Source organism: Caballeronia sp. LZ028 (assembly GCF_031451415.1).
Taxonomy (GTDB): Bacteria; Pseudomonadota; Gammaproteobacteria; order Burkholderiales; family Burkholderiaceae; genus Caballeronia; species Caballeronia zhejiangensis.
Window position 1 is genome coordinate 57,108 of record NZ_JARUXN010000003.1, and the last position, 112,982, is coordinate 170,089.

At 63.9% G+C, this 112,982-nt stretch carries 104 protein-coding genes and 1 pseudogene (2 of these 105 cut by a window edge); 64 read left to right on the forward strand and 41 right to left on the reverse strand.

Annotated features, from left to right (window positions below):
* On the forward strand, positions 1 to 205 hold the final stretch of the coding sequence (locus tag QCE58_RS17845) for a LysR family transcriptional regulator (RefSeq protein WP_008347225.1). Its footprint begins 668 nt before the window's first position; 205 of the gene's 873 nt are visible here — the last part of the coding sequence; its start codon lies off the left edge, out of view; the stop codon is at positions 203 to 205.
* A gap of 1 nt (position 206) precedes the next feature.
* Here the strand turns inward: QCE58_RS17845 and QCE58_RS17850 are convergent, their stop codons facing one another.
* Entirely contained in the window at positions 207 to 485 is a 279-nt protein-coding gene (locus tag QCE58_RS17850; protein WP_250522134.1) for a hypothetical protein, read from the reverse strand.
* A gap of 97 nt (positions 486 to 582) precedes the next feature.
* Between QCE58_RS17850 and QCE58_RS17855 the strand changes: the two genes are divergently transcribed.
* Positions 583 to 1,971: an FAD-binding oxidoreductase gene (locus QCE58_RS17855; RefSeq protein ID WP_008347229.1), complete on the forward strand. Its 1,389-nt coding sequence runs from the start codon at positions 583 to 585 to the stop codon at positions 1,969 to 1,971.
* Here the strand turns inward: QCE58_RS17855 and QCE58_RS17860 are convergent.
* Positions 1,968 to 3,023 carry a DMT family transporter gene (locus QCE58_RS17860; protein WP_250522135.1) on the reverse strand — a complete coding sequence of 352 codons (1,056 nt, stop codon included), beginning with the start codon at positions 3,021 to 3,023 and terminating at the stop codon, positions 1,968 to 1,970. The genes QCE58_RS17855 and QCE58_RS17860 overlap by 4 nt on opposite strands.
* Before the next feature lie 137 nt (positions 3,024 to 3,160).
* Between QCE58_RS17860 and QCE58_RS17865 the strand changes: the two genes are divergently transcribed.
* Positions 3,161 to 3,436 (forward strand): hypothetical protein, encoded by a 276-nt coding sequence (locus QCE58_RS17865; protein ID WP_250522136.1) that lies wholly within the window; start codon positions 3,161 to 3,163, stop codon positions 3,434 to 3,436.
* 67 nt (positions 3,437 to 3,503) lie between these two features.
* A complete protein-coding gene (locus QCE58_RS17870) occupies positions 3,504 to 3,842 on the forward strand; it encodes a cupin domain-containing protein (RefSeq protein WP_008347234.1) in 339 nt (112 codons plus the stop codon).
* Here the strand turns inward: QCE58_RS17870 and QCE58_RS17875 are convergent.
* Positions 3,839 to 4,741, reverse strand: a complete 903-nt coding sequence (locus tag QCE58_RS17875; protein ID WP_175982065.1) for a LysR family transcriptional regulator — start codon at positions 4,739 to 4,741, stop codon at positions 3,839 to 3,841. The two genes, QCE58_RS17870 and QCE58_RS17875, sit on opposite strands and share 4 nt — an antisense overlap.
* Before the next feature lie 118 nt (positions 4,742 to 4,859).
* On the opposite strand from QCE58_RS17875, the gene QCE58_RS17880 reads away from it, so the two are divergent.
* The 5 genes from QCE58_RS17880 to QCE58_RS17900 all read left to right on the forward strand — a co-directional run bounded on the left by QCE58_RS17880 (position 4,860) and on the right by QCE58_RS17900 (position 9,308).
* Positions 4,860 to 5,801, forward strand: a complete 942-nt coding sequence (locus QCE58_RS17880; RefSeq protein WP_008347239.1) for a hydroxymethylglutaryl-CoA lyase — start codon at positions 4,860 to 4,862, stop codon at positions 5,799 to 5,801.
* A 7-nt stretch (positions 5,802 to 5,808) separates the two neighbouring features.
* Positions 5,809 to 6,957 carry a CaiB/BaiF CoA-transferase family protein gene (locus tag QCE58_RS17885; protein WP_008347241.1) on the forward strand — a complete coding sequence of 383 codons (1,149 nt, stop codon included), beginning with the start codon at positions 5,809 to 5,811 and terminating at the stop codon, positions 6,955 to 6,957.
* 59 nt (positions 6,958 to 7,016) lie between these two features.
* Positions 7,017 to 8,456, forward strand: coding sequence for an MFS transporter (locus QCE58_RS17890; RefSeq protein ID WP_250458081.1), 1,440 nt, complete (start codon positions 7,017 to 7,019; stop codon positions 8,454 to 8,456).
* A gap of 133 nt (positions 8,457 to 8,589) precedes the next feature.
* Positions 8,590 to 8,979 (forward strand): hypothetical protein, encoded by a 390-nt coding sequence (locus tag QCE58_RS17895; protein ID WP_008347245.1) that lies wholly within the window; start codon positions 8,590 to 8,592, stop codon positions 8,977 to 8,979.
* A 68-nt stretch (positions 8,980 to 9,047) separates the two neighbouring features.
* Positions 9,048 to 9,308, forward strand: a complete 261-nt coding sequence (locus QCE58_RS17900; RefSeq protein ID WP_008347246.1) for a hypothetical protein — start codon at positions 9,048 to 9,050, stop codon at positions 9,306 to 9,308.
* Positions 9,309 to 9,333: 25 nt separating this feature from the next.
* Here QCE58_RS17900 and QCE58_RS17905 read toward each other — a convergent pair whose 3' ends face one another.
* Positions 9,334 to 9,645 (reverse strand): hypothetical protein, encoded by a 312-nt coding sequence (locus tag QCE58_RS17905; protein WP_075583514.1) that lies wholly within the window; start codon positions 9,643 to 9,645, stop codon positions 9,334 to 9,336.
* An 839-nt stretch (positions 9,646 to 10,484) separates the two neighbouring features.
* Between QCE58_RS17905 and QCE58_RS17910 the strand changes: the two genes are divergently transcribed.
* Positions 10,485 to 11,642: a porin gene (locus tag QCE58_RS17910; RefSeq protein ID WP_008347250.1), complete on the forward strand. Its 1,158-nt coding sequence runs from the start codon at positions 10,485 to 10,487 to the stop codon at positions 11,640 to 11,642.
* 64 nt (positions 11,643 to 11,706) lie between these two features.
* Here QCE58_RS17910 and QCE58_RS17915 read toward each other — a convergent pair whose 3' ends face one another.
* On the reverse strand, positions 11,707 to 14,097 hold the full coding sequence (locus tag QCE58_RS17915) for an ATP-binding protein (protein ID WP_008347252.1): 2,391 nt from the start codon (positions 14,095 to 14,097) through the stop codon (positions 11,707 to 11,709).
* Between the two features lie 281 nt (positions 14,098 to 14,378).
* On the opposite strand from QCE58_RS17915, the gene QCE58_RS17920 reads away from it, so the two are divergent.
* On the forward strand, positions 14,379 to 16,154 hold the full coding sequence (locus QCE58_RS17920; RefSeq protein ID WP_250522137.1) for a ShlB/FhaC/HecB family hemolysin secretion/activation protein: 1,776 nt from the start codon (positions 14,379 to 14,381) through the stop codon (positions 16,152 to 16,154).
* 20 nt (positions 16,155 to 16,174) lie between these two features.
* On the opposite strand, the gene QCE58_RS17925 is transcribed toward QCE58_RS17920, so the two are convergent.
* The 5 genes from QCE58_RS17925 to QCE58_RS17945 form a co-directional block, all read right to left on the reverse strand.
* The gene (locus QCE58_RS17925) at positions 16,175 to 18,538 is read right to left on the reverse strand and encodes a filamentous hemagglutinin N-terminal domain-containing protein (RefSeq protein WP_250522138.1); all 2,364 of its coding nucleotides are present in this window, start codon (positions 18,536 to 18,538) and stop codon (positions 16,175 to 16,177) included.
* Positions 18,539 to 18,798: 260 nt separating this feature from the next.
* A complete protein-coding gene (locus QCE58_RS17930; protein ID WP_250522139.1) occupies positions 18,799 to 19,167 on the reverse strand; it encodes a hypothetical protein in 369 nt (122 codons plus the stop codon).
* A gap of 125 nt (positions 19,168 to 19,292) precedes the next feature.
* Complete coding sequence (locus tag QCE58_RS17935; RefSeq protein ID WP_250522140.1) at positions 19,293 to 20,576, reverse strand: ATP-binding protein; 1,284 nt, start codon at positions 20,574 to 20,576, stop codon at positions 19,293 to 19,295.
* Complete coding sequence (locus QCE58_RS17940; RefSeq protein ID WP_008347261.1) at positions 20,573 to 21,235, reverse strand: response regulator transcription factor; 663 nt, start codon at positions 21,233 to 21,235, stop codon at positions 20,573 to 20,575. The genes QCE58_RS17935 and QCE58_RS17940 overlap by 4 nt, the downstream gene beginning before the upstream one ends.
* Positions 21,236 to 21,420: 185 nt before the next feature.
* The gene (locus QCE58_RS17945; protein WP_175982058.1) at positions 21,421 to 22,566 is read right to left on the reverse strand and encodes a porin; all 1,146 of its coding nucleotides are present in this window, start codon (positions 22,564 to 22,566) and stop codon (positions 21,421 to 21,423) included.
* Between the two features lie 280 nt (positions 22,567 to 22,846).
* Between QCE58_RS17945 and aldA the strand changes: the two genes are divergently transcribed.
* The 6 genes from aldA to QCE58_RS17975 all read left to right on the forward strand — a co-directional run bounded on the left by aldA (position 22,847) and on the right by QCE58_RS17975 (position 30,553).
* Complete coding sequence (aldA, locus tag QCE58_RS17950) at positions 22,847 to 24,271, forward strand: aldehyde dehydrogenase (RefSeq protein ID WP_250522141.1); 1,425 nt, start codon at positions 22,847 to 22,849, stop codon at positions 24,269 to 24,271.
* A gap of 115 nt (positions 24,272 to 24,386) precedes the next feature.
* Positions 24,387 to 25,691 carry an MFS transporter gene (locus QCE58_RS17955; protein WP_250522142.1) on the forward strand — a complete coding sequence of 435 codons (1,305 nt, stop codon included), beginning with the start codon at positions 24,387 to 24,389 and terminating at the stop codon, positions 25,689 to 25,691.
* Positions 25,688 to 26,905 carry a mandelate racemase/muconate lactonizing enzyme family protein gene (locus QCE58_RS17960; RefSeq protein WP_008347267.1) on the forward strand — a complete coding sequence of 406 codons (1,218 nt, stop codon included), beginning with the start codon at positions 25,688 to 25,690 and terminating at the stop codon, positions 26,903 to 26,905. The genes QCE58_RS17955 and QCE58_RS17960 overlap by 4 nt, the downstream gene beginning before the upstream one ends.
* Before the next feature lie 17 nt (positions 26,906 to 26,922).
* Complete coding sequence (locus QCE58_RS17965) at positions 26,923 to 28,581, forward strand: GMC family oxidoreductase (RefSeq protein ID WP_250522143.1); 1,659 nt, start codon at positions 26,923 to 26,925, stop codon at positions 28,579 to 28,581.
* Positions 28,582 to 28,739: 158 nt separating this feature from the next.
* Positions 28,740 to 29,660, forward strand: coding sequence for a LysR substrate-binding domain-containing protein (locus QCE58_RS17970; protein WP_250522184.1), 921 nt, complete (start codon positions 28,740 to 28,742; stop codon positions 29,658 to 29,660).
* Between the two features lie 11 nt (positions 29,661 to 29,671).
* Complete coding sequence (locus QCE58_RS17975; RefSeq protein WP_175982054.1) at positions 29,672 to 30,553, forward strand: LysR substrate-binding domain-containing protein; 882 nt, start codon at positions 29,672 to 29,674, stop codon at positions 30,551 to 30,553.
* Positions 30,554 to 30,575: 22 nt separating this feature from the next.
* Here QCE58_RS17975 and QCE58_RS17980 read toward each other — a convergent pair whose 3' ends face one another.
* From QCE58_RS17980 to fae (QCE58_RS18005), 6 genes are all read right to left on the reverse strand, one after another.
* Positions 30,576 to 30,926 (reverse strand): STY0301 family protein, encoded by a 351-nt coding sequence (locus QCE58_RS17980; protein ID WP_250522144.1) that lies wholly within the window; start codon positions 30,924 to 30,926, stop codon positions 30,576 to 30,578.
* Positions 30,913 to 31,344, reverse strand: a complete 432-nt coding sequence (locus QCE58_RS17985; protein WP_075583513.1) for a BPSL0067 family protein — start codon at positions 31,342 to 31,344, stop codon at positions 30,913 to 30,915. The genes QCE58_RS17980 and QCE58_RS17985 overlap by 14 nt, the downstream gene beginning before the upstream one ends.
* Positions 31,345 to 31,559: 215 nt before the next feature.
* Entirely contained in the window at positions 31,560 to 32,930 is a 1,371-nt protein-coding gene (locus QCE58_RS17990) for an MFS transporter (RefSeq protein ID WP_008347276.1), read from the reverse strand.
* Between the two features lie 106 nt (positions 32,931 to 33,036).
* Entirely contained in the window at positions 33,037 to 34,476 is a 1,440-nt protein-coding gene (locus tag QCE58_RS17995; RefSeq protein WP_250522145.1) for an NAD-dependent succinate-semialdehyde dehydrogenase, read from the reverse strand.
* A complete protein-coding gene (locus QCE58_RS18000) occupies positions 34,473 to 35,510 on the reverse strand; it encodes an aldo/keto reductase (RefSeq protein ID WP_250522146.1) in 1,038 nt (345 codons plus the stop codon). The genes QCE58_RS17995 and QCE58_RS18000 overlap by 4 nt, the downstream gene beginning before the upstream one ends.
* Before the next feature lie 13 nt (positions 35,511 to 35,523).
* The gene (gene fae / locus QCE58_RS18005; protein ID WP_008347281.1) at positions 35,524 to 36,033 is read right to left on the reverse strand and encodes a formaldehyde-activating enzyme; all 510 of its coding nucleotides are present in this window, start codon (positions 36,031 to 36,033) and stop codon (positions 35,524 to 35,526) included.
* 248 nt (positions 36,034 to 36,281) lie between these two features.
* Between fae (QCE58_RS18005) and QCE58_RS18010 the strand changes: the two genes are divergently transcribed.
* From QCE58_RS18010 to QCE58_RS18020, 3 genes are all read left to right on the forward strand, one after another.
* The gene (locus QCE58_RS18010) at positions 36,282 to 36,971 is read left to right on the forward strand and encodes a hypothetical protein (protein ID WP_250522147.1); all 690 of its coding nucleotides are present in this window, start codon (positions 36,282 to 36,284) and stop codon (positions 36,969 to 36,971) included.
* Between the two features lie 52 nt (positions 36,972 to 37,023).
* Positions 37,024 to 37,779: a phosphatase PAP2 family protein gene (locus QCE58_RS18015; protein ID WP_250522148.1), complete on the forward strand. Its 756-nt coding sequence runs from the start codon at positions 37,024 to 37,026 to the stop codon at positions 37,777 to 37,779.
* Between the two features lie 64 nt (positions 37,780 to 37,843).
* Positions 37,844 to 38,167, forward strand: a complete 324-nt coding sequence (locus tag QCE58_RS18020; RefSeq protein WP_250503473.1) for an outer membrane protein assembly factor BamE — start codon at positions 37,844 to 37,846, stop codon at positions 38,165 to 38,167.
* 66 nt (positions 38,168 to 38,233) lie between these two features.
* Here the strand turns inward: QCE58_RS18020 and QCE58_RS18025 are convergent, their stop codons facing one another.
* The 3 genes from QCE58_RS18025 to QCE58_RS18035 are packed head-to-tail and all read right to left on the reverse strand — an operon-like array spanning position 38,234 to position 40,933.
* Entirely contained in the window at positions 38,234 to 39,094 is an 861-nt protein-coding gene (locus QCE58_RS18025; RefSeq protein ID WP_008347288.1) for an ABC transporter permease, read from the reverse strand.
* A 23-nt stretch (positions 39,095 to 39,117) separates the two neighbouring features.
* Complete coding sequence (locus QCE58_RS18030; RefSeq protein WP_008347290.1) at positions 39,118 to 39,906, reverse strand: ABC transporter ATP-binding protein; 789 nt, start codon at positions 39,904 to 39,906, stop codon at positions 39,118 to 39,120.
* 10 nt (positions 39,907 to 39,916) lie between these two features.
* Positions 39,917 to 40,933, reverse strand: a complete 1,017-nt coding sequence (locus tag QCE58_RS18035) for an ABC transporter substrate-binding protein (protein ID WP_250441162.1) — start codon at positions 40,931 to 40,933, stop codon at positions 39,917 to 39,919.
* Between the two features lie 167 nt (positions 40,934 to 41,100).
* Between QCE58_RS18035 and QCE58_RS18040 the strand changes: the two genes are divergently transcribed.
* From QCE58_RS18040 to QCE58_RS18085, 10 genes are all read left to right on the forward strand, one after another.
* Positions 41,101 to 41,778, forward strand: coding sequence for a response regulator transcription factor (locus tag QCE58_RS18040; protein WP_008347294.1), 678 nt, complete (start codon positions 41,101 to 41,103; stop codon positions 41,776 to 41,778).
* Positions 41,768 to 43,144, forward strand: coding sequence for a sensor histidine kinase (locus tag QCE58_RS18045; RefSeq protein ID WP_250522149.1), 1,377 nt, complete (start codon positions 41,768 to 41,770; stop codon positions 43,142 to 43,144). The genes QCE58_RS18040 and QCE58_RS18045 overlap by 11 nt, the downstream gene beginning before the upstream one ends.
* Positions 43,145 to 43,345: 201 nt before the next feature.
* On the forward strand, positions 43,346 to 43,981 hold the full coding sequence (locus tag QCE58_RS18050) for a M12 family metallopeptidase (RefSeq protein ID WP_250522150.1): 636 nt from the start codon (positions 43,346 to 43,348) through the stop codon (positions 43,979 to 43,981).
* Positions 43,982 to 44,110: 129 nt separating this feature from the next.
* The gene (locus tag QCE58_RS18055; RefSeq protein WP_250522151.1) at positions 44,111 to 45,421 is read left to right on the forward strand and encodes an MFS transporter; all 1,311 of its coding nucleotides are present in this window, start codon (positions 44,111 to 44,113) and stop codon (positions 45,419 to 45,421) included.
* Positions 45,422 to 45,423: 2 nt separating this feature from the next.
* Positions 45,424 to 46,503 carry a proline racemase family protein gene (locus QCE58_RS18060; protein WP_250522152.1) on the forward strand — a complete coding sequence of 360 codons (1,080 nt, stop codon included), beginning with the start codon at positions 45,424 to 45,426 and terminating at the stop codon, positions 46,501 to 46,503.
* Positions 46,504 to 46,507: 4 nt separating this feature from the next.
* Positions 46,508 to 47,734, forward strand: coding sequence for an FAD-binding oxidoreductase (locus QCE58_RS18065; protein WP_008347305.1), 1,227 nt, complete (start codon positions 46,508 to 46,510; stop codon positions 47,732 to 47,734).
* Between the two features lie 15 nt (positions 47,735 to 47,749).
* On the forward strand, positions 47,750 to 48,652 hold the full coding sequence (locus QCE58_RS18070) for a dihydrodipicolinate synthase family protein (protein ID WP_008347307.1): 903 nt from the start codon (positions 47,750 to 47,752) through the stop codon (positions 48,650 to 48,652).
* Positions 48,649 to 49,647 carry a 4-hydroxyproline epimerase gene (locus QCE58_RS18075; RefSeq protein WP_008347309.1) on the forward strand — a complete coding sequence of 333 codons (999 nt, stop codon included), beginning with the start codon at positions 48,649 to 48,651 and terminating at the stop codon, positions 49,645 to 49,647. Before QCE58_RS18070 ends, QCE58_RS18075 begins: the two co-directional genes overlap by 4 nt.
* Positions 49,648 to 49,659: 12 nt before the next feature.
* Entirely contained in the window at positions 49,660 to 50,895 is a 1,236-nt protein-coding gene (locus tag QCE58_RS18080; protein ID WP_008347310.1) for an amidohydrolase family protein, read from the forward strand.
* 46 nt (positions 50,896 to 50,941) lie between these two features.
* On the forward strand, positions 50,942 to 51,643 hold the full coding sequence (locus tag QCE58_RS18085) for a GntR family transcriptional regulator (RefSeq protein WP_175982040.1): 702 nt from the start codon (positions 50,942 to 50,944) through the stop codon (positions 51,641 to 51,643).
* Here QCE58_RS18085 and QCE58_RS18090 read toward each other — a convergent pair.
* Both QCE58_RS18090 and QCE58_RS18095 read right to left on the reverse strand, forming a co-directional pair.
* On the reverse strand, positions 51,624 to 52,064 hold the full coding sequence (locus QCE58_RS18090) for an aconitase X swivel domain-containing protein (RefSeq protein ID WP_250458066.1): 441 nt from the start codon (positions 52,062 to 52,064) through the stop codon (positions 51,624 to 51,626). The genes QCE58_RS18085 and QCE58_RS18090 overlap by 20 nt on opposite strands.
* Positions 52,051 to 53,304, reverse strand: a complete 1,254-nt coding sequence (locus tag QCE58_RS18095) for an aconitase X catalytic domain-containing protein (RefSeq protein ID WP_008347313.1) — start codon at positions 53,302 to 53,304, stop codon at positions 52,051 to 52,053. The genes QCE58_RS18090 and QCE58_RS18095 overlap by 14 nt, the downstream gene beginning before the upstream one ends.
* Before the next feature lie 124 nt (positions 53,305 to 53,428).
* Between QCE58_RS18095 and QCE58_RS18100 the strand changes: the two genes are divergently transcribed.
* Positions 53,429 to 54,589 (forward strand): CaiB/BaiF CoA-transferase family protein, encoded by a 1,161-nt coding sequence (locus tag QCE58_RS18100; RefSeq protein WP_175982038.1) that lies wholly within the window; start codon positions 53,429 to 53,431, stop codon positions 54,587 to 54,589.
* 45 nt (positions 54,590 to 54,634) lie between these two features.
* Here the strand turns inward: QCE58_RS18100 and QCE58_RS18105 are convergent, their stop codons facing one another.
* The 7 genes from QCE58_RS18105 to QCE58_RS18135 all read right to left on the reverse strand — a co-directional run bounded on the left by QCE58_RS18105 (position 54,635) and on the right by QCE58_RS18135 (position 61,931).
* Positions 54,635 to 55,618 carry a glycosyltransferase family 2 protein gene (locus QCE58_RS18105; RefSeq protein WP_250522153.1) on the reverse strand — a complete coding sequence of 328 codons (984 nt, stop codon included), beginning with the start codon at positions 55,616 to 55,618 and terminating at the stop codon, positions 54,635 to 54,637.
* Between the two features lie 334 nt (positions 55,619 to 55,952).
* Entirely contained in the window at positions 55,953 to 56,774 is an 822-nt protein-coding gene (locus QCE58_RS18110) for an SDR family NAD(P)-dependent oxidoreductase (RefSeq protein ID WP_250522154.1), read from the reverse strand.
* A 22-nt stretch (positions 56,775 to 56,796) separates the two neighbouring features.
* Positions 56,797 to 57,213: a MaoC family dehydratase gene (locus QCE58_RS18115; protein WP_008347317.1), complete on the reverse strand. Its 417-nt coding sequence runs from the start codon at positions 57,211 to 57,213 to the stop codon at positions 56,797 to 56,799.
* A 14-nt stretch (positions 57,214 to 57,227) separates the two neighbouring features.
* Entirely contained in the window at positions 57,228 to 57,665 is a 438-nt protein-coding gene (locus QCE58_RS18120) for a MaoC family dehydratase N-terminal domain-containing protein (RefSeq protein ID WP_008347319.1), read from the reverse strand.
* Complete coding sequence (locus QCE58_RS18125) at positions 57,665 to 58,852, reverse strand: lipid-transfer protein (protein WP_008347320.1); 1,188 nt, start codon at positions 58,850 to 58,852, stop codon at positions 57,665 to 57,667. Before QCE58_RS18125 ends, QCE58_RS18120 begins: the two co-directional genes overlap by 1 nt.
* A gap of 35 nt (positions 58,853 to 58,887) precedes the next feature.
* Positions 58,888 to 60,027 (reverse strand): acyl-CoA dehydrogenase family protein, encoded by a 1,140-nt coding sequence (locus QCE58_RS18130; protein ID WP_008347322.1) that lies wholly within the window; start codon positions 60,025 to 60,027, stop codon positions 58,888 to 58,890.
* A gap of 20 nt (positions 60,028 to 60,047) precedes the next feature.
* On the reverse strand, positions 60,048 to 61,931 hold the full coding sequence (locus QCE58_RS18135) for a feruloyl-CoA synthase (protein WP_250522155.1): 1,884 nt from the start codon (positions 61,929 to 61,931) through the stop codon (positions 60,048 to 60,050).
* Positions 61,932 to 62,158: 227 nt separating this feature from the next.
* On the opposite strand from QCE58_RS18135, the gene QCE58_RS18140 reads away from it, so the two are divergent.
* The 6 genes from QCE58_RS18140 to QCE58_RS18165 are packed head-to-tail and all read left to right on the forward strand — an operon-like array spanning position 62,159 to position 67,812.
* Positions 62,159 to 62,911 (forward strand): SDR family NAD(P)-dependent oxidoreductase, encoded by a 753-nt coding sequence (locus tag QCE58_RS18140; protein ID WP_033535894.1) that lies wholly within the window; start codon positions 62,159 to 62,161, stop codon positions 62,909 to 62,911.
* A 42-nt stretch (positions 62,912 to 62,953) separates the two neighbouring features.
* Positions 62,954 to 64,102 (forward strand): acyl-CoA dehydrogenase family protein, encoded by a 1,149-nt coding sequence (locus QCE58_RS18145; RefSeq protein WP_250437016.1) that lies wholly within the window; start codon positions 62,954 to 62,956, stop codon positions 64,100 to 64,102.
* Positions 64,103 to 64,109: 7 nt separating this feature from the next.
* Positions 64,110 to 64,613, forward strand: a complete 504-nt coding sequence (locus tag QCE58_RS18150; protein WP_008347330.1) for a MaoC/PaaZ C-terminal domain-containing protein — start codon at positions 64,110 to 64,112, stop codon at positions 64,611 to 64,613.
* Between the two features lie 9 nt (positions 64,614 to 64,622).
* Positions 64,623 to 65,411 carry a citryl-CoA lyase gene (locus QCE58_RS18155; protein WP_250522156.1) on the forward strand — a complete coding sequence of 263 codons (789 nt, stop codon included), beginning with the start codon at positions 64,623 to 64,625 and terminating at the stop codon, positions 65,409 to 65,411.
* Positions 65,412 to 65,470: 59 nt separating this feature from the next.
* A complete protein-coding gene (locus tag QCE58_RS18160) occupies positions 65,471 to 66,664 on the forward strand; it encodes an acyl-CoA dehydrogenase family protein (RefSeq protein WP_250522157.1) in 1,194 nt (397 codons plus the stop codon).
* Positions 66,665 to 66,672: 8 nt separating this feature from the next.
* Positions 66,673 to 67,812, forward strand: a complete 1,140-nt coding sequence (locus QCE58_RS18165) for an acyl-CoA dehydrogenase family protein (protein ID WP_008347336.1) — start codon at positions 66,673 to 66,675, stop codon at positions 67,810 to 67,812.
* A 17-nt stretch (positions 67,813 to 67,829) separates the two neighbouring features.
* Here the strand turns inward: QCE58_RS18165 and QCE58_RS18170 are convergent, their stop codons facing one another.
* Positions 67,830 to 70,637, reverse strand: a complete 2,808-nt coding sequence (locus tag QCE58_RS18170) for a LuxR C-terminal-related transcriptional regulator (protein ID WP_250522158.1) — start codon at positions 70,635 to 70,637, stop codon at positions 67,830 to 67,832.
* A 296-nt stretch (positions 70,638 to 70,933) separates the two neighbouring features.
* Between QCE58_RS18170 and QCE58_RS18175 the strand changes: the two genes are divergently transcribed.
* Both QCE58_RS18175 and QCE58_RS18180 read left to right on the forward strand, forming a co-directional pair.
* Positions 70,934 to 72,046, forward strand: coding sequence for a porin (locus QCE58_RS18175; protein ID WP_175982025.1), 1,113 nt, complete (start codon positions 70,934 to 70,936; stop codon positions 72,044 to 72,046).
* Between the two features lie 106 nt (positions 72,047 to 72,152).
* Positions 72,153 to 72,521 carry a BON domain-containing protein gene (locus tag QCE58_RS18180; protein WP_250437019.1) on the forward strand — a complete coding sequence of 123 codons (369 nt, stop codon included), beginning with the start codon at positions 72,153 to 72,155 and terminating at the stop codon, positions 72,519 to 72,521.
* Between the two features lie 60 nt (positions 72,522 to 72,581).
* Here the strand turns inward: QCE58_RS18180 and QCE58_RS18185 are convergent, their stop codons facing one another.
* Positions 72,582 to 74,009 (reverse strand): aldehyde dehydrogenase family protein, encoded by a 1,428-nt coding sequence (locus QCE58_RS18185; protein ID WP_250522159.1) that lies wholly within the window; start codon positions 74,007 to 74,009, stop codon positions 72,582 to 72,584.
* 26 nt (positions 74,010 to 74,035) lie between these two features.
* The gene (locus tag QCE58_RS18190; RefSeq protein ID WP_250437020.1) at positions 74,036 to 74,944 is read right to left on the reverse strand and encodes a TauD/TfdA family dioxygenase; all 909 of its coding nucleotides are present in this window, start codon (positions 74,942 to 74,944) and stop codon (positions 74,036 to 74,038) included.
* A gap of 171 nt (positions 74,945 to 75,115) precedes the next feature.
* On the opposite strand from QCE58_RS18190, the gene QCE58_RS18195 reads away from it, so the two are divergent.
* The gene (locus QCE58_RS18195) at positions 75,116 to 75,826 is read left to right on the forward strand and encodes a GntR family transcriptional regulator (RefSeq protein ID WP_008347350.1); all 711 of its coding nucleotides are present in this window, start codon (positions 75,116 to 75,118) and stop codon (positions 75,824 to 75,826) included.
* A gap of 6 nt (positions 75,827 to 75,832) precedes the next feature.
* On the opposite strand, the gene QCE58_RS18200 is transcribed toward QCE58_RS18195, so the two are convergent.
* Complete coding sequence (locus tag QCE58_RS18200) at positions 75,833 to 77,125, reverse strand: MFS transporter (RefSeq protein WP_250522160.1); 1,293 nt, start codon at positions 77,123 to 77,125, stop codon at positions 75,833 to 75,835.
* A gap of 316 nt (positions 77,126 to 77,441) precedes the next feature.
* Here QCE58_RS18200 and fae (QCE58_RS18205) point away from each other — a divergent pair, with 316 nt between their 5' ends.
* Positions 77,442 to 77,975: a formaldehyde-activating enzyme gene (fae, locus tag QCE58_RS18205; RefSeq protein WP_250522161.1), complete on the forward strand. Its 534-nt coding sequence runs from the start codon at positions 77,442 to 77,444 to the stop codon at positions 77,973 to 77,975.
* Between the two features lie 10 nt (positions 77,976 to 77,985).
* Here the strand turns inward: fae (QCE58_RS18205) and QCE58_RS18210 are convergent, their stop codons facing one another.
* Positions 77,986 to 78,465 (reverse strand): transcriptional regulator, encoded by a 480-nt coding sequence (locus QCE58_RS18210; RefSeq protein WP_250522162.1) that lies wholly within the window; start codon positions 78,463 to 78,465, stop codon positions 77,986 to 77,988.
* Positions 78,462 to 78,821, reverse strand: coding sequence for a DUF6516 family protein (locus QCE58_RS18215; RefSeq protein ID WP_250522163.1), 360 nt, complete (start codon positions 78,819 to 78,821; stop codon positions 78,462 to 78,464). The genes QCE58_RS18210 and QCE58_RS18215 overlap by 4 nt, the downstream gene beginning before the upstream one ends.
* A gap of 396 nt (positions 78,822 to 79,217) precedes the next feature.
* On the opposite strand from QCE58_RS18215, the gene katG reads away from it, so the two are divergent.
* Entirely contained in the window at positions 79,218 to 81,482 is a 2,265-nt protein-coding gene (gene katG, locus QCE58_RS18220) for a catalase/peroxidase HPI (protein WP_250458056.1), read from the forward strand.
* A 72-nt stretch (positions 81,483 to 81,554) separates the two neighbouring features.
* Here katG and QCE58_RS18225 read toward each other — a convergent pair whose 3' ends face one another.
* On the reverse strand, positions 81,555 to 82,310 hold the full coding sequence (locus QCE58_RS18225; RefSeq protein ID WP_250522164.1) for a hypothetical protein: 756 nt from the start codon (positions 82,308 to 82,310) through the stop codon (positions 81,555 to 81,557).
* Between the two features lie 128 nt (positions 82,311 to 82,438).
* Here QCE58_RS18225 and QCE58_RS18230 point away from each other — a divergent pair, with 128 nt between their 5' ends.
* Positions 82,439 to 83,263 (forward strand): oxaloacetate decarboxylase, encoded by an 825-nt coding sequence (locus QCE58_RS18230; protein WP_250522165.1) that lies wholly within the window; start codon positions 82,439 to 82,441, stop codon positions 83,261 to 83,263.
* Between the two features lie 9 nt (positions 83,264 to 83,272).
* Here QCE58_RS18230 and QCE58_RS18235 read toward each other — a convergent pair whose 3' ends face one another.
* A complete protein-coding gene (locus QCE58_RS18235; RefSeq protein WP_008347363.1) occupies positions 83,273 to 84,088 on the reverse strand; it encodes a cytochrome c in 816 nt (271 codons plus the stop codon).
* Positions 84,089 to 84,249: 161 nt separating this feature from the next.
* On the opposite strand from QCE58_RS18235, the gene pssA reads away from it, so the two are divergent.
* A complete protein-coding gene (gene pssA, locus QCE58_RS18240; protein ID WP_033535860.1) occupies positions 84,250 to 84,864 on the forward strand; it encodes a CDP-diacylglycerol--serine O-phosphatidyltransferase in 615 nt (204 codons plus the stop codon).
* Positions 84,865 to 84,867: 3 nt separating this feature from the next.
* Here the strand turns inward: pssA and QCE58_RS18245 are convergent, their stop codons facing one another.
* The gene (locus QCE58_RS18245) at positions 84,868 to 86,085 is read right to left on the reverse strand and encodes an MFS transporter (protein WP_034472203.1); all 1,218 of its coding nucleotides are present in this window, start codon (positions 86,083 to 86,085) and stop codon (positions 84,868 to 84,870) included.
* A gap of 202 nt (positions 86,086 to 86,287) precedes the next feature.
* On the opposite strand from QCE58_RS18245, the gene QCE58_RS18250 reads away from it, so the two are divergent.
* The 3 genes from QCE58_RS18250 to QCE58_RS18260 are packed head-to-tail and all read left to right on the forward strand — an operon-like array spanning position 86,288 to position 88,880.
* Complete coding sequence (locus QCE58_RS18250; RefSeq protein WP_033535859.1) at positions 86,288 to 86,668, forward strand: response regulator transcription factor; 381 nt, start codon at positions 86,288 to 86,290, stop codon at positions 86,666 to 86,668.
* 60 nt (positions 86,669 to 86,728) lie between these two features.
* Complete coding sequence (locus QCE58_RS18255) at positions 86,729 to 88,237, forward strand: sensor histidine kinase (RefSeq protein WP_008347370.1); 1,509 nt, start codon at positions 86,729 to 86,731, stop codon at positions 88,235 to 88,237.
* The gene (locus QCE58_RS18260; protein ID WP_008347372.1) at positions 88,227 to 88,880 is read left to right on the forward strand and encodes a response regulator transcription factor; all 654 of its coding nucleotides are present in this window, start codon (positions 88,227 to 88,229) and stop codon (positions 88,878 to 88,880) included. The genes QCE58_RS18255 and QCE58_RS18260 overlap by 11 nt, the downstream gene beginning before the upstream one ends.
* Here QCE58_RS18260 and QCE58_RS18265 read toward each other — a convergent pair.
* A complete protein-coding gene (locus QCE58_RS18265) occupies positions 88,877 to 89,065 on the reverse strand; it encodes a hypothetical protein (RefSeq protein WP_008347374.1) in 189 nt (62 codons plus the stop codon). The genes QCE58_RS18260 and QCE58_RS18265 overlap by 4 nt on opposite strands.
* Positions 89,066 to 89,500: 435 nt before the next feature.
* On the opposite strand from QCE58_RS18265, the gene QCE58_RS18270 reads away from it, so the two are divergent.
* The 13 genes and pseudogenes from QCE58_RS18270 (at position 89,501) to QCE58_RS18325 (ending at position 106,495) form a co-directional block, all read left to right on the forward strand.
* Entirely contained in the window at positions 89,501 to 90,187 is a 687-nt protein-coding gene (locus tag QCE58_RS18270) for a response regulator transcription factor (RefSeq protein WP_008347376.1), read from the forward strand.
* 5 nt (positions 90,188 to 90,192) lie between these two features.
* A complete protein-coding gene (locus tag QCE58_RS18275) occupies positions 90,193 to 90,882 on the forward strand; it encodes a response regulator transcription factor (protein ID WP_250458050.1) in 690 nt (229 codons plus the stop codon).
* Between the two features lie 457 nt (positions 90,883 to 91,339).
* Positions 91,340 to 91,447: pseudogene (locus QCE58_RS34120) on the forward strand (ESPR-type extended signal peptide-containing protein); the annotation flags it as partial.
* Between the two features lie 30 nt (positions 91,448 to 91,477).
* Positions 91,478 to 93,415 carry a filamentous hemagglutinin N-terminal domain-containing protein gene (locus QCE58_RS18280; RefSeq protein WP_250522166.1) on the forward strand — a complete coding sequence of 646 codons (1,938 nt, stop codon included), beginning with the start codon at positions 91,478 to 91,480 and terminating at the stop codon, positions 93,413 to 93,415.
* A gap of 69 nt (positions 93,416 to 93,484) precedes the next feature.
* Positions 93,485 to 95,341 carry a peptide transporter gene (locus QCE58_RS18285; protein ID WP_250522167.1) on the forward strand — a complete coding sequence of 619 codons (1,857 nt, stop codon included), beginning with the start codon at positions 93,485 to 93,487 and terminating at the stop codon, positions 95,339 to 95,341.
* Positions 95,342 to 95,399: 58 nt separating this feature from the next.
* On the forward strand, positions 95,400 to 97,106 hold the full coding sequence (locus QCE58_RS18290) for a methyltransferase domain-containing protein (RefSeq protein WP_309780005.1): 1,707 nt from the start codon (positions 95,400 to 95,402) through the stop codon (positions 97,104 to 97,106).
* Positions 97,107 to 97,498: 392 nt separating this feature from the next.
* Positions 97,499 to 97,933, forward strand: a complete 435-nt coding sequence (locus QCE58_RS18295) for a hypothetical protein (protein WP_175982002.1) — start codon at positions 97,499 to 97,501, stop codon at positions 97,931 to 97,933.
* Positions 97,934 to 98,074: 141 nt separating this feature from the next.
* Positions 98,075 to 98,740, forward strand: a complete 666-nt coding sequence (locus QCE58_RS18300; RefSeq protein ID WP_033535857.1) for a response regulator transcription factor — start codon at positions 98,075 to 98,077, stop codon at positions 98,738 to 98,740.
* A gap of 50 nt (positions 98,741 to 98,790) precedes the next feature.
* Positions 98,791 to 102,006, forward strand: coding sequence for a hybrid sensor histidine kinase/response regulator (locus QCE58_RS18305; RefSeq protein WP_250522169.1), 3,216 nt, complete (start codon positions 98,791 to 98,793; stop codon positions 102,004 to 102,006).
* 215 nt (positions 102,007 to 102,221) lie between these two features.
* Complete coding sequence (locus tag QCE58_RS18310) at positions 102,222 to 103,124, forward strand: DUF3034 family protein (protein WP_250522170.1); 903 nt, start codon at positions 102,222 to 102,224, stop codon at positions 103,122 to 103,124.
* A gap of 2 nt (positions 103,125 to 103,126) precedes the next feature.
* The gene (locus tag QCE58_RS18315) at positions 103,127 to 103,546 is read left to right on the forward strand and encodes a group 1 truncated hemoglobin (RefSeq protein ID WP_250522171.1); all 420 of its coding nucleotides are present in this window, start codon (positions 103,127 to 103,129) and stop codon (positions 103,544 to 103,546) included.
* Positions 103,543 to 104,139 (forward strand): methylamine utilization protein, encoded by a 597-nt coding sequence (locus QCE58_RS18320; RefSeq protein WP_250522172.1) that lies wholly within the window; start codon positions 103,543 to 103,545, stop codon positions 104,137 to 104,139. The genes QCE58_RS18315 and QCE58_RS18320 overlap by 4 nt, the downstream gene beginning before the upstream one ends.
* A gap of 13 nt (positions 104,140 to 104,152) precedes the next feature.
* Complete coding sequence (locus QCE58_RS18325) at positions 104,153 to 106,495, forward strand: EAL domain-containing protein (RefSeq protein ID WP_309780007.1); 2,343 nt, start codon at positions 104,153 to 104,155, stop codon at positions 106,493 to 106,495.
* Positions 106,496 to 106,501: 6 nt separating this feature from the next.
* Here the strand turns inward: QCE58_RS18325 and QCE58_RS18330 are convergent, their stop codons facing one another.
* Positions 106,502 to 108,070, reverse strand: a complete 1,569-nt coding sequence (locus QCE58_RS18330) for a sensor domain-containing diguanylate cyclase (protein ID WP_175981991.1) — start codon at positions 108,068 to 108,070, stop codon at positions 106,502 to 106,504.
* Positions 108,071 to 108,460: 390 nt separating this feature from the next.
* Here QCE58_RS18330 and QCE58_RS18335 point away from each other — a divergent pair, with 390 nt between their 5' ends.
* The 3 genes from QCE58_RS18335 to aroQ all read left to right on the forward strand — a co-directional run bounded on the left by QCE58_RS18335 (position 108,461) and on the right by aroQ (position 111,494).
* Positions 108,461 to 109,879, forward strand: coding sequence for an MFS transporter (locus QCE58_RS18335; protein ID WP_008347399.1), 1,419 nt, complete (start codon positions 108,461 to 108,463; stop codon positions 109,877 to 109,879).
* 82 nt (positions 109,880 to 109,961) lie between these two features.
* Positions 109,962 to 111,020 carry a Gfo/Idh/MocA family oxidoreductase gene (locus QCE58_RS18340; protein ID WP_309780010.1) on the forward strand — a complete coding sequence of 353 codons (1,059 nt, stop codon included), beginning with the start codon at positions 109,962 to 109,964 and terminating at the stop codon, positions 111,018 to 111,020.
* A 36-nt stretch (positions 111,021 to 111,056) separates the two neighbouring features.
* Positions 111,057 to 111,494, forward strand: coding sequence for a type II 3-dehydroquinate dehydratase (gene aroQ, locus QCE58_RS18345; protein ID WP_175981987.1), 438 nt, complete (start codon positions 111,057 to 111,059; stop codon positions 111,492 to 111,494).
* Positions 111,495 to 111,544: 50 nt separating this feature from the next.
* Here aroQ and QCE58_RS18350 read toward each other — a convergent pair whose 3' ends face one another.
* On the reverse strand, positions 111,545 to 111,697 hold the full coding sequence (locus tag QCE58_RS18350) for a hypothetical protein (protein WP_162483411.1): 153 nt from the start codon (positions 111,695 to 111,697) through the stop codon (positions 111,545 to 111,547).
* 86 nt (positions 111,698 to 111,783) lie between these two features.
* A complete protein-coding gene (locus tag QCE58_RS18355; RefSeq protein ID WP_008347402.1) occupies positions 111,784 to 112,044 on the reverse strand; it encodes a hypothetical protein in 261 nt (86 codons plus the stop codon).
* Between the two features lie 342 nt (positions 112,045 to 112,386).
* Here QCE58_RS18355 and QCE58_RS18360 point away from each other — a divergent pair, with 342 nt between their 5' ends.
* Positions 112,387 to 112,982, forward strand: partial view of an amino acid permease gene (locus QCE58_RS18360; protein WP_250522173.1) — the beginning only. The gene runs 781 nt beyond the window's last position; only the first 596 of its 1,377 coding nucleotides appear in the window; it begins with the start codon at positions 112,387 to 112,389; its stop codon lies beyond the right edge, outside the window.

Genomic DNA, 112,982 nt, shown 5'->3' on the forward strand with positions numbered 1-112,982 from the left:
ACCCGCGCCGCAGATGGCGTCGGCGGTGACGCTCGTGGCGGCGGGGCTCGGCATATCGATCGTGCCGAAGGCGATCACGCAGGTGCGCGTCGCGGGCGTCGTCTACCGTCCGATCGTCGCGCGAGGCTTGCGCGCGCGGCTCGCGCTGGCGTCGCGGCGCGACGATCCATCGGCGGTGGTGCGCAATTTCCTCGCGCTTGCGTAGTTCAGTTCGTCAACAGTCCGCGCGCCTGTTCGAGCAACGCGGCGGCGGCGAAAAATTCCTTGCGGCCCGCCATCGTGAGCGCGGCGATCGCCGTGTCCTTGAAAAGCTCGTCGTTCGACGTGACGAGCGCGCCCGCTTCCCCGATTCGTCCCTGACGCAGCCGATAAAACGCCAGCATCTCGAACGCCTGCGCGCGCCGATCTTTATCCGCGCCCGACGCAACCAGTTGCGCCGCGCCGACCAGTTGTGCCAGCGCGCTTTCGTAGTCTGCCCGTTCCATCGTCGCGTTTCTCCCGAATCGTTGCCAATAATTCTCGCGCGTTTTGGTTCAAACTATCGCATCCGATACCGAACCGAAACAACGAAGGAGACGACGCATGGCAGTAAGCGAAGCAGTGATGGCATTGCGTGAAGCGCTCGGCGCACAGGTCGTGGCGCTGCCCGACGAATTCGGCGACCGGCGCGTCGCCGACTGGAGCGGCATGCCCGGCGCGACGCCGCTCGCGATCATCCGTCCGCGCGATACGAATGAAGTCGCGCAGGCGCTCGCCATCTGCTCGGCGCACAAGCAGCCGGTCGTCACGCAAGGCGGATTGACCGGACTCGTCGGCGGCGCGAATCTGCTCGGCGGCGAAGTGAGCCTGAGTCTCGACCGCATGAACCGCATCGTCGAGATCGACGCAATCTCGGGGACGATGACCGTCGAAGCCGGCACGCCGCTGCAAGTCGTGCAGGAAGCGGCGAGCGCGGCGGGCTTCTACTTTCCGCTCGATCTCGGCGCGCGCGGCAGTTGTTCCATCGGCGGCAATCTCGCGACGAACGCGGGCGGCAACCGCGTCATCAAGTACGGGATGATGCGCGATCAGGTGCTCGGCGTCGAAGCGGTGCTCGCGAGCGGCGAGATCGTCGGCGGGCTCAACAAGATGATCAAGAACAACAGCGGTTACGACTTGCGCCATCTTCTGATCGGCAGCGAAGGCACGCTCGCCATCATCACGCGGGTCGTGCTGCGCTTGCGTCCAAAGCCCACGGCGACCGCGACCGCATGGTGCGGCCTGCCCGATTTCGCCGCGGTGACGACGCTGCTCACGCGCGCGCAGGCGAGCCTCGCGCCGGGCGTGTCCGCGTTCGAAGTGATGTGGGCCGGCTATCACGATACGGTCATCGCGAATCTGAAAAACCTGCGCGCGCCGCTCGCCGATGCGCATCCGTTCTACGTGCTGCTGGAAAGCGTCGGCACCGATCCCGCGCGGCACGGCGAAGCGTTCGAGGAATTTCTCGGCGGCATGCTCGAAGCGGGCATCGTGACGGACGCGGCCATTGCATCGAACGAAGCGCACGCGCGCGATTTCTGGGCGATCCGCGATGCGCCCGGCGAATACGATCGCTTCATCCCGAACTACGCGGCGTACGACGTGAGCTTTTCGATCGCGCAAGTCGGCGATGCGGCCGCGCAATGCGAAGCGCGTCTGCGCGCGCGCTGGCCGGGCGCCATCGTGATGACCTACGGCCATCTCGGCGACGGCAACATTCACATCGTCGTGGATATTCCCGGACGGGGAAAGCAGGATCACGACGATGTCGATGCCGTCATTTACGACGTCACGCGCGAGTTCGAAGGATCGATTTCGGCGGAGCATGGCATCGGCGTGAAGAAGCGCGAATATCTTCATCTCGCGCGCCGCGCAGCCGATATCGCGGCGATGCGCGCGATCAAGGCATCGCTCGATCCGCACGGCCTGCTCAATCCCGGCAAGGTGTTCTAGCCGCGCTTGTGCGAATGCCGGTGGTGAATGTCGGGGAAGTGCGCGTGCGAGTGCGTGATCGGCAGATGCGCGTGCGGATGCGTGTGCGGTTCGTCGCCGGAATACGGAAAGTCGTGCGTATGCCGATGATGCTCGTCATGCACATGCCGATGCGTATGTTCCAGGCGCTCGTGCGTGTGCTCGTGCTCGTGCCGTTCGCGTACGTGCAGCCACACGCCGAGCGTCATCAGCGCGGCGGCGATCCAGAACGGCATGCCCGGCGTTTGCGGCCAGATCGCGAGGGAGAGCGCGACGCCGAACACCGGCGCGACCGAGAAGTACGCGCCGGTGCGCGCCGTTCCGAGATGCCGTAACGCGATCACGAACAGCACGAGGCTCACGCCGTAGCCGCCGAAGCCCGTCGCCATCGCGGCGATGACGATAGGCGGCGCGGGCAAGTGCGCGCCCATCCCGAATGCGATGCCGAGATTCGTCGCGCCCGCGACGAGCCCTTTCGCGCAGGCGATGACCATTGCGTCGGCGGTCGAGATCTTGCGCGTCAGATTGTTGTCGATGGCCCAGCACAGGCACGCCAGGGCGATCAGGATCGCGCCGGTCGTCGCATGGGCGGCGCCCGGTTCCCACGCGAGCACGACGCCGCCCGCGACGATCGCGGCCATGCCGAGAAACACGGATACATCGACGTTTTCCCGAAAGACGATCCACGCGATCGCCGCCGTCAGCACGCCTTCGAGATTGAGCAAGAGCGAGCTCGTCGCGGCGGGCGTGCTGGTCAGGCCCAGCATCAGCAAGGCCGGCCCGGCGACGCCGCCGAACGCGATCGCGCCGCACAGCCATGCGATTTCCCGAGCGCGCATGCCTTCGGTTTTTTCGCGCCAGATTCCGCGCGCGAGCAGAATCGCGCCGAGGCCGACGCCGCTGCCGAGATAGAACAGGCCCGCGACCATGAACGGCGGCATCGGGCCGAGCAGCGCTTTTGCGATGGGCGTGGTCGCGCCAAAGAGCGCGGCCGCGGTGAGGGCGACGAGAATCGCGGTGAATCGGCTTTGCATGAAGGGACCGTGGAACGCATCGTGACGTCTCGAAAGTGTAGTTCACATGGTCTGACGCCCGCGCGCTCTCATTCTTTGCTCATTTTCGCCGCGCAGAATGCCTCCATCGACGAACAACGCAGCGAGGGAGACGAGAAATGAAGACGATCCGACATGTGATGGTGGGCGTGAAACTCCTTGGCCTCGTGACGGTGGCGCAGGCGCATCCGTTCATCGGCGTGGGCATTGTGGGCGGGCCGGTGTTCCCGGTCGCATCGAGCGTGCAGAGTGCGCCGCCGCTGCCGGTCTATGCGCACGCGACGGATTCCGGCCCCGCGCCGCTGCCGCCCGATGCGCCGCCGGTGCGGTACGCGCAACCGGCCATCGGCAATATCTCGGCGATCATGGGGCACGCGAACACGGCAGGCGTGTGAATCGCGCTCACATGAAAGTCAAAACGATTCGTTTGTGCCGATTCGCGCGCGGCGTTAGCCTGAAACGATGAACAGCACAATCGACTACGCAGCCATCGCCGATGCCGCGCGCGATGGCTACATGAATCGCGTCATCGCGAACGTCAACGATCACGACGTCCATATCAGCGTGATGGACGCGCCGTATCGATGGCACTTTCATCCGAACTCCGACGAGACTTTCGTGGCGGTCGAAGGCACGCTCGTCATCGAGTTCGAGGAAGGCGCCGTCGAATTGCGCGCCGGGCAATTGCTGACCGTGCCCGCGGGCAAGCCGCATTGCACGCGCCCGGGCGGCGCGCGTTCGGTGAATCTGACGATCGAGAAAAAGGACACGCAAACCGTGTTCTGCGACGCGCCCGCCTAACGCGCCGCACGCGTTTCGAGATGCTCGACGAGCCGCCTCGCGGCCGGCTGCAACGCCTCGAAGTCGCGAAAACATACGACGAAGCGGCGCTTCGCGAACGCATCGGAGAGCGGCACGGCTTCGATGCCGAGCGCCTGCCGATACGTTCCGGCGACTTCCATCGGCACGACGCTGATGCCGAGCCCCGCCGCGACGACGCGAAACGCCGCATCGAAACTCGACACGATCACGCGATACGACATCGACTTGCCCGCTTGCGCCGCCGCGCGCTGGAGCATCGTATGCACGGCGGTCGCGGGCGGCAGACCGACGTGCTCGAATTCCAGCGATTCCTCGAAGCTCACCGAACGCCGCTTCGCGAACGGATGATCCGCCGGCACCGCGAGCGCGAGCCGGTCGTGCCGATAAGCGCGATGTTGCAGCCCGTGCAGATCGACGCTGTCCCAGCACACGCCCACCGACGCCACGCCTTCGCGCAACTGCCGCACGAGATCGTTCGATAGCCGTTCTTCGACATCGACCTTGATGTTCTTGTTGGACGGCTCGCGCATGAACGACGCGATATCGTCGAGCAACGCTTCCGCAATCGCCGATGCCGACGCGCAAATGCTCACGCGCCCCATGAGACCGCCGCCGAACGCGGCGACGTCGTTGGCGATGCGTTCCATCGTGAACAGCACGCTGCGCGCGTGTTCGAGCAGCGCGATGCCCGCGGGCGTCGGTTCGACGCCGCGCCGCGAGCGCGACAACAACGGCACGCCGAGCGATGTTTCCAGTTGCGCGATGCGCTTGCTGATCGCGGATGGTTCGATATGCGCCTCGTGCGCCGCGCGCGCGATGTTCTGGTGCTCGCAGACCGTCACGAAGAGACGCAGCGTTTTCAGATCGATATCGCGCATGTGACTGGATTCCTCTGACGTTCCGAACGGGAAGCATGAGCTTTCCAAATTACCGCTTTTAGGCCATTTGCGGAATCTCTAAAGTCGAGACCATACACATAAGACCGGAGACAAAGCCATGCCCGCGTTCCCGCAGAACGCCGTAATCCGCGAAGTCGGCCTGCGCGACGGCCTGCAGAGCATTCGCACAATCGTGCCGACCGAACGCAAGATCGAATGGATCGGCGATGCCTACGCCGCCGGTCAGCGCGAAATCGAAGTCGGTTCGTTCGTGCCCGCGCGCCTTCTGCCGCAACTCGCCGATACCGCCGAACTCGTCGCCTACGCAACGACGCTGCCGGGCCTGCTGGTTTCGGTGCTCGTGCCGAATCTGAAAGGCGCGGAGCGCGCCATCGAAGCGCACGCCGATCTGATGCTCGTGCCGCTTTCCGCGAGCCGCGCGCACAGTCTCGCCAATCTGCGCAAGACGCCCGAGGAAGTCGTCGATGAAGTCGCGCGCATGCGTGCGGCGCGCGATGCGTCGGGCGCGAAGACGCTGATCGAGGGCGGCATCGGCACGGCGTTCGGCTGCACGATTCAGGGCCGCGTCGATCACGCCGATGTGCTGCGCTACATGCAGGCGCTGCTCGATGCGGGCGCGGACCGCGTGAGCATTGCCGATACGGTTGGATACGCCGGTCCGCGTGCGGTGCGCGAGCTCTTCGAGAAGGCGCGCGACATCGCCGGCGAGCGCTTCTGGTGCGGCCACTTTCACGACACGCGCGGCCTCGCGCTCGCCAATGTCTACGCCGCGCTCGAAACCGGCGTCGCGCGTTTCGATGCGACGCTCGCGGGCATCGGCGGCTGTCCGCATGCGCCGGGCGCGAGCGGCAACGCGTCGAGCGAAGACCTCGCGTTCATGCTCGCCGATATGGGCATCGAGACCGGCATCGATATTTCAGCGTTGCTGGACGTGCGCGCGAAACTCGCGCGCTGGCTCGACGGCGAAACGCTGCACGGCGCGCTCGCGCTCGCGGGCTTGCCGGTCAATCACGAATCGAAAACTGCAATCGAAGCCTGAGGACGTCATGAGTCATTCAACCCTGCCGCTCGAAGGCGTGCGCGTGATCGAGTTCACGCATATGGTGATGGGCCCGACCTGCGGCATGATCCTCGCGGATCTCGGCGCGGAAGTCATCAAGATCGAGCCGCCCGGCGGCGACAAGACGCGCAATCTGCCGGGTCTCGGCATCGGCTTCTTTCGCTCGTTCAATCGGAACAAGAAGAGCGTCGTCATCGACATCAACACGGAAGAAGGGCGTGACAGCGCGCTCGAACTGATCGGCGCATGCGATGTGCTGCTCGAAAATTTCCGCCCCGGCCTCATGACGAAGCTCGGTCTCGACTACGAAACCTTGTCGAAGGCGCATCCGAAACTGATCTACGTGTCGCACAAGGGCTTTTTGCCGGGGCCGTACGAGAAGCGTCTCGCGCTCGATGAAGTCGTGCAGATGATGGGCGGCCTCGCCTACATGACCGGTCCGGCGGGCAGGCCGCTGCGCGCGGGAACGTCGGTGAACGACATCATGGGCGGCATGTTCGGCGCGATCGGCGTGCTCGCCGCGCTGCGCGAACGCGATCTCACCGGACGCGGCCAGGAAGTGCAGAGCGCGCTCTTCGAGAACTGCGTGTTTCTCTCCGCGCAACACATGCAGCAATACGCGATGACGCGCGAAGCGCCGCCGCCGATGCCGTCGCGCGTATCGGCATGGAGCGTGTACGACGTATTCACGCTGGCCGAAGGCGAGCAGTTGTTCATCGGCGCGGTGAGCGACAAGCAATTCGTTACGCTTTGCGATGTGCTCGAACGTCCCGATCTCGCGCAGGCGCCCGAGTTCGCGACCAATGCGATGCGCGTCGCGGTGCGGCCGCAATTGCTCGCGCGGCTCGGCGAGATTCTCGCGGATCACCGCGCCCACGAGCTCGCGCCGAAGCTCGAAGCGGCCGGCATTCCCTACGCGCCGATCATGCGCCCCGAACAGTTGCTCGACGATCCGCATCTGAAAGCGAGCGGCGGACTCGTGCCGATGCAGACCGACGACGGCGGCACGACCGACGTGGTTTTGCTCCCGCTCACGATGGGCGGACGCCGCCCCGGCGTGCGGCAGCCGCTCGCGCGCGTCGGCGAGCACACGGACGAAGTGCTCGGGCAACTGACGAAACGCGTCACGGCATGAGGCATTGCGACAGGCGCATATAAAAAACACGCGCCGTCGCCAACACAGGAGACAGGACAATGCAGCCCACTTTCAGCGCGGTCGCCGAGCCGCTCGCAACGCCCGACGTTCGCGTCGCCACGACGCCCGGCGCGCAAATCTCCGCGCGCATGGATCGACTGCCGATCACGCGGCATCTCTGGATGCTCGTGTTGCTCATCTCGCTCGGCGGCTTTTTCGAAATCTACGATCTGATCTTCACCGGCTATATCGCGCCGGGCATGGCGAAGAGCGGACTTTTGCAGACGACGACGCATGCGTTCTTCGGCTTCACCGGCATTGCGGGATTCATCGCGGCGACGTTCGCGGGCTTGTTCATCGGCACGTTCTTCTTCGGCTGGCTGCCGGACCGCTACGGGCGGCGCAGCGTGTTCACGTTCTCGCTGCTGTGGTACTCGATCGGCTCCGCGATCATGGCGTTCCAGACGAGCCCCGAAGGCGTGATCTTCTGGCGCTTCGTGACGGGCATCGGGGTGGGCATCGAAATCATTACGATCGACAGTTACGTGACGGAACTCGTGCCGCAGCACATGCGCGGCCGCGCGATGGCCTTCAATCAGATGGTGATGTTCGCGGCGGCGCCCGTCGCCGCGCTGCTTTCATACTGGCTCGTGCCGGAAACCGTGTTCGGTCTCGATGGATGGCGCGTCGTCGTGCTCGCGGGTTCGGTCGGCGCGGTGATCGTGTGGTTCATCCGGCGCGCGGTGCCGGAAAGCCCGCGCTGGCTCGCGATGCATGGCCGGCTCGAGGAGAGCGAACGCGTCGTCGGCGACATCGAGCGCGTGGTCGAGCGCGAATCGGGCGCCGCATTGCCGCCGCCCGCGCCTGTCGTCGAGCAGCCGGCGCATCGGCGGGCGTCGCTCGGCGAGCTGTTCGTCGCGCCGTATCGCTCGCGTCTCGTGATGCTCATCGTCTTCAACTTCTGTCAGGCGATCGGGTACTACGGCTTCGCGAACTGGGTGCCGACGCTCCTGATCGGACAGGGCATCACCGTGACGAAGAGCCTGCTGTATTCGTTCATCATCGCGTTCGCGCTGCCGCTCGGACCGCTCTTCGCGATGTTCTACGCCGACCGCGTGCAGCGGAAGTATCTGATCGTCGGCGGTGCGCTCGTCGTGATCGCGAGCGGTCTCGCGTTCGGGCAGATGAAATCGCCCGTTGCGCTCATCGCGCTCGGCGTGCTGATCTCGCTCGCCGGCCAGACGATCTCGGTCTGCTATCACGCGTATCAGACCGAGCTTTTTCCCACGGCCGTGCGCTGCCGGGCGAGCGGAATCGTCTACTCGGCGAGCCGCGCGGGCGCGATGATGTCGGGCTTCATCATCGCGTCGCTGCTGAAGGATTTCGGCGTGCCGGGCGTGTTCATCGGCATTACGGTTTGCATGCTGCTCGTGGCGCTGGCAATCGGCCTGTTCGGTCCGAAGACCAACGGGCTGCGGCTCGAGGAGCTGAACCGGTGATGAGGTGACGCGCGCGCGTGCGTTCGAAACGCAGTGCAATCGGACATACGTTCGGGGTCGCGGCATCCTATGCTGAAGCGGGATCAATTCCTGCTGCGCGTCGCTCCAGGCGAGCGACGCGGGCTTCAGTCAAATGAACACGCAACTCAGTGAACAATGCAGGGCGCGGCTGTATCGGCTGAAGTTCGAGACGCCTCTGGAAAGCGTCGCTTTCGTGCTCGCCGATAGCCGCGAGGCCGCTTGGCGCATCGGCAAGACGGTGATGGCGGTGGTGCACGGCGTCGGCATACAGAACGTCTCGCTGCACGATATTCGATCGTTTCGCGAACTCGTGAGCGCAGGCGTCAGCGATGACCAGGACATGCGTATCTTCGAGTTGGCCGTCGCGGGCGGAAAGGTCGCCCATTGGACGCACGCGCCTTACTTCTTCACCGACGACGCCACGCTGCTCGGCAAATGGGCCGAACTGCGCGCCGATCTCGCCGCTGACATCGCGCGCACGGCGCTTCGACGCGCGAAGTAGCAGCGCTTCGAACGGGTATATCTCATGCTGGAAGCACGCCATATCCACGGCGCGTACGGGGTGTCCGGATGATACGGTCGTACAACCACAAGGGCTTCGTGCTCGAAGTCGCGATCGAAACGAGCAGCCGGCTCGTGCCGCCGCCGGGCGAATTGCGCTATCTGGCGATCGTGACGATCAGCCGTTCGGGAAGGCCGGTCACTGCGTTCTCGCCACTCCTGATCGAGAACACACGCTATTCGAATTTCGCATCCGCCGAGGACGCGCTGATGAGCGCGCACACGCAGGCGCGCACGCTGGTCGACGAATGGGTGCGGGCGGCACTATAAATTAGCGCCGCGCGACGAACCCGGATCAGGCAGCGACGCGCCGGTTCTGTTGCCCTTCCTGCGCGTCGGCAGCGGTGGCGAGCGCGTTGTCGAGTAACGCGAGTTTGCGTTGAAGCGATGCTACACGCTGACTTTGCGACGGGACGAGGTCGTACTCCGCGTCCAGTTGCGAAATCCGCATATCCCAATAGCTGGCGGGAAGGCGATCGGATGCCGAGTTCCCTTCGACGACACTCGAGAGAATCATTTCCAGATGCAGAAGCTCGCGTTCAGCGAGCTGAGCGGGCCGCCGCTGTCGAAATGCTGGGACGGTCGTGGCATTGGCGCTTCTTTTCATGTGGCTATATCCGGCTAGATTTTACAGAGGCCTCTATTAAAGCAAGCAGCGTTCCGCAGAGGCGATTCAAGCTCCTTCAGATTGTTTCGAAATGAAACGAGCAGAACGCCCGGTCCCGTTCTGTACGGTAGCAAACGTTTGCGCGACGGTTACATTTAGTGAAGAACTTGTTCGCGAATTTCCGAAATTTGCCGTCACAGGACGTAATTTCGTCGCCTGATTTGCCCGTCTATCTCGCGCAAAATTTTCAAAACGTCGAGATATTTAGAGAAACATATCGCGTTACTCGTTGATTCGATTCATCTAAATGCGATTCGTTCCGTTCGCGGTGGGCGCGTAACCTTTACGGTCGGCATCGAGAATCGGGAAAATCGTTCGGGTACTTCGGGTAACTGAGTGATTTCGACGGCCGCTGTTCTGAGACCGTCTAAAGCGCTCGGATTAATCGCCGCGTCGGGAATAAAAACGGAGCGGCTCCCTCTCGCGAAACCGCTCCGTGTCCTCGAGATATCTGCGTGGAGATCTTCAGACCCGGGAAGCTTAGCAAAACGCCTCGGCCGCTATAAACCGCATGCGACGCAATGGACTTCTCCAGAATGCGCAGTAATAACGTCGTCGATGTGCAACAGCCAATTGGATTATCTGAGCTCCGAATCGCCGCTAAGCACTTGACCTTAAAAGATTATGAAGGGATCCGCACGCCGGTTCGCAGAATCAGCAAATGATTATTGCGCCGGATACGCGGTCACATTCAAGCGCCCGTCGCATACAGTGTGTCCCAGTTTCCCGGGCTCTTTCAGTCCCTGGAAGCTTTCGCATTAAACAGGACACAGAGAACCATGAAAAAAACCCTTCTCATCGCGGGCATTCTCGGCACCTTCGCAGCAGCAGCCCACGCTCAGAGCAGCGTCACGTTGTACGGCACGCTGGATGCCGGTCTCGTCTATACGAACAACGCCGGTGGCCATAACAATTGGCAGCAAGGCAGCGGCGCGGTTTCGGATACTTACTTCGGCCTGAAAGGCAGTGAAGATCTCGGCGGCGGGTTGCACGCGCTCTTCAAGCTGGAGAGCGGCTTCAACCTCAATAACGGCCGCTATACCGAAAACAGCACGATGTTCAACCGTCAGGCATATGTCGGCCTTCAGCACGATCAATTCGGTACGATCACGCTCGGCCGTCAATATGATTCGATGGTCGATTATCTGTCGCCGCTCGCCGAAGCAGGCGCGGGCTATGGCAATAACCTGACGGCGCATCCGTTCGACAACGACAATCTCGATCACTCGTTCTCGATCCGCAATTCGGTGAAGTATCAGAGCGCGAATTACGCGGGCTTCAAGTTCGGCGGCCTGTATGGCTTCTCGAACGACGCAGGCCAGTTCGCGAACAACCGCGCATGGAGCGCCGGCGCGTCGTACGGCAACGGCCCGCTGAACTTCGCCGCGGCCTACTTGCAGACGAACAACTCGCGCAACAACGCGAACACGGGCGGCGCGGTGTCGGCGGGTCAGGGCAACAACGCGAATCTGACGGCTGAACTGCAGCGCACGTTCGGCGCGGGCGTGAACTACACGTACGGCCCGGCGACGGTCGGCTTCGTGTGGACCAACACGCACTACGACAACCTGCTCGCCGCATCGCAAGGCGGCACGACGTTCGCGCTGCCGGGCAACTCGAACCTGCACATGAACAACTTCGAGCTGAACGGCCGCTATCTCGTGACGCCGGCATTGAGCCTCGACGCCGCGTACACGTACACGGACGGCAAGGTGACGGGCGCGAACGGCTCGGGCGATCCGAAGTGGCACACCGTTTCGCTGCAGGCTGACTACTCGCTCTCGAAGCGCACCGATGTGTACGTCGAAGGCGTGTACCAGCATGCGTCGGGCGAGCTGGGCAATGCGGGCGCCAACGTCGCGATGATCAACACGCTGTCGCCGTCGTCGACGCAGAATCAGGTCGCGGCGACCGTGGGCCTGCGTCACCGCTTCTAAGCGCAGCGTCGTAGGGAAAAGAACGGCCGCGATCCACAAGATCGCGGCCGTTTTGCATTGCGCGTTACTTCTTGTCCTGCTCCGAACGTTTGATGAGCTGGCCGATGTCGTGCCCCGCGCCGCCCGTGCCCGCGGCGAGCCGCGCCAGCGCGGTCGCGGCCGTATCGCGCCGCACGCCGCTTTCGGGGCGGAACTGCTTCGGCAGCGCCATATAGAAGGTCGCCCCGCCATCGGGCGCGCCTTCCGCCCATGCCTTGCCGCCATGCCGCTCGATGATGCGCCGCACGTTCGCGAGCCCGATGCCGGTGCCGTCGAACTTCTCGTTGACGTGCAGACGCTGGAACACGCCGAAGAGCTTGTCGACATAACGCATATCGAAACCGATGCCGTTGTCGCGCACGAAATAGACGACATGCCCGATCAGCTCGCCGACGCCATCGTGCGCGCCGACCTCGATCGTCGGCTCTTCGCGTTGCGCGCTGAACTTCACCGCGTTCGACATCACGTTCGCGAACGCGACATGCAGAAACACGTGATCCGCTTCGACGCGCGGCAACGCGTCCACCTTCCAATGCACGCGTGCGGACGATTGTTCGTCGATATCGTTCTGAATCACCGTATGCACCAGCGCGTGGACGTCGACCGTGTGCGGACGCAGCGCCGCGCGGCCGAGTTGCGCGAACGACAGCAGATCATCGACGAGACGCCCGCCGAAACGCGCCGACGTCACGATGCGCTCCAGATAGCCGCGCCCGCGCTCCGACAGCTTTTCGCCGTCCATCTGCTTTAGCAGGTCCGCGAAACTCACGATATGCCGCAGCGGCGCGCGCAGATCGTGCGACACCGTGTATGAAAATCCTTCGAGTTCGTGATTCGCGCGCCCGAGTTCCGTCGCGAGCTGCGCAATTTCCTCCGCGCGCCGCAACACGATGCCGAGCACGGCGGCGCGAAATTCCAGCGCGATCTCGCGCTCGGCGGGTCGCCACGGCAGCGAGCGGCCGCGCACGACATCGGTCCAGGTATCGAAGCTCACGCGCGGCGAAAGCGACGCGGCGAGGCCCGTCAGCTTCGCGCGCGGATCGCCCGCCCATTCGATCGTCTGCACGACTTCGCGGCGAAACCAGATCACGTAATTGCGGTAGATCTTCGAGATCGACACCGCGAGAAAGCCCGCGACTTCGGGCGAATCCGCGAGCGCGGGGCAATCCTGCGAAGCGCGGTCGGACATCACGACGTCCTCGCTCTGATTGTCGAGCCAGTCGACGAGCGCCGTGACGCTGTGCGCGCTCGGCGTCACGCCGATGAGCGACGTGCGTCCTTCGAAAATCACCGCCGCGCCCGACGAGCGCGTGAAGCCGAGCAGATCGGAGGCGTCGCTGACGAGCGCTTCGACGAAGCTGTCTGTGTTCGCCATCGACGACAGCAGCTTCGAAAGCATGCGGCGCAGTTCGAGCCGGTAATGCGCTTCGGCCTGCGTCTCCCGCGCTTCGATCTGCAGCGAGACGATCTGCGCGACGTGCTCGCACGCGGTGCGGACTTCGAACGGCGGCAGACGCGGCGTCGCGTGATGACAGGAAATGAGGCCCCAGAGCTTGTCGTCGACGAGAATCGACATGGACATCGACGCGAGCGTGCCCATGTTGCGCATGTATTGCAGATGCACGGGCGACACGCTGCGCAAGGACGCGTACGTGAGGTCGGTCGGGCGGCCCGTCGCCGGATGCAGCGCGGGCACGAGCGGCGCGGCTTCGTAGTTCGCGTTCGATATGAGCCGAATGCGATTCTTGCGATACAGCTCGCGCGCCTGCGCGGGAATGTCCGATGCCGGAAAGTGCTGCTTCAGATACGACGGATAGCCCGGCTCGACGCTTTCCGCGAGCACGTTGCCGTTGCCTTCCTCGTCGAACTGATAGACGAGCGTGCGGCCGAAACCCGTGATGCGCGCGATCTCGTTCGCGGCGAACTGGCAAATCTGCTCGACGGTGTGCATCGATTGGACATCGCTCACGAAGGAGCGCACGAGCGGATACATCGTCGAGAAGACGTCGGCGGTGTCGCGCGCCGGCTCCACTTCGACGAACAACAGCCCGTCATGCCGATGCACGACGATCGCGACGGGACCGTCCGGCGTCCATCCGTCGAGCACGACGTTGCCGACGTGGATCGCCGCGCCGTCGCGCGTGAGTTGCTTCAGTCCCGCGCTCGCACGTTCGGCCGCGTGCTGGCCGAGCACCGTCGAGAGCGCGCGGCCGAGACACGCTTCGGGCGCGATGTGCGCGAGCTGCGCGACGTTGGCGCTCGCCTGCAGGATGTGGCAATGCGCGTCGACGCTGAAGAGCACGCCGTGAGGCTGAATGCCGCCGGGAATGTGGATCGGCTCGCGCGCGCATTGCGCGTAGACCGATGCATCGAGCGAAGCGGAATCGGTGATTTCTGCGTTGGAGGTTTTGTCCATCCTCGTCCTGACAATGCGGTTCGGCTGCTCATCGCGCCGATCATCTCCGAATCATAGATGCGTTGCGCGGTCGGAAGAAAGGCCAATGTCGCTGCGGTGTTTTCTACTGGCTCGGCCGTTCACGTCGAGTCAGTTCTACGCGCGTTCGCGACGCTAACAGGTACGGTGCGAGCATCTTTCTCTCGCGACCGGTCATGCGCGCCCGACGCATGAAACGTTCCGCTCCGTGCGCTGATAACATGCGGGGCCAACCTACGCGGCCGGCGCCGAGGAGACATGATTTGAACCGCACACGCGTCGCGGCGACGGTGCTATCGACCGCGATCGCCTGCATCGTTGCCGAACGCGACGCCGCCGCGCAGTCGTATCGCGATGTCGCGCCGATTGCGCCGCCCGCCGAGCAGCGTCCGCGCGCGTCGCCGTCGCCGCCCGAGCCGAGCGACGACTCGCACAGAATCGCGCTTCAGGATCTGCGCGGCATCGCGTTCGTGCGTGCGGATGCTACATCAGATGCGACGCAATCGGGCGCGAACGGCGCGATAACATCGGCGGGCGCGCCTTTTCTCACGCCCGATTTTCTCGACAGCTTCTCCGCCGATCTCCACAAGCCGCTGACCTTCGCGCGTCTCGCGGAAATCCGGCGCGCCGTCGTGCAACGTTATCGCGCGGCGGGCCAGCCGCTCGTCGATGTGTACGTGCCCGAGCAGGACGTGAGCAATGGCGTCGTGAAGATCGCCATCGCGGAGTTTCGCGCGGGGCGCGTGATGCCGAAGGGCAACCGCCATTTCTCCGATGCGCTGCTCGCGCGCGAGATGCCGCTCGCGCGCGGCGAGCCGATCCGCGAAGCCGATGTCGCCGCGGGACTCGCGTTGCTCAACGCGAATCCGTATCGGCGCGTGGACGTGATTTATGCGCCCGGCACCGCGCCCGATACGACCGACGTCGTGCTGCAAACCGAAGACCGCTTTCCGTTCCGCATTTACGGCGGCTATAACAACGACGGCGTGCGCGACCTCGGCCGCGATCGCATTCTCGCGGGATTCGATTACGGCAATCTGTTCGGCGTCGATGCGCGCATCGGCTATCAGATGACCGCGAGTAACGATCTGTTGAGCGGCAATCCGGATATCGAAGGGCGGCCTGATCGTCCGCGCTACATCGCGCACGCGTTCAATGCCGTTGCGCCGTTGCCGTGGCTCGATCGCATCGAGTTGTTCGGCGTGTTCGCGCAGAGCACGCCGCGTTTGCCCGACAGTTACGGACAAACGGGTCTCAGCGCGCAGCTCAGTTTTCGTTACGACTGGCGTCTGCCGCCGCTCGACAATGCGGGCTCGTGGCAACAGCAAGTGCAACTCGGCTACGACTTCAAGCGCTCGAACAACGATCTCGAGTTCGGCGGCTTTCAGGTGTTCAATGCGAACACGCATATCCATCAGTTCGTGATCGCCTACGATCTTTCGAATAGCGATGCATCGGGCGATACGCATCTGAACGCAGCGCTCTTCGCGAGTCCCGGTTACTTCGACAGCAACAGCAACGACGAAGCCTACGATGCCGCTCGTCTCGGCGCGAAGCCGCGCTATCAGTACATGCAGTTGTCGGCGCAGCGTGACATGCCGCTCGGCAAGTCGGGATTCTCGATATCGGCGCGCGGATTGTTGCAGTGGACGGGCAGCACGCTATTGCCGAGCGAGGAACTCGGACTCGGCGGCGATGCCACCGTGCGCGGCTACGAGCCGTATTCCGCGCAGGGCGATCGCGGATGGAACCTGCAAACCGAATTGCGTGCGCCGGCGATATCGGCGGGAAGCGCGGGACGCGCGGGATTGGCGGCGATGCAGCCGTTCGTGTTCTTCGATGCGGGTCACGTGTGGAATCGCATCGCGGAATTCGGCGAAGTGAACAATGCTTCGCTGGCGAGCGTCGGTGTGGGCGTGCGTGTGCAGGTCGGAAGGTTCGTCAGCTTTCGCGGAACGTATGGGTTTCCGTTGAAGGCGGTCGTGCCGAACGGATCGAAGGCGCCGGTGGGGGAGATATTCCTCGTGATCGGAAGCTGACGATCCGCTCGGCACGCCCCTCAAGGCTGCGCCTGCTGCCACTGCAAAACGGGATGCGTCGCGCCGGTAGGCATCGCCCAGACGCCGCCCGACGGAATGCCCCAATCGAGGAAATTCGACGCATTGCTCATCTGCGCGGTCGTGAGCCCGTTCGAGTCCGGCGGCGTCGTGCCCGAGTTCGAACCGGCCGCGCTCGTGCGGATCGTCGTCTCCTTGTTCCAGTAGACGTTGTTGTGAATCGCGCCCTCGTTGTACGCCGCGATACCGCCGTATGCGTCGCCCGGAGGCCCGCCGCCGCCGACTTGCCCCACGGCGAAGGACTCGTTGATGACACCCGTCGCGCCGTTGTCGAACACGAGCCCGCCGCCGCCGAAGCCGCCCACGCCGCCCGTCGCATACGACTGCGTGATCAGTCCGTTGTTGTACGCGACGAGCCCGGCGGTCTGGCCGTGATTTCCGGCGTACGTCGTGCCGGTCGCATACGACTGCACGATGGTGCCGTTATTCACGCCGACGAGCCCGCCCGCAGGAATCTGATAGCCGACATCCGCCGTGCTCGACGAGCGCTCGATGATCCCGTTGTTCACGCCGACGAGCCCGCCCGCGCCCGCGCCGCCGAAGCCGTTCTGTCCGACGCCGCCCGTCGTGTTGACGTACGTGACGAGGCCGTCGTTCTGGCCCGCGAGCAAACCGTACGCGCCCGACGCGTAGCCGCCCGTGCTCGAGTTCGTGAGATTCAGATCGCGCACGACGCCGTTCGCGCCGATCACGCCGAACAGGCCCTGACGGTCGTCGTTGAGATTGGGCGTCGACGCGAGCCTGTCGATCGTGTGGCCGAAGCCGTCGAACTGTCCGGTGAACGGCGTCGTCTTCGAGCCGATCGCCGTGAAATAGTTCGGATACGACGTCGCGCTCGCGTCGATATCCTTGCCGAGCGCGTAGTTGCCCGCGAGATCCTGCGTCACGTTCGAGAGATCCGCGAGATTGTTCACGAGCCGGTACGCGGTCGCCTGCGTGCGCACGCCGCTGTACGGCGCGGCGGTCCATCCGCTGTTCGTGAGCAGCGTGCCCGGCGCATAGCTGCCGTTCATGTCGTAAAGCGCGCTGACGATGCCGCCGCTCTTCGACCAGTCGATCGTGCCGCCGTTCGCCACGCCGCCGCCGTTGTCGATGCCGCCCGAATCCGCGCGCAGCGTGAGATTGCCGTTGCCCGTGTTGCCGATGGTCGCGCCCGCGCCGATGGCCACGCTGTGCGCCGCGCCGAGCGTCAGCGACGCGTTGCCGTTCCACTGGACGTTGCCGCCGACGTTCAGATCGCCGGTGCTCGCTTCGACATCCACCGATGTGCCGTTGGCAAGGCCGCGCGCGAGGGAATCCGCGTTCGCCTGATCGACGGTGAACGACGGCGCGCCGAGTTTCCATGTACGCGCCGTCACGTTCGCGCCCGCGACATCGAGCGTATTCGCGCGCGTTTCGACCGTGCCGCCGCTGCCGTCTGCGTTCGTCGCGGCGAGCGTGCCGTTCGCGTGGACCGCGCCCTGATCGGCGACGAGCCAGACGTGGCCATCGCGCGTCGCGGTGCCGGTCGCGCGGATCGCGCTGCTGTTGCCGGCGAGCGCGTACACGTTGCCATCGGCGGCTTGGAGACTCGCCTGCGCCGCCCGAATCACGCCGCCGTTCATCGCCGTGCCGCCGCTGCCAGTCTGCACGAAAACCTGCTGTCCACCGGATGAATCCTGCAGAAGCACCTGATTGCCGCTCGCGATTTCGACCGTGCCCTGCGGCGCGTTGATGCTGCCGCCATTCACCGCCGCCGTGCGCGACACGAGGAACACGTCGCCGCCGCTCGATCCGATCGTGCCCAGATTGATGACCATGCCGTTGCCGCCGCCCGAAAGCGTGAGCGGGCCGCCCTGCATGAACGCATCGTTGCCGATGTCGAGCGCCGACGCAACGAAGCGCCCGCCCGTCGCGACGACGCCGCCCGGCCCGACCAGCACGCCCTGCGGATTGACGAGATACACGCTGCCCGTCGCGTTGAGCTGGCCGAGAATGACCGAAGCATTGCCGCCGGTCACGCGATTGAGCGTCGCGCCGCTGCCGTTGTTGAACGTGACCTGCCTTCCGCTGCCGATGGAAAAGCTGTTCCAGTCGATGACACCGCGCGTCGTCGTCTGATTGATGGTGAGCGTCGAACCGGTGCCGCCGCCGCTGATCGCGCCGCTGCCCGCGACGAACTGGCCGCCGGCGGGCAGCGGCGGCGCGGCATCGGCGATGCTCGCGCAAGTCAGGCCCGCGACGATCGGCACGAGGATCGCGAGCGGGCGCAGGCGCGCACGACGAATCGCGGTTTGAGAAACAAGCGGACGAATGCTGCGCTGCATGGCGACCTCCAGTCGGTGTCGATTGTTGTCATCGTTTTTGGCCGCTGACGGTGTAGCCGCTTTTCAGCCCGGCGATTGGGGACATCGGCGGGAGGCGCGAACATCGACGTGCGAGCAGGCGCGCCGATGGTATCGCCGCGCCCTGAGCGCCAATGTGGGGTTCCGCACATTCCGCCAGCGCAAAAAAATGTCCGTGCCCGCGCGCGAGACGCGCCAAGGCACGCGCGCGGCGCGGCACGGAAATTGATCGGAGGAACGCGTTACTGCGACGGCTTTCGTCCGCTCGACAACTCGATCCAGCACTCGTGATAGATGCGCTGCACGAGGACGCTTTCGTAGTCGAGATCCTCGCCTTCGAGAATGCGTTCGATGTCGCTGCGCGAGGCGTCGGCGTCAAGCATCGTCGAGAAGCGCGCGGCGAGCGCGTGCGCCGCCACCGAAAGCCGCGCGGTCTCGATCCAGTCGGCCGCGCGATGATGCCGGTCGAGCCAGCGATGCGCGGCGCGCACCTGAAACGACGTATCCGGCCAATCGCCTTCGATGTAGTACGCGCCGAGCAATCCGCACGTGAGCCAGCAGAGCAGATGCACGCGGTCATCGGGGCCGAGGGGATAGCGCACTTGACTCATGATGGCGGCATCGGAATGCCACGTCGGAATGACGCATCGACGATAGCACGCCGCGCGTGCGCCGGACACGCGCGGGCGCGTATGGTCCGGCGCGTCGTGCATGTCGCTTCAGGCAGCCGACGCCTTCAGATCGTGACGGTCACGACGAGCCCGCGCGGCGCGGCATCCGCGAGTTCGATCGTCGCGCCGATGCGCGCCGCGATCGTGCCGACGATCGAGAGCCCGAGGCCCGAGCCGTCCGCGTCGCCGCCGAGCACGCGATAGAACGGATCGAAGACGCGCGCGCGTTCCTCGGGCGCGATGCCCGGCCCGCTGTCCGCCACGCGAATCCACGGCCGCGCATTCGAAACGCCCGCCGCGAGATCGACGCGGCCGGCCGCCGGCGTATAGCGAATCGCGTTGTCGACGAGATTTTTCACCATGATGGTGAGATCGGCTTGCGGCGCGTGGATGAACACGTCGTCGCTCGTCGATACGCCGATGTCGATGTCCTTCGCCTCCGCGAGCGGCATCAGATCTTCGAGAACATTGCGGAAGACGTCCTGCACGCGCAAACGCGCGGTATCGGCGTCGGTGCGTTGCTGCAGGCGCGCGAGCGTCAACAGTTGATGCAGCAGCGAGCGCGTGCGCGCAAGGCCGCGCCGCAGCGCGTCGAGCCGTTCGCGCGCGCTGTCGGGCAACTCGGCGGCGTCGAGGCGCTCGGCCTGCAGCGACAGCGCGGTCAGCGGCGAGCGCAGTTCATGCGCGGCATCGGCGACGAAGCGGCGCTGCAGCGCCACCGACGCCTCCACGCGCGCGAGCAGCCGGTTGATCGCGACGACGAAGGGCGCGATCTCGCTCGGCAGCGCGTCGCGGGAAAGCGCGGAGAGATCGTGTTCGGGCCGTGTGTCGAGGCTCGCCGACAGCGCGCTCAACGGCCGGAACATGCGGCGCACGATCAGATGCAGCGCCGCGAGCAGCACGAGCGCGAGCGCGGCGAAGGGCATCACGGTGGCGAGCGCGCCGTTGCGGGCGATCTCGTCGCGGCCCGCCGTCTGCTGGCCGATCACGACGCGCGTGCCGTCATCGAGCGTCTTCACGACGAGTCGCCAGCGCGTGCCTTGGACGATGGCGTTCTGCAGGCCGTCGCGCAGATCGGACGCGACCGGCAGCGGCGCTCGCTCGCCGATCGTCTGGATGACGAGCTTCGACTCAGGATCCGCGCCGTCGACGCGGCCGAGCGCTTCACGCTGCATCGTCGCGAGCGTGCGCGGCGTGACGAGCGCGGCGACCTGCTTCAACTGGCCGTCCTGCAATTCGTTGGCCTCGTGGAAAGCCGTCTGGAACGCGATGACGCCGCCCGCCGCCGCGATCGCGACGATCAGCGCCGACAGCCAGGCCGACAGCCTGAACTGAAGCGAACGCGTCATGGCTGCTTAGAGACCATCCAGCCGACGCCGCGCACGTTCTTGATGGCCGTGGCGCCGAGCTTCTTGCGCAGCGAATGGATCAGGAATTCGACGGCGTTGCTTTCCACTTCCTCGTTCCAGCCGTAGATGCGGTCTTCGATTTCCGCGCGCGAGAGAATCGCGCCGGGGCGGATCATCAGCGCTTGCAGCAGCGCGAATTCGCGGCTGGAAAGTCGGATCGCGATATCGCCGGACGTGGCTTCGCGCGTGGCCGGATCGAGCGTGAGCACGCCGTTCGACATGATCGGCGCGGCCTGCCCGCCGCGGCGGCGGATCACCGCGCGCATGCGCGCTTTGAGCTCGGAGATGTCGAAGGGCTTGATGAGGTAATCGTCGGCGCCTTCGTCGAGTCCGCGAATGCGTTCATCGACGGAATCGCGCGCGGTGACGATGATGAGCGGCACGTGATTCGCCCCGCTGCGCACGGCGCGCAGCACCGCGAAGCCATCGGCGCCGGGCAAGCCGAGGTCGAGCAGGATCGCGTCGTAGACGTGCGTGTTGAGCGTCGTGAGCGCGAGCTTGCCGTCGCGCACCCAGTCGACCGCGTAGCCGCCGTCGCGCAGTTCGTTCTGAACCGATTCGCCGATCATGCGATCGTCTTCGACGAGCAATACCCTCATGGCGTGTCTCCGGGCAGTCATGGCGTCCGACGGCGGCGCGCGGGGGCTGGGGCGAGCGTGTGATTCATCTTGCGGCGTCTTGGCGTTCGGGAAAGCCGCAAGATTAGAAGACGAAAGCTTAGGAAATGCTTAGGAATTTTCTGTCCGCGTTTAATACGCGGACAGCGATTTCATCGATTCGACCGTCAGAACGCGTGCCGCAACGCGACGCGCGCGACGAACTGCTCCGAATTCGACGACACACCCTGCGTGCCGGGAATGAACGCCTGATCCATCACCGAACCGGTCGAACTGCCCGCGATCTTCTGATAGACGCCCTGCACGTACACATCGGTGCGCTTGGAGAGGAAGTAATCCGCCATCAGACCGGCCGAATGGATGTGCGGCTTCACGGTGCCGGCGGTCGAGTCGTACGTCTCCATCGAATAGACGTACTGACCGCCAACGAAGAACGCCGGCGTGAACTGATACTTCCCGTTCACTTCGAAGTTCTGATAGCGCAGGTTGTTGAGCGTGTTGCCCGCCGATGCCAGCGACCCGCCGATATAGCCGTTCGTCACCGGATCGCGATAACTCGAGTTCGTGTACGCGAAGCCCGCCGTCGCCTTGCCGAACGTGTAGTTCACGCCCGCGCCGAAAATCTGCATGCGCTGCGCGATGAAGCTCGCGTCGTTCGTGGCGATTGCGCCGTTCGCGTTCATGCCGACGCCATCCGCGCGCAAGTAAGCCGCGCCGATCAGAAGGCCGCTGTTCGCATACGACGCGCCGATGCTGTACTGCCGGTTGTTCGCGAAGTTCGTGTCGTTGCTGAAGCTGTACGTGCCGCCGAACCTGAAGCCGCCGAACGACGGGCTCGCGTACTTGACCGTGTTGTTCACGCGGAACGAGTTGTCGGTGTTGTCGTTGTCGAACGGATGCGCGAAGAGATAGCCGGCGAAGTTGCCGTTGGCCGTCGTCGGCGCGAGATAGTCGACCACCGAATCGTACTGACGGCCGAGCGTGACCGAGCCGAGACGGTTATCGGTGACGCCGACGTAGGCCTGCCGCCCGAACATGCGTCCGCCCTGGCCCGCCGCGCCGTTGCTCAAATTGATGCCGCTTTCGAGCTGGAACACGGCCTTCGTGCCGCCGCCCAGATCTTCGACGCCGCGCAGGCCCCAGCGGCTTCCCGACGCATAGCCGCTCGTCAGCTCATAGACACGATTCCCGCCGACATTGCTCGTGTAGTCGAAGCCTTCATCGAGGACGCCAAACAGCGTGACACTGCTTTGAGCATGAGCTGAAGTCACGATACAGGCGAGCGAGGCGAGGGCGATTACTTTGATTCTCATGAAAGTCTCAAGTCTTTTACTTATTCGTCAAGAAGTCCTAGCCATGAGGCTCGGCGAGGACGGCGAGCGACGGATTGTGCGCGATTAAAGGGACGCCGCAAAAGGATTTAGTCGAACAGCGAGCGCGAGTTTTTTGAATGTTTTTCCAGCGAATTCTTCGCTTGTCGTTGCAGCGCGAGGCACGAAAGAATGGCCCGCAAATGCGTTGCCTTGTCGCAGCGGTCGTCCGATTTCCCGGCGGCCGGGCGTCGTGGCGCGCAGCGATCAAGGAAACCGCCACATGAAGCCAGAACGCAATTTTGTGAACGGACGTTTCATCGAGCCCGTGAGCGATGACGTCACCGCCGTCCTGAATCCCGCGACCGAAGAGGTGCTGGGCCACGTTCACAATGCGTCGCGCGAGCAGGCGCTGCTCGCCGTCGATCAGGCCGCCGACGCGCAACGTCTGTGGCGCGCGATGCCTGCCGCGGAGCGCGGCGCGCATATGCAGCGCCTCGCGGATGCCATCGTCGAAGCCTCCGCCGATATCGGCGCGGCGCTCGCGGCCGAGTCCGGCAAGAGCCTGCTCGACGCGACCAACGAAGCCGTCTACGCCGCGCAGATCACGCGCTATCACGCGGAATGGGCGCGCCGCATCGAAGGCGAAGTCATTCCGAGCGATACGCCGAACGAAAATCTCGTGCTGCATCGCGAGCCGATCGGCGTTGTCGCGTGCCTGATCCCGTTCAACTTCCCCATCTACACGCTGATGCGCAAGGTCGCGCCGGCGCTGATCGCGGGCAACACGGTCGTCGTGCGTCCGAGCAACAACACGCCGCTGTCGGCGTTCGAACTGGCGCGCGCCGTCGAGCGTGCGGCCTTGCCCGCCGGCGTCATCAATGTGCTCGCGATGGATCACGCGACCGCCGGGGTCGTCTGCACGCATCCGAAGGTCGGCATGATTACCTTGACGGGCAGCGTCAACGCGGGCCGCAAGGTGCTCGAATACTGCAAGGCGAACATCGCTAAACCTTCGCTGGAACTGGGCGGCAAGACGCCCGCGATCGTCGAGCCGGACGCCGATCTGCAGAAGGCCGCGCGCGAACTCGTCGCATCGAAGCTCACGCACAGCGGTCAGCTTTGCACGGCGATCGAACGCGTCTATGTGCACGAGCGCATCCACGACGAATTCGTCGGCCTGCTGCGCGAGCAGATGAAGGCGAAGGCGATCGGCGATCGCTACGAGGACGCGAGCCACATGGGTCCGCTCGTGAACAAGGCGTCGCGCGACGGCATTCACGCGATGGTCCGCCGCGCGATCGAAGCGGGCGCCACGCTGGAAACCGGCGGCGAAGTGCCGGACCGCAAGGGCTTTTTCTATCCGCCGACGCTGCTGTCGAACTGCCGTCAGGACATGGAAATCGTGCAGGAAGAGACGTTCGGCCCGGTGCTCGCGGTGCTGAAGTACGCGACGATCGACGAAGCGATCGCGATGGCGAACGATCATCAGTTCGGCCTTTCGTCGGTGCTCTACACCGAGAACTACCGCACGGCGATGAATGTCGCGAATTCGATCGAAGCGGGCGAGTTGTACATCAACCGCACGCCCGCCGATCCGTATCAAGGTTTTCACGCCGGCTGGAAGCGCTCCGGCATCGGCGGCGACGACGGCAAGCACGGCATGCTCGAGTTCACGCAGACGCGTCTCGTCGTCATGAAGTACTGATTCTCGCGGCCGTTTCCGGCCGCATTCCTTTTCTCACCCTCTACAAAAACATAGTGAAGGCCCAGCCGCGCGGCGTCCGCACGCCGCGCGCCGCTGCCCTTCGAGGAGCACGCCTGTGTCATCGAATCCCGCTCAATCCGGCCAAAGCGTGGCGACGCCGCGCGAAGGCACGCGCGCCGACCGCTATATCCAGCTCGCGCTGCTCGTCATCGCCGCCGGCGCCATCTATCCGATTCTGTATCTGCGGCAGGTGTATCAGCCGACGATGCTCGAAGTCTTCCATATCACCGAAGCGCAACTCGGCTATCTCTACTCCGCGCTCGGCACGATCTTCCTCGTGTGCTATTTGCCGAGCGGCTGGCTCGCGGATCGCGTCGCGCCGCGCCTGCTCATCAGCTTCTCGCTGATCGCGACGGGCGCGCTCGGGCTGTGGTATTCCACCGCGCCGTCGTTCGCCTCGCTGATCGTGATCTTCGGCGGATGGGGCCTGACGACCGGCCTCACGTTCTGGGCCGCGATCATCAAGCGCGTGCAGACGATCGCCGCCGCCGACGAGCAAGGCCGCTTCTTCGGCTTTCTCGACGGCGGGCGCGGCCTGATCGAAGCGCTGCTCGCGACCATCGCGATCGGGCTGTTCGCCTGGGTCACGCAGACGCGCGGCGATTCGACGGTCGCGGGCTTCCGGCTCGTCGTCTACATGTACGCGTTCCTGTGCATCGGGCTCGGCGTCGTGCTCGGCCTCGTGCGCGATCCGCAAGGCGCGCAGGCGGCGGCTGCGGCGAAGCGCGAAAAGCGCAATGTGCTGCGCGATCTCATATCGCTGATGAAGAATCCGCAACTCGCGCTGCTTTCCGCGATCGTCTTCTGCGGCTATCAGGTCTTCTGGTCGACTTACAGTTTCTCCGCTTATCTGCATGAGAAGGAGATCGGGCTGTCGGTGGTTCTGGCCGGCTTCATCACGACGCTGAAACTCTGGATGCGCCCGATCGGCGGCATCGGCGGCGGCTTTCTCGGCGATCGCTTCTCGAAGACGACCGTGCTCATCGTCGCGCTCTTCTCCGCATCCGCCGCGCTCATCCTGCTGATGGCCGCGCCCAGCATTTCGAGCCATGTGCTCGTCGCGGTGCTCGTGCTGTTCATCGGCGTGATGACGTACGCGATTCGCGGGCTTTACTGGTCGCTGCTCGATCAATGCAAGGTGCCCGCCGAAACGATGGGCCTCGCGATCGGCCTCGTGTCCGTCGTCGGCTATTCGCCCGATGCGGTGCTGCCGCTCATCAACGGCTATCTGACGCAGAACTATCCGGGCGTGTACGGATATCAGCTGTACTTCGGTTATATCGCCTTCATGTCCGCGCTCGGCGGCGTGGCGGCCATCATGTTCAAACTTCGACTCAGGAAGCTGGGAGCGCAACAGTGAAGATCGCCGCACTGGAAACACATATCGTCGCCGTGCCGCCGCCGCATATCGGCGGCATGTACTGGATTTTCGTGAAGCTGCGCACGGACTGCGGCATCGAGGGCGTCGGCGAGATTTATTCGGCGACGTTCCATCCGAAAGCGATGGCGCCGATCATCGAAGACGTGTTCGAGCGCTATCTGCTCGGTCACGATCCGCATCATGTCGAGCGCTTCTATCGCGAGGCGTATTCGAGCGGCTTCACGCAGCGCCCCGATCTCACGATGATGGGCGTCGTCAGCGGCCTCGAAATGGCGTGCTGGGACATCATCGGCAAGGCGGCGGGCAAGCCCGTCTACGAACTGCTCGGCGGACGCGTGCATGAACGTCTGCGTTCGTACACGTATCTCTATCCGAAGAACGCGCGCGGCGAATACGACTACGACGATCCCGATCTCGCCGCCGAATGCGCCGCGCACAACGTCGCGCTCGGCTTCACGGCCGTCAAGTTCGATCCGGCCGGCCCGTACACCGCGTATTCGGGGCATCAGATTTCGCTCGAAGTGATGGACCGCTGCGAGACGTTCTGCCGCAAGGTGCGCGAGGCGGTCGGCAGCAAGGCCGATCTGCTGTTCGGCACGCATGGTCAGATGGTGCCGTCGTCGGCGATCCGTCTTGCGCAGCGCCTCGAGAAGTTCGATCCGCTGTGGTTCGAGGAACCGGTGCCGCCGGGACAGGAAGACGCGATGGCGCAAGTCGCCGCGAAAACCAGCATTCCGATCGCGGCCGGCGAGCGCCTCACGACGAAGTACGAGTTCTTCAAGCTGCTCGAAGCGAAAGCCGCGTCGATCCTGCAATTCAACGTGGGACGCGTCGGCGGTCTGCTCGAAGCGAAGAAGATCGCGAGTCTCGCCGAGGTGTACTACGCGCAGATCGCGCCGCATCTTTACAACGGTCCGGTCGGCGCGGCGGCGAGCATTCAGATCGCCGCGTGCTCGCCGAACTTCCTGATTCAGGAAAGCATCGAGACGTGGGGCGGATTCCACGCGGAAGTGCTCAAGACGAAGATTCGCTGGGAAGACGGCTACATCATTCCGTCGACTGAGCCGGGCCTGGGCGTCGAACTGAACATGGACGTCGTGCGCGCGCATACGCCGTACACGGGCGAGCGTCTGCATCTGCAGATGGCCGCGAAGCCCGCCGACGTGAAAGATCTCGCGCCCGCCAAGGGCTGAACGGAAAAGCAGAAAACATGGAATTCGATTACATCATCGTAGGTGCGGGATCGGCGGGCTGCGTGCTCGCCAATCGTCTCACCGAGTCCGGCGAGCATTCGGTGCTGCTGCTCGAAGCGGGCGGCAAGGACGATTCGTTCTGGTTCAAGGTGCCGGTCGGCTTCACGAAGACCTACTACAACCCGCAATACAACTGGATGTACTACAGCGAGCCGGAAGCGCAACTGAAGGACCGCTCGCTGTATTGCCCGCGCGGCAAGGTGCAGGGCGGCTCCGGCTCGATCAACGCGATGATCTACGTGCGCGGCCAGCCGCACGATTTCGACGACTGGGCGCGCGCCGGCAACGCGGGCTGGGGCTATCGGGACGTGCTGCCGTATTTCCGCCGCCTCGAATCGCACTGGGCCGGCGACACGCCGTATCACGGCGCGAACGGCAAGATCAGCATTTCGTCGATGAAAGAGGGCGCGCACGCGATCTGCGGCACGTTCCTCGAAGGCGCGCGGCAAGCGGGCTTTCCCGTGACCGGCGACATCAACGGCCCCGATTACGAAGGCGCGACCGTGTATGACATCAACGCGCGCAATGGCGAGCGTTCGTCGAGCAGCTTCGAGTATCTGCATCCGGTGCTCGGGCGCAAGAATCTGCGCGTGGAGAGCAATGTCAGCGTGAGCCGCGTGACGTTCGACGGCAAGCGCGCGACCGGCGTCATCGCCACGCGCAACGGCGAATCGCTGCAGTTCCGTGCGAAGCGCGAGGTGATTCTGTCGGCGGGCGCGGTCGATACGCCGAAGCTCATGCAGCTTTCCGGTCTCGGCGACGCGGCGCTGCTCGCGAAGCACGGCATTCCGGTCGTGCACGAGTTGCCGGCGGTCGGCAAGAATCTGCAGGATCACTTGTGCGTGAGCTTCTACTATCGCGCGACGGTGCCGACGCTGAACGACGAACTCTCCTCGCTCTTCGGCAAGGTCAAGGCGGCGATGCGGTATCTGACATCGCGCAAGGGCCCGCTCTCGATGAGCGTGAACCAGTCGGGCGGCTTCTTCAAAGGCGATGACGACGAGAAAGAGCCGAACCTGCAGCTCTATTTCAATCCGCTTTCCTATCGGATTCCGAAGAACAGCAAGGCGCAGCTCGAACCCGAGCCGTATTCGGGCTTCCTGCTGTGCTTCAATCCGTGCCGTCCGACGAGCCGCGGATCGATCGAAATCGCGTCGAACCGCGTGGAAGATGCCGCGAAGATCAGCATCAACGCGCTGACGACGCCGAAGGACATCCGCGAAGCGGTGCAGGGCAGCAAGCTCGTGCGCAAGATCATGAGTTCGGCCGCGCTGCAGGCGATTACGGCAGAAGAGATTTCGCCGGGACCGCAAGTCGAAAGCGATGCCGACATGCTCGAGTATTTCCGCGAGCAGTCGGGCTCGATCTATCACCTGTGCGGTTCCTGCGCGATGGGACCGGACGCGCGCACCGCGGTCGTCGACGAGCGCCTGCGCGTGCATGGCATGCAAGGCTTGCGCATCGTCGATGCGTCGATCTTTCCGAACATCACGTCGGGCAATCTCAACGCGCCGGTGATGATGGTCGCGGAGAAAGGCGCGGACATGATTCTCGACGATGCCCGCACGGTCATCGAACAGGTGTCGGCGCCTGCGGAGCCTGCCGCGATCGCGTGATGCACGCGGGCGCGAGACATGAAACGTCTTCGCGCCCCGAAGCGGCATAATTTGCCTCGATTCGTAAAATGTCGCCCAAGAGCGATACGTTCCGGCGCGGATACGTGTTCAATGCGCCCGTCGAACGCCAGGAAGAGGAGACGGAATTGAAGCGAAAAATGCCTGCCCTGAATGCGCTCAGGGCTTTCGAAGTCGCCGGGCACACCGGCAGCTTCACGCGCGCGGCGGAAATGCTGCATGTGACGCAAAGCGCGGTGAGCCGGCAGGTGCGTCAGCTCGAAACGCAGCTCGGCGAACCGCTGCTGTTGCGCCGCCATCATTATCTGGAGTTGTCGGCGACGGGGCGGCTCTTGCTGCAGGCGCTCAGAATGTCGTTCGATCGCATCGAACTCACGGTGCGCAGCATTCAGGAAAAGACTCATCTGACGCGCTTGCGCGTCAATGCGCCGCCTACCTTCGCGCGCCGCTGGCTGATGCCGCGGCTGCAATCGCTGCGCGCCGCCGCGCCGGAACTCGAAATCACGTTGACTACGCGCCTGAAGGACGATCTCGTCGAATCGGGCGCACTCGACTGCGCCATCCGCTTCGGCAATGGCGAATGGGACGGCCTCGACAACCAGTTGCTGATGAACGAGCGGCATATCGCCGTGTGCTCGCCCGCGCTGCTCGCCGAGTGCGATACGACCGGCATCGATCTGAACGCGTTCACGCTGCTGCATGTGCTCGCGGCGAGCGATCAGCGCTATCTGACGTGGCAGCACTGGCTCAAGGCGGCGAACATCGACAATGTCGATACGCGCGGCGGCTACGAGTTCGATCTGCTCGACAACGCGATTCGCGCGGCCACCGACGGCCTCGGCGTCACGATCGCCGATCGCCACATGATCGGGCACGAGTTGCGGCAGGGGACGCTCGTGCCGATCGTCGATGTCGAAGTGGACGGGCATCAGTCTTACTGGCTTGTGACGCGCACCGGCCAGGACGACGCGCCGCAAGTCGCGCTGTTTCGTGAATGGCTGCGCGGCGAGATCGGGAAACAGACGCAGGCGCTCGGCGGCAAGCGTAGCGCGTTCGTCTGAAGGAGCCGACCGTGCGGCGCTTGCCATCTCTGACCGCGTTGCGCTTTTTCGAGGAAAGCGCGCGCCATATGAGCTTCAACAAGTCGGCGGCGGCGTTGTGCGTGACGCCGGGCGCGGTCAGCCGTCAAATTCGCCTGCTCGAAGATGCGCTCGGCACGAAGCTTTTCGATCGCGATCACAAGGGCATCCGGCTCACGAAGCAGGGCGCCGAATTGCTTGCTTGCCTGTCGGAGGCGTTCGATTCGATCGAGCGCGTCACGCGTTCGCTTTCCAACGTGCAACGCAGCGAGCGCAAGCGTCTGACCGTGATCGCGCCGCCGACTTTCGCGACGCGCTGGCTCTCGCCGCGACTGGGTTCGCTAATGGACGCCGTGCCCGACATCGATCTCTCCGTTCGCACCGATGCCGTCGAAGACCGTCAGTGCAGCATTCGCTTCGGATACGAGGCGCGGGCGGATCATCGGTCGGAGCTGCTGTTCATCGAGCGGCATGTGCTCGTCGGCGCGATGAAGTTGGCGGGGCAGCCGGTCGAAGCGCTGCTGAAGCGGCTGCCCGCGCTGCATGTGCTGCACAACGATGCGCGGCTCACGCTCTGGCCCAACTGGCTCGATGCCGCCGGTTTGCCGCGCGCGTTCGGCGAGAACGGCATCGAGTTCTCGACACTCGATCAGGCGATTCACGCGGCGCGCGCGGGATCGGGGCTGGCGGTCGTCGATCGCAACATGATCGCGGATGAACTGCATGACGGGTCGCTGGTTCTGCTGTCGCCGGTGGAGTCGACAGGGCCTTACGGATATTGGCTGGATATCGCGCCTTCGTTCGCCGGGGCGGATTCCGTGCAGGCGTTCGCGGAATGGCTGCGCGGGGAGGGAGCGAAGGCGGCGCGGGATTGAGTGCGCGGCCTTCGCCTTCGCGTTACGTGCAATCGAGTTCGGCGGATCCTGGCTCGTCGATCCGATATCGGCACTCATCGACTCGCTTCTCAAGGGTGAAGTCCCGCGTTTCCTTGTTGGCGTAGACGCACTGAACGGTCACTGAGCGGCCGTGATCGTAGACGTAGCCGAGTTTCCAATAGCCCCGCTTGGCATCGCCATGATCCGCAATGAGCCGGACGTGTTCTTCCGGCTTTCCGTCGAAGGCCGCGACGTATTGGAGATGCGTGCCCGGCAACGCAGGACACGCGATCGCTTCCGCCTTCGCGAGTCCGCTGACGCTTGCGGCGACGAGCAATGTCGTCAGACAGGCGAGCGTCTTACTCGACGACATAGAATTTGTCTCCGTTGTTGACGTCGGAGCCTTGGCCCCAGCGCAAGATGCGCGGTCCAATGGGCTTGGGCGGATGCGCGTATTGGTCATATACCGTTACGCCGACGGGACTCTGACTGACATAGATTGCAGCGTGCCCGTGGAAGTGTCGGTGATTGTCGAATGTGGCGATGACGGTCCCCTCAACGATGTGCGGGTTGTTTTTAACAGCAGCTCCTTTTTTCCATGCAATCGTGGCCGGCAGCGACGGACATACTTGCTTGACATAGGAGACGCATCCGCCGCAATAGTCCGGGTGGCCAGTGCGACCATCGGGTGGCGCATCGTCGTAAGGACCGTGTGCGGATCCTGGGGCGCATACCCAAGTGTTCAGCCGCGCCGAGGGTGAGTTCTTGTAGTTTGAACTGATATAGCTCATGGCGAAAACGATCGAGATGTTCAGAATGACGAGACTGTCAAATGACAGGAAAATCTCTGTCGGCAATGACGCGAGTCAACGTCCCGCTTCGCGCCTTGTCCTCTCGGCGCTCACCTCAAAGGTAACAACTATGTCGGACGGCCTCGACGCGTTTATTCCGAATCTGCCATGAAACGCGGCAACGTTTCCGTTGCCGCGCGTTACTGCACTTTGCCTCACCCCCCACTCGCCTCACTCAACGTCAGATGCTTCGTCTCCGGCGCCCACGCGATCGACACGATCATCCCGACGAGCAACACCGCCGCAAGCGCGAGCATCGTCATCTGCACGCCGGCCTGCGCGATCCCGATAGGCAAAAGAAACGTCCCCACCGCCGATCCCAACCTGCTGCACGCGATCGACAGTCCCACACCGCACGCCCGCGCCTCGGTCGGAAAGCACTCCGGCGGAAACACGCCGACGAGATTCGAGAATGCCGACATCGTCAGCGTGAAGACGCCGAACGCGACGATCATCCCCACATTCGCCGACGACGGCAGCACGCTCAACGCAAACAGCGACAGGCAGCACACCGCGAACGACCCGATCAGGAACGAGCGCCGCGACAGCTTGATGGTCAGCCAGATGCCGATCAGCGCGCCGAGCACGAGAAAGCCATTGAGCAGCAGATCAGCGCCCGATCCTTCGGGCAGACGGATCGCCGTGAGAATGCTCGGCAGGAACGTGTAGATCGCAAAGTACGGAATCACGAGGCACACGAAAAACGCGCAATTGAAGATCGTGCGGCGAATCAGATCCGGCTTGAAGAGCCGCGCGAAGCCGCCCTTGCCCGCGAAATGCTCGCCCGTATCGGCTTCGAGCGTGACGTTCGGGCCGAAGTGCTTGCGCACGATCCGCATCGCTTCATCGACGCGGCCTTTGCCGAGCAGCCAGCGCGGCGATTCCGGCGTGCCCACGCGCATGATGAGCACCAGAAACGCCGGCACGCCGGCGGAGGCCAGCAGCCAGCGCCACGCATCGGGCGTCGCGTCGGCGTAATGCATGCCGAGCACGTTCGCGATCACATAGCCGATCGTCCAGATCACGCTGAACGAGCCGAGCAGCACGCCGCGATGCTTGCGCGGCGAGAACTCCGCGAGAATCGCATGACCGACCGCGAAATCGCCGCCCATGCCGAAGCCGATCAGCACGCGCAAGCCGACGAGCATCGCGGGCGTCGTCGCATAGAACTGCGCGAACGCGGCCGCCGTGATGATGATGAAGCTCAACAGGAAAATCTTCTGACGTCCGAGCTTGTCCGAAAGCCAGCCGAACACGAGACTGCCGAGAAAAATGCCGATCAGCGCGGATGAACCGAGCAGGCCCATCCAGAACGCGTCGAGCGGAATCTGTTTGTTGAGCGACGACAGCGCATAACCGATCGTGCCGAGCGCATAACCTTCGGTGAAGTGCGCGCCGAACGTGAGGCCCGCGATCTTGATGTGGAAACGGTTCAGCGGCACATCGTCGAGCGCGACGCGATTGCGCGTCGTATCGAAGGGCGCGGCGGCGCCCGGGGCGAGCGGCTGCGCGCTCAGGCTTTGCATGTCCAAGAGTATCTCCTCCACCTCGAGTGGAGCGGCGCATCGACGCCGCAAGAAAACCGCGCACGCGATAGCGTTATGTTTCGTGCATGCGCGGTATGGCGATGATTCAGCGGCCGAGTCCGGCCATCATCATGTACTTGAGTTCCGTGTATTCATCGAGTCCGTACTTGGAACCTTCGCGGCCCAGTCCCGACTGCTTCACGCCGCCGAACGGCGCGACTTCCGTCGAGATGATGCCTTCGTTGATGCCGACCATGCCGCTCTCCAGCGCCTCCGCGACACGCCACGCGCGGCCCAGATCGCGCGTGTAGAAGTACGCGGAAAGGCCGTACGGCGTGTCGTTCGCGGCGGCGATGACGTCTTCTTCCGTCGCGAAGCGGAAGCACGCGGCGACCGGACCGAAGGTTTCCTCATCGGCGACGAGCATCGAAGGCGTGGCGTCCGCGAGCACCGTCGGCTCGTAGAACGTGCCGCCGAGCGCGTGCGGCTTGCCACCCGTCAGCACCTTCGCGCCTTTGCTCACGGCATCGGCGACATGGGCTTGCACCTTCGTCAGCGCGGCTTCGTTGATGAGCGGCCCCTGATCGAACTCGCCTTCGAGCCCGTTGCCGACGCGCAGCTTGTGCACCGCGCGCGTCAGCGTTTGCGTGAAGGCATCGTAGACGCCGTCCTGCACGTAGAAGCGGTTCACGCACACGCACGTCTGCCCGGTATTGCGGAACTTCGACGCGATCGCGCCTTGCACGGCGGCGTCGATATCGGCGTCGTCGAACACGATGAAGGGCGCGTTGCCGCCGAGTTCCAGCGACAGCTTCTTCAAGGTATCCGCCGATTGCTTCGCGAGCAGCTTGCCGACGCGCGTCGAGCCGGTGAACGAGAGCTTGCGCACGTCGGGCGATGCGGTCAGCGTCTCGCCGATGGCGACCGCATCGCCCGACACGACGTTGAACACGCCTGCCGGAATGCCTGCTTGCTCCGCGAGCACCGCCAGCGCGAGCGCGGACAGCGGCGTTTCCTCCGACGGCTTCAGCACCATCGTGCAGCCCGCGGCCAGCGCGGGACCGGCTTTGCGCGTGATCATCGCGAGCGGGAAATTCCACGGCGTGATGGCGGCGACGACGCCGACCGGCTCGCGCGTCACGACGATCTTCGCGTTCGGCTTCGGACTCGGGATGATGTCGCCGTAGCTGCGCTTCGCTTCTTCCGCGAACCATTCGAAGAAACTCGCCGCGTAAGCGACTTCACCGAGCGCTTCGGCAAGCGGCTTGCCTTGTTCGCGAGTCAGCAGTTCGGCGAGCGTGTTGCGATTGGCGAGCATCAGTTCGCCCCAACGCTTCACGCGCGCGCTGCGTTCCTTCGCGGTCAGCGCGCGCCATGCGGAGAAGGCGCGCTTCGCGGCATCGATCGCCTGCTGCGCTTCGGCACGACCGCCGCGCGCGACGTTCGCGATGGACTCGCCCGTCGCCGGATTGCGCACGGGATACGTGCCCGCGCTTTCGCGCCATGTGCCGTCGATGTAGTGATTCGTCCGCATCAGATCGATCATGCCGCGCGCTCCATCGCTTGTTCGAACACGCCTTGCGCCGCACGCGCCTCGCGCGCGATGCGCCGCCCCGCCGTGTAGTCGTTGATGAGATCGCACGGCGTGTAGTTGCGCTCCAGCTCGTGCAGTTCGTCGTCGTCGAGCTTCGTGTCCAGCGCGGCGAAGGCGCTGTCGAATTGCGCCGGCGAATCCGCGCCGACGAGCATGGACGCAATCCCGGGACGGCTCAACACCCACGCCTGCGCGATCTGCGCGGCCGGCACGCCGCGCCGCGCCGCGACGCGCGCGACCGATGCCGCGATGTCCTGCGACGCGCGATCGCCATACATTTGCGCGGTGAAGAAATCGGTCTGGTTGCGCGTGGATTTCGCGTCGGATGTGAGCAGGCCGCGCGCGAGCGGACTGAACACGGACACGCCGACGCCCTGATCGATGCAGTACGGAATCATCTCGCGCTCTTCCTCGCGATACGCGACGTTCAACTGCAACTGCATGTTGATCGGCTTGTGCCAGCCGTGGCGCTCGCACGCCTGCACGATCTTGGCGAACTGCCACGTATACATCGTCGATACGCCGATGTAACGCGCCTTGCCCGCGCGCACGATGTCGTCGAGCGCGTGCATCGTTTCTTCGACGGGCGTGTTCACGTCGAAGTAATGCAGCATGTAGATATCGACGTAGTCCATGCCGAGACGCTTCAGGGAGCCGTCGATGCCGTCCATGATGTGCTTGCGCGAGTGGCCGCCCGCGTTCGGATGGCTCGCCATGTCGTAGCCGACCTTCGTCGTCACGACGACTTCCTCGCGCGCAACGAGCCGCTTCAGAATGCGGCCGACGACTTCCTCGCCGACGCCCGTCGAATAGAAATCCGCCAGGTCGATGAAGTTCACGCCGTGGTCGAGCGCGTGCTTCACGATCGGCTCGCTTTGCGCTTCATCGAAAATCCACGGCTTCCATTGCGGCGTGCCCATGTTCATCGTGCCGAGGCACAGGCGCGAAACCTTCAGGCCGGACTGGCCGAGACGCACATATTCCATTGTCGAAAACTCCTTACTTCTTCGGCGTGTAGAACGGATTCGACACATCGCGCGCGGCCTTGAACACGGCTTCCTTGCGCGGCAGGCCTTCCATCGCGGCGATGATCGCGTTACGGCACGCGCGATAGTTGTTCTCGAATACGGCGTCGAGATCGTCGGTTTTCGGATTGACCCAGTTCGCCGACACGACGACCCAGTCGTTCTCCGCTTCCGGCGGCAGCGTGCCGTTTTCGAGCGATTCGGCGACCGCCTTCGCGATGCCCGCCTGCGATGCGCCCCACGTCGCGTTGCCGTGGAAATCGCCGTCGATCTGCGCCTTGTTGACATAGAGCGTGAGCGGCTTGGTCGGCACGCCCGGCTGCGCGATCACGACGAACGGCGCGTGCCCGGCGGACGGCGTCGCGAGCGCGGTCGCGAAAGCCTGACCGGCCGGGCCGTTGCGCGGGCCGACCAGCACGTTGATGTGCGCGAGATTGACGCCCGGCCCTTCGAAGCCTTCGCCGATGAACAGATTCTTTTCCATTGACTCCTTCCTTGTGTCCGCGTGATGTGTGCAGTTCAACCACCGTTGCGGTGGATGTGAGGCATTCTGCGGCGGGCGTCGCGCGGGGAGGAATCGACGATTTTTGAGGACCGGATTGATGAAAGCTCAACTCGGGAATCACCCGTAGGCGGGATAAGCGTCCCATAAGCTTCCAGCGCCCAAAATGTGAGTTTGTTCTGAATGCGGATTATTCCGGCGTGAGCGCGCCGCCGGGTCCGCTGACGCACATGTCTTCCATCGATCGCATCTCCCCGCTTCCCGTCACCGATGTCGCGTGGCGCTACTACGATCTCGCCAAATCGCGCGTGCAGATCCACGAACCGCCCGCGCCCGGCGAAGTCTTTCTGTGGCTGGTGCCGAGCGAATTCCGCTTCGCATCGGCATCGAATATCGGGAACTGGCTCAGTCCCGCCGAACGAAAACGCACGCGGCTGCATCCGAATTCCGCGCTCGGGCGGCGCTTTTCCGTCGCGCGCGCGACGCTGCGGCTCGTGCTTTCGCACATGTTCCATTGCGAGCCACACGAAGTGGGCGTCGAGGACGAACCGGACGATCGCATCGTCGTGACGCATCCGCATGACGACGGCCCGGTTCACGTCGATGTCGCGTATTCGGGCATCTGGATCGTGGTCGCGGTGGCATCGGCGAGAATAGGGCTTGGCTTGACGGTCGAATCGACGGGCGCGCATGACGCTGCCGCCAGACAATCGATGTGGGACGAAGCGGCGCGCATCGGCAAGTCGCGTGCGCAGCGCGGCGACACAGACGCCGACACAGACGCCGACTGGCACGGACTCACCTTGCCGATGCCCGGCGGCATCTGCGGCGTGCTCGTCCTGGACAAGCCCGTCGCGCGCGTGCAGGCGTTCGGCTGGGAACGGCCGCTCGAAGCGGAGGGCAACGCAACCGCGTCCTGAGCCCGCGAGCGCCGTGTAATCACGGATCGGGATCGGGAGAAAACAGGACATCATGGAATACACGGCGCTCGCACAACGCCACGCGGCCGCGATCATCGCGATCGCGCTCTTCGCCGGCCCGGCGCTCGCAGCGGTCGCGTGGGCCTTCGCCGCGCGCGGACGGCGCGCTTCCGGCGCGGCCGTCGCGGTTACGGCGGGCATCGTCAGCGCGACGGGAGCGGCGGTGTTCATCGCCATCGCGACGCGCATCGCGCATGGCACGGCGTTTTCATCGGCGGATCAGCGCATGGTCGACGCTCTGCGCGACGGCACGCCCGCATTCGCCGCGCGAGGATTCGCCGCGCTCACGCATCTCGGCGATCCCTGGTTCCTCACGCTGCTGTCGGCGCTCATGTGCGCGTGGCTGCTGCTGACGCGGCGCTTCGGTCTCGCTGTCTATTTCGCCGCGGTCACGAGCGCGGGCGGCCTGCTCAATCAGGCGCTCAAGTCGATGATGCGCCGCGACCGTCCCACCGGCGCGACCGTGCCGTTGCCCGAAAGCTTCGCGTTCCCGAGCGGACATACGTTCGGCTCGATCGTCTGCTACGGCATGTGCGCCTATGTGCTGCTGCGCCTCGCGCCGACGCGCCGCGATCCGCTCATCGTCGCGCTCGCGTGCTTCATCGTGCTGACGATCGGCGTGAGCCGCGTGGTGATGGGCGTGCATTTTCCCGGCGATGTGATCGGCGGTTTCGCGTCGGGCGGCGCGTGGCTCGCGGCGTGCATCGGCGCGGCGGAATTCGTGCGGCGACGTAGCCGGACGCTTTAGGATTAGTTCGATTGTTCCGCGCATCCGTAGACGTTAGTTTCAGACCTTTTGCGAGGCTGAAACGATGCTCGAATCGAAAGCGTATGGCGCGGTGGCCATGGCCCTGGTGCTGATCGGTCTGAACGGATGTTCGGCCTTCGTCAAGGATCCCGATCCGCAGGAATACATGAGCCGCGTAAAGGTCGGCATGACGCGCGCGGAAGTCGAGGACAGCCTCGGTCCGCCTGACGGAAACTGGGGACCGTGGCATTCGCTGTGCACCGAATACGCGTTCAAGAAGCACGGCACCGACCGCTGGTCCGTGTATTACAACAATCAGAATCGCGTGGTCTATACGGAGCACGCGGGCTGCACCGTCAAGCGGGCGAAGGAAGTCGGCCTGCGCTGAACGCCAGAAAAGACAAACCCCACGCGCCGTGGGGTTTGTCTTTTTATGAGCCTGAAATTCGACGCGTCAGTTCGCCGTCGGCCGCCACTTCAACAGACGCTGCTCGACCGCCGTCAGCAGATAATCCGCCGCGAGCGCGACGACCGCGAGCACGATCATCGCCGCGAACACGCCGCTCGCGTTGAACGCGCCCTGCGCGGTCGAGATCAGCAAGCCGATGCCCTGCTTCGATCCGAGAAACTCGCCGACGACCGCGCCGACCAGCGCGAAGCCGAAGCTGACGTGCAGGCTCGCGAGAATCCACGAAAGCGCCGACGGAATCACGACCGAGGTCGTCACCTGGCGTCGCGATGCGCCGAGAATCTGCGCGTTCGCGATCATGTAACGGTCGGCTTCGCGCACGCCCTGGAACGCGTTCGCGAACACGACGAAAAACACCATCACGACGGCGAGCGCGACCTTCGACGCCATGCCGAGACCCAGCGCTATCACGAACACCGAGCCGAGCACGACGCGCGGAATCGAATTGGCGATCTTGATGTAGATGCTGAACACATCCGACAGCAGCTTGTTGCGGCCCAACACGATGCCGCAGAAAATGCCGCCGGCCGAACCGATCAGAAAGCCGAGAATCGTCTCTTCGAGCGTCACCCAGACTTGCGTGAGCAGCGGTCCTTGCGACGTGCCGTCGACGAACCATTCGACGATCTGATCGAAGATCGCGGACGGCATCGAGAAGAAGAACGGATCGATCCAGTGCAGGCGCGCCGAGAGTTCCCAGCCGCCGAGCACGAACACGAGCACCGCGATACGCAGCCCGATGACGAGCGCATTGCGCTGCCTGATGCGCTTTTGCGCTTCGCGTTCGACTTGCGCGAGCGTGCCGGGATCGATGCCCGAGGGCATCGTTTGTTGAGGCGTGGACATAGTGATGTTCCTTTGAGGCGGGTTCAACCGATCTGCACTTCTTCGCGCAGGTCGTGCCAGATATCGCGCGAAATTTCGATGAAGCGCGGGTGATAGCGAATCTCCGACGTGATGCGCGGACGCGGCAGGTCGATCTCGTAGACCTTCTTGAGCGTCGCGGGGCGCGCCGTCAGCACGAACACGCGGTCCGCGAGCGCGATCGCTTCTTCGAGATCGTGCGTGACGAACACGACCGAGCCCGCATTCGCCGACCAGAGCTGCAGCAATTCGTCCTGCATCAGCGTGCGCGTCTGCATGTCGAGCGCGGAGAACGGCTCGTCCATCAACAGGATTTCGGGCTTGTTGATGAACGTCTGCGCGAGCGCGACGCGCTTTCGCATGCCGCCCGACAACTGATGCGGATAGTGCTTGCCGAACTTGTCGAGACCGACGCGGCGCAGCCACGACTGCGCTTCGTCGTAAGCGGCGGACTTCGAGCGGCCGCGATACAGCGGGCCGGCTGCGACGTTGTCGAGCACCGAGCGCCACGGAAACACGGCATCCGCCTGAAAGACGAAGCCGATGCGGGGATCGATGCCATCGACCGGCTGGCCCATCACGCGCACTTCGCCCGTCGTCGGCTTGAGCAGACCGGTAATCATGCTGAGCGTCGTGGATTTGCCGCAGCCGGTCGGCCCGACGATCGCGACGAATTCGCCCTTCGCGACCGACATGCTGAAATCGCGCAGCGCGACCGTCGCCTTGCCGTCCGGCGAGATGAAGCGGCACGATACGTGGCGCAGTTCGATCGCGGGTTGATTCGATTGATTCATCGTGAAAGCCTCACTTCGACGCGGTCGCCGTGCCCGACACGTACTCGTTCGAATACGTGCGCGCGAGATCGATATGCTTGCCCTTCACCGACGGATTGAACGCGGCGAGCACCTTCAGAACGGTTTCGGGACCGTCGGCGGGCATCTTGCCGTCCTTCGTGAACATCGGCAGCGAGGCTTTCAGCGCGCCCACGTACAGGTCCTTGTTTTTCGCGTAGTAGTCCTTCGGCATCTTCTCGGTGATTTCTTCGGCGCTATGCGTCGCGATGAAATTCAGCGTCTTCGCAAACGCGCGCGCGAGCTTCGCGGCTTCGGGCTTGTGCGCTTCGGCCCACGCGCGCTGCACGTAGAAGCTCGACGCCGGATACGTGCCGCCGAGCGCGGCGCGCGTGCCTTCGAGCGTGCGCATGTCGACGAGCACCTTCGCCTCGCCGGTCTTGATCAACTGCGAGACGGTCGGCTCGGTCGTCATGCCCGCATCGATGCGCTCCTGCTTGATCGCTGCGATGAAGCTCGCGTCCGCGCCCACCGGCAGCAGCGTGTATTCCTTCGACGTGACGCCCGCGCGCTGCGCGAGATATTGCGTCAGAAAGCTCGTCGACGAGCCGAGGCCAGTCACGCCGAGCGTCTTGCCTTTCACGTCGGCCATGCTCTTGATCTTGTCGGCCTGCTTCGTCGAGACCAATTCGACTTCGCCCGGCACCTGACCGAAGATCACGAGCGCCTGGACTTCCTTGCCCTTGCTTTGCAGATCGATGGTGTGATCGTAGAAGCCGACGACGCCTTGCACCGCGCCGGCCAGCAATTCGTTCTCGGCATCGACGCCCGCGGGTTGCGACAGGATCTCGACGTCGAGCCCTTCGTCCTTGAAATAGCCGAGTTGCTCGGTGAGCTTCGCGGGCAGATAGATGATCTTGGTTGCGCCGCCGACCATGATCGAAATCTTTTCGGCGTGAGCGGATACGGAAGCGGCGGCGAGGGCGAAAGCGATACCGGACACAGCAGCGATCTGGCGCAGAGTACGCATCAGGAGTCTCCTTAATGTGGGCCGTGAAGTTGGGAATGGCCCGCTTTTTCAGTTGTGCGGCGATTATAGGAACGCGAAACCTTCTGCCAGCTTTCTGCGACGATGCGAAATCATGGGTGTTAACCCGATGCTTTATCGTTCGTCGAAGCCAATACAATCGCGCCACCATGAAACTGCTGTTGATCGAAGACAATCCGACGCTTTCGCTCTGGCTCGCGAAGATGCTGGAACAGGAGTCGTTCACGCTCGAAACCGTGCAGGATGGCGAATCCGCCGATCAGCTCCTGCGCGCAAATCTTTACGACGTCGTGCTGCTCGACCTGAACCTTCCGCGTCTTTCCGGCAAGAACGTGCTGCGCCGCATGCGTCAACGCGGCGACGCAACGCCGGTGATGATCCTCACGGCGAGCGGTTCCATCGACGAGAAGGTGGAGTTGCTCGGCGCGGGCGCGGACGATTACCTGGTGAAGCCTTTCGAAGTGCGAGAGCTCGTCGCGCGCGTGAAGGTGATGATCCGGCGGCGCAGTTCATCGACGGCGAACGAGGTGTCGTGCGGCGATCTCGTGTTCGATATCGACACGCGCCAGTTCACGCTCAAAGGCGCGCCGCTCAACGTGACGCCGCGCGAACGCAGCGTGCTCGAAGCGCTGATCCTGCGTCTCGGCAAGACGGTGTCGAAGGCGTCGCTGCTCGATACGATCTTCACGCACGAAGACAGCCCGAGCGAAGACGCGCTCGAAATCTACGTCTCGCGGCTGCGCAAGAAGCTCGATGGCAGTTCGGCGGCGATCGTCACGCTGCGTGGTCTCGGCTATCTGCTGCGCAAAAAGGACGATGACCAATAGCCTGCGCGTCCGTCTTCTATGGTGGCTGCTCGTGCCGCTCGCGATCTACGTGTTCGTGACAGGCAAAGCCGCCTACGACAACGCGCGTCACACCGCCGATCTCGTGCAGGAGAACACGCTGCTTGCATCGGCGCGGATGATCGCGGGCGAGGTCGAATGGTCGGACGGACGCTTGCTCGTCGATATTCCGCCGGCCGCGCTCGAAGTGTTCGCGTCGCCGCAGGGCGATCAGGTGTTCTACAACGTGAGCGTCGACGATGGCCGTCTGCTCGCTGGTGTGCCCGATTTCCCGACGCGCGACGCCGCCGGCCACGACGCGCCCGATTACTACGACGCCGATCTCCACGGCAAGCCGATACGCGCCGTCGGCTTCGTGCGCCAGATGTACGACAACGGCGCGATTCGCCGCGTGCTGGTGTCGGTCGGCAAGACGCAGGCTTCGCGCGATGCGATGGTGCGCGAGCTATGGCGTCCGCAGCTCGTGCGGCAGATCGAGATGGTGTTGCTGGCCGTGGCGCTCGCCTGCATCGGACTGACGTTCGAGCTGCGGCCGCTGCTGAAGGTGAAGAAAGAAGTGATGGACCGCGATCCGATGCAGCTCGAGCCGCTGCGCGTGGAGCGCTTGCATACGGAGTTGCGGCCGATCGTCGATGCGATCAATCAGTGCATCGCGCGGCTCGGGCTTCAGGTCGCGGCGCAGCGGCGTTTCATCGCGGATGCGGCGCATCAGTTGCGCACGCCGCTCACGCTGCTGGAGACGCAATTGCAGTTCGCGCGGCAGCATCGCGCGATGGAGCCGTCGCTGAATGAAACGCTCGCGGCGATGCAGCGAAGCAATCGTTCGATGGTCGGTCTCACCAACAAGCTGTTGCTGCTCGCGCAGGCCGAAGCCGCGGACTACGCGCAACTCGCGCGGCAGAAGGTGGATCTTGCCGCCATCGCGCAGGACGTGATCGAGGATCTGGCGATGTTCGCGCAGAAGCGCGAGATCGATCTCGGCGCGGAGCTGGTTGAATCGGCGTGGATCATCGGCCATGAAGGGTTGTTGTCGGCGCTCGTGTACAACGTCGTCGAGAATGCGATTCGCTATACGCAGCCGGGCGGGCACGTGACCGTTGCCGTCATGCGCGATGCGCAACGCGTGACGCTCACCGTCATCGACGATGGCCCCGGTATTCCCGCCGAAGCGCGCAGTCGCGTGTTCGAGCCGTTTTATCGCGCATCGGCGGATACGGAAGGAACCGGCCTCGGCCTCGCGATTGCGAAGGAGATCGTGTTGGCGCATCGCGGGCAGATCGTGCTGGCGCAGCGCGAGCATCCGGATCGTGGGGTGGTCGTGACGGTGCGCTTCACGCATCTTTCGTAAATGCTATGGAATGACCAAACGAATTTCACGGCTGCTTTGAAAATATACTTCTCGTTTGCAGCGAAACTATCGCAGCAGGAGAAGAAGATGAGACGGATCGGCGCGTGCCTATTCGCATTATTGTTAGCAATGCTGCTTGGCGCATGCGGCGGAGGCGACGGCGCATCCGATGCCGTGAATTCATCCGCGAAAGATGCCCAGATGAATGGGACGAACAAGGGTTTCGCATTATCGACGGTCATCTGGAAGCAGTTTCCGATCAACGTGTGCTGGGATCTGAGCAACACCGATTTCGCGATGTACGCCAATCAACGCAGTTGGAGTCAGCTCGCGGTTCAGCAAAGCTGGGAGGCGCATTCGGGCGTCGTATTCGCGGGATGGCAGCAATGCACCAACGCGCCGAACTATTACGGCATTCGAATATCGGTCGAGGATAGCGCCAAGGCGGGACCGCATACGCAAGGTCTCGGGACGCAGATCAACAATGTCGCCGGCGGCATGGTCTTCAACTTCACGTTCAGAAACTGGAGTACGAGTTGCATCGGACGCGAGGAGTATTGTGTTCGCGCCATCGCCGCGCACGAGTTCGGTCATGCGCTGGGATTCGCGCATGAGCAGAATCGGCCGGACACGCCATCGACGACATGCAAGGAGCCCGCGCAAGGCACTTACGGCGACACGATGATCGGCGCGTGGGATCTGGCGTCGATCATGAATTACTGCAATCCGCAATGGAACGGTAACGGACAGTTGAGCGCGACGGATATCGCGATGGCGCAGATGTTTTATGGGGCACCGGCCGTCACGCAGACCGTCGCGGCGCAGACGGCGCGCTGAAAGCCGACGGGTCGCCAGAAAATCCGGCGGTTTGCGGGCTTCGATTTTGGATCCAAAATCCTTGATTCAATTTTGACATGGGCGCACAATCACCCCCACGCCGCACCCAACGCTGCCGACGGAGCCCCCATGACCGACCGAGCCAATGCCGTTGCGAACCCCTATGCCGCGAGCGACAGCCCGCGGGTCTCATCGAAAACCAGCCGTGCAGTCACCGCCGCCGTCATCGGCAATATCCTCGAATGGTTCGATTTCGGCACGTACGCGTTCCTCGCGACCGTCATCGCCAAAGTGATGTTCCCCACCGGCGACGACTTCGCCGCCATGCTCGGCACATTCGGCGCATTCGGCCTGGGCTTCGCGGCGCGTCCGCTCGGCGCGATCATCTTCGGCTGGCTCGGCGACAAGAAAGGCCGCAAGTGGACGCTCACCTTCGTCATGCCGCTCATGGCCGCCGCGACGCTCTTCATGGCGCTGCTGCCGTCGTATGCGGCCATCGGCATATGGGCGCCGATCCTGCTCGTCGCGGCGCGCATGCTGCAAGGCATTTCCGTCGGCGGCGAGCTGGGCAACGCGGTCGCGTTTCTCGTCGAATGGGCGCCGCCGAACAAGCGCGGCTTCTACGGCAGCTTCCAGCAATGCAGCACCCTCGGCGGCATGCTGCTCGGCTCGGGCGCGGCCGCGCTCATGACGACGCTGCTCTCGCCTCAAGCGATGCTCGATTGGGGCTGGCGCGTGCCGTTCATCATCGGTGCGATCGTGATCGGGCCGATCGGCTGGATCATCAGAAAGCGCAGCGAGGAGACGCCCGCGTATCAAAGCGCAAGCGACGAAGCGCCGAAGGCCAAAGGCCGCGCGCCCGCGCTGCTCGGTCTGCAGGCGTGCGGGCTCGTGATCGTGTGGACGGTCTCGCTCTACGTGCTGCTCAACTATCTGCCGTCGTTCACGACGAAATACGTCGGCATGCATCCGTCGACGGCGCTGTGGCTCAACACGGCGGGCCTCATCGCGATGACCGCGTCGATTCCGTTCTGGGGCGCGGCGTCGGATCGCTTCGGCCGCAAGCCGATCTATGCGATCGGCTGCATCGCGTTTCTCGTGCTGCCGTATCCGATCTTTCACTTGATGCTCACGTACAAGTCGGCGGCGATCGTCGGCGCGGTGCAGGTGCTGGGCGGCGTCGTCATCGGCATATTTTCGGGTGTGGGGCCGGCCGTGCTCTCCGAACTTTTCCCGACGAAAATCCGCACGACGTGGATGTCGATCGGCTACGGCATCGCCAACGCGGTGTTCGGCGGTTTCGCGCCGATGATCTCCATCGCGCTCATCAAGGCAACCGGCTCGCCGCTTTCGCCCGCGTATTTCGTGATGCTCGCGGCGTTGCTTTCGACGATCACGGTCGCCACCATCAAGGAGACGGCGCACGCGCCGCTGCAATAAACATGCGCTGGAATCGCACGCTTACCGTAGTGAACTGCCACGCCGAAGGCGAAGTCGGCAATGTCGTGACCGGCGGCGTCTTCGACGTGCCCGGCGCCACGATGTTCGACAAGATGATGCACCTCGAAGAAGTGCGCGACGACTTGCGGCGCATCTGCATCTTCGAGCCGCGCGGCTCGGCGAATCAGACCGTCAACTTCATCTTGCCCGCGACCGATCCGCGCGCGCAGATGGGCTACGTGATCGCGGAATCGACCGAATATCCGGCGATGTCCGGCTCGAACACGATGTGCGTCGCGACCGTGCTGCTCGAAACCGGCATCTTGCCGATGACCGAGCCCGTCACCGAACTCGTGCTCGAAGCGCCCGCGGGCCTCATCCATCTTCGCTGCTCGTGCGCGAACGGCAAGGTCACGAAGGTCGAGTTCACGAACCAGCCCGCGTTCGCGAATCATCTCGACAAGACGATCGAGGTCGAAGGCATCGGCAGTTTGACCGTCGATGTCGGCTATGGCGGCATGACGTATGTGATCGTCGATGCGGAGAAACTCGGCTTTCGCATCACGCCCGATGAAGCGCGCGAACTGTGCGAGCTGGGGCAAGTCATCAAGGCCGCGGCGGGGGCGCAGTTGCCTTCGCCGCATCCGCTCAATCCGCTCATCAAGGGCATCACGATGACCGAGTTCGTCGGCCCGATTTCGCGCGAGAACGGCGTGCTGAAATCGCGCAACACGGTGATCGTGTCGCCGGGACGCTGCGATCGTTCGCCGTGCGGCACGGGCACGTCCGCGCGGCTCGCGGTCATGCACGCGAAAGGGCTGATCGATGTCGGCGAGACGTTTCTGCACGAGTCGATCATCGGATCGGTGTTCGAAAGCCGCATCGAGTCCACGACGCGTCTAGGCGATGTTCCCGCCGTCGTGCCCGTCGTCGCGGGACAGGCGTGGATCACGGCGATCTCGCAGGTCGGCGTCGATCCGACCGATCGCTTCCAGACCGGCTTCACGCTCGCCGACACATGGTGCGAAGCCGTCGACGACAAGCTCATCAAATCGCGCGTGAGTTCGCAACGTGGCGAGTGAAGACATGACGGACGTCATCGTGATCGGCGCGGGCATCGTAGGACTCGCGTGCGCGTGGGCCGCGTTGCGCGAGGGCGCGCGCGTGACGCTCGTCGATCGCGATTTCGAAGGCGATCGCGCATCGCACGGCAATGCGGGCGGCATCGCGGTGACGGAGAGCACGCCGATCGCCGTGCACGGCATGTTCACGAAGGCCGCGAAATGGCTGATGGACCCGCTCGGGCCGCTCGCGCTCGACTGGAAGCATGTGCCGAAGGCGCTGCCGTGGTTCATGGCGTTTCGCCGCGCGAGCGAGCCGGCGCGCTTTCGGGCGATCTCGCATGCGCTTTCGCTGCTCAACAACCGCGTCTACGACGACATCCTGCCGATGTTCGACGATATCGGCGCAAGCGCGATGCTGTATCGGCGGGGCGCGCTCACGGTCTATGAAACCGATGCAGCCTTCGCCGCCGATCAGCCCGAATGGTCCTTCAAGCGCGAACTCGGCGCGCGCTGGCACGCGTTGAGCGCGCAGCAAGTGCGCGAATGCGAGCCGTCGCTCGCGCCGGTCTTCAGGCATGGCGTGTTCCTCGACGACTGGTCGCATATCGGCGATCCGCGCCGCATCGTCACGCTATTGCGCGAGCGCGTGCGTGCGCTCGGCGCGCGCTTCGTGACGGGCATCGCGCGCGCCATCGACGCGCCGGAATCCGTCGTGCTAGACGACGGCACGCGCGTCAACGGACGACGCATCGTGATCGCGGCGGGCGCATGGTCGGCGGCGCTCGCGAGGTCGATCGGCGATAGCGTGTTGCTCGAAAGCGAACGCGGCTACAACGCGACGCTGCCAAAGCACGGCGTCGCACTGACGCGCGAAGTGATCTTCGCGGAGCGCAAGTTCGTGGCGACGCCGCTCGATATTGGCTTGCGCATCGGCGGCGCGGCGGAGTTCGCGGGCATCGACGCGCCGCCGAACTATCGTCGCAGCGACGCGTTGCTCGAACTGGGCAAGCGCTTCATCCAAGGCATCGACGATACGGATGCCGTGAAATGGATGGGCCATCGCCCCGCGACGCCCGACTCGCTGCCGGTGATCGGCGCATCGCCGCGCATGCCGTCGGTCGTCCATGCATTCGGGCACGGTCATCTCGGCCTCACGCAATCGGCGACGACCGCCGCGCTCGTCGCCGATGTACTCGCGGGACGCACGCCGCGCGTGCCGCTCACGCCTTACTCGATCGCACGTTTCTAAATTGGAGGAGCAAACATGCAAGTGAACTGGAAAGGCGTATTCCCCGCCGTGACGACGAAGCTCAAGCAGGACGGCTCGCTCGATCGTGACGCTATCGTGAACGGCCTGAACCGTCTGATCGACAACGGTGTCGGCGGCGTCGTGATGATGGGCATGGTCGGCGAGAACGCGCAGCTCACGCCCGAGGAAAAGCGCACGGTGCTGAAGATCGCGGTCGAAACCGTGAACGGGCGCGTGCCTGTGATCTCGGGACTGGCGGAACTGAACACGGCCAACGCGATGCAGTTCGCGAAAGACGCGGAAGCCATCGGCGTGCAAGGGCTGATGGTGTTTCCGGGCCTCACGTATCGATCGGACGATCGCGAGACCGTCGAATACTATCGGTCGATTGCGCGCTCGACGAAGCTCGGGCTCATGATCTACAACAATCCGCGCGGCTATGGCGTCGATATGCGGCCGGACTTGCTCGCGCAACTCGCGGATGAACCCAACGTCGTCGCGATCAAGGAAGAGACCTACGACACGACGCGCGTCACCGATCTCTACGCGCGCTTCGGCGACCGCTTCGTCGTGTTCTGCGGCGTCGACGATCTGATCGTGGAATCCGTCGCGCTCGGCGTGAAGGGCTGGGTTTCCGGCATGGCCAACGCGATGCCGAAGGAATCCGTCGATCTGCTGAATTACGCGGTCAACGGCGAATACGACAAGGCGCGCGCGCTCTATCGCGCGTTGATCGACTTGTTCCATCTCGACACGCACGTCAAGCTCGTGCAGTACATCAAGCTCGCGGAGAACATCACGGCGGGTTATCCGGAGTACGTGAAAGCGCCGCGCCTCTTGCTCGAAGGCGCGGAACGGCAGCGGACCATCGAGATCGTCGAGAAGGCGATCGCCAACGTGCGGGCGCTCGCGCAATGAAATCGACGTTCTTCTGCATCGACGGACACACATGCGGCAATCCGGTGCGCGTCGTCGCGGGCGGCGCGCCGCCGCTCGAAGGCGCGAACATGATCGAACGGCGCGCGCACTTCCTGCGCGAGTTCGACTGGATACGCACCGCGCTCATGTTCGAGCCGCGCGGCCACGAAGTGATGTCCGGCAGCATTCTCTATCCGCCGACGCGCGCCGACTGCGATCTCGCGATTCTCTTCATCGAAGTGAGCGGATGCCTGCCGATGTGCGGGCACGGCACCATCGGCACGGTGACGACGGCCATCGAAAACGGACTCGTGCGGCCGCGCGAGCCGGGCGTGCTGCGGCTCGACACGCCCGCCGGTCTCGTGATCGCGCGTTACAGGATGAACGGCGAGCATGTCGATTCGGTGCAGCTCGTCAACGTGCCTTCGTTTCTGCATTCGCAAGACTTGTCCGTCGACGTCGAGGGCCTGGGCGAGATTCGTTTCGATGTCGCGTATGGCGGCAACTTCTACGCGATCGTCGAGCCGCAGCGCGACTACGAAGGGCTGCACGCGCTGAAGCCATCGGACATTCAGCGTCTGAGTCCGATCCTGCGTCAGAAGGCGAACGAAAAGTACGCGTTCGTGCATCCGGAAAACGATGCGATACGCGGCCTCAGTCACGTCATGTGGACGGGCGAGCCGACGGTGGAAGGCGCGAGCGCGCGCAACGCGGTGTTCTACGGCGACAAAGCCATCGACCGCTCGCCGTGCGGCACGGGCACGTCGGCGCGCATGGCGCAGCGTGTCGCGAAAGGGCAGTTGAAGATCGGCGAGCGCTTCGTGCATGAAAGCATCATCGGCACCTTGTTCGAAGGCGTGCCGATGGAAGCGGCGCGCGTCGGCGAATACGATGCGATCGTGCCGGCCATCGAAGGATGGGCGCGCGTGACGGGCCACAACACGATTTTCGTCGATGACCGCGATCCGCTCGCGCACGGATTCCTGCTGAAATAACGGAGAAAACGCATGCTGATTCTGAAGAACGCCCGCGTGCTCGACGCCGACCACGAACGCGACGACGGCCGCTATTCCATCGTCATCGACGGCGATACGATCCGCGAAGTCACGCGCGAACCGGTCGAGGCGAGCGGCGCGCAAGTGATCGATGTCGGCGGCAAGACGGTGATGCCCGGCATGATCGATTGCCATGTGCATGTCATTGCATCGGTCGCGCATCTCGGCAACAACAGCCGTCTGCCGAACACGTTCGCCGTGCTGCGCGCCGTGCCGATCCTCGCGGGCATGCTCGATCGCGGCTTCACGACCGTGCGCGATGCGGGCGGCGCGGACTATGCGCTGTCGCGCGCGATCGAAGACGGCGTGATCGCGGGGCCGCGCTTGTTCGTCGCGGGCAAGGCGCTTTCGCAGACGGGCGGCCACGGCGATTTTCGCGAGCGCTTCGACAACGCCGATCCGGACCCGTGCGGCTGCAATCGCAACATGGGCGCGATCGGGCGCGTGGTCGACGGCGTCGACGAAATGCGCAAGGCCGTGCGCGAGGAGATGCGCGCGGGTGCGAATCACATCAAGATCATGGCGTCGGGCGGCGTGGCTTCGCCGACCGATCCCATCGGCAATCTGCAATTCTCCGTCGACGAAGTGAAGGCCGCCGTCGAAGAAGCGGAATCGCATCAGACGTATGTGATGGCGCATGCGTACACCGCGAAGGCGATTGCGCGTGTCGTGAAGCTCGGCGTGCGCACGATCGAGCACGGCAATCTGATCGATGAAGATGCCGCGCGCGTGATGGCCGAACACGGCGCCTACGCGGTGCCGACGCTCGTCACCTATGACGCGATGTCAAAGGTCGGCGCGCAAATGGGCCTCGCGCAAGACACGCTCGACAAGAATGAATCGGTGCGCAAGCGCGGTCTCGAAGCGCTCGCGATGCTGCACGAACGCGGCGTGAAGATCGGCCTCGGGAGCGATCTGCTCGGCGACATGCATCAGTATCAAAGCGATGAGTTGTCGATACGCGCGAATATCGTCGGCGCCTTCGAGGCGATTCGTCAGGCGACGGCCATCGGCGCGGAGATCGTCAACATGAAGGGCAAGCTCGGCGTCGTCGCGGCGGGCGCGTACGCGGATTTGCTCGTCGTCGATGGCGATCCGCTGAAGGATATTCGCGTGCTGACAGGGCAGGGCGAGCGCATCGCGGGCGTGATGAAAAACGGTGCGTGGGTACGCGAGAAGTTGCTGTGAACACGCGTGTTACGATGCCGCACCTTCACGCCTAAGCCGATAAAACATGTCTCCGGTCGCCGCCAAATCCCTTCGAAAAGAGAGCGACTCCACGCACAGGATCGTGCGCACGACGACGGTCGAACTCGTCACGACCGCGATCCGGCAACGCATTCTGTCGGGCGATCTCGCGCCGGGCGAAGTGCTGCGCCAGGAAGCGCTCGCCGATGAACTCGGCGTGAGCCGCGTGCCGATCCGCGAAGCGATCACGCGGCTTACCGGAGAAGGGTTGCTGACGAAGGTGCCGCACAAGGGCGCGTATGTCGCGGAGCTGTCGATCGAAGAAGTGCAGGAGACGTTCGAAATCCGCATTCGGCTGGAGCCGTGGCTCTTTTCGCAGGCGATCCCGCATATCACCGATGCCGAGATCGCGAAAGCCGAAAAGCTCGTCGCCGAAATGGATACCGCCGATTCGGGCGTCTGGGGCCAGTTGAACTGGCGTCTGCACGAGACGCTTTATCTGCCGGCGCGGCGCGACATCACATTGCAGATGCTGCGCGTGCTGCACGATCGCAGCGACCGCTATTTCCGCTTTCAGGTGGTGCAGGTGCCGATCCGCGAGCAGTCGCACGAAGAGCACATGAACCTGATAGACGCATGCAAGAAGCGCGATGCGAAGCTCGGCGCGAAGCTGCTGGAACAGCACGTCAAGACGGCGGCGCAGCAGATCATCTCGGTCGTGGAGACGATCATGTCGCGTCAGGGTTGAGGACGAGCCGCACGCTCGCCGCATCGCGCGCATCGATTTCGATGTGAGCATCGCCGGCGGCGGCGATGTGCGCGAACGCGGTTTCATCGACCATCACGACGGGCACGTTCGACGCATAGAGTTCGTTCGCGACGATCGCGCCGATCGACAGAATCAGATCGCGCTCCGCGAGCACGATGCCCGCGGGCCCGGTGCCGTTGCGCAACGCTTCGGCGAGCACGCTGCTGCTCGAACTCGATCCGCGCGCACGCGGCATCACGAGAATGCGCGACGCGAGACTTTGGCCGTGACCGGGATGCGTCGCATCGACGATCAGGCCGCGCTCAGCGTCGTAACCGCCCCAGAAGCTGAGCGGCGGCAACGCGATTCCCGACGCGCGCGCGTGGCCCGGAACGAGCGTGACGGCCTCAAACGTGTTCATCGATGCACACCTTTCCTTCGAACGCCGATCGCACGCATTCGCTCATGCTGCCGAACGCGACCGTCACGCCGATATTCGCCGGCGCGTAATGCGCCCATTTGCCCGAGTTGGTCATCACGAGGCCGCTCACCTGCTTCATCACCGGCGTGATGTACGTGCAGGTATCGACGACGATCTGCACGCCGCGTGCCGCGAGCTTCTGCGCAATGCCTTCTTCCTCGAGTTGCCACAGCACGAAGCGGCTCGTGTTCACGTAGATATCGCAGCGCGGCGCGCCGTCGTGACGCCCCATGAGCGCGGCAAGCGTGCGAAATTCATCGACGGAAAAGTGCGGCGTGCCGAGGCTCACCGCGGCGAGCGCATCGCCGGGTTTCGCGTGCGACCAACGCGCGCGCACGTCGTGAAGATCGGCTGCGCTGACGGCAATCGTGCGTTCGGGCGCGCGGCCCTGAAGCGCGGCATCGAGCGTGGCGGCTTCCGGCGTGATGCCGACCGCATGGAACAGCGCCACCGATCCGCTCGATGCCGCCGCCGCGCCTAGCGCTTTGAGTTCGTCTTCGGTGGTGTCGCCGGGCAGGCCGGTGATCGCGGCGACCGTCGCGCCGGCAATGCCGCCGAGCAGAAAGCCGAGCGCGGCGAAATCGGCATCGCGATGCGGCGACGCGCGCAGATCGGGCGCGGCGATCACGATGCGCGCCGCGCGATTCGCCGTCACATGCAGGCCCGCATCCGGCACGCGCGCGGTGATGGCGGCGGCGAGATCGAGGAAATCGCCGTAACGGCTCGTGCGCGCGCCGAGCACGGAGTTCGCGAAAACGATCGCATTCGATTCGGCCCACGCGATCTGATCGCCCAGCTTCGGACGATGCTTCAATTGATACGGCGCGCAGGTGAAGCTGGCTTCGCATCCGAGTTCGAGATGCGCCTGCATGAGCCGCTTGCCCGCGCTCGCGATACCGGCGTCGCCGCGAAAGAGTTCCGGGTGAATGAGATCGAGCGAGCCGACATTGAGCGTGGTCGGCACGGCGACCTTCGCGCCGCTCGCGACGAAGCGCTCGACGAAATCGAGACTCGCCGCGCCGTGATACAGACAGCCGTCGATATGCGCGCCCGAGATATCGATGAGCGCATCGGCATCCATGACGCGCGCCGTCGCCGCGACGATACGCATCGCGAGCGCGAGGCCATCGCCGAAATCGCCGTTGAGCATGGCGGTGTCGCGTGGGGAAAGTGTGAGCATCGGATTCGCTGACGCAGCGCGGAGGGATGTCAGCGCAGTCTACCCGAAGCGGGTGGCGCGGCGCGTTCGCGCGTCTGGCCTACTGGCAAGATTGCAAAACTTCTAAATGCGGAGGCGGGCAGTCATGGGCGTATTGAGCGGGATAAAGGTTCTGGAATTCGAGGCGATCGGTCCTGCGCCGTTCGGCTGCATGTTGCTCGCCGATATGGGCGCGGACGTGCTGCGTATCGATCGGGCCGTCGCGCCCGGCGATCTCGGACCGAAGGTCAGCGGCAAGCACAAGAATCTGACAGGGCGCGGCCGGCGCTCGGTCACGCTCGATCTGAAAAAGCGCGAATCGGCCGATGCCGCGCTCGAACTGATGTCGAAGGCGGATGTCGTCATCGAAGGATTCCGTCCGGGCACGATGGAGCGTCTCGGCCTCGGCCCGGACGCCGCGCTCGCGCGCAATTCGAAGCTCGTCTACGGACGCATGACCGGTTGGGGACAGACGGGGCCGCTCGCGCAAAGCGCCGGGCACGATCTGAACTACGTCGCGTTGTCGGGCGTGCTGTCGGGAATCGGCCGCGCGGGCGAAGCGCCGGTGCCGCCGCTCAACCTCGTCGGCGATTATGGCGGCGGCGGCATGCTGCTCGCGCTCGGCGTCGTGGCGGCGCTTCTCAACGTGCAGCGCGGCGGCGCGGGTCAGGTCGTCGATGCCGCGATGATCGAAGGCGCCGCGCAACTCGGCACGACCGTCTGGGGCTTGATCGCATCGGGCAACTGGCGCGAGACGCGCGAAAGCAATCTGCTCGATGGCGGCACGCCGTGGTACGACAGCTATCGCACCCGCGACGGGCATTACATGTCGGTCGGTGCAGTGGAGGCGCGCTTCTATGCGGAACTGCTGCAGAAGCTCGGGCTCGCCGATGCCGGTTTGCCAGCGCAGCACGATCGCGCCGGATGGCCCGTGCTGAAGGCGCGGTTCACGGCGGCTTTTGCCGAGCGCACGCGCGACGAATGGTGCCGCGTGTTCGATGGCAGCGATGCGTGCGTCGCGCCCGTGCTCGGCTTCTCGGAAGCGCCGGCGCACGCGCATCATCGGGCGCGCGGAAGCTTCGTCGAGTTCGATGGCGTCGTACAGCCCGCGCCCGCGCCGCGCTTTTCCGCGACGCCATCCGCGATCTCGCGCCCCGCGCCGCAACGCGGCGAAGGCGGGCGCGATGCACTTCGGGATTGGGGGTTGAACGACGCGGAACTGACGCGTTTGCGCGCGAGCGGATTGGGATTCAACGCGGAAGACTGACCGGCGGGACGAGCGGCCGCGTGGAGCGCGGCCGCTGTGGCAGGATTACCTTTGTCCGAATCGCCGGACGAAGCAATAGAAAATCCACGGATGAATCTTCAGCATCGCCATGACGATCGACAGTTTCGGCCGACTGTCCGAATACATGCCGAGCAAATGCGCCATGCGCAACTTTTCCGACACGCTGCGTAGAATCGGCTTCGCCGAACCGTAAGTCGGCGCCTTCATCGCCGCCTGAAACGCAATTGTGCGATACGCATAGATGTACTTCAACCGGAACAGCAGACGCCGGTAATTCGGTATAGGCATCGACGCCGTTAGTCTCTCCACGCGATCGACAATCGCAAAGAGATCCACGATCCTCGGATTGAAGCGCGTCGAAATTCCCGCTTCCCGATACATATACGCGTACAAGGTATCGGGCATCAGCCGCACGATTTTCGACTTCCCGAGCGTCTGGACCGAGACGACGATATCCTCGTAAATCAGTCCGGTCGGATGTTCCACGGAGAGAAAAATCGAACGGCGCACGAGTTTGTTGCAGCAATACGCCTGCAAGGACAAATCGAGGATTTTCTCGACCGCCTGCATGCCGCTGATAACGGCGTCGCCCGTCTCGATGCGGTAATTGACCTTGCCATCCGGCGTCAGATTCTCGGCGGCGAAGACCACGACGTCTGCATTGTGCTTGTCGGCTTCCTGGATGACACGGCGAATGGTGTCGTGATGAATGTGATCGTCACTGTCGACGCACAAAACGTATTCGCCACGCGCCGCCATTGCGGCGATTTTGCGGGTTTCGGCCAGTCCTTTGTTCTTGAGATTCTTGATGAGTTTCCACGATATTCTGTTTTGCTTTTCCAGAATGCGTGAAGTCATTTCGCCGGATCGATCAGGACTGCTGTCGTCGACGGCAATAATCTCAAAGTCGGTGGAGGTTTGTGACAATAGCGAGTCGAGGCATTCTTCAATGTACGGCTCGACTTTGTACACGGGCAGCAGGACACTGATTTTTGGCGGTGCTTGCATGTATTGTCAGTCCCAGCTTCGAGACCTTTTTCAGTAGAACGGCTTAGGGATTCTACTTGGTGCATCGCATGCACGCATCAGGGTCATTGACTATTGCCAAACCGGTGCATGGTTCAATTCAGCAGATTTTCCCTGTTATATCTTGTTTCAACAAGAACTTAATACTTCAGTTCTCCTGCTATTCACGAATTAATGACCGGGCTGACGCGAAGGCGGTCAATTATGGACTTCGAAATCTTATCGCGTTCCCATGGCGATAAAAAGCAAAAAGGCACGTTCGGCTCTATCCGAACGTGCCAAAGAGAAGCAGCCACTCCAAGGAAAATCGATCGCTCTACTGCAAGTTGCCCGCAACCGCCACCGTCTGGCCGGTAATGTAATTCGACTCGGGCGAGCAGAACAGATAAACGCCGCCCGCGGCTTCTTCCGGCGTGCCGCCACGACCGAGCGGATTGCGCTGTGCGTGCGTCTTCAGCATGTCGGCGTTGAGGCCGACACGGATGTCGCGCCCGTCGATCTTCACGGTCTGCGCCTGCTCCGTGCTCACGGTCATGCGCGTATGGATGAGCCCGAAAGCCACGGCGTTGACGTTCACGTTGAAGCGGCCCCATTCGCGCGCCAGCGCGCGCGTCATCCCGATCACGCCCGCTTTCGCCGACGAGTAGTTCATCTGACCGGCGTTACCGTTCAGCGCGGACGTCGACGAAATGTTCACGATCTTGCGGTAATTGTCGCGTCCGGCTTCCTTGTCGGCGGCGTGCAGCGCCTTGATGTGCGGATACGCGGCGCGCAGGATGCGAAACGGCGCGGTCAGATGGCAATCGAGCACCGCGTACCATTGCTCGTCGGTCATCTTCTGCACGACGTCGTCCCAGGTGAAACCAGCGTTATTCACGATGATGTCGATGCCCTTGAACGAATTCATCGCCGTGCCGATGAACCGGTCCGCAAAATCCGGCGCGGATACGTTACCGACACACGCCACCGCTTCCGTGCCTTGCTTGCGCAGCAGTTCCACGGTTTCCTGCGCGGGTTCGGCATCGAGATCGTTGATGACGAGGTGCGCGCCTTCGCTCGCGAGCTTCATCGCGATCGCCTGACCGATGCCGCGTCCCGAGCCGGTTACCAATGCCACTTTGCCTTCGAGCTTTCCCATGATGTCTTCCTGATGATTGAAGTCAGAGCGCGATCACCGCGTCGCCGAGCACGCGCGGTTCGCCATATTGATTGACGGTCTGGATCTCGAGCCGCACGCGGCGTTCGCCGTCGGCTTCGAATTTTTCGGTGACCTTGCCCGTGCACGTCACGACATGCCCGAGCTGCGTGATGCCGACAAAGCGCACGCCGAACGCACGAAGCTGCCGTTGCTCCACCCACGACGTCAACAGCCGGCCGAGCCAGGCCATCGACAACATGCCGTGCGCGAACACGTCCGGCACGCGGGCGCGCCGCGCATAGTCGGTGTCGATGTGAATGGCGTTGTGATCGCCCGATGCGCCCGCGAACAGCGCGAGCATCGTGCGGTCGACGGGCGGAAGGGTGAGCGGCGGCAAGCTGTCGCCGATCTGGATCGAATCGAAATTGATGGTGCTCATTCGCATTTCCCCGCTTATCGCTGAACGACGACGCTGCGCAGATCGGCAACGTGCTCGCCGCGCTGGTTCGTGACACGCGTCTCGCGCACGATGAACCACAGCGCGCCGTTCTTCTTGTCGTAGATATCGGCGATGCGGCTCTCGAAGCGCAGCACGTCGCCCGCATACGCCATGCGGTGATACGTGAACGACTGCTCGCCGTGGAGAATGCGCGACGAGACGATGCCGATCGCCTCGCGCCACGCCGTCGACGGCTGCTCGAATTCGAGCGAGAACAGGAACGTCGGCGGCAGCGGCAGCGCCGGATAACCGGCGTCGTGAGCGGCGGCTTCGTCGAAGTAGACCGGATTGGTTTCGCCGATCGCCTTCGCGAAGAAGCGCAGACGCCACGCGTCCGCCGTCGCGGAATAGACCGGCAACTTCATGCCGATGTGTTGTTTGTCGATCGCCATTACGCAGTCTTCTTGTAGATGGTGACGACGCCCGCGCCGCCCAGCCCGAGGTTGTGCTGCAATGCGATCTTCGCGTCCTTGACCTGACGGTCGCCGGCCGTGCCGCGCAACTGATGCGTCAGCTCGTAGCATTGCGCGAGACCCGTCGCGCCGAGCGGATGCCCCTTGGAAAGCAGGCCGCCCGACGGATTCGTCACCCATTTGCCGCCGTAGGTGTTGTCGCCATCCATGACGAGGCGCTCGCCTTCGCCTTCCTTGCACAGGCCGAGTCCTTCGTAGGTCAGCAGTTCGTTTTGCGCGAAGCAGTCGTGCAGTTCGATCACGTCGATGTCTTCGGGACCGACGCCCGCCTGCTCGTATGCCTGCTGCGCCGCGTTGCGCGTGATGTCGAAGCCGACGACGCGGATCATGTCGCGCGCTTCGTACGTGCTCGGCAGATCGGTGGCGAGCGACTGGCCGGCGATCAGCACGTCGGTGCGCAGGCCGTGCTTGCGCGCGAAGGCCTCGGACACGACGATCGCCGCCGCGCCGCCGCATGTCGGCGGGCAGGCCATCAGGCGCGTGAGCACGCCTTCCCAGAGCATCGGCGCGTTCATCACGTCTTCGGTCGTCACGACGTTGCGGAACACCGCGAGCGGATTGCGTGCCGCGTGCTCGCTCGCCTTCGCGCGAATCCGGGCGAACGTTTCGAGCTTCGTGCCGTACTTGCGCATGTGCGCCTGGCCCGCGCCCGCGAACTGGCGAATCGCCGTGGGCACTTCCGTGTTGTCGACGAGTTCGTTCGTCAGGCTGATCGCACGCTCGAGCGCGGCCGCGCGATCCGGCCATTTCGGCAGCAGCGGTCCCGGCTGCATGAATTCGAAGCCGAAGGCGAGCGCGCAATCGACCGCGCCGCTTTCCACGGCCTGGCGCGCAAGCCAGAGCGCCGACGAACCCGTCGCGCAGTTGTTGTTGACGTTGATGACCGGAATGCCCGTCATGCCGACGCGATAAAGCGCTTTCTGGCCGCACGTCGAATCGCCGTACACATAACCCGCGTAAGCCTGCTGGATGGCCTTGAAGTCGAGGCCGGCGTCGGCGAGCGCATCGCGGATCGCGATTTCGCCCATCACGTCGTACGTCTCGCTTGCACCCGGCTTCTTGAACGGAATCATTCCCACGCCCGCGACATACACCTTGCGACTCATGTGCTTCTCCTTCAGTGATTGAGGATTCGATGGATTCAGAGCTTGCGCGAGATGAGGTCTCGCATGACTTCACTGGTGCCGCCGAAAATGCGCGAGACACGGGCGTCGACGAATGCGCGCGCCACCGGATACTCCAGCATGTAGCCGTAGCCGCCGTGCAGTTGCACCATCTCGTCGAGCGCCTTGCCGAGCGCTTCGGTCGAATAGAGCTTGGCGATCGCGGATTCCTCGAGCGTCAGCCGGCGGCGCGTGTGCTCGCCGATGTAGTGATCGATCATCAGACGCACCGCGATCGCCTGCGCCTTGACGTCCGCGAGCTTGAACTTGGTGTTCTGAAAGTCCCACACGGTCTGTCCGAACGCGCGACGGTCCTTCACGTAATCGATCGTGTGCTGCAGGCAGGTTTCGAGACGCGCCGCCGCGCTCACCGCGATCGAGAGCCGTTCCTGCGGCAATTCCGCCATCAGATAGGCGAAGCCCTTGCCTTCGTCGCCGAGCCGGTTCGCGACGGGCACGCGCACGTCGTCGAAGAAGAGTTCGGCGGTGTCCTGCGCGTGCAATCCGACCTTGTCGAGCTTGCGGCCGCGGCGAAAGCCTTCGCGCGTCGCTTCGACGACGATCAGGCTCACGCCCTTCGCGCCCGCGGCCGGATCGGTCGTGCAGACGACCACGATCAGATCGCAGTTCAGACCGTTCGTGATGAAGGTCTTGCTGCCGTTGATGACGTACTCGTTGCCTTCGCGCCGCGCGGTGGTTCGCACGGCTTTGAGATCGCTGCCGACGCCGGGCTCGGTCATCGCGATCGCGAGAATCTGCTCGCCTGCGCAAATCGCGGGAAGCCATTTCTGCTTCTGCTCTTCATTGCCGATGCGCGCGATATACGGTGCGACGATGTCCGAGTGCACGCCAAAGCCCGGTCCGCTCACGCCCGTGTGCGCCATCTCTTCGACGAGCACGGCGACGTGCCCGAAGTCGCCGCCGCCGCCGCCGTACTCCGACGGAATCGACGTGCACAGCAGCCCTTGCTTGCCGGCCTTGAGCCATGTTTCACGATCCACGCAACCGGCCTTGTCCCATTGCGCCTGGCGCGGAACGCATTCGCGCTCGAAGAATCTGCGCGCAGTAGTCCGAAGCATTTCGTGATCGTCTCTGAAGACGGTTCGATTGATGTGCATTGCAAGCTCCTCTTGTTCTGTTATCGGCGCGCGCGGACGATGTGCTGGCCCGGTTCGGTCCCGTACAGCTCGTCGATCAGATGCGCCCGGCGCGCGCGCGTGGTCGCCTGATTGACGTAACCTTTGTCGGCGATTTCGTTGGCATCGAGCGATGGCGGTTCGGCCATCAGCATGAGCCGTTCGATGACGAGCGTCGCGCCGGCGGGCTTTTGCCGCACGAGCCGTTCGCGCAAAGCTCCGATGACGAGCGGATGCGCGATGAGCGACTTCGCATCCAGCGACGCGAGCTCGGGCGCGAGGCGCTGGCATGCCGCGACGTTCGGCCAGGCGAGCGCCGCGAGATAGTCGCGGTCGTGACCGCAGATCACGGCGTCGGAAACGAGCGGCGCGCAGCAGTCGACGAGCGCGAGCCGCAACGCGCCGACGCGCACCCAACTGCCGTTCGCGAGCTTGAAGTCTTCGACGGTGCGGCCCGCGAACTCCATGCCCCTCGCCGGATCGGCGGGATCGGCGAGGCGCACGGCATCGCCGAAACGGAAGAAGCCTTCTTCGTCGAAAGCGGCGGCGGTCAAATCCGGCTGGCCGATGTAGCCGCCGAACACGTTCGGGCCGCGTATGCGGATTTCATAGCGTCCGTCGCCGCCCGGAAGCGGCAGCAGCTTGACTTCGGTGCCGAGCGACGGCGTGCCGATATTGCCCGGTGTGTCGGTCGCCCAGCCGCAGTACGTGCCCATTCCCGACGTTTCCGTGGCCGCGAGTCCCGAGCAGAACGTCATGCGCTCGCCGATGGTCTTCTCCGCGACGGCCTGAATGCGGTTCCACACTTCGACCGGCATGCTCGCGCCGCCATATCCGAAGAAGCTGGCTTTGCCGAAGAGATTCTGTGCGAGCAGCGGATCGCGTTCGAGTTCGTTCGACAGCGCGGCCCAGGCGGACGGCACGCTCGTATAGATGGTCGGCGCGACGTCGCGAAGATTGCGCAGCGTGCGCTCGATCATGCCGGGAAGCGGCCGGCCATCGTCGATGTAATGGGTCGCGCCGAACTGGATTGCGCGCCCGAGATGCAGCACGCCGCCCAGGCCGTGATGCCACGGCAGCCAGTCGAGGAACACGGGCTGCGATTCGCGCAGCCACGCGAGATTGTCCGAATAGTAGGCCGCCACCGCGCCGAGATTGCGGTACGTGAGGCGCACGCCCTTCGGTGCGCCGGTCGAGCCGGAGGTGAAGAGCACGCGCGCGGTGTCGTCGTTTTGGATGGCCGCATGCGCTTGCTCGACCGTTTGCAGCCGCGCGTCCGATAGCGGAAGAGCGGTCAACGCGTCCCATGCGATGTGTCCTGCCAGCGCCTGTTTCACTGCGATGACAGGCGCGCCGTTCAGCGGCAGCGCCGCGAGCGCCCGCGCGAACGGACCGGTTTCCTGCACGAACACCGCGCCGGGCGGCACGCGTTCGCAAATCGCCTTGAGTCGCGCGAAGTCCTTGCTGAGCAGCGCATAAGTGGGCGAAATGGGCGCGCTCGGAATGCCCGCGTATTCGGCGGCGAGCAGCACGACAGCCTGTTCGATCGAGTTGCCGGACAGCAGCATCAGCGGACGTTCCGCGCCGAGGCCCATTTCGAGCAGCGCGGCGCCGACCGTGCGGACTTGCCGCCACAGTTCTCTCCAGCTCAACGCGCGCCACGCGCCATCTTCGCCGCGCTCGCAGAAGGCGGGCGTGTCGCCGCGTTCGGCGGCCCAGAGCGGAATGAAATCGGCGAAGGAACGCTGCGCGATGTCCGGCAACGGACGGTCGCAGCGAAGAATCAGCGTGCCGTCGGCGCGGCGCTCCACGAGCGTGCGGCGTTGCGGAAACCGCACGGGACGATATCGCGGCTTCGTCGCGTCGCTTGCTTCTAACGTACTCATTACGCCTGCCTCCTGAGCATGTTTGGCTTCTTTCCGATCGGGCTTGGGTGCCTGATGCGAGCGCTCTGCACTTTTCAGAAGCATACGGCTTGCGCGCAAGGCGGCGACCACCCGAGGTGGGTGGCGGCTCCTGTGGCGCCGCAGCGTATCTTCATTCCACGATGCGGCACAACGCGAAGTCGCTGAAAACGCGCATCGGTGAAGCCATCGAATCAAAGGGAGACGTCATGGATCTGGGTATCGCCGGGAAGGTCGCGCTCGTCACGGGCAGCGGACGCGGCATTGGAGCGGAAGTCGCGCGCATGCTGGCGGCGGAAGGCGCGCGCATCGTCGTGTCCGATATCGACGCCGCCGCCGCAGACGAAGTCGCAAGCGGCCTGCAAAAGAGCGGCGCGCAGGCGATCGCGGTGCGCTGCGACGTATGCAGCGAGGACGAAGTGCGGCACGTCGCGAACGCGGCGGACGAAGCCTTCGGCGGCGTCGACATCCTCGTGAACAACGCGGGCTTCAACAAGGACCGCTATCTGACGAAGATGACCGAGCCCGAATGGGACTCCGTCGTCGACGTGATCCTGAAAGGCGCGTTTCACAGCAGCCGCGCGGTGTTGCCCGGCATGATGGCGCGCAAGTGGGGGCGCATCGTGAACATCTCTTCGCGCTCCGTGTTCGGCAATCCGGGGCAAACCAACTACAGCGCCGCCAAACTTGGCCTGATCGGTTTCACGCGCGCGCTCGCGCTCGAACAGGCGAAGTTCGGCATCACCGTGAACGCGGTCGCGCCGGGCTTCGTCGAGACCGAACTGATGCGCGCCAATCCCACGTACGAAACGCTGCGCGACTCGGCGATCGCGAAAACGCCGGTCGGCTTTCTCGGCATGCCCGGCGACATCGCGTCGGCGGTTGCGTTCATCGCGTCGGAGCGCGCGCGCTACATCTCCGGCGTCACGCTGTACGTCACGGGCGGGCGCTTCTCGTCCTGAACGCGCATTCATTTACCCATCATTCGAAGACGCAGGTGGCACATGGATTTTGATTTCGACGCGGATCAGGTCGCGCTGCGCGACAGCATCCGCCGTTATATGCGCAATGAAGTCGTGGCGCGCATCGACGAATGCGAGAAGGCGCGGCGCATTCCGCTCGACCTGCTCGCGGGCGTGAGCCAGTTCGGCTATATCGGCGGCCTGCTGCCGGAAGAAGACGGCGGCATGGGCCTCGATTTCGTCACTTGGGCGATGATGCTCGAAGAATGCGGTTATTTCTGGGGCTCGCTGCGCACCATCGTCAATATCACGAACGTGTTCTGCCGCCTCGTTTCGCATCAGGGCAACGACGAGCAGAAGGCGCGTTTTCTCGCGCCCGTGCTTGCGTCGCAAAAGGGCGCGTGCGTCGCGTTCAGCGAGCCGAATCACGGCTCGAATCCGGCGGGCATCGAAACGCGCGCCGAAGATCGCGGCGATCACTACGTGCTCAACGGCACGAAGCTGTGGATCACGAACGGCGTCGCGGCCGATTACGCCATCGTGCTCGCGCGCACGCACAGCAAGACGTGCGACGGCGGCCACTCGCTCTTTCTGGTCGACAAGTCGCAGACGCCCGTCGAGGCGCGGCTCGTCGACAAGATGGTGCTGAAGGCGTCGGGCACGTCCGAGCTGTTTCTCAACGATCTGCGCATTCCGAAGGAAAACCTGCTCGGCGCGGAAGGCGGCGCCCTCAAGGTGATGGCGATCGGACTGAACTACGGCCGCATGAATATTGCGATGGGCGCGGTCGGCGCGGCGCAGGCGGCGCTCGATCTGTCCGTCGAATACGCGAAGACGCGCAAGCAGTTCGGCAAGCCGATCGGCCAGTTCCAGCTCGTGCAGAAGCATATCGTCGACATGATGGTGCGCACCGAAGCTGCGCGCGCGCTCGGCTACAAGGCGGCCGTCGCGTTGCAGAAGGGTTTGCCCGCGCGCATCGAATGCTCGATCGCGAAGCTCTATGCCGCCGAAGCGGCGCATGAAGTGGCGAAGATCGCGATCGGCGTGCACGGCGGCATCGGCTATTCGACGGAGTATCCGCTGGAGCGCATATTCCGCGACACGAGCGGCGGCACCATTCCCGAAGGCACCGCCGAAGTGCAGACGCTGATCGTCGGGCGCGAAGTGCTCGGCATGTCGGCCATCGTGTGAGGCGCGCATGAACCAGGAAAACATGCTCGCGCCGCGCGACCTCCACACCGCGCGCTACTACTGGGAAGACCTGGAGCCGGGCTTCTCGTTCGAAACGGCGAGCCGCACCGTGACCGAAGCGGACGTCGTGAGCTTCGCCGCGCTTTCCGCCGATTACAACCGCGTGCACGTCGATGCCGAGTACGCCGCGAGCACGCCGTGGGGCGCGCGCATCGCGCACGGCATGCTCGTCGCGTCGATCGTGTCGGGATTGAACACGCGCACGGTGGTCAATCAACTGCTCGAGCCGTCGCTGATCGGCATGCTGGAGACGCGCATCCGCTTTCCGAAGCCGACGCTCATCGGCGACACGATCAAGGCGCGCATCGAAATCAGCGACAGGCGCGAGACGTCGAACCCGGCGCGCGGCATCGTCGATTTCAGGCGTGTGGCGGTCAATCAGCGCGGCGAGACCGTCTGCGAATGCGACGTACGCATGATGGTCCTGCGCCGCGCGCAGAACGATTCATAAGGAGACAGCATGGTCAGCACCGAAATCGGCTACACGACGATCGACAGGATCACCGTGCGCGGCAGGGATCTGTCGAAGGACATTCTGGGCAAACTCGACTTCGTCGAAACGATGATGTTGACGATCCTGAACCGCGTGCCCGACGAGCGCGAAAAGCGCATGGTCAATCTCATTCTCGTGACGGCGTGCGATCACGGCCTGACGCCTTCCGCGATGAGCGCGCGTCTCACGTATCTCGGCGCGCCCGAGGCGATGCAGGCGGCGGTCGCGGCTGGGCTCCTCGGCGCGGGCAGCGTCTTTCTCGGCACGACGCAGAACGCGGCGGAGATGCTCATCAAGGCCGGACGCGAATTGCGCGACGACGCGAGCGAGGACGACATCACCGCGTGCGCGCGCGAGACCGTGCGGCGCGCGAAGGAAGCGAAGCAGCCGATCTACGGCGTCGGGCATCCGATCCACATCCACGGCGATCCGCGCGTCGCGACGCTCGCGCAGGCATCGCGCGACAACGGCTATTTCGGCAAGCACTGGCGGCTCGTGTTCGCGATCGAGCGCGTGCTGCGCGACGAGCACGGCAAGAACCTGCCGCTCAACGCCGTGGGCGCGATCGGTGCGATCGTCGCGGACATGTCGCTCGATCCGCTGCTCGCGCGCGGCTTCATGCTCGTCGGGCGCGCGGCGGGGCTCATCGCGCATCTGTACGAGGAGCGTCAGTACCCGGTCGCGCAGCAAATCTGGGATCTTGTGTTGACGCAGGACGAGCGCAACGAAATTCCGGCGCGCTCACGCACGCGCTGAGCCGCCAGCCGACGCTAACTCAGGCGCTCCGCGAAGGGGCGCCTCCAGAAGGAAGTGCCATGAACCTCAGCTATTCAAGCGCGGATCTCGCGTTCCGCGACCAGGTACGCCGCTTTCTCGCAGAGAACCTGCCCGTGGATCTGCGAGAGAAAGTGCTCAATCATCGTCACCTCGATGCCGACGACTTCGTGCGCTGGCAGCGCATTCTGTATCAGCATGGCTGGGGCGCGCCCGGCTGGCCGGCCGAGTTCGGCGGCACGGGCTGGAGTGCGTTGCAGCGGCTGCTGTTCGACATCGAATGCGGCATCGCGGGTGCGCCGCGTCAGCTTCCATTCGGCCTCAACATGATCGGCCCGGTGCTGATGAAGTTCGCGAGCAAGGCGCAGCAGGCGCGCTTCCTGCCGCGCATTCCGACCGCCGAGGACTGGTGGTGTCAAGGCTATTCCGAACCGGGCGCGGGTTCGGATCTCGCCTCGCTGAAAACACGGGCGGTGCGCGACGGAGACCATTACATCGTCAACGGGCAAAAGACCTGGACGACCTACGCGCAGCACGCCGACTGGATGTTCTGTCTCGTGCGGACCGATCCCGAAGCGAAGCCGCAAAGCGGCATCTCGCTGCTGCTGATCGACATGAAAAGCCCCGGCATCACCGTGCGTCCGATCCGCACGCTCGAAGGCCTCACCGATGTCAACGAAGTCTTCATCGACGAAGTAAAGGTGCCCGTCGAAAACCTCGTCGGCGAGGAGAACTGCGGCTGGACCTACGCGAAATACCTGCTCGGCCACGAGCGCACGGGTATCGCGGGCATCGGCAATTGCAGACGCGAGCTGAATTACGTGAAGGCGCTGGCGCAGCGCGAGCGCCGCCACGGCAAGCCGCTCGCGGACGACTTGCGCGTGCGCGAGAAGATCGCGTGCATCGAGGCCGAAGTGCTGGCGCTCGAAATGCTGCTGATGCGCGTCGCGTCGCAGGCGAGTCAGCGCGGCGCGGGCGTGGAATCGTCGATCCTCAAGATTCGCGGGTCCGAACTGCAGCAGTCGTTGTCGGCGCTGCAACTCGATATCGCCGGGCCGAATGCGGTGCCGTTCTCGCCCGACTGGCTCGCCGACGGCTTCGACGGATGGACGCCCGATCCCGGTCATGGCGCGAGCATCGGCAGCTTCTATCTGGAAATGCGCAAGCCGACCATCTACGGCGGCACGAACGAGGTGCAGAAGGAAATCATTGCGAAAGCGGTCATCGAGGGATGAGATCGGACATGGACTTTTCATACAGCGAAGAACAGCGCCAGCTCGCGGACAGCCTGAGGCGCTTCACGGAAGAGCGCTATCCGCTGGAGGCGCGCCGCAAGGCGAACGGTTTCAGCCGCGACGCGTGGCGAACCTACGCGGAATTCGGCGTGCTGGGGCTCGTGATCGGCTCCGAGCACGGCGGTTTCGATGGCCAAGCCACGGACACATTCGCCATTCAGTTCGAAGCGGGCCGCGCGTGCTTGCCAGAGCCGCTCATTCCGTGCGCGGTCATGGCGGCCGGGCTGATTCAGCGATACGCCACCGAAGCGCAACGCGAAGCGTGGCTGCCGCCGATCGCCGAAGGCCGCGAGATCGTGACGCTCGCGTATCAGGAGCCGTGTGCCCGCTACGACTTCGCGCGTCCGTCGACGGTAGCCGAAGCGCGTGACGACGGCTTCCTGCTCGACGGCGAGAAAGTTCACGTATGGCATGGCGCCGTCGCGCAATCGCTGATCGTATCGGCGTGGAACGCGTCGGCGCAGGCGATGTCGCTGTTCGTCGTGCCGTCGTCGGCTGCCGGTGTGACGATTCGCGCCTATCCGACGCTCGACGGCACGCACGATGCGCAAGTCACGCTGAAGGCGGTGCGCGTGCCGAAAAGCGCGCTCATCGGCGATGCCGCGCGCGGCGAAGCGATGCTCGAAAGCGCACTCGAACTCGGCATCGCGGCGCAATGCGCGGCGAGCGCGGGCGCGCTGGAACGCCTCGTCGAGATGACGGCCGAATATCTGAGCACGCGCAAGCAGTTCGGCCAGCCGCTCGCGCGCTTTCAGGCGTTGCGCCATCGCGTCGCGGACATGGCCGTGCAAAAGGAGCTGGCGTTGTCGATGGCGCATCTGGCGGCATCGGCCATCGATCATCCGAGCGTCATCGAGCGGCGTCGCATGATTTCGTCGGCGAAGCTGATCGTGAGCCGCGCGGCGCGTTTCGTCGGCGAGCAGGCCGTGCAGTTGCACGGCGGCATGGGCGTTACGGCGGAACTGGCTGTCGGCGATTACTTCAAGTCGCTGATGGTGGCGTCGCTACGTCTGGGCGATGCCGAATTTCACGCCGACGTGCTGGCGAATCTGCCGATCGAGCCTGAGGCGCGCGCGCGCGCCGCGTGAGACGCGCGCGTCCGGGATCACGCGCCGTCGTTCAGCGCGAGGTCCCGCGAGCGCGCGACGGCTTCGTCGCGGCTCGACACGCCGAGCTTGCTGTAGATGTTCTTCAGATGCCATTTGACCGTCTCGGGCGATATGCCCATCGTCCGGGCGATCTTCTTGTTCGGCAACGCCTGCGCGAGCAGGCTCAACACCTTCGTTTCCCGCACGCTCAGGATTTCCGGCGCCTTCGCCTCGCCGGCGCGCACGCCTGATCCTGGCGCGTCCGGCCGCTTCGCCGTCGCGCGCGCTTGCGCGCTGCGCAGACGATCGGCGTAGAACTGCAACACCGCGCCCTGCGGTTCGGTCCGGACGGCGGCGCCGATCAGATCCAGCGCGGCGGGATGCGCATCGAGCAGCGTGCGCACGAGGCCCAGGCGATGTCCGTGGCGCACGGCGTCCAGCATGACCTGGCGCGCCGAATCCGCGTCGCCGCGAACGTGCGCCGTGACAGCCCTGCGCACTTCCAGAGACACGGTGCGTCGCTGCCAGCCGCGCGCCCGGCACAGTTCGATGAGCGGCGCGAGCGCATGCGCCGCCGCGTCGTGATCCTCGTGCGCCATGCGCCAGTCGATGTGCGCCTGCTGCGCGACGAAGCGGAAATCGGCCGCGTGCGCGAGCGAGCCGGCGCGCGCGGTCAGTTCGTCGAGCCGCGCGAGGCCCGCGTGCGCGGCGTCGAACTGGCCGCCCTGCAAGTCGCGCCGGACGCGCTGCGCGACGCAATGCGCGAGCGCGCGCCGCAGATCGTGCTTCGCGGCGTAATCCTCGAGCCGATCGAGACACGCGATCGCATCGAGCCGATGACCCGCGAGCCAGCGCGATGACGACAGCACCGTGAGCACGCTCGTCACCGCATCCGGAAACGACACGCGCTCGATGACGTCGAGACGTTCTTCGAGCAGCTTGCACGCCTGATCGGCATCGCCGGATTCGTAGAGCACTTCGCCGAGCAGCGCGGCGGCGAGCGCGGACGCCTCCGCCGCGGCGCTGCCACGCGGTTCGGCCTCGTGGAGCACGTCGCGGCACACGCGCTCGGTGCGCAGCAGATCGCCTTCCAGCAGATGACCGAAACCCACGAGCGCGCGCCCGCTCAGCACGCCCGCCGACGTGCTCATGAGCGGCGTGCCGTCCGCGAGCACGGGCGCGCGGTCGGTCTGCGCGCGGCGCGCTTCGTCGAATTCGCCGCGCAGCGTATGCGCCCAGGTCAGCAGATTGTTGTGCGCGCCGATGGTGATGCCTTGCGCGTCGTCCGGCAGCGTGCGCAGCTGCGGCAGCAGTGTGCAGGCGGCGTCGAGATCGTCGCGCTGGACCGCGAGCGCGGCTTCCAGCAGCGTGACGCGATAGCGCGAGTGCGTGTCGTCGTGCGCGAGATCGGCGCGCAGCCGTTCGATCTCGCTCGCGCAAGCGTCGAACTCGCGATTGTAGAGATGCAGATGGATCATCCAGAGCCGCAGCCCGACGCGCGCCTGAATCTCGGCTTGCGGCAAGAGACGCATCAGCGCGACGATCCGGCGCAGTTCGCCGCGCGGCTGCAGGGCGCGCGCGATCTGCGCGACGAGATCGGCGGCGGCGGCGGGTTCGCCGGCGAGCACGGCGTGACGCACGGCTTCATCGGCGTAATCGTGCTTGCGGAACCACTGCCATGCCGTGTGATGCACTTGCCGCTGCTGCGCCTCGCTGCGTGCGCGAAAACGCTCCAGCAAGGTCTCGCGAAAAAGCGGATTCAGGCGATACCACACATTGCGTGCATCCTGACCGGCGGGCGCGAGAAAGAGATTGTCGCTTTCCAGACGGGCGAGCAGCTTGAGCACGCTGTCGGGATGATCCGCGCGGCCGATCAGCGCGACGCACAAGGGCGCGCAGAGCCGCTCGCACACGGCCATCCGCATGAGCAGCTCGCATTCGCTCGCGGCGAGCCGCGACAGCACTTCGCGTCCGAAATACTCCGCGAACGTGTGGATGTCGAGCAGCGGAGCGTCCGCGAACGCTTCATCGAGCGCGAGCTGCTTCGGCGCGACGTTCCCGCGCTTCGCGCCGACCACCATCAGCTGCAGCCCGGCGATCCAGCCATCGGTCATTTCGTGCATGCGGCGCGCGTCGCGCGGGGCGATGTCGCGAAGCTGCGATTTGAGAAACGCGAACGATTCCGCCATCGAAAAGCGCAGATCGCGCATGTCGAGTTCGAGCAGCAGACCTTCGTCGCGAATGCGGCCGACGGACAGCGGAATCGCGCCGCGCGACGCGATCGCGACATGCAGATTCGGCGGCGCGTAATCGAGCAGCCATTGCAGCGATTGATGACAGCGCCGATCCGTCAGCCGATGCAGATCGTCGAGCACGAGCACGAGATCGCCCTGACGGCCCGCGATGCCGCGCACCAGCGCGATGATCGTGCGTTCGACCGCTTCGTCGTCGAGGCCGCGGCCGCCGAGCAGGGCGGCGTCGCCGGCGATCGACGGATCGACTTGCGCGAGGCTCGCGGCCAGTGCGTCGAGGAACCGGGCGAGGTCGTCGGTTTCATCGGACAGCGTGAGCCACGCGACCTGAAACGCGAGCGGATAAAGCGCCTCGCGCCACGCGATGAGCGCGGTCGTCTTGCCGTAGCCCGCCGGGCCTTGCATCACGATGCAGCGCTTGCGCCGCGCTTCGACGAGCTGCGCGACGAGCCGCTCGCGGCCCACGATGCGCGTCGATATGCGCGGCGATGCGCAGGCCGGATCGGACGCGGATGCCCGCGCGGTGTCGTCATCGGAATGATTCGGATAGCGAAGGAGGATCGTTTCAGTCATCAAGCACCTGCGTCTTTCAAGGTGGGACAAAACTCCGATGCCGGCGATTCTAGCGTTCACGACGCGCCGTGCCCGCTAGGGAACACGCGTAGTCCGGCGCGGGAACTATCGGAGTACGGCAATGGTTCGCTCGACGAACGAACTGGGGTATTCCCGCGCCTACTCGATTCGGGTAGTGGTGACGCGAAGACGCCCTGCAACACTGAATCGGACGGGATCGGAGGGGCGTCGGCGTGCGTCGCGTGCATCGGACAAACGCGCCGGGGAGACCAAAAACCCATAACGAGGAGACAGCTATGTGTATCGTCAGGAAGAGCGTTGCCGGTGCGGCCCTTGCGGTCGTGGCGAGCGGCGCGGCGGCCCAGTCCAGCGTCACGCTTTACGGCGTCGCGGACGCATTCTTTCAGTGGTACGACAACGGCGGCCAGCATTCCTGGTCGATGCGAAGCGGCGGCAACAGCGGTTCGATGGTCGGCCTGAAGGGCAGCGAAGATCTCGGCAGCGGCCTGAAGGCCGTGTTCACGCTGGAGAGCGGCTTCAACATCAACAACGGCACCGCTTTCGCCGATTCCTCGGTGATGTTCTATCGTCAGGCGTGGGTCGGCCTGTCGCACGAAAAGTACGGCTCGCTGACGTTCGGCCGGCAGTATCAGCCGACGTTCTGGTCGCTCTATCCGACCGATCCGTTTCGCGCGAACGAAGTGCTCTCGCCGCTCGCGGCATCGGCGAATTCCATCGACCGAAACACGATCGCCACGCAGACGGGCGGCGGCCGTTCGAGCAATGCGATCGTCTACAAGTCGCCGAATCTCAGCGGATTCCAGCTTTGGGGCATGTATGCGCTCGCGGCGTCCGTGACGCAGCCGTATCCGCAGAGCACGGGCAACATGCTCGATGTGGCCGCCACGTACTCCGGTTACGGGCTGTACGCAGGCGTGTCGTATCAGTTCCAGCATCCCGGATCGAAGACCTTGCCGGGATTGCCGGCTGCGGTGAACACGGTGTCCGTCGAGCATTACACGGCGGCGCTCGCGTATCGCATCGGCATCGTGAATCTGCAGGCCAACTACACGTATCACAAGCCGGAGAATCCGGCCGCGGGTTCCGTCGCGGCGCGGCTGAACGCGGCGCATCCGTTCAGCGTCGCGGAAATCGGCGCGACGATTCAGGCGACGCCCGCCGACGCCATCGAAATCGCCGGCTTTCAGCGCCTCGCGCGCGGCGTGCATGACAACACCTGGGGCGTGCAGGTCGGCGCGGATCATAGCCTCTCGAAGCGCACGACCCTTTATGCGCGCGCGGGCTTCATGAAGAACAACGGCCTCGCGACGACCGCCTGGCCCGGCTACACGACGACCGCGGGCGAAAATCAGACGCTCGTCGGCGTCGGCATGTCGCATCGCTTCTGATTGACAGCGGGCGCGCTTCGTCCGAACCTGCGGGCGCGGCGGAGTGCGCCGTTCGGCATTCATCGCATCGAGCATCGTTACAACAAACATGGCGGCAAATCACACTATGAAATTACTTCGAACTGCAAAGCTGATGATCGGCGTCGCCGCCGTCAGCGCATCGTTTTATGGCAACGCGCAGAGCGGCGCGTCGGCGCCCGTGAGCGCGTCCGCGCCGGCGATGGCATCGGCGGCGACTGGCGGCAAGACTTCGTCGAAAGCGGCGGATCGCGCGCTGCGCCGGAAGATCCTCACCGCGCTCGCCGACGCAAAGGGAATGCGCGCGGCCGGCATCACTGTGCGCGCCACCGACGGCGACGTGCTGCTCGAAGGCTGGGTTCCCGAAGTCGCGCAGATCGAGCAGGCGACGCGCGTGGCGCAGGGCGTGCCGGGCGTGAAAACGGTGCGCAACACGCTGACGCTCTCGACATTCTGATAGCGCTTGAACGTTCCTTCATGGCCCCGCGCCGGTTTGCGCCGACGCGGGGCGTTTGCATTACGCGCAGCCGGCGATCGACTTCGTTTCGAGGAACTCGGACAAACCGTGCTCGCCGAACTCGCGACCGTTGCCGGATGTCTTGTAGCCGCCGAAAGGCGCGTTCAGGTCGAGCGTCGCGCCGTTGAGCATCACCGCCCCCGCGCGCAGATGATCCGCGACGCGACGCGCGCGCGCCGCGTCGGATGACGACACGTAGGCGGCGAGACCGAAGTCGGTATCGTTGGCGATGTCGATGGCTTCGTCTTCGCTCGAATACGGAATCATCACGACGACCGGACCGAAAATTTCCTCGCGCGCAATGCTCATGTCGTTGCGCACGTTGGCGAACACGGTCGGGCGCGCGTAGAAGCCGCGCGTGAGCGTATCGGGCCGGCCGGGGCCGCCGGCTGCGAGCGTCGCGCCTTCGTCGATGCCGCGCTGGATCATCTGCTGCACGCGCTCGTACTGACGCCGATTCGAGATCGGGCCGAGTTTGGTATCGGGATGCGCCGGATCGCCGACCGTCAGCGCGTTCGCGGTCGCGGCAGCGATTGCAACGGCGTGGTCGTGCAGACGCTTCGGCACCAGCATGCGCGTCGGCGCGATGCACGTCTGGCCGGAGTTGAGCATGCAGGAGATCACGCCGTTCGATACGGCGCTCTTCAGATCGGCGTCGTCGAGGATCAGGTTCGGCGACTTGCCGCCCAGCTCCTGCGTGACGCGCTTCACGGTCGGCGCCGCTTTCATCGCGACATCGACACCCGCGCGCGTCGATCCGGTGATCGACACCATATCGACACCGCGATGGCTCGCGAGCGCCCCGCCGATGTCGGCGCCATCGCCGTAAATCATGTTGAACACGCCGGCTGGCACGCCCGCGTCGTGGAGAATCTGCGCGAAAAGCTCGGCGTCGAGCGGCGTGATTTCCGATGGCTTCAACACGATGGTGCAGCCCGCCGCAAGCGCGGGCGCGACTTTCGCCGCGATCTGATTGAGCGGCCAGTTCCACGGCGTGATGAGCGCCGCCACGCCGATCGCCTCGCGCACGATCTGCGTGCGTCCGCGCGTGGCGACGAACGGGAAGTCCTGCAGCGCGGTCAGCGTGCCGTGAAACTGGCCGAGTCCGGCGGGCGCCTGCTTCTCGCGCGCGAGCCATGCGGGCGCGCCCATTTCCGTGGTGATCGCGTCGGCGAGCGCGCCCATGCGTTCCTTGTACAGCGTCATGACGCGGCTCAGCAACGCCGCGCGCGTCGCGACGCTCGTGCGCGACCACGCGGGAAACGCGGCGCGCGCCGCTGCGACCGCGGCGTCGACGTCGGCGCTCGTGCCCATCGCCACGCGGCCGATGACGTCTTCCGTCGCGGGATTGACGATGTCGGCGAAATGCGCGCCGGCGGCCGGCTCGACCCAACGTCCGCCGATATAGAACTTGTTCAACTCTTTCACGGTTTCTCCATTGCGTGATGACGCGCTCAGACCGGGCGCTCACCGATGATCGTCGCGCGCATCATGCGGCGCACGGCGGGATAGTAGTCCTGAACGGCATAGTGCTGCGTGGCGCGGTTGTCCCAGAAGGCGATCGTGTGCGGCTCCCATTTCAGGCGCGCTTGATATTCCGGCGCGGCCGCTTGCCGGAACAGATACTGAAGGAGGTCCATTTCGGCCAGCTTGAGATCGAAGCCGAAGCGATAGCCCGCGATCTCCGCGTAGTTGGAGAAATGCGTCGTGAATGCCTCGTTGACGAAGAGCAGCTTCTCGCCGGATTCGGGATGCGTGCGGACCACCGGATGCGTGACGGCCGGGTTTTGCGCGCGCACGGTGATGCGCTGTTCGGGCGGCAGCATCGAGCCGAAGAGCGGCATCAGATCGTGCACGGCGATGAGGCCCTCGAGACGCGCTTTGACTTCGGCGGGCAGGTTCTCGTAGGCGAGCGCCATGTTCACCCAGATGGTGTCGCCGCCGGTTGGCGGACATTCGACGCAACGCAGGATCGAGCCCATCGACGGCACTTCGCGCCACGAAACATCGCTGTGATAGATGTTTTCGCGGCCGCGCTTCTTGTCGGACTTGTCGAAGACGACGAGCTCCGGATGATCGGGATGATGCGCGATGACGGGATGCACTTCCAGCTTGCCGAACCGCTGCCCGAGCGCGACGTGCTGCGCGGGCGTAATGTCCTGATCGCGGAAGAACAGCACCTTGTAGCGGATCAGCGCGCGGCGCAGCGCGAGATACGTCGGCTCGTCGAGCGGCTGGCGCAGGTCGATGTCGCTCACGTAAGCGCCGATCGCGGGCGTGGCCTGCGTGACGGTGAACGGCCAGATTTCGCCTGGAGCCGAATCGGAAGTGCGTGCTTCGATGGTCGAACCGGCTTGCTGCATGTCGATCTCCCGTTGATGCGGCGTCGCCAAAACAGGCGCCCGAGCCGCGATGCTCGCGAGCATGGTCGCACAACCTGTCATAACAGGTGTACCGGTTAAAACCCGTAGCCTGTCATGACAGCTACAATCGCCGTCAGTGTTTCGATCCACCGGACAAGATAAAAGGGCGCCATGACACAAACTCGTTTCAGGCAGATCGAAGAAGCGTTGCGGCAGCAGATCATCGCCAACGATCTCGCGCCGGGCGTCAAGCTGCCGTCGGAAGCGGAACTCGTCGAACAATATGGCGCGAGCCGCATCACGATCCGGCAGGCGCTCGCCGGGCTGCATGCGAGCGGGTTGATCGAGAAGATCAACGGGAAGGGAAGTTTCGTCACGCGTCCGTCGGAGCGCTCGGATCTCGGACAACTGACCGGTTTCTACGAAGCGGCGCGCAAGCGCGGCCAGACGGCCAACGGCGAACTGCTGTCGGTGCGGACGATCACGCCGCCGCCGTTCGCGATGGAAGCGCTCGGCTTAAGCGAAGGCGACACGCTCGTCTGCGCGACGACCTTGCGTCTGTGGGACGCCGCGCCCGTCGCCATGTTCATGGTGATGGCCGACCCGGCGCTCATGGACGCACTCGTCGCCGAAGACCTCGAAACGAACGACGTCACGAGCATTCTCGAAGAACGCCTCGGTTATCGGCTGAAGCATCTGGAAACCGAGAGCGCCGCGATCGCCGCCACGAAAGAGCACGCGCGGCGGCTGAAGGTGGATCCGGGCGCGCCGCTTCTTCGCGTCCGGTGCACGCCTTTCGACATTCAGGGCAAGGCGCTGTGCTGCGCCGAACTGCTGTTTCGCGGCGACCGCTTCGCGTACAAGGCGAAGGTGTCGCGCTAGCCGCGCTCAGGCGGCGCTCGTCGCGACCGGCTCGGTCGAAGCGCGCGGCGCGCGATCCGGATGCATCCAGCGCAGCGCGATGAGCGTGGCGACGATCAGCATGGCGGCGGTCGTCGCGAAGCCCAGTTCGTAGGCGTGGGCACTCGTGCTGCCGTGCGCCTGCACGATGCGGCCGATGACCATCGGCGCGATCGCCGCGCCCGTGCTCGCGAGCGCGGTGTGGATGCCGATGAGCGCGCCGCGCTGCGCATCCGGCACGACTTCGGACAGCACGGCGGGCGCGAGCGCGAAACACACGGCCGGCAGCGCGCCGGCCACCGCGAACACGGCGACCTTCTGCGCGGAGCTGAGGCCCGGCAGCATCAGCGCGAAGAAAAGGCACGCGGATATCGCGAACGCGGCGCACAGCAAACGCACGCGTGCGCTGCGAGACGACGCCCCGCGAGCGAGCATGCGCTGCGACAGCCAACTGAGCCCGAGGCTGAACGGCGCCGCGGTGGCGATCACGAGCGCGAAGCAGCGTCCGGACGCGATGCCGGAGAAGCCGAGCGCTTTTTCGAGGTAACTCATCAGCCAGGTCGTGTTGGCGCCGAGCATCCAGTAAGCGGCGAAACCGAGCATGAACACGCTGAGGACGGTCGGATTGCTCAGGAGCTTGCGATACGGCACTTTCTGAAGCGCGGCGTCGGCACTGGCGTTGCCGCGCGGACGCCGCGCAAGATTGCCCTCGCGTCCGACGAACAGCCACACGACGCTCCACAACGCGCCGACGATGCCGAGCAGGATGAAGTTCATGCGCCAGCCCCAGTGATGCGTGATCACCGGAATGAGCAGGCCCGCGAGCAGCAGGCCGACCATCGCGCCCTGATTGAGCAAGGCGACCGGCATGTTGCGCTTTTCGTCGGGAAACCATTTGTAGAGCGCGTGTACGGAAACGGGATAGAACGGGCCTTCCGCCGCGCCGAGCACCATGCGGCTCAGGAGAAACGCGGCCATGCTGCTGAAGAGCGCCTGCGGAATCTGCAGCACGGCCCACATGACGCCCATCGCGAGCAGCAGCCAGCGGGTCTGGATGCGGTTCGACAGAAAGCCGACCAGCACCGTCGATACGGCGAACAGCCAGAAGAAGCTTCCCGCGACGACGCCGAATTGCGCCGGCGACAGGTTCAGATCGCGCATCAGCGGCACGGCCACCATGCCGAGCACGATCTTGTCGAGGAAATTGATGAGGGCAAGCGCCGTCAGCATCAGCGTCGTCAACCACGCCGCGCGTGGCCTGTAACCGTCGAGTGAGTTCATGGGTCGGATCGGCTCAAAAATGCGGCGCCCGTTCGGGCCGCGGGGTGCGTTGTAGGTTTCGCCGCGCGCGCTCGCGCGGAGTGCAAGCTGCACGTCGCCACGTTAAGTGCGCGTGACGAACCGCACCCCCACCCGAAACAGGGAGGACAGGGAAAACGCCGTCTCGCACAGTGTGTCACGCGGCGGGCGCAGACTGTTCGCCGCCTCGTTGCCTGGATTGCCGGCGCGCCTGGCATCACGCGGATGGCATCGTCCTTGCAAACGGTTCTTCCTTCGGACTATCGAACCATCGTTCAGCCCTGAAAGGAGAGTGCTCATGAGTCTGGATCTGACCTTCCGCGCAGGCGAAGCAACCGTGCTGGCGGCGCCGGGACAAGCGACCGACGCGATGCCCGAAATTCTCATCGGCCGCGTCGACGGGCCGGTCGGCCACGCGTTCGCCAACATGATGGCGCAATCGAAAGGACACACGGCGATGTTCGCGATACGCGCGTGCAATCAGATGGTGCGCCCGGCGACGATGATCGTGCCGAAAGTGACGCTGAAGGACATGGCGAACATCGATCTGTTCGGCGGCGTGATGCAGTCGGCAACCGCCGATGCGGTCGTCGATTGCCTGATAGAAGGCATCCTGCCGAAGGATCAGGCGAACGATTTGTGCATCATCAGTCTGGTGTGGATCGATCCGCGTTGCGCGACGGACGCGAACATCGACAAGAAGGACATGTACCGCACGAATTACGAAGCGACCAAGCTCGCCATTCAGCGCGCCATGAGCAACGAGCCGAGCGTGGAGGAACTCATCGCGAATCGCCACACGATCAAGCACGACATGGACGACTGGAGCTGAATTCCACGGTTCAGCGGTTTCCCGCCGGACGCGGCTCGCGCTTTCGTGGCGCCGCTCGCCGACGCGGGCTGCGCGGCGACGGTGCGCAATCTTCGCCGATGGCGGTGCCGGCGGATTTGTGCTGCGCGGCGGGCGGCGCGAGATCGGCCGCTTTCAAGGTGAAGTTGACGCGCACGGTGTCGTACGGAAACGCGATGGCGCCGTGCTCGTCGTGTTCCAGCAAGCCGGCTTCGAGAAGCGCTTGCACGTCGCGATGCACGCCTTTCACGTCGCGTTCAAGCCGGCGCGACAGCTCGCGGATCGACATCGGGCCGGCGCCGGTCATCGCGCGGATGATTTGCCAGCGGGGCGTGGTGAAGGTGCGGAAGAGGAGTTCGGGCGTGGCGTAGGAGAAGAACCTTCCTGGGAACTTGCCGCTCTTGACCGTGGCAAGAACGCGCTCGCTGAACTCTTCCAGCGACGCGATGCCGATCGTGACGGTCTTCATCATCTTGAGCTCCATCTGTTCCAGACTTGCACATTCGTGAAGAAGTCGGCGCATAACTGCTCGACCGACGTAAATTCATAAAGTGTCTCGACGTTCGCGAAGTGACGGTGATCGCCTTTGCCTCGCTCGTTGTCGTAACGCAGCACGCACTCGCCAGCGACGACATACGCAAGCCTGTATTTATATGAATGTGTGCATCCCGGAACAGGCTCATGGACATGCCATATCGTTAGTTCGACGAAACCACCGGAAGGCAGCTCCTCTCGCGCACCCGGGACGAGCGGAGCGTTTCTGTTGGACACTCTGACAACGCCATAGTGTGTTGTCAAATGCTCCAACACCCGGCCGCCGCCCGCCATTCCCCGAACGGACGACTTGACACACCTTCGCTGCCAAGCTCGCGAGACGCTGCTAGACTGACACGCGCGTTGAGCTGCGCGCTTTCATGACGAAAAGAAGTCAGACGCGCCGCCCGCGATTCCGCACTGCAACATGCCCGCGCGACAAGAACGCGCCACCGCCTTATAGCCGTCACCTATCGGCGGCATTGCAAAAATCGCATTCTATTGAGCGCTGCTCTCACGTATTTTTTAAGTTGCACAAGGCTGTCGGGATGAACCACGCATCGCCCGATGCACGCCGCGAAATCCCTTATCGGACCAGGTTCGTGCAGCGCCTCGCATGGATCTGACGCCATGGTAGTCAGTAGCACAAGAACTAGTACTAGTGGGTACGTCCTCGCAAGGAGATAACGCATGTCAAACGAATCGAAGTGCCCGTTTACGCATGCCGCCGGCACCGGAACGACCATCCGTGACTGGTGGCCGCGGCAACTGCGGGTAGATCTGCTGAGTCAGCATTCCGACAAGTCGAATCCGCTCGGCTCGGGTTTCGACTATGCCGAAGCATTCAAGAGCCTCGATCTCGCCGCGGTCAAGAAAGATCTCGCGGAGGTCATGACCGATTCGCAGGAATGGTGGCCTGCCGACTTCGGCCACTACGGTCCGCTGTTCATCCGGATGGCGTGGCATAGCGCGGGCACGTATCGCATCGGCGATGGCAGGGGAGGCGGCGGACGCGGCCAGCAACGTTTCGCGCCGCTCAATAGCTGGCCGGACAACGTCAGCCTCGACAAGGCGCGCCGCCTGCTCTGGCCCGTCAAGCAGAAATACGGACAGAATCTTTCATGGGCCGATCTGATCATCCTCGCCGGCAACGTCGCGCTGGAAACGATGGGCTTCAAGACGTTCGGCTTCGCGGGCGGACGCGAAGACACATGGGAGCCGGATCAGGACGTCTACTGGGGCAATGAAAAGACCTGGCTCGGCGGCGATGTCCGCTACGGCAAGGGCGCGGCCGGCAACGATGAAGATCAGGGCGTCATCACCGCCGACGAACAGAAGCACGGCGAAGAAGTCAGCCGCACCGACGGCGGCCGCAATCTGGAGAATCCGCTGGGCGCGGTGCAGATGGGCCTGATCTATGTCAATCCGGAAGGCCCGGACGGCAATCCCGATCCGCTCGCGGCGGCGCATGACATCCGCGAGACTTTCGCCCGCATGGCGATGAACGACGAAGAAACCGTCGCGCTGATCGCCGGCGGCCATACGTTCGGCAAGACGCACGGCGCGGGGCCTTCCGATAACGTCGGTCCGGAGCCGGAATCGGCGGATCTGGAAAACATGGGCCTCGGCTGGAAGAACAGCTACGGCAGCGGGAAGGGCGCGGACACGATCACGAGCGGCCTCGAAGTCACCTGGACCACGACGCCGACGAAGTGGGGCCAGGGATTCTGGGAGAACCTTTTCGGTTACGAGTGGGAACTGACGAAGAGTCCCGCGGGCGCGAATCAGTGGATCGCGAAGGATTCGACGGAAACCATCCCGCACGCGCACGACCCGTCGAAGAAGATCAGGCCGACGATGCTGACGACGGACCTGTCGCTGCGCTTCGATCCGGAATACGCGAAGATTTCCAAGCGCTTCTGGGAGAATCCAGACCAGTTCGCCGACGCCTTCGCCCGCGCGTGGTTCAAGCTGACGCATCGCGACATGGGTCCGAAGGCTCGCTATCTCGGGCCGGAAGTGCCGGAGGAAGAACTGCTGTGGCAAGACCCGATTCCGGCGGTGGATCATCCGCTCGTCGGTGATCAGGATGTCGCGGGGCTCAAGCAGAAGGTGCTGGCGTCGGGGTTGTCGATTACCGATCTGGTGTCGGCGGCGTGGGCATCGGCATCGACGTTCCGGGGCTCCGACAAGCGCGGCGGCGCGAACGGTGCGCGCATTCGTCTCGCTCCGCAGAAGGACTGGGAGGCGAACAGGCCTGAACAGCTCGGCAAGGTCTTGTCGACGCTCGAAGGCATCCAGAAAGAATTCAACGGCGCGCAAGTGGGCGGCAAGAAGATCTCGATGGCCGATCTGATCGTGCTGGCGGGCAACGCGGCGATCGAGAAGGCGGCGGAGAAGGCGGGCCACACGGTCACGGTGCCGTTCACGCCGGGCCGCATGGACGCGTCGCAGGACAAGACAGACGTGCTCTCGGTCTCGGCGCTCGAACCGGTCGCCGATGGCTTCCGCAACTTCGTCAAGTCGAACGTGCGCGTGCCCGTCGAGACGCTTTTGATCGACAAGGCGCAATTGCTGACGCTGACCGCGCCGGAGATGACAGCGCTCATCGGCGGTTTGCGCGCGCTCAACGTGACCGCCGCAGACAACGCGCACGGCGTCTTCACCGACAAGCCCGAAACGTTGACGAACGACTTCTTCGTCAACCTGCTCGACATGAATACGGAGTGGTTGCCGATGTCGTCGCGCCGCGATGTGTTCGAAGGGCGCGATCGCAAGTCGGGGCAGCGCAAGTGGACCGCCAGCCGCGTCGATCTGATCTTCGGCTCGCATTCGGTGCTGCGCGCGCTCGCCGAAGTCTATGCGAGCAGCGATGCGAAGGAGAAGTTCGTCAGCGACTTCGTCGCGGCGTGGACGAAGGTGATGAACCTCGACCGCTTCGATCTGAAGAAGTAAGCGGCCAGGCTCGTAGAAGCTGCAGGCAACGCGGCGGTCCTTCGGGGCCGCCGTTTCTTCTTGCAACGCGCTTCAATGCGCGACGCGCGCGGGCCGCTGCTTGAAGAGAAATCCGCACACGACGATGAACATCGCGAGCGCGATCGACGCGCCGTAGCGGCTCATCGCGAGACCGCCGTTCGCGACCGGCTTGTCGAGAAAATCGCCGACTACGGCGCCGAGCGGCCGCGTCAGGATGAACGCGCTCCAGAACAGCAGGGTGCGCGAAACGTTCGTGAACCGATACGCGAGCACGATCAGCAACAGCGCGCCGCCGAAGATCGTCGCGGCGCCCGTGTAGCCGAAGCCCGCGGTGTCGGCGGTCCAGTCGCCGAGCGCGGTGCCGAGGGTCTGCGAGAACATGATCGTGACCCAGTAGAAGGCTTCCGCTTTCGGCGATGCGATCGTCGATACCGAGACCGATCCCATCGCACGATGCCACACCGCGAGCGATGCGATCAGCAACGCAAGCAAGATCGCGCTTCCGCCTGCATAGCCGATGCCGACCGAGCGGTCCGCGAAGTCGGCGAGCGTGGTGCCGACGGTCGTCGTCGCGATGATCGTGATCCAGTAGAGCGCGGGCTGGAATCGCTCCGCCTTGACTTGCGCAATCACCGCGACGACGAACACGGCCGCGAAGATGAACGTGCTCACCAGATAGCCGAGGTTCATCGACATCGAGAGTGCGTCGCCGCCGGTTTCGCCGAGCGTCGTCGCCGCTATCTTGATGATCCAGAACGCCAGGGTCAGTTCGGGGACCTTGGCGAGTGCATTTTCTGTTCGCTCCATGTCGTCTCTCATGCGAGGAAAGACTCGAGCGTAGGGGTAGGGGCTTAGGAGAGGCTTAGTACGAGCACCATTTCGCCCCTTCGCGTATCGTCGACCTTCCGACCCGTTCATCCACAAGGAGCCACGCCATGCCCCGCACTGACGCCGAGAAACGCGCCGCTTTTCGCGCGCTGCACGAATCCGGCTGCTTCATGTTGCCGAATCCCTGGGACGTCGGTTCCGCCCGCTATCTCGCGACGCTCGGCTTCAAGGCGCTCGCGACGACGAGCTCGGGCTTCGCATGGTCCAAAGGTCATGCGGACAATCACATGCAGCGCGACGCCGTGCTCGCTCATCTGCGCGTAATCGTCGAGGCGACGGATTTGCCCGTGAACGCCGACTTCGAAAGCGGCTTCGGCGCGACGCCCGACGAAGTGGCTCAAAGCGTGATGCTCGCGGTGGAGGCGGGCGTCGCGGGCTTGTCGATCGAGGATTCGACCGGCGACGCATCCGCGCCGCTCTTTGCGCTCGATGTCGCCGTGGCGCGCATGAAGGCGGCGCGGCGCGCGATCGACGCAAGCGGCGGCGACACCTTGCTCGTCGGCCGCGCGGAAAACTTCTTCGCGGGCAAGCCCGATATCGACGATGCCATCGCGCGTCTCAAGGCGTATTCCGATGCCGGCGCCGATTGCCTCTACGCGCCCGGCATCAAGACGCGCGAGCAGATCGAAGCTGTCGTGAAGGCGGTCGCGCCGAAGCCGGTGAATCTGCTGATCGGCGGCGTGTCCGAGTTCACGCTGAGCGACGTCGCCGCGCTCGGCGTGCGGCGCGTGAGCGTCGGCGGAGGGCTTGCGCGCGTCGCGTGGGGCGGGTTCATGCGCGCGGCGCAAGGACTTGTCGATGGCCGCTTCGACGGGTTCAAGGACGCCGCGGCGGGCAACGATCTCAACGCGATTTTCGACGCGCGCGCGTAACGTACCCGGCTACTTCTTGCGCTTCGCCATGTAGCCGAGATACGCGATGACCGCATCGAGATCGCTATCGCTGATCGCGTTCTTGTCGAAGCCGGGCATCTTCATGTCGGCCCACGCGCGAATCGACTTCGGATCGCGGATGTACCCCTTCAGCGCCCACGGCTGAAAATATTCGGTCGGATTATGCGGACGATTCAGGTCCGGGCCGACCGACGCATCGCCCGCGCCGTTCAGCTTGTGGCAGACCATGCATTGCGTCGTGAAGACGGTCATGCCGCGACGTATCGGCGAATTGGCGGGCACGCTCTTGTCGACGGCGATCTGCGGGAAGCGCGCGGCGAGCGTCGGCGCAATGCGAATCGCGTCGACCTTGAACGGCCACTGCTCGCTCGTGACGCCCGACGCGGCCGGATCGATCCACACGACATAGAACGGACCGACATCGCCGCTGCCCGGCACCTGTGGCCAAGGGTCGTCCGCCGGCTCGATCGCGAGCCACGGTTCGGCGCGCTTCTTCGCATCGCCGAACAGCAGCTTCGCGGAAAAGTGCGTGACGAATCCGTCGGTGGCCGTGACCTGAAGCTCCTTGCCCGCGGGCAGTTCCGTGATGCCGAGCAGCGCGCGCAAGGGCACGGCGCGATACGTCATGCTGCGATGAAACGTGACGTCGTTCGGCACGCGGATGATCGCGGCATCCGGGCGCGCGAGCAATTGATCGGCCGTGAGCGAGCGCTCGCCGCCGACGTTGATCGTGAGCGATGCGGCCATCGATGACGCGCAGGCGAGCATCAGGCTCGCGAGCGCCAGGGCGCGTTTGAACATCATCGTCGCGGTCCTCCTTTGCGTGCGGTGATGATACTGCCTCACGCCGTTTGCCACGATGCGTGGCATGCGGAGTGCTAAGGGAAAGAGGGCGCGATGATAGACTTGAAAGTCTCGCGGCGCTGGCCATCGGCGCTGCCCGAACGTCACGAAAACAGAAACGAATGAAAGCCAAACGATTCTCGATGATCCGCGATTTCCATCTGGCCGACTGGTTCACGCTGGGCAACGCGGTGTGCGGCACGGGCGCGCTTTTCTCGTCGATGTCCTATCTCGACGACTCCGATGTGCTGCATATCTATCTCGCTTGCGCGCTCGTGTTCGCGGCGCTCGTGTTCGACGTGCTCGACGGCCGCATCGCGCGCTGGCGTCAGAAGGCGTCGCTCTTGGGCAAGGAGCTGGACTCGCTGGCCGATGTGATCTCGTTCGGCGTCGCGCCGGCGATCATCGGCTATGGGTTCGGCATGCGCGGCCTCTACGACCGCGTGATCCTGGCCTATTTCGTCGCGTGCGGCGTGTCGCGGCTCGCGCGCTACAACGTCACGACCGAAGAGATGTCGGGCGCAAGCGGCAAGGTCACGCACTTCGAAGGCACGCCCATTCCCACATCGTTTCTCATCGTGCTGCTGCTGACCATCGGCGCGTGGTCCGGCGCGATCGGCGAAAGCATGTGGCTCGGCACGGTGCGTCTCGGCGGCTTCACGCTGCATCCGCTCGTGCTGATCTACGCGATCTCCGGCTCGCTGATGATCAGCCGCATCCGCATTCCCAAGCCGTGAGGATCAAGCACTGGCCGAAGCCGCGTGATGCCGCCCGATCAGCAGAAAGTGCGCGAGCGCGATGAGCGGAAAGCACGTCGCGACGCTCGCGACGAGCGTCCAGCCGCCGTGCTCGTAAAGCTGGCTCGCGAACGCCGAGCCGAATGCGCCGCCTATGAAAATGCTCGTCATGTAAACGGCGTTCAGCCGGTTGCGGCTCGCGGCGTGTAGCGCGTAGATTTCGCGCTGGCCGAGCACCATGTTCATCTGCACGGCGAAATCGAGCACGATGCCCGTCACGACAAGCGCGCCCACGCCCCACGCGGGATGAATCACCACGGGAAGATACGCGATCGCCGCGAGAATCAGCGCGATGAAGGTCGCGCGCACGGTGTGGCCCGCATCGGCGAGACGCCCGGCGATCGGCGCGGATGTCGCCCCGGTCGCGCCGATCAGCGCGAAGATGCCGATGGCCGTCTGCGAAAGCCCGTAATGACGCGTCAGTTCGATCGGAATGCCGGTCCAGAAGAGACTGAACGATGCGAACATCAGCCCTTGATAAAGCGAGCGATGACGCAGCACCGGCATCGTTCGCACGAGATGCCCGAGCGAGCCGATGAGCTGAAAATACGTCGCCTGATGATCTGGCTTGCGGCTCGGAATCGTGAACGCGAGCACGCTCGTGATGCCGATCATCAACACGGCGGCCGCGCCGAACATCGCGCGCCAGCCGAAGTGGCCCGCGACGAGACTCGATATCGGCCGCGACAGCAGAATGCCGAGCAACAACCCGCTCATGATCGTGCCGACCACTTTGCCGCGCGATTCGTCCGGCGCGAGATGCGCGGCGAGCGGAATCAGAATCTGCACCGCCACCGACGAAAAGCCGATCACGAGCGAGATCAGGAGAAACCAGCCGGGCGTGTGCGTGAACGTGGCGGCCGTGAGACTCGCGATCGAAACGAGCGCGGTCGCGATCATCAACTTGCGGTTTTCGAGCAGATCGCCGAGCGGCACGATGAAGAACAGTCCGAGCGCATAGCCGATCTGCGTGAGCGACACGATCAGGCTCGCCGTGCCGCCCGCCATGTGCAGATCGGGCGCGATGAGTTCGATGATCGGCTGCGCGTAATACAGATTCGCGACGATCGCGCCGCAGCAGAAGGCGAAGAGCGCAATGAGGCCGCGCGTGAGTTCGACGTGCTTGCCGCCGTCGCGTGTGGTCGAAGCTGAAGCCGGCATGTAAACAGACCCTGAGGGAGCAGAACGGGACTATACGTTGTCGGCGCATTTCCCGCAGCAAGGGCTCACGCCGTTTCATCAGATGAAAGCGTGCGCTTCGGACCTATACCTTCATGTTATTTCGCGGCACGAGGCGCGTGCGTAAGATGGCTTCCAATCAGGCGTGGATCAGTTCATTGCGCGCCGAAACAGGACAACGCCCTTGCAATCGCCTTCCAGAGTTTCCGTGATCGACGATGACGAATCCGTCCGCGTCGCCTCTTCCAGTCTGCTGCGCTCGCTCGGCTGGGAGGTCAGCCTGTACGCGTCGGCGGAGACGTTTCTCGACGCAGATCCGCTCGACGGCCTCGCGTGCATCATCACCGATCTCAACATGCCCGGCATGTCCGGCCTGCAACTTCAGCAACGTCTGCACGAGCTGAATCTGAACGTGCCGGTCATGTTCATCACCGCGTTCGCATCCGATGCCGCGCGCCGTCAGGCGCTCGACGGCGGCGCGGTGTGCTTTCTCAGCAAGCCCGTCGATGGAACCGCCGTCGCCGATTGCCTCGAACGCATTCGGCAAGGATTTTTGAAGGATTAGAATGCTTCGCGTAATCTGGCGCGGGCCCGGACCTTTCCAACGAACGCCGATGATTGATTGATGGAGACATTCCAGAGCGCGCCGCGCGCGGTGCGTCACGATACGCGCATCGTGTCGATGCTCGCGGCGGCCATCGCGCTCGCCGTGTTTCTGATCGACGCGCTCACGCCGCTCGATATCGCCATCGCGGTGCTGTATGTCGTCGTCGTGCTGCTGATCGCATCGACGGGCAATCGCACCGCGACGGTCGCGACCGCGTGGGGCTGCGTCATCCTCACGCTCGTCGGCTTCATTCTTTCGCACGACGAGAACGTCTCGGGCGGCGCGCTCGCACGCTGCGCGGTGAGCCTGCTCGCAATCGGCACGACCGCCGTTCTCTCGCTGCGCATTCAGGCCACGACGATGCAGCGCAAGCGCATGGAAGCCGAGTTGCAGCGTCAGCGCGATGCATTGAAGCGCAGCGAAGCGTTCCTGCTCGATGCGCAGCGGCTTTCGCTTACCGGCAGCATCGCGACGCGTCTGCCCGCCGGCACGATGTGGTGGTCCGACGAGGCGTATCGCATCTTCGATTATCCGCGCGACATGACGCCTTCCATCGATGCAATTCTCGCGCGCTCGCATCCCGACGACATCGCGATCGTGCGCGGCGCGCATGAAGCGGCGCTGTCCAGCGTGCGCGATATCGATGTCGAGCATCGGCTGCTGCTGCCGGATGGAACCGTGAAGCACGTTCATTACGTGGCGCATCGTGCATCGAGCGAAAACGACGGCGGCGAATACGTCGGCGCGCTGATGGACGTCACCGAAACCAAGCTCGCGCAGGAAGCGCTCGCGCGCTCGACCGCCGAACTCGCGCATGTGACGCGCGTGACGATGCTGGGCGAGCTGGCCGCGTCGATCGCGCACGAAGTCACGCAGCCGATGGCCGCGATCGTCACGAGCGGCGGCGCCGCCTTGCGCTGGCTCAATCGCGCGCAACCGGATATCGCGGAGGCGCAGCAATCGATCGCGCAGATGGTCCGCGACGCCAAGCGCGCGAGCGAAGTCATCGCACGCATTCGCGCGATGGCGAGAAAGCGCGACAGCCAGCCCGCGACGCTCGAAGTCACCGAGATCGTCGGCGAGACGATCGAGCTCGTGCGGCGCGAACTCGCGCGTCATCGCGTGGATGTGCGCGCCGATCTCGCGACGCCGTCGCCGACGGTGCGTTGCGACCGCGTGCAGTTGCAGCAGGTGCTCATCAATCTGATGATGAACGCGGCGCAGGCGATGTCTGCCGTGAACGGGCCGCGTGTGTTGCGTGTGGCGACGCGCGAGAGCGACAGCGATCCCGGTTACGCGCAGATCGTCGTGCAGGATTCGGGCACGGGCATCAGCGACGAGAACGCGCGGCGTCTGTTCGATGCGTTCTTCACGACGAAGGCCGAAGGCATGGGCATGGGCTTGTCGATCTGCCGTTCGATCATCGAGGCGCACGGCGGCAGGATATGGGCGGAATCGCCCGATGAAGGCGGCGCGCGTCTGCTTTTCGTGCTGCCCGAAAACGAGAGAAGAGACGATGAGCAATGACAAGCACGCCGCGATGGTCTACGTGGTCGACGACGACGAATCGATGCGCGATGCGCTGCGCATGCTGCTGCGTTCGGTCGGACTGAACGTGACGACGTTCGCGTCCGCGCACGAGTTCCTTGCGCACGACATGCCCGAAGTGCCGAGCTGTTTGATCCTCGACGTTCGGCTGAAAGGGCAGAGCGGTCTCGCCGTGCAGGAGCAGATGGCCGCGAGCCAGCTCGGCTTGCCGATCGTCTTCATGACGGCGCACGGCGACATAGCGATGACGGTGAAAGCGATGAAAGCGGGTGCGAAGGATTTTCTCGCGAAGCCGTTCCGCGATCAGGACATGCTCGATGCCGTCGCGCAGGCGCTCGAAGCCGATGAAGAACGGCGCGCGGCGAGCCGCTCGGTCGCGGACTTGCGGCGCGCGTATGAGTCGCTGACGCCGCGTGAGCGCGAGGTGATGGCGTTCGTCGTGTCGGGTCTGATGAACAAGCAGATCGCAGCGGAGATGAATCTGAGCGAGATCACGGTGAAGATTCATCGCGGCCAGGCGATGAAGAAAATGGCCGCGCGTTCGCTGGCCGACCTGGTGCTAAAAGCCGAAGCGCTCGGCGTGAAGATGCCGCAAGGCGCATCGACGCCGCCGCGCGCCTAGCGGTCTTGCATCATCGAGGGCGCGGTTTCTTCGCTCAACGCGATGCGTTCGAGCGGCAACTGCGTGTCGTAACCGGCGCGATCGAGCGCGCTCCAGTCGTGCGGCGCGCTCAGCGAATACCACGTTCCGAACGCCAGAACGGCGGCGCAAGCGGATAACAGCCTGCGTGTCGATGTATCGCCCATGATGCGCTCCCGATGCGTGACCATGACGTCAGCTTAGAGAAGCGCATGCGCGCGCGCCATTCTACGAACGGCTCGGCGTGCTTATACGAACGTTTGATGCAAGCAAGGCAGGTCTTCGCCATTTCGAAATCGATCGATATATCGGCGCCCGGATCGCGCGTAATCTCCCGTCGTAGTTTTAAGTCTGCCCCCGTTCAGCCGCCGTTGCGTTAGCCCGGCGGCTTTTTTTCGTATGTACGTCCGCTATCCGCAATACGGCGATGCGCCTTGCTCGGCAAACCATCGGCTTTCATGACGCAAGTCGAACGTTTCGTCCTTCCCGGTTCGTTTCAAAGTCGTTCTATATCGAGCCGAAATCCCGGTCGATATTGTTCATCCGGATCGTTATCCATATTCAGTACGGTTGAGCTAAGCAGATTTCGGGGAGATGAAACGATGGCGAAAGACATTCGAGTCGCAATAGTCGACGATCATCCGATCGTCCTGTGCGGCCTCAATAAAGCATTACTTGAAGCGGGATTCAACGTACGTGGCGTGGAAAGCAGCGCCGACGGTTTGATGAACGTCCTTGAAAATGAAGCGTGCGATGTGGTCGTGGCCGATTATTCGATGCCGGATGCTTCCTCGTTGGACGGCTGGCAATTTCTGACCGCCTTGTCGAGCAAATACCCGAAGTTGCCCGTCGTCGTTTTCAGCGAATTCGACGATCCATTTCTCGTGGGAAGTCTCGCGCAACGCGGCGTCGCTGGCGTGGTCAGCAAGCGCGAAAACATGTCTGAAATGCTTGTCGCGATCCATACGCTCTTCGCTGGCGGGCGCTATTTGTCTCCCGTCGCGCAATCGGCAGTAGAGCGCTTCAATGTGTCGCCGGAGTTGAGCCGCTTCACCGCGCTCACGCGTCGGCAAATGGAGATCGCGGGCTTGATGCTATGTGGTCTTTCTGTATGCGAAACGGCGCGCCTGCTCGATCGCCGAATGAATACGATCAGCTCTCAGCGTGCGGCGGCTTGCAAGCGACTGGGGTTTTCCCGGGAATCCGAGATGTATCGCTTCGCGGCGAGTCACGGATTGTCGTTGGAGCGTTCGCAAATCGGCGTCGAATTCGACGCGATCCGGGGGTAAATGTCATGACTGGCAATCGCGAGAAGCTGAAGGTCGTTATCGCGGATGATCATCCACTCGTCGCATTTGGTCTCCACAAGGCATTGGATGAGGCCGGCTGCGATGTGGTCGGCACGACGCACGACGTCTCCGATCTGATGGATTTACTGGCACACCGCGAATGCGATATTTTGATCGCCGACTATTCGATGCCGGGCAGAGGATCGCCAGACGGATGGCGATTCCTTTCCATTGTTTCGCGCGAATTTCCCGATCTGCGGATTCTTGTCTATACCGAATTTCATGAGCCGTTTCTCGTTGGATCGCTCGAGCAACGCGGTGTGGCAGGGATCGTGAGCAAATCCGACGAGATGTCCGAGGTGTTGACTGCGGTGCGCGAGCTCGAGCGCGGCGCGTCATATCTGTCGCCGACCGCGCGCGCGGCTTTGTATCAGTACCGGAGTAATCCGGAGCTACAGCGCTTCGGGATGCTGACGGCGCGCCAGATGGAGATCGCCGGGCTCATGCTGTGCGGCATTTCAGGCCGCGAGATAGCGAGTTTGATGCAACGTCGCAAGAGCGCGATCAGCTCGCAGAGTATCAAAGTACGCAGCTTGCTGGGCTTCGACCGGCTTTCGGAGCTGCATCGCTTCGCATCGAACCTTGGATTGAAGCTGGACCGGTTCGGTCCGGGCGACCTTTCCCACGCAGCCTGATTCGGGCGGCGTGCCGATGCCCGGTCTATCCAGACCGGGCGCACGCGTTTCGGCGTCGCGTACAGAAACGGCGCGTTTCTCCCACGATCCCTTATCGGTGTACCGGGCTGGATGGCGCGCATCGAGGTGCGCGCGCCGCTAACTGCCGGCTGTCTCGAAGTTCACGCTTTGTCGATTGGGGAACATTCTGAATTCCATCGACGCTTGGCCCGCCGGGCCTTTGATCCACGGTACCCGCTCGGGCAGCCGTGAGGGCATTCGAATTTCTTCTATATGGCGACGCGGCGTCGATCAATAGCATTCGATCCGTGGAGTTGGTCTGCTTTCTGGCACCGGTTCCTGAGTGTGAAAAAGGTGCGCGACTGCGCGTGCGTCGAGCTGAGCGAATTCCTGTCACACGTTGCGCCGTACCGGATATCCGGGACGGCTAAATCTCATTTACTAGGTTTATTTTCGGATGAACAAGAATCGGTTTCGTCGTGTTTTCAGTAAGCGTCATGGCATGCTGGTCGCCGTTGCGGAAGACGTAACAAGCCAGGGCAAGGCGCCCGGCGAAGGCAACGCCTCCTCCTCCTCTTCTCCTCAAAGCGCGAAAATGGGCGTCATCGCAACGATGACGGCTTTCGCGCTCGCGATGTTCGCATCGACCCCTGCGACGAGCTTCGCGCAGGCACTGCCGACCGGCGGTCAAGTCACCGCAGGTCAGGCTTCGATCTCGCAGAATTCCAACACGATGACCATCAATCAGGGCACGCAACGTGCCGTGATCGACTGGAACTCGTTCAACGTCGGCCAGGGCAACACGGTCCAGTTCAATCAGCCGAACGCACAAGCGCAGGCGCTGAACCGCGTGACGGGCGCGGGCGCTTCCAACATTCAAGGTTCGCTCTTGGCCAACGGTCAGGTGCTGATCCAGAACGCCAACGGCGTGCTGTTCGGCAAGGGCGCGGTGGTGAACGTCGGTTCGCTGCTGGCGACGACCAAGTCGATCGACGCGAACCAGTTCATGTCGGGCGGTCCGCTGAAGCTGTCGAGCACGGGCAAGAACGCGAGCGTGGTCAACGACGGCACGATCAACGCGCAAGGCTATGTCACGCTGATGGGCGATCAGGTGCGCAACACCGGCTCCATCGATGCGGGCAAGAACGGTCAGGTCGCGCTCGCCGCGGGCGACAGCGCGACGGTTGCGCTCGCCAACGGCCAGGGCATCCAGTTGACGCTGAACAACGCGACGGCCAACGCGCTCGTCGAGAACAGCGGCACGATCAAGGCGGACAACGGTTCGGTCCTGCTGACCGCGCGCGGCAGCAACACGCTCTTGAACAGCGTGGTGAACATGTCTGGCGTGGTGAAGGCGGGCACGGTGGTGGCCGATGCGGGCAACACGGGCGACGTGACGGTGTCGGGCAAGATCGATGCATCGAACATGAGCGCGGGCGGTCAGGGCGGCACGGTGGTGCTCTCGGGCAACCGCGTGGGCGTGTTCGGCAACGCGAGCATCGACGCGAGCGGCGACAAGTCGGGCGGCAAGGTCATCATCGGTGGTGACAGCCTGAGCAAGCTCTCGGGCACGCAAGCACAAGGCATGTTGCAAGACGGCGTGCAGTTCGCGGACTTCACGCAAGTCGATAGCGGCGCGACGATCAAGGCGGACGCGGCGCATGGCGATGGCGGTTTCATCGAGACGTCGGGCCATAGCCTGAGCGTGCAGGGCAACCTGAGCGCGGCGGCGCCGAACGGCAAGGGTGGCGAGTGGCTGATCGATCCGACGGACGTGACCATCAGCACGAACCCGGATGCGAACTACACGGGCGGCATGAGCGGCTTCACGCCGAGCGGCAACGCGGCGACGGTGAACAACCAGTCGATCAGCAATGTGTTGAGCGGCGGCACGAACGTGACGATCACGACGGCGAGCTCGGGCACGGCCACGGGCAACATCGTGCAGCAGGCGGGCGCGGATATCGTCAAGACGAGCGGCACGGACGCGACGCTGACGATGCTGGCCAATGGCAGCATTCAGCTCAACGGCAATATCACGTCCACGGCGAACAAGCTGAATCTGAACCTGACCGCTGATATGAGCGGGAACCACAATGGTTCGGTGACGGTTCAGGGTGCGAATACGAATCTGAATGGCGGCACGCTCAGCGCCTCTGGCAATACCGTGAATGGCAACGGTCTGGCGGGCGCCAATGCGGTGTATCTCGCGGGCAATATCACAAACGTAGGTGGTGGTTCGCTGCCGGTCGCCGCGGGACATCAGCTTCAGTTCGGCGTCTTCTCCGATCTTGCGTATGGCCGCGTGAATCACTCGCCGTGGACGAACTGGGAGCAAAGCTACGTGAACGTGCCGGGCGTGCAGAACACACGCACGCTCGCAGGCTACGGCGTGAGCGTCGACTGGCTGACGCCGTGGGGCGCGACCGCGTCGGTCGCGGTCTCCAAGGCTTATGGATTTTCGCAGACCTCGTGGGTCGATCCCGGCAAGAAGCCGGCGCAGGTCTGGCTCTCGGTTTCCTGGAATCACTAACGTTCATTTCCGCGCGTCGTCGCTGCTTCGGCAAACGCATCGCACCCTATCAGGATGAAGGAAGACATCATGCAATTCAGCATCAACAAGTTCGAATATCTTTGCTATCGCCGTGATCACGGTGCTGCGGGCCGCGAGCTTCTCAAGCTGCTTGCGCTCATCGACGCCAACTACGGCGTGCTGATGGACGTCGACAGCTGGTCGCAATCCGGCGAGGCGCAGGACATCTTGGACGAGCACTTGCTCACGCGCATCACGTCCGCGATCACTTCGCTTCTGAGCGACCCGGCCTTTCGCTTCTCGGAAGAAGGCATTGCGAGGACGCTGGTTTATCAGCGCTGGATCGCGGGACTGTTCGCGGCGAGTTCGTTCCGCAATGCCGATCACATTCTGCGTTCGTTGGGCGTCAACGAAGATGCACGCTATTCCGTGGAACTGCGCAAGTCGGACATCGACAAGTTCCGGCTGTTTTACACGCCCGAATCCGAAGTGCGGCTCGACTGGGACGCGCTGTGGAAGCATGACAAGGTCGCCGCTGCCGGCCTTGCCACGACCATCCTGTCGTCGCGCTTTCTGGGCACGCCGGCGGCGCATCAGAAGCGCGAGCTGATTCTGCGCTGGCTGCCGGAGCGGCTCGATCAGATCGAAAGCGTGGATGCCCTGCCGATGGGCGTGCTGCACGACATGTACATGCATTGCAGTTACGCGGACCTGCCGGGCAAGCACGACATCAAGAAGCCGATCAACACGCTGATCCGCCGCAAGCTCGCGAGCCTCGGCATTCATGATGTCGAGCGCCAGGCGCGGCCCGCTGCAGAAGGACAAAAGCCGGTGTTGCTGGTCGTGCTCGAATGGTTCTCGAAGAATCATTCGATCTATCGCACGCATTCGCAGACCATCGTCGCGATGCGCGACAAGTTCCACATCATCGGCATGGGTTATGACGGGCGTGTGGATGAAGCGGGCCGCGAAGTGTTCCACGAGTTCATCCCGTTGCAGGGCGACTTGTGGCAAAACATGCGCCAGGTTCGCGACGTGAGCGAAGCGCGCGAGGCGCAGGCGATGTACATGCCGAGCGTCGGCATGTTCCCGATCACGATGGGACTCGCATGCCTGCGCGTCGCGCCGCTGCAGTTGATGGCGCTCGGTCATCCGGCCACGACGCATGGTCATGCGATGGATTACGTCGTCGTGGAAGAAGACTACGTCGGCGACGAAGCGTGCTTCAGCGAGAAGCTCCTGAAGCTGCCGCAGGACGGCATGCCGTATCGTCCGCCCGCCGCGATGCTCGAAGTCGAGCTCGAGCCGCGCAAGCGCGCCAAGTCGGACCCGGTGAAGATCGCGGTCGCGGCCACGACGATCAAGCTCAACCCCGGTTTCCTGCAGACATGCGCGGATATCGCGAATGAAGCATCGGTGCCTGTTGAGTTCCATTTTCTGGTGGGCCAGGCGACGGGCATCACGTTCCCGCAAGTGCGCAATCTGGTACGCCGCCTGATGGGCGACAAGGGCGTCGTCCACAAGCATCAGAGCTATGCGAACTACATGAAGGTCATCGCGGATTGCGACATGTTCCTCAATCCGTTCCCGTTCGGCAACACGAACGGCATCGTCGATACGGTGTGGGCGGGTCTCGTCGGCGTATGCAAGACCGGCCGGGAAGTGCATGAGCATATCGATGAAGGTATGTTCCGTCGTCTCGGCTTCCCGCAGTGGATGATCACGAAGACGACCGAAGAGTACAAGGCGGCGGCGTTGCGTCTCATCGACGATTCGAAAGAGCGCAACCAGCTCGCGCGCAAGTTCGCGGGCCGCAAGGCAGTGGAGAAGCTCATTTTCAAAGGCCGTCCGGAGATTCTCGGTGAGCGCATCCGTGCTTTGCTGAAGGAGAAGGCGGATACGCAAGTCGTAGCAGAAGCACTGTGAGGCAATGATGAAAGAGACCAGTAAAGCAAGCCTGCGCCGTTCGCATGATCCGGCCTTCGTGAACCACTATTTCGTCGGTGAGGGCATCGACATCGGACCTGCGGACGATCCGCTTTCCGCTCACGTCGCCATGTTCCCGAAGATGCGCAACGCCGCGTCTTATCCTTCGTCGCAGGGCGATCTCACGAAGATGGAGGGCGTGAAAGAGTCGACACTGGACTTCCTGCATTCCAGCCATAGTCTCGCCGAGCTCGATAATCCTCATAAGGCGTTGTCGCGCTGGCTGGAGCTGCTGAAGCCGGGCGGCCATGCGGTCGTGACCGTGCCGGACGAGGATCTCTACGGTAAGGGCACATGGCCGAGCCGTTTCAATCGCCGCCATAAGTGGAGCTTCACGGTCCACAAATCAGACAAGCGCTTGCCGCGTTCCGTCAACGTGCTGGAACTGATTCAGACGATGTCGCCGGTCGCGCACTGTGAGCGAGTCACGCTCGTGCGCAACGGCTACGACGAGCGCGACGCGAATGAGGACCAGACCGCGAAGGGTCTTGCGGAATGCGCGATCGAGATCGTGTTGCGCAAGCGCGCTGTGGCGTCGCCGCGTGAACTGGCGCAAGCCGCGTCGCGTGCGCGCAGCGTGCACGAAGGTGTCGCTGCTTGCAGGGAAGCGCTGCGCACGTATCCGTATCACTTCGACCTTTATCGATACGTGTTGCTGGAACTGCTGCGCTGGGACGCATTGGAAGAAGTCGACTCGATGTGGGAGGAATGCGTGAAGCGCCTGCCTGGGGAACATCACCCGCGCCTTTATCACGTGCTGCACGAGATCGCACGCGGACGGCTGCAGAAGGGCTTTCGCATGCGCGAGGAATTGATGGCACGCTTCGGCTGGAAGCGCCGCACGACCGTCGAGCCGCCGCGTCATGTAACGGAGTGGAGCGGCCAGTCGCTTGAGGGGAAAGCGATTGCGATCTGGAGCGAGTTCGGCCTCGGTGACGAAATCTTCTTCCTGCGTTTCGCGAGATTCTTCCGCGAGCAGTGCGGGGCAAAACGCGTCATCGTCATGTGTCAGCCGCCGCTCGTCGAGCTTTACGAGGCGTCGGGCGAGGCGGACGAAGTCGTGAGCACCGAATCGGCCGCGAATCTTCCGGACATCGATTACTGGGTGTATCCGCACGCGATTCCGGCTCATTTGACGCTCGATCTCGAAGCGTTGCCAAAAGCAGTGCCGTATCTTCGTGCGCCGTCCGCTGTGCCTTCGAAGCTGCCGATCGTCGCGCCGAACAAGCTGAAAGTGGGATTGGTGTTCAAGGGCAATCCCACGCATGAGAACGATCGCGCGCGCTCCTTGCCCTCGCTTGCCGTGCTCGACGATCTGCTCAGGATTCCGGACATCGAGTTCTTCAGCCTGCAGAAGGGCGCCGGAGCCGACGAAGCCGCCGACTACGCGCAGAAGCACGCGAACTTCCACGATGTAGGCGCGCAAGTCACGACGATGGCGGAGACGGCGAAAGCCATCGAGTCACTCGACGTCGTGCTCACGGTGGATACGTCGGTGGCGCACGTCGCCGGTGCGATGGGCAAGCGCGTGTGGATGATGCTGCCGTTCTACGGCGACTGGCGCTGGCACTACACCCGCGAGGACAGTCCCTGGTATCCGACGATGCGTCTCTTCCGCAAGCGTCACGGTTGCGACTGGTCGGAAGTGGTCGCGCGCATCGCCGGGCATCTGAAGATGCTAAGGGCCGATACCACGTGCGTCTGAGAAATTCATAAGACATCCTCAAGACGCGAGTCTGCGGGATGTCTTGCATGCTGTGCCCAATCACCGAAGACTCCGCGATAGACCCTCTCGCGCTTCGGTGTTTTCGTCTTCGGAGATGACGAAAAAAACGATCTCCCTACATAAGTTCGCAGATCGAAGCAAGACCATTCCCGGATGAATCGTGCGGATATTTTGACCATATCGGGCTTTCGATATTTTTCTATATCGAGCGGAGAGCCCGTCGGCTAAATTCGACCATCGTTGTGGCAGGGCGCAAGTCACGAGCGATGGGCACTCGCTCTGCCTGCGTGCTGGCCTGAGTAAGCACTGTCTTCCTTCGGATCCTGTATGAGCCGGGGTCGACCGTCGTGCCCTTTGCACTGAATATCGCCATGTCAATTCTCGAATTTCTGAGCCGAAAATTTCGGCATTACTGCGCAATGGCCGGGCGCGCGTCGTCGATTCTCACGTCGGTTTATTTCGGCTTGTCGTTCCTGCTTCTGGCAGCGCTAGGGGTATCGAGTTGGAATTTGATCGTGCCGATTGCTTTGGTATTCAGCCTTTCGATGATCATCTTTGCTTGCATGCTGCTATCCGAAAGCCGTAAGTACGAACGTGAGGCCAGGCCGCCGGTGACATCGATTCCGCTCGACCAACTCGCGAGTTCGCTTCGTGGAAGCAATGAGCATGAGCAGCGCGGGTCAGGATGCACAAACGTCCGCGCTGCAGACAAAGTGCGTGCGGGACGTGAAGCCGGTGTCGCCGGGAAGATTCGTTTCGCCGGGCGAAACGCACTTCTGACACCGCCGATGTTTCTCCCGGATTGAGCACGTCCTAAAATCCGATAGGCTTCCTTTGCGGGATAGCTCAGGCCCGCCCGACATTCGTGAGTTGCTTTTACATCAATAAATGAGCCGTACGTTTCGGGTTTGGACTCGAAGAGCGGCAACTCAAAAAACGGTTGTTATATGAACGCACGAGGGGACAAGATTCGGATGGTTTTGGCGGACGATCATCCGATCGTGCTGTTGGCTGTAGCCGACCAATTCTCGAAAATTCCGGGTTTTACGATCGCCGCCATGGCTCATTCCGGCGCCGAGTTGCTTCGCGTACTCGAAAAGGAGCCCGTCGACCTTATCATCACCGATCTCGTGATGCAGGGAGAAGACGAGACGGACATAGACGGCTTGCGGCTGATCAGCAAGCTCAAGCGGTCCTTTCCGAACATACCCGTCATTGTGCTGACCATGATGACGAGCGGTGGCATCTACCACGAATTGTGCAAGCTGGGCGTCGCTGCGATCATGAGCAAGGAGGAGCCCGCCAGCGAGCTCAGCCAGGTCACGCTTCGTGCATTGAGCACGAAAGAGACGATCATTTCGCCTAAGATTCAACACCGTCTGGCGCGCGATGGATCGACCCTGCAGGACCTCGCGCGCGAGCAGCCGCTTTCGCCCCGCGAACTGGAAGTGGTGCGCCTCTTCGCACAGGGCCTTTCGGTGACTGAAATCGCGCGCACGCTGAACCGATCCGTGCCGACCGTCGCCACGCAGAAGCGATCGGCCATGCGCAAGCTGCATGTGGAGAACCACGTCGATCTCGTCAAATACGCGGCCAGAGCAGGACTAGCCTGATGGAGCATGTTTTCGCCGCATCGCGAGATTCTCCTCTGCAGATGCTGCGAATGCTCGAGGACAATCTCAAACGCGAGCGACGCATTTTCGCGGTCGCCATCGGCTTGCTGATTTTCTCTTCGATGTGTGCCGCTTTCGCGGCCATCGTTTTTCTGGTCAATAGTACGCTCAGGACCGAGCTTGCCGACGTCCAGTCCGTCATGCGCGGCGTGAATATCGGTATCTTCAGTCGTTACAACATGCTGAAGACAGGCGAGCTACTCCTCGAAGTCACCCCGCAGGACTACCATCCATCGCCCAACGGTCCTCGGGCCGCGCTGCCGTGCGCGCCCTTACCTTCGGACAGCGAAGACGCATCGATGAGCCGGATTTGCAGCGCGGCACTGCGTGCTATTCCCGACGGGAGCTTGCCGTTCTCCCTGCAATTCGCACGGTTCGACGGAAGCGCGTCGTATGGTTTTGAATTTTTCACCAAGCGCGACGCCGATGAGGGACCCGGCACCGAACGATTGCGCTCACTCGTCGATACCGCCAAGGCCACCATGAGTTCTCGCGGCCTCGATCCCGTAAGCGTCGCACGAGAACATAGCGTTCTATGGTTCCGTGCACCGGCCCTGCTGGGTTTCGAGAGTTCGACGATCGTTATGTTCATGGTGGTCGAGAAGAACGATCGACCCGTTGCGTTTGTCTTCACGAAGGTCGATGTCGAGCGTGTGCTGAAATTGGTCCGGCCCGCCGCCCTCAATTCGGAAATAACGATCTTTAGCGACGATGGCACGGTGCTGGCGGGCGATGCATCGGGAGACGCGCGATTCGTCGACAAACATCTCGAGAAGGGGCCGCCTGGCGTATCCCACTGGATCATGGGACACGGATGGGGCGCGCGAATGGAACCGCTTGCGCTCGGCGTCGGCCACATCGTCGTTTCCTTGCCGACGGCGACCAATCTCGCTGTCAAGCGTACGGAAGTGTCGGTTATCGTTCTGGTGGAAGCGGCGCTCTCAACTATGCTCGTGGCGTTATACCGATACTGGAACTACCGCTTCCTGACGCGTACCTATGAGCAGGCTTGCCGCGCGGTGGAAGGCGAGATTCTAAATCATCTGCAGGTGCAGGTGACGCCGGTCGGTTTGTGCATTGCGCTGCGTAGCGATTTCAGCGCCATTGCCGCGAATCAGGTCGCGCGTAACCTGCTCGACCTCGATGCCAGCGCGATGCATCTGCCCGCCGCGCTATGTGTGGCCTTCCATCAACACGGCATGACCTTGCCCGCAAAAGGCGACGCCGCCGTGATCTGGCAATTCGAATGCACGCTGGAGAAAGCGGACCAGTCGTCGCGTCACCTGAAGATTTCCTACACGTCGGCGGTCGTCAACAAGACCGATGTGCTGTTCTGCGCCATTGCCGACATCACGGAGCATCACGAAGCCGAACGCCTGCTGCGCGAAGCGAAGGAAACCAGCGACGCCGCCGCCAAGGCCAAGCTGAATTTCTTCGCTTCGATGAGCCACGAGATCAGAACGCCGCTGTCGTCGCTCGTCGGCAATCTCGAACTCGTCGCCAGGGGCCCGCTGGCGGCGGAACAGGAAGCCCGCGTCGGTGCGATGCAGGCGTCGGCGGGCGCGCTGCTGCAGGTCGTCAACGATGTTCTCGATTTCTCGAAGATGGACGTCGGAGAAATGCGTCTCAGCGAAGAGCCGGCGTCGATACGCGACATCGTCATGCGCGTGATGGTCGGTCATTCGCCCATCGCGAATCGCCAGGGCTTGCGTTTGTTCGTCGTGATCGACCGCGAGTGCCCGTCACGCTTATGGCTCGATCCGATTCGCGTCGCGCAGATACTCAACAACCTCCTTGGCAACGCGCTCAAGTTCACGTATTCGGGCAAGGTCGTCGTGCGTGCGCGCTGGGTCGACGGCGCGCTCGCACTGAGTGTGGCCGATTCGGGCATTGGCATTCCGGAAGCGCAGCGTCAGATGCTCTTTCAGCCGTTTGTCCAGGGCGACGCGCACCGGCTGACTCAAGCGCGCGGCACCGGGCTCGGGCTCTCGATCTGCGAGCATCTGTGCCGGCTGATGAAAGGGCGCATCGCGCTTGAAAGCACGGAGGGCGTCGGCACGCGCATCACCGTCACGCTGCCGTTGCAAGTGGCTGAGTCGTCGCCGGACGAAGTCGATGCCTTGCTCGTCGGCCGGCCCGCCATCCTGTATCGGGCGAACGAGCATCGCGAGTGGTTCGACGCACTCTTCGATGCAGAGCGCAGTTCGATCACGTACATCACGAACGAGGGCGCGGCGGCGAACGTGGAGGGTTGCGACTATCTCATCGCGACCGACGAAATCTCGGATGACGAGATCGATGCGCGATGGACAGATCGCGCGCGCGTCATCCGCGTGACGCAAGACGGCCCGCTCGTGCCGGTGGCGAGAGAGAACGGCGAAATAGCCGTCAGCATCTTCGCGGCCAAGGAGTTCCGGGAAGCGGTGCAGATTGTCAGAGACGGGAGGCATCACGCGATCTCCGCGTCGCCCATTCGGTCGGCGCCTCTGCAACCCGCTTCGGCGAATCCCGGCGCGACAGTGCTGATCGCCGAGGACAATCGCCTCAACCGAGGTTTGTTGCGCGACCAGTTGCTGACGCTCGGCGCATCCGTGATCGAAGCAGCCGACGGCGAGGAAGCGCTCGATCTGCTGCGCAAGAACCGCGTGGACCTCGTGCTGACCGACATGGACATGCCGAAGATGAACGGCGCGCAACTCCTGGCGGCCGCGCGTGCCCTCGATCCGTCGATGCGTGTCTATGCGGTGAGCGCGAGTGCGAGCGCGACCGATGTTCAACGTGGTCGCGACGCCGGTTTCACCGACTATCTGACAAAGCCGGTTGCGCTCTCCGTGCTCGCTGACGTGTTGCGCACGTTAGCCGTCGATGAAGGAAACGCATCGGCCGATGATGCGTCGCCGCCACGATTGCCGACGGTGCCGGCGCCGTATGTCGCCGCCTTCGTCCAGCAGATCGGCGAAGACATCGCCGCGCTCGACGCGATCTGCTCGCAGCGCGACGCGCCGGCGCTGCGCCGCTGGGCGCACAAGCTGTCGGGCGGGCTGTCGGTGCTCGGCCCGTCCATGCTCTTCGATCAGTGCGAGGAATTGCGCGCGACGCTTAGAGAGGCGGGCAACTGGGTCGAGGACGTCGAGACATACGTCTCGCTGATTCGCTCGGACCTTCTCGAACTGCGCGACCTGCATCGCGACACGATCCACGGTTAGGCCGACGCGCTGACCCATCCCGGATTGCAAACGTTCGGCCCGCAAAAACTGACGAACGGCCGTCAAGTTCGACCGTCAGCGGCCGTTTACACGCATATGAAAAGGCGCCGCCTACCTGGCGAGTGACCTTCCCAGAGCGCCTGGCTCGCCGCGACGCGTCGCGCGGCACCCCGAGGCGGCGACGGCAACCCCGACAACCGCTCGATGTCTCCCGCATGCGTCAGATTTACTCAAAGATGCGCCTCGCCAGTCTGGCCGTGGCGTCGCTCGTTTCGTTCTCGTCGTCCGCTTTCGCCGACGATCCGCCCGCCGTGCCGCTCACCGGCGGCAAGCTGCTGCTGACGGGCGGCGTCTCGGAAGTCGAAGGCGCGGCGGGCGGCGGCCTCACGCCGTGGGCCGTCATCGGCGGATACGGCACCGCGCGCCAACTCGGCGCGAACGCGTACGGCACCTACATCCGCACGCAGGATTACGCGCTCGGCACGTGGGGCCTGACCGTCGGCGTCGCGAATCGCGTCGAGCTGTCGCTCGCGCGTCAAAGTTTCGATACGCGCGATGTCGGCGCGAAACTCGGCCTCGGCGAGAACTTCAAGTTCAATCAGAACATCTTCGGCGTGAAGGTGCGGCTGCTCGGCGACGCGGTGCTCGATCAGGACACGTGGATACCGCAAATCGCCGCGGGGCTGCAGTTCAAGCACAACGAACAGGGCGATATCGTGAAAGCGGTCGGCGCGGCGAGCAATTCCGGCACCGATTTCTATCTGTCCGCGACGAAGCTGCTGCTCGCGCAAAGCCTCCTCTTGAACGGCACGCTGCGCTTCACGAAGGCGAACCAGTTCGGCCTGCTCGGGTTCGGCGGCGACAAGTCGAACGCGTATCACCCGGAATTCGAGTCGTCGGTGGCGTATCTGCTGACGAAGAACGTCGCGATCGGCGGGGAATATCGGATGAAGCCGAACAATCTCTCGTTCGCGCGCGAGCAGGACGCGTACGACGCGTTCGTCGCGTGGGCGCCGAACAAGCACGTCTCGCTGACGGCGGCGTATGTCGCGCTCGGCGACATCGCGACGGTGAAGAATCAGCGCGGCCTCTACGTTTCGATGCAGGCGGGGTTCTGACGATGAAAATCCGCCACGCCGCAATGCTGGCTCTCGCGCTCGCCTGCGCGAACGCGCACGCCGACGACGCGCTCTACGAACAGTTCGGCGAGCGAGCAGGGCTGACGAAGATCGTCGACGACATGTACGACAACGTGCTCGCCGATCCGCGCACCGCGCCGTATTTCGACAACGCGCCCGTCAAGCGCATCAAGCAGAAGCTCGTCGAGCAGATCTGCGTGCTGCTCGACGGCCCGTGCGTCTACACCGGCCGCCCGATGCGCCGCACGCACGAAGGACAGAACATCGACCGGGCCGCGTTCAACGCGCTCGTCGAAGACTTGCAGGCCGCGATGGACAAGAACGGCGTGCCGTTCCACGCGCAAAACAAACTCCTGGCGAAGCTCGCGCCGATGTACCGCGACGTGCAAGACCGCGAATGAACATGCTCAAATTTTTCATCACGCTGCTGGCGTTCGGCGCGACGATCGCCCACGCCGGGAGCGTGCGCGTGCAAGTGGTCGATCAGGCCGGCGCGCCCGTGCCCGACGCCATCGTCTATGCGCTGCCCGTCAACGGCAAGCCGCCCGCGACGAAGCCCACCAGCGCGGTCATCGATCAGATCAAGCGGCGCTTCGTGCCGATGGTCTCCGTCGTGCAGACGGGCGCGTCGGTGGCGTTCCCGAACAAGGACAACATCGAGCACGACGTCTATTCGTTCTCGCCGCCCAAGCGCTTCGAGCTGAATCTGTATCACGGCATTCCCGCGAATCCGGTCGTGTTCGACAAGCCCGGCCTCGTCGTGATGGGCTGCAACATCCACGATTCGATGGTCGCGTATCTGCTGATCGTCGATACGCCGTGGTTCGCGAAGACCGACGCGCACGGCGCCGCGACCATCGACAATCTGCCCGCCGATGCGTACAAGGTGATCGCGTGGCATTTCCGCCAGAGCGATCCGAACGCGCAGCCGACGCAGAAGGTCAACGCGGACGGCGCGGCGAAATTCGTGCTGCAACTGCGCCCCGCCGAATAGGACGCCCGTCACGATGCTCTTTCACAGCCTGCGCGCGCGAATCGCGCTCGTCTTCGTCGTGCTGATGCTCGTCGCGCAGGCGGCGGCGTTTCTCGTCATCAACTCGGTGATTCTGAAGAACGCGCATCGCAACGCCGAAGAGCAACTGTCGGTGGCCGAGCGCGTATTCGCGCAGATTTTGCGCGGCAATAGCGAACAGTTGACGCAGGCGGCGAGCGTGGTCGCGCTCGACTTCGGCTTTCGCGAAGCGGTCGCGACGCACGACAGCAAGACGGTCGCGTCCGCGCTGCGCAATCACGGCGACCGCGTTCATGCGGACGTCGTGATGCTCGTCGATCTCGACGGCAAGCTGATCGCCGATAGCGGCGGCGTCGGGCGCGAAGGCATGGCGTTTCCGTTCCCGAAGCTCATCAGGACCGTCGCGACGAAGGGCGATGCGTCGTCGTTCGGCATGATCGGGCCGCGCGCGTATCAGCTCGTCGCGGTGCCGGTGAAAGCGCCCATCGCGATCGCGTGGGTCGTGATGGGCTTCGCGGTCGACGATGCGCTCGCACGCGATCTGAGCTCGCTTACGTCGCTCGACGTGTCGTTTCTCACCGTCGGCGACGACGGCAAATGGGGCGTGCTCGCAAGCTCGCTCCCCCACGACGCACGCGACGCGCTGACGGATCAGGCGCAACTCGCCGCGAACGGCTACGCGACGCGCGTCATGCGGCTGCACTCCGAAGGGCGCACGGTCGCCGTGCTGCTCGAACGCTCGCTCAACGAGGCGCTCGCGCCGTTCAAGCGCCTGCAGACGACGCTGCTGCTCATTACGCTGCTCGGCGTGCTCGTGTCGAGCGTCGGCAGCGTGCTGATGGCGCGCTCGGTCACGCGGCCGATCGCGGCGCTCACGCAGTTTTCGAAGCGCATCGGGCAGGGCGATTACGCCGCGCCCATCGAGATTCGCCAGAATGACGAAATCGGCGAGCTGGCGCGCGCGTTCAATCAGATGCGCGACGGCATCTCGGAGCGCGAGAAACGCATCACCGAGCTCGCGTACATGGATCGGCTCACCGGCCTGCCGAATCGCGCGCTCTTCAACGACCGCCTGCAGCAGGCGATCGGCGCGGCGACGCGGAGCAAGCGCCCGCTCGCGGTGATGATGATGGACCTCGACCGCTTCAAGTACGTGAACGACACGCTCGGGCATCCGATCGGCGACATGCTGCTGTGCGAAGTGGCGAAGCGCCTGCGCGCGGCGCTGCATCGCAAGACCGATACGGTCGCGCGTCTGGGCGGCGACGAATTCGCCGTCCTTCTGCCGACCGACGATCTGGCGTCCGCGCGTCTTCTCGCCACGCGCATGCTGAACGCGCTCGAAGAGCCGATCACGATCGAAGGGCAACTCGTCGATGTGGGCGCGAGCATCGGCATCGTCACGTTTCCGCAGAACGGCACGGACATGAACGTGCTGCTGCGCCGCGCCGATATCGCGATGTACGTGGCGAAGCGCTCGAATCTCGGCTACGCGCTCTACGACGAACGTCACGACCAGAACAACGCCGAGCGTCTTTCGCTGATGAGCGAGCTGCGGCAGGCCGTCGAGCACGATCAATTGACGCTCTACTATCAGCCGAAGGTCGATCTCGCGACGCATCGCGTGAAATATGTCGAGGCGCTCGTGCGCTGGGATCATCCGACGCGCGGCTTCGTCTCGCCCGACCAGTTCATCCCGTTCGCGGAGCAGACCGGCTACATCAAGACGATTTCGCGCTGGGTCGCCGACAAGGCCATCGCGCAATGCGCCGCGTGGCGCAGGCAGGGCATCGAGCTGGCCGTGTCGGTGAACGTGTCGGCGCGCGAGCTGATCCAGTCGACGCTGCCCGAAATCTTCCAGGGACTGCTCGACAAGCACGGCGTCGCGCCGGAATCGATCTGGATCGAGATCACCGAGAGCGCGATCATGGACGACCCGAATCACGCGATCGAGACGCTCGACCGGCTGCACGCGCTCGGCATTCGCCTGTCCATCGACGATTTCGGCACTGGGTATTCGTCGCTGTCGTATCTGAAGCGCATGCCCGTGGATGAGCTGAAGATCGACAAATCGTTCGTGATGGGCATGTTCCAGCACAAGGACGATGAAACCATCGTGCGCTCGACAATCGATCTCGGGCACAACATGGGACTGAAGGTCGTCGCGGAAGGCGTCGAAACCGAAGAGATGCTGGAGCGGCTGAAGGCGCTGCGCTGCGATCTGGCGCAGGGCTATCACCTGAGCCGGCCGCTGCCCCCCGCGAAGCTCGAAGCGTGGCTCGACGCGTGGCGCGCGTCGAACGAGCAAGCGCTCATCGCCGGGCCGGAAGAGGCGTAGGCTCGCTTACCAGGCGCGGCCGCGGTCGTTCGCGACGGCTTGTTCGTCGCTCGCGATGGAGTCGCCGTCGCGATCGGCGAAGCGATAGGTGCCGCGTTCCTCCGATTTCGCTTCGTACAGCGCGGCATCGGCGCGCTTCAATGCGCTTTCGAACGACTCCGCCGGACGCGCCAGCGCGATGCCGACGCTCACGCCCACGCGCACCGTCTGCCCGGATTCGAGCGTGTACGGCGCCGACAGCTCGCCGATGATCTTGCGCGCGAAAACCACGTTGGCCGCGTGCGCGATATACGTGGCGACGATCGCGAACTCGTCGCCGCCCAGACGCGCGACCAGCTCGCCGCGGCGCATCGCGTTGCGCAGGCGGTCGGCGACGAGCTTCAGCAGTTCGTCGCCGGCATTGTGGCCGTGCGTGTCGTTGACGTGCTTGAAGCCGTCGAGATCGACGTACATCACTGTCACTTTCTCGCGGCCCGCGCCGCCCGCCATCAGACGCCCGGCCTGGTCGCCGAGATAGCGCCGGTTCGGCAGGCCCGTCAGCGAATCGTGATGCGCCCATTGCAGGATTTTCGCTTCGGCTTTGCGGCGCTCCGTCACGTCCTCGATGATGATGACCGCGCTGCCGTCGGGCACCGGATTGCGGCTCAGTTCGAGATGCCGTCCGTCGCGCAAGGGCAGGTCGAGCGTCGGATGGCCGCTTTCGAGCCATTGCGCGCATCGCTCGGCAAGCTGCGCGCGCGGTGTCTCGCCGAATTTCGCGAGCGCGGCATAGCCGATGAACTCCGGCAGCGACACGTTCAGCCGCAGCATGTCGATGGTCGCGCCGAACAGCTCCGCCGCCTTGCGATTCGCGATCACCACCCTGCCCGACGCATCCACGGTGCAGAGGCCGTGCGGCATGTGCGCGAGTGCCGCGTCGAAGCGCGTGGCGATTTCGGCGTGGCTTTCCTTGGCGGTCATCAGCGCGACGAGGCCGCGATAGTGCCGCTGCACGACCGCGCACATCGCGGCGATATAGAGGACGAGCGGCGGCACGAGAATCCAGTAGCCGGACGGCCCGAACAGCCCGCCGACGCCGATCGGCAGCGCGCCGAGGCACACCTGCGCGATCGCCAGATGCGGCGTGCCCGCGTTGCGCGACGCGACGCCGCCGAGCAGGCCGGCCGTCACCATGATCGCGAGCGACGCGAGCACGGCGTCGCCCGAGATCACGCAGCCCATCGCGCCGAGGCCCGTCACGAGACAGGCCAGCAGCCCGAACGGCGCATAGCGCGCGGCCCACCGGCCGGGCTGCGGCGCGTCCGTGCGGCTCAGCGCGCGATATCGGCCGACGATCGAAAGGCGGGTGGCGAGCAGAAGCGCGTCGGCGGCGAGCCAGAGCATCGTCCAGAGGGACGGCTGGCGTCCGAGCGCGATCATCGCGACGAACGCGCCGGAGATGCCGGACAGCAGCAGCGGGCGGATGTCTTCGACAAGCGTCGACAGCAGCGATGCGCGAACGGCAGGCGTGATCCGTCCGTCCGCGGTCGCCGGCGTGGCCAGAATCGAATCGATCAAGGACGGATTGCCTGACATACGCAAGACCGGGCCGGCGAGAGGATGAATACGAAGGCGGCGGTGATGCGATCACCGCCGGTAATCGTGTATACGGCGGCGTCTGCGTGTTCTTTAGGCAAGACTTAGCGGCGGCTCAGGCGTGGTGAGCGTCGATTATTCGCTGAGAGCGCATTCTGACTTTCCTTCGAGCCGGATTATGTTTTCGCGCGGACATAGTAATTTAGGGCTCAAGTCTTTCAACCTGGCCTGACGCCGGGTTTTGCCTCATCGAAAGCTTTCGTTTCAGAGACGATCATGTTTGATGTCCTGCGCGCCATGCCGCGAAGGCGTCGTCGGTGAGGATGAAAGAAGCAGTTTCGCGGAAAGATGGCCACAGAAACCGTCGGGCGATTCATAAAAGGAGACGTCATGGACACGAACTCTCTCTCACCCGGTGCCAAAGGCGGGTCGCACGCCGAGCACCACAAGCAGACGAAGAAGGCGACCGCGAGCGGCTGGATCGGCTCCGCGCTCGAGTACTACGACTTCTTCATCTACGCGCAAGCCGCCGCGCTGATCTTTCCGCAACTCTTCTTTCCTTCGGGCAATCCGAAAGTGGCGATCGTCGCGTCGCTCGCGACCTACGGCGTCGGTTACGTGGCGCGTCCGATCGGCGCATTCGTGCTCGGTCATTGGGGCGATACGCACGGCCGCAAGACCGTGCTCGTGCTGTGCATGTTCCTGATGGGCTTCTCGACGATGGCCGTCGGACTTTTGCCGACGTATCACAGCGTCGGCATGCTCGCGCCGACGCTGCTCGTAATCCTGCGGCTCGTCCAGGGCTTCGCGGTCGCGGGCGAAATCTCCGGCGCGAGCTCGATGATTCTCGAACACGCGCCATTCGGACGCCGCGGTTTCTTCGCGAGCTTCACGCTGCAAGGCGTGCAGGCCGGACAGATTCTCGCCGCCGCCGTGTTCCTGCCGCTCGCGTACTACATGCCCGAGGATGCGTTCAATTCATGGGGCTGGCGCATTCCGTTCCTGCTTTCGGCGTTCGTGCTGGTTGCCGGCTACATCATCCGGCGCGAAGTGCACGAGACGCCCGCGTTCGAGAAGGAAGGCGAGAAGGGCGCGGTGCCGCGCTCGCCAATCGTCGACGCCTTCAAGTACAACCTGCCCGACATGATCCGCGTCGTCTGCATGGCGCTGATGAACGTGATTCCCGTGGTCGCGACGATCTTCGGCGCGGCGTATGCGGTGCAGGCGGCGTACGGCATCGGCTTTCACAAGAGCGTGTATCTGTGGATTCCGGTCGTCGGCAATATTCTCGCCGTCATCGTGATTCCGATCGTCGGCAATCTCTCCGACAAGATCGGGCGCAGGCCGCCGATCATCGTCGGGGCGATCGCCTCGGGGCTGCTGTCGTATCTGTATCTCTACGCGATCAGCATTCACAACGTCGGCATGGCGATCGTCGCGTCGCTCTTGATGTGGGGCATCGTCTATCAGGGCTACAACGCGATCTTCCCGAGCTTCTATCCCGAACTCTTCCCGACGCGCACGCGCGTCTCCGCGATGGCGATCTCGCAGAACATCGGCACGACCATCACGGCGCTGTTGCCCGCGCTGTTCGCGAGCGTCGCGCCGCCCGGATCGACGAACATTCCGGTCATGATCGGTTCAATCACGCTCGCCGTCACGATCATCTCGGCGATCGCCGCGTGGAGCGCGCGGGAGACGTACCGGATTCCGCTCAACCAGCTCGGCGAGCCGGACGCGCGGCCGGTCGAGAAGTCCGAGTACGACCGCCTGCGCGCGGAATCGGTCGCGAACGCGCGCACTTCCTGAAGCTCATGTCCTCTTTCCTTGCTCAGGCGGCGCGACAGCGCCGCCGGGGTGAACTCGCGCTTTTTCAACACGGTGAATCGAAGTGAATACAGACTCAGGCAAGACGCGTATCGCGGTGGCGGGCGCGGGCTATATCGGTCAGGCGCACATGGGCGTCGCGCAGGCGAGCACGACGTGCACGCTCTCGGCCATCGTCGATCCGGCGCCCGCCGCCGTCGACATCGCGCAGAAGGCGGGCGTGCCGCTCTACAAAACGCTCGACGAACTGCTCGCGAAGGATCGCCCGGACGGCATCGTGCTCGCGACGCCGAATCAATTGCACGTCGAACATGCGCGCGTGTGCATCGCGGCGGGCGTGCCGATCCTGCTGGAGAAGCCGATCGCGCCGACGGTCGAGGAAGCGCAGATGCTCGTCGATGAAGTGGAGCATTCCGGCGCGAAAGTGCTGATCGGCCATCATCGCGCGCACAGCCCGATCATGGCGCGCGCGAAGCAGGTCATCGACGAAGGGCGGCTCGGCAAGCTCGTCGCGGTGATGGGCAGCGCGGTGTTCTTCAAGCCCGACGAGTATTACGCCAGCGCGCCGTGGCGACGCGAGCCGGGCGGCGGGCCGATCCTGCTCAACATGATCCACGAGGTGCACAACTTGCGGATGCTGTGCGGCGATATCGTCGCGGTGCAGGCGTTCGCATCGCACGCGACGCGCGGCTTTCCCGTCGAAGATACGGTCGCGATCAATCTGCGTTTCGCGAGCGGCGCGCTCGGCACGTTCATGCTGTCCGACACCGCCGCGTGCCCGCGAAGCTGGGAGCAGACGTCGCAGGAGAACAAGGCGTATTCCACGTATCCCGACGAAGACTGCTACGTGATCGCGGGCACGTTCGGCTCGCTTTCCGTGCCGACGATGCGTCTCAAGTCCTACGCGAAGGCCGAAGATCGATCATGGTGGAAGCCGTTCGACGAAGACGTCGTGGCGATGCAGCGCGACGATCCGCTCGCGCATCAGATGGAACATTTCGGGCGCGTGGCGCGCGGGGAAGCCGAACCTATTGTCAGCGCGCGCGACGGACTGCAGAATCTGCGGATCACCGAGGCCATCGTTCTTGCCGCCACGAGCGGCAGGATCGTCGAGACCGCCTGAATCTTTTCAATTCCCCTTCCAGTTCAAGGAAATCACATGGCAACGATCCTGACGCTGCACGGCGTCAACCTCAACATGTTCGGCAAGCGCGACCCGAAGCAGTACGGCACGGCGACGCTCGCGCAAATCGACGAGCAGATGGCCGCGCTCGGCAAGGAACTCGGCGTCGAGGTGGAGTGCTACCAGACGAATATCGAAGGTGAGATGTGCTCGCGCATTCATCGCGCGTTCGAAGAAAACGTCGATGCGATCGTCATCAACGCGGGTGCGTGGACGCACTACAGCTACGCGATCCGCGATGCGCTCGCGATCCTGAAGGCGCCGATCATCGAAGTGCACATGTCGCACGTGCACGCGCGGGAGGAGTTCCGCCACAAATCGGTGTTCGCGGAAATCGCGCGAGGGCAAATTTCCGGTTTCGGCGTCGATAGCTACTTGCTGGGCTTGCGCGCAGCAGTCGCCGCGATCAAATAAGGCCGATGCCTTCACGGCGAAGCGTGTGGGCGCTTCGCCGTGTCATCGGGTCAGGCCGGGCGACTGAAATCCTTCGACGCGGGCGCGACCGGCTCGCGTTCGCTCTGCTTGCGCAGCGGTTCGTGATTGCGTTGCGCCGCGCCGCGGATGAACAACACCGCACCCACCGCGCAAACAGCCCAGACCACCGCGATGATCGTCAAGTAGCTCATATCCTTCTCCCCGATGCTCCGAGCGCGGGCGGCTTTGCCGTCACCGCTGCCCGCCTTCTGTTGGCCCTGTTGGTCCGTTACGTTTGCGACGCGGGCAGCGCCAGCAAACGTCCGATCAGCTCTTGCGCGAACGCATGCTGCTCGGTAATGGTCTCTGCATCGTCGTCGGTGGCGTTCGGATCGCCGTGCAGCTTCCCGGCGAGACGCATGATGTTGTCCGACACCGACTGCAGCGCGCTCAGCAATTCCGCTTGTGTCGCCGCGCTGTCCTGCGATCCTTCGCCGAAACGCTGCGCCGTTCGATGCGGCCTGGCGTTTCCTTCCATCGTCTGATACATGGCGACCCCCGTCGTGAGTGGATGATGCGATTCTCACGCCGCGACGCCTCGAGTAATCCTCCGAACAAGCCCTGATTCCGGCCTCAATTCGTTTGATGTCCGTTTCCGCGATTCGGAGCACGGCTGCTATACGCCCGCCCATCAAGGCTTTGCGGCCGCCGGGCGGTAAAATCGCAGATCCGTCCGCTGATAATCGGCCTTTTTTGCAGCGGCTTGTGGGGTCATCCGCACGAAAAAACAACAGTTTCTTACCAAAAAGCAGACTAAAAGGTCGGATCAAACGGTACGCGCGATCGTTCGATCCATGAACGCAGTAATTTTTGCAGTGCAACAGACATCGACATGGCTTCACCCACGACGAACGAAACACCCTCGCTGCACACACTCAAACGCGGACTCAAGAGTCGCCACATCCAGTTGATCGCGCTCGGCGGCGCGATCGGCACCGGGCTTTTTCTCGGCGTCGCGCAGACGATCAAGCTCGCCGGGCCATCCGTGCTGCTCGGTTACGCGATCGCCGGGCTGATGGCGTTCTTCATCATACGTCAGCTCGGCGAGATGATCGTCGACGAGCCGGTTGCCGGTTCCTTCAGCCATTTCGCCGATAAATACTGGGGCCACGCCGCCGGTTTCATCTCCGGCTGGAACTACTGGGCCATTTACATTCTGGTGAGCATGGCGGAGCTGTCGGCCGTGGGCATCTACATGCAGTACTGGTGGCCGGGATTGCCGATGTGGATATCGGCGCTCGCGTGCTTCGTGATCGTCAACGCGATCAATCTGACGAGCGTGAAGTCCTACGGCGAGACGGAGTTCTGGTTCGCGATCGTCAAAGTGGCGGCGATCGTCGGCATGATCCTGTTCGGCGGCTGGCTGCTCGCGTCGGGCAAGGCGGGGCCGGAAGCGAGCGTCGCGAATCTTTGGCGGCTCGGCGGCTT

What these genes read in the sequence shown, in the direction of transcription:
- QCE58_RS18255 (WP_008347370.1), top strand. Translation starts at nt 86,729, where the DNA reads ATGGAGACATTCCAGAGCGCGCCGCGCGCGGTGCGTCACGATACGCGC.
- QCE58_RS17990 (WP_008347276.1), bottom strand. Translation starts at nt 32,930, where the DNA reads ATGCAAAGCCTGAGCGCGCAGCCGCTCGCCCCGGGCGCCGCCGCGCCC.
- QCE58_RS18355 (WP_008347402.1), bottom strand. Translation starts at nt 112,044, where the DNA reads ATGTATCAGACGATGGAAGGAAACGCCAGGCCGCATCGAACGGCGCAG.
- QCE58_RS18200 (WP_250522160.1), bottom strand. Translation starts at nt 77,125, where the DNA reads ATGAACTCACTCGACGGTTACAGGCCACGCGCGGCGTGGTTGACGACG.
- QCE58_RS18075 (WP_008347309.1), top strand. Translation starts at nt 48,649, where the DNA reads ATGAAATCGACGTTCTTCTGCATCGACGGACACACATGCGGCAATCCG.
- fae (WP_250522161.1), top strand. Translation starts at nt 77,442, where the DNA reads ATGAGTCTGGATCTGACCTTCCGCGCAGGCGAAGCAACCGTGCTGGCG.
- QCE58_RS18315 (WP_250522171.1), top strand. Translation starts at nt 103,127, where the DNA reads ATGAAAATCCGCCACGCCGCAATGCTGGCTCTCGCGCTCGCCTGCGCG.
- QCE58_RS18010 (WP_250522147.1), top strand. Translation starts at nt 36,282, where the DNA reads ATGTCTTCCATCGATCGCATCTCCCCGCTTCCCGTCACCGATGTCGCG.
- QCE58_RS17905 (WP_075583514.1), bottom strand. Translation starts at nt 9,645, where the DNA reads ATGAAAAGAAGCGCCAATGCCACGACCGTCCCAGCATTTCGACAGCGG.
- QCE58_RS17885 (WP_008347241.1), top strand. Translation starts at nt 5,809, where the DNA reads ATGAGTCATTCAACCCTGCCGCTCGAAGGCGTGCGCGTGATCGAGTTC.
- QCE58_RS18030 (WP_008347290.1), bottom strand. Translation starts at nt 39,906, where the DNA reads ATGAATCAATCGAATCAACCCGCGATCGAACTGCGCCACGTATCGTGC.
- QCE58_RS17970 (WP_250522184.1), top strand. Translation starts at nt 28,740, where the DNA reads ATGCCTGCCCTGAATGCGCTCAGGGCTTTCGAAGTCGCCGGGCACACC.
- QCE58_RS17875 (WP_175982065.1), bottom strand. Translation starts at nt 4,741, where the DNA reads ATGCGCGATATCGATCTGAAAACGCTGCGTCTCTTCGTGACGGTCTGC.
- QCE58_RS18310 (WP_250522170.1), top strand. Translation starts at nt 102,222, where the DNA reads ATGCGTCAGATTTACTCAAAGATGCGCCTCGCCAGTCTGGCCGTGGCG.
- fae (WP_008347281.1), bottom strand. Translation starts at nt 36,033, where the DNA reads ATGGAAAAGAATCTGTTCATCGGCGAAGGCTTCGAAGGGCCGGGCGTC.
- pssA (WP_033535860.1), top strand. Translation starts at nt 84,250, where the DNA reads ATGAAAGCCAAACGATTCTCGATGATCCGCGATTTCCATCTGGCCGAC.
- QCE58_RS18320 (WP_250522172.1), top strand. Translation starts at nt 103,543, where the DNA reads ATGAACATGCTCAAATTTTTCATCACGCTGCTGGCGTTCGGCGCGACG.
- QCE58_RS17865 (WP_250522136.1), top strand. Translation starts at nt 3,161, where the DNA reads ATGAAGACGATCCGACATGTGATGGTGGGCGTGAAACTCCTTGGCCTC.
- QCE58_RS18070 (WP_008347307.1), top strand. Translation starts at nt 47,750, where the DNA reads ATGCAAGTGAACTGGAAAGGCGTATTCCCCGCCGTGACGACGAAGCTC.
- QCE58_RS18105 (WP_250522153.1), bottom strand. Translation starts at nt 55,618, where the DNA reads ATGCAAGCACCGCCAAAAATCAGTGTCCTGCTGCCCGTGTACAAAGTC.
- QCE58_RS18330 (WP_175981991.1), bottom strand. Translation starts at nt 108,070, where the DNA reads ATGTCAGGCAATCCGTCCTTGATCGATTCGATTCTGGCCACGCCGGCG.
- QCE58_RS18085 (WP_175982040.1), top strand. Translation starts at nt 50,942, where the DNA reads ATGTCTCCGGTCGCCGCCAAATCCCTTCGAAAAGAGAGCGACTCCACG.
- QCE58_RS18155 (WP_250522156.1), top strand. Translation starts at nt 64,623, where the DNA reads ATGGTCAGCACCGAAATCGGCTACACGACGATCGACAGGATCACCGTG.
- QCE58_RS18235 (WP_008347363.1), bottom strand. Translation starts at nt 84,088, where the DNA reads ATGATGTTCAAACGCGCCCTGGCGCTCGCGAGCCTGATGCTCGCCTGC.
- QCE58_RS18180 (WP_250437019.1), top strand. Translation starts at nt 72,153, where the DNA reads ATGAAATTACTTCGAACTGCAAAGCTGATGATCGGCGTCGCCGCCGTC.
- QCE58_RS18145 (WP_250437016.1), top strand. Translation starts at nt 62,954, where the DNA reads ATGGATTTTGATTTCGACGCGGATCAGGTCGCGCTGCGCGACAGCATC.
- QCE58_RS18165 (WP_008347336.1), top strand. Translation starts at nt 66,673, where the DNA reads ATGGACTTTTCATACAGCGAAGAACAGCGCCAGCTCGCGGACAGCCTG.
- QCE58_RS17925 (WP_250522138.1), bottom strand. Translation starts at nt 18,538, where the DNA reads ATGCAGCGCAGCATTCGTCCGCTTGTTTCTCAAACCGCGATTCGTCGT.
- QCE58_RS18080 (WP_008347310.1), top strand. Translation starts at nt 49,660, where the DNA reads ATGCTGATTCTGAAGAACGCCCGCGTGCTCGACGCCGACCACGAACGC.
- QCE58_RS17985 (WP_075583513.1), bottom strand. Translation starts at nt 31,344, where the DNA reads ATGAGCTATATCAGTTCAAACTACAAGAACTCACCCTCGGCGCGGCTG.
- QCE58_RS18120 (WP_008347319.1), bottom strand. Translation starts at nt 57,665, where the DNA reads ATGGCGATCGACAAACAACACATCGGCATGAAGTTGCCGGTCTATTCC.
- QCE58_RS18325 (WP_309780007.1), top strand. Translation starts at nt 104,153, where the DNA reads ATGCTCTTTCACAGCCTGCGCGCGCGAATCGCGCTCGTCTTCGTCGTG.
- QCE58_RS18065 (WP_008347305.1), top strand. Translation starts at nt 46,508, where the DNA reads ATGACGGACGTCATCGTGATCGGCGCGGGCATCGTAGGACTCGCGTGC.
- QCE58_RS17895 (WP_008347245.1), top strand. Translation starts at nt 8,590, where the DNA reads ATGAACACGCAACTCAGTGAACAATGCAGGGCGCGGCTGTATCGGCTG.
- QCE58_RS18110 (WP_250522154.1), bottom strand. Translation starts at nt 56,774, where the DNA reads ATGGGAAAGCTCGAAGGCAAAGTGGCATTGGTAACCGGCTCGGGACGC.
- QCE58_RS17910 (WP_008347250.1), top strand. Translation starts at nt 10,485, where the DNA reads ATGAAAAAAACCCTTCTCATCGCGGGCATTCTCGGCACCTTCGCAGCA.
- QCE58_RS17915 (WP_008347252.1), bottom strand. Translation starts at nt 14,097, where the DNA reads ATGGACAAAACCTCCAACGCAGAAATCACCGATTCCGCTTCGCTCGAT.
- QCE58_RS18015 (WP_250522148.1), top strand. Translation starts at nt 37,024, where the DNA reads ATGGAATACACGGCGCTCGCACAACGCCACGCGGCCGCGATCATCGCG.
- QCE58_RS18100 (WP_175982038.1), top strand. Translation starts at nt 53,429, where the DNA reads ATGGGCGTATTGAGCGGGATAAAGGTTCTGGAATTCGAGGCGATCGGT.
- QCE58_RS18335 (WP_008347399.1), top strand. Translation starts at nt 108,461, where the DNA reads ATGGACACGAACTCTCTCTCACCCGGTGCCAAAGGCGGGTCGCACGCC.
- QCE58_RS18160 (WP_250522157.1), top strand. Translation starts at nt 65,471, where the DNA reads ATGAACCTCAGCTATTCAAGCGCGGATCTCGCGTTCCGCGACCAGGTA.
- QCE58_RS18245 (WP_034472203.1), bottom strand. Translation starts at nt 86,085, where the DNA reads ATGCCGGCTTCAGCTTCGACCACACGCGACGGCGGCAAGCACGTCGAA.
- QCE58_RS18050 (WP_250522150.1), top strand. Translation starts at nt 43,346, where the DNA reads ATGAATGGGACGAACAAGGGTTTCGCATTATCGACGGTCATCTGGAAG.
- QCE58_RS18040 (WP_008347294.1), top strand. Translation starts at nt 41,101, where the DNA reads ATGAAACTGCTGTTGATCGAAGACAATCCGACGCTTTCGCTCTGGCTC.
- QCE58_RS18175 (WP_175982025.1), top strand. Translation starts at nt 70,934, where the DNA reads ATGTGTATCGTCAGGAAGAGCGTTGCCGGTGCGGCCCTTGCGGTCGTG.
- QCE58_RS18260 (WP_008347372.1), top strand. Translation starts at nt 88,227, where the DNA reads ATGAGCAATGACAAGCACGCCGCGATGGTCTACGTGGTCGACGACGAC.
- QCE58_RS18045 (WP_250522149.1), top strand. Translation starts at nt 41,768, where the DNA reads ATGACCAATAGCCTGCGCGTCCGTCTTCTATGGTGGCTGCTCGTGCCG.
- QCE58_RS18095 (WP_008347313.1), bottom strand. Translation starts at nt 53,304, where the DNA reads ATGCTCACACTTTCCCCACGCGACACCGCCATGCTCAACGGCGATTTC.
- QCE58_RS17945 (WP_175982058.1), bottom strand. Translation starts at nt 22,566, where the DNA reads ATGAGAATCAAAGTAATCGCCCTCGCCTCGCTCGCCTGTATCGTGACT.
- QCE58_RS18000 (WP_250522146.1), bottom strand. Translation starts at nt 35,510, where the DNA reads ATGGAATATGTGCGTCTCGGCCAGTCCGGCCTGAAGGTTTCGCGCCTG.
- aldA (WP_250522141.1), top strand. Translation starts at nt 22,847, where the DNA reads ATGAAGCCAGAACGCAATTTTGTGAACGGACGTTTCATCGAGCCCGTG.
- QCE58_RS17855 (WP_008347229.1), top strand. Translation starts at nt 583, where the DNA reads ATGGCAGTAAGCGAAGCAGTGATGGCATTGCGTGAAGCGCTCGGCGCA.
- QCE58_RS18125 (WP_008347320.1), bottom strand. Translation starts at nt 58,852, where the DNA reads ATGAGTCGCAAGGTGTATGTCGCGGGCGTGGGAATGATTCCGTTCAAG.
- QCE58_RS18130 (WP_008347322.1), bottom strand. Translation starts at nt 60,027, where the DNA reads ATGCACATCAATCGAACCGTCTTCAGAGACGATCACGAAATGCTTCGG.
- QCE58_RS17900 (WP_008347246.1), top strand. Translation starts at nt 9,048, where the DNA reads ATGATACGGTCGTACAACCACAAGGGCTTCGTGCTCGAAGTCGCGATC.
- QCE58_RS18115 (WP_008347317.1), bottom strand. Translation starts at nt 57,213, where the DNA reads ATGAGCACCATCAATTTCGATTCGATCCAGATCGGCGACAGCTTGCCG.
- QCE58_RS18305 (WP_250522169.1), top strand. Translation starts at nt 98,791, where the DNA reads ATGCTCGAGGACAATCTCAAACGCGAGCGACGCATTTTCGCGGTCGCC.
- QCE58_RS17935 (WP_250522140.1), bottom strand. Translation starts at nt 20,576, where the DNA reads ATGACGCGTTCGCTTCAGTTCAGGCTGTCGGCCTGGCTGTCGGCGCTG.
- QCE58_RS17880 (WP_008347239.1), top strand. Translation starts at nt 4,860, where the DNA reads ATGCCCGCGTTCCCGCAGAACGCCGTAATCCGCGAAGTCGGCCTGCGC.
- QCE58_RS18035 (WP_250441162.1), bottom strand. Translation starts at nt 40,933, where the DNA reads ATGCGTACTCTGCGCCAGATCGCTGCTGTGTCCGGTATCGCTTTCGCC.
- QCE58_RS17980 (WP_250522144.1), bottom strand. Translation starts at nt 30,926, where the DNA reads ATGTCGTCGAGTAAGACGCTCGCCTGTCTGACGACATTGCTCGTCGCC.
- QCE58_RS18215 (WP_250522163.1), bottom strand. Translation starts at nt 78,821, where the DNA reads ATGGCGGGCGGCGGCCGGGTGTTGGAGCATTTGACAACACACTATGGC.
- QCE58_RS18140 (WP_033535894.1), top strand. Translation starts at nt 62,159, where the DNA reads ATGGATCTGGGTATCGCCGGGAAGGTCGCGCTCGTCACGGGCAGCGGA.
- QCE58_RS18285 (WP_250522167.1), top strand. Translation starts at nt 93,485, where the DNA reads ATGCAATTCAGCATCAACAAGTTCGAATATCTTTGCTATCGCCGTGAT.
- QCE58_RS18275 (WP_250458050.1), top strand. Translation starts at nt 90,193, where the DNA reads ATGACTGGCAATCGCGAGAAGCTGAAGGTCGTTATCGCGGATGATCAT.
- QCE58_RS17930 (WP_250522139.1), bottom strand. Translation starts at nt 19,167, where the DNA reads ATGAGTCAAGTGCGCTATCCCCTCGGCCCCGATGACCGCGTGCATCTG.
- QCE58_RS17870 (WP_008347234.1), top strand. Translation starts at nt 3,504, where the DNA reads ATGAACAGCACAATCGACTACGCAGCCATCGCCGATGCCGCGCGCGAT.
- aroQ (WP_175981987.1), top strand. Translation starts at nt 111,057, where the DNA reads ATGGCAACGATCCTGACGCTGCACGGCGTCAACCTCAACATGTTCGGC.
- QCE58_RS18150 (WP_008347330.1), top strand. Translation starts at nt 64,110, where the DNA reads ATGAACCAGGAAAACATGCTCGCGCCGCGCGACCTCCACACCGCGCGC.
- QCE58_RS17860 (WP_250522135.1), bottom strand. Translation starts at nt 3,023, where the DNA reads ATGCAAAGCCGATTCACCGCGATTCTCGTCGCCCTCACCGCGGCCGCG.
- QCE58_RS18025 (WP_008347288.1), bottom strand. Translation starts at nt 39,094, where the DNA reads ATGTCCACGCCTCAACAAACGATGCCCTCGGGCATCGATCCCGGCACG.
- QCE58_RS18270 (WP_008347376.1), top strand. Translation starts at nt 89,501, where the DNA reads ATGGCGAAAGACATTCGAGTCGCAATAGTCGACGATCATCCGATCGTC.
- QCE58_RS18225 (WP_250522164.1), bottom strand. Translation starts at nt 82,310, where the DNA reads ATGGAGCGAACAGAAAATGCACTCGCCAAGGTCCCCGAACTGACCCTG.
- QCE58_RS18230 (WP_250522165.1), top strand. Translation starts at nt 82,439, where the DNA reads ATGCCCCGCACTGACGCCGAGAAACGCGCCGCTTTTCGCGCGCTGCAC.
- katG (WP_250458056.1), top strand. Translation starts at nt 79,218, where the DNA reads ATGTCAAACGAATCGAAGTGCCCGTTTACGCATGCCGCCGGCACCGGA.
- QCE58_RS18135 (WP_250522155.1), bottom strand. Translation starts at nt 61,931, where the DNA reads ATGAGTACGTTAGAAGCAAGCGACGCGACGAAGCCGCGATATCGTCCC.
- QCE58_RS18190 (WP_250437020.1), bottom strand. Translation starts at nt 74,944, where the DNA reads ATGCAGCAAGCCGGTTCGACCATCGAAGCACGCACTTCCGATTCGGCT.
- QCE58_RS18020 (WP_250503473.1), top strand. Translation starts at nt 37,844, where the DNA reads ATGCTCGAATCGAAAGCGTATGGCGCGGTGGCCATGGCCCTGGTGCTG.
- QCE58_RS18210 (WP_250522162.1), bottom strand. Translation starts at nt 78,465, where the DNA reads ATGATGAAGACCGTCACGATCGGCATCGCGTCGCTGGAAGAGTTCAGC.
- QCE58_RS17995 (WP_250522145.1), bottom strand. Translation starts at nt 34,476, where the DNA reads ATGATCGATCTGATGCGGACGAATCACTACATCGACGGCACATGGCGC.
- QCE58_RS18280 (WP_250522166.1), top strand. Translation starts at nt 91,478, where the DNA reads ATGGGCGTCATCGCAACGATGACGGCTTTCGCGCTCGCGATGTTCGCA.
- QCE58_RS18195 (WP_008347350.1), top strand. Translation starts at nt 75,116, where the DNA reads ATGACACAAACTCGTTTCAGGCAGATCGAAGAAGCGTTGCGGCAGCAG.
- QCE58_RS17965 (WP_250522143.1), top strand. Translation starts at nt 26,923, where the DNA reads ATGGAATTCGATTACATCATCGTAGGTGCGGGATCGGCGGGCTGCGTG.
- QCE58_RS18170 (WP_250522158.1), bottom strand. Translation starts at nt 70,637, where the DNA reads ATGACTGAAACGATCCTCCTTCGCTATCCGAATCATTCCGATGACGAC.
- QCE58_RS18295 (WP_175982002.1), top strand. Translation starts at nt 97,499, where the DNA reads ATGTCAATTCTCGAATTTCTGAGCCGAAAATTTCGGCATTACTGCGCA.
- QCE58_RS18265 (WP_008347374.1), bottom strand. Translation starts at nt 89,065, where the DNA reads ATGGGCGATACATCGACACGCAGGCTGTTATCCGCTTGCGCCGCCGTT.
- QCE58_RS17850 (WP_250522134.1), bottom strand. Translation starts at nt 485, where the DNA reads ATGGAACGGGCAGACTACGAAAGCGCGCTGGCACAACTGGTCGGCGCG.
- QCE58_RS17890 (WP_250458081.1), top strand. Translation starts at nt 7,017, where the DNA reads ATGCAGCCCACTTTCAGCGCGGTCGCCGAGCCGCTCGCAACGCCCGAC.
- QCE58_RS18055 (WP_250522151.1), top strand. Translation starts at nt 44,111, where the DNA reads ATGACCGACCGAGCCAATGCCGTTGCGAACCCCTATGCCGCGAGCGAC.
- QCE58_RS18300 (WP_033535857.1), top strand. Translation starts at nt 98,075, where the DNA reads ATGAACGCACGAGGGGACAAGATTCGGATGGTTTTGGCGGACGATCAT.
- QCE58_RS17940 (WP_008347261.1), bottom strand. Translation starts at nt 21,235, where the DNA reads ATGAGGGTATTGCTCGTCGAAGACGATCGCATGATCGGCGAATCGGTT.
- QCE58_RS18090 (WP_250458066.1), bottom strand. Translation starts at nt 52,064, where the DNA reads ATGAACACGTTTGAGGCCGTCACGCTCGTTCCGGGCCACGCGCGCGCG.
- QCE58_RS18060 (WP_250522152.1), top strand. Translation starts at nt 45,424, where the DNA reads ATGCGCTGGAATCGCACGCTTACCGTAGTGAACTGCCACGCCGAAGGC.